Genomic DNA, 112,207 nt, shown 5'->3' on the forward strand with positions numbered 1-112,207 from the left:
GAAGCCTCGATGCTGGATGACCGCCAGTTTGACGATCTGAAGGAGATCTTCCCGACGTTGCTGCTGTTCGGCGATCCGGCACAGCTGGCACCGGTGAATCAATCTGGTAGCATGGTGTTCGAATCCCTGCGCGAGCCGCGCAAGCTGACCCTGCATCGCATACACCGTCAGGATGCCGACAATCCCATTCTCGATCTGGCCCATGCGCTTGCTGACCCTGCCATGGGCTTTGAGGATTTCGAGCGTCTGGTCGAAGACACCGCGCGTCGCGATGACCGGGTGGTCTGGGGCCAACGGGTCGAGGTCGACCTGATGGCCCGCAGCCCGGTTCTGGTCTGGCGCAACGCAACGCGCATCCGTCTGATCCAGGCCTTCCGGCAGGTCCATGGCGCCCCCGAGACGGAATTGCTGGAAGGTGAGCCGCTGATTTGCGACGGGATTGAGTTGCCTCTGAAACACCGCAAGAAACGGCTGGATCTTGAGGCGCGTGGCCTGATCAAAGGCGCGCAGGTTGTTTATCTGGGGCCGGGGCGAAAACCCGGTTTTTCGCGCCTGCATGTCATGGGTGCCGAGGACCCTCAGATTAGTGCGGCGTCGATTGTGCAGATCGAAAAGCCGGATGAGGAGGAGCCGTTCATCCCCTATGCAGCACGTATGGGCGCGACCTTTTTGCATGGAGCGGCGGTGACCATCCACAAGGCGCAGGGCTCGCAATGGGATACGGTGCAGGTCTTCGCGCCCGACATCTATGCCGCTGCCCGCATGGGCCGGACCGAGGCCGGACAACCCTTGTGGAAACGACTGGCCTATGTTGCCATCACCCGTGCGCAGGAACGGTTGATCTGGGTGGTGCGCAATCGGTTGTCCAAGCCCACCCATCCTCTGCGCGTCGATGATCTGCGCGCGATACCGGCGGCGACCCTGACACTGGAGGCTGAAGATACATGAAATCCATCCTCATAACTGGCGCAAGTTCCGGGATCGGAAAGGCTACAGCCGAGCTGTTTCTGGCCGAGGGCTGGACCGTCGGCCTGCTAGCTCGCAGCGAAGACAAACTGGTGGAAATGGCCGAAGGGCATCGCAACTCCATCCCTCTGGTTGCGGATGTGACCGATCCAGTGGCGGTTGCGCGCGCCTTTCGGTCGTTCTCGAACAGGGCCGAGCGGCTGGACGTTCTGTTCAACAATGCAGGCATCTTTGCACCCGGCGGCACGATTGATGAAATCGCGTTGGAGGACTGGTACCAGAGCGTCAACGTCAACCTCAACGGCATGTTTCTGAGCGCGCGTGAGGCGTTTCGGATCATGCGTCATCAAACCCCGCAAGGCGGGCGCATCATCAACAACGGCTCGATCGCGGCTTATGTGCCGCGCCCGAATTCGGTGCACTATTCTGCAACGAAACACGCCATCACAGGGCTTACGCGCAGCCTGTCGCTGGACGGGCGCGATTTTGGCATTGCCTGTGGCCAGATCGATATCGGGAACGCCCGCACTCAGATGGTGCAGGGGCTAGTCGATGCTGCGATTGCCGACGGTGCGACGCCCGATCCGACTATGGATGTGGAAGATGCCGCCAAGTCGGTGCTGCACATGGCCAATCTACCGCCCGAGGCCAATGTGCAGTTCATGACCGTGATGGCCACGACCATGCCCTATATCGGCCGGGGCTGAACGTTACTTTTCGCGCAGCAGACGGAAAGCTGTTGAGGCACCCCACCCAGCGGCGATGGCGATGACCAGTGACATCAGCCCGTACCAAACGGGCTGTTCGCGGGACATGTTGTAGAGAAATCGCTCCAGCCCCACTTTGCGCACGTCGATGGTGGTTTCGTATTGCGACACCACATTGCCGCCCCGCGTCAGGAAAATGCGTGCGGCATAGTCGCCTTCGGTCAGGTCGGCAGGCATGTCGATCGACGTGCGGAACAGGGTCTGTTCGTCCACCGCAACTGTGTTTTCGCGGATCGAATACAAGCTCTCGCTTTCGCGAATGCGTATCACGGCATCGGCAAAGTCCTGAGCGGCCTCGATATGCATGGCCGCCCCGACCGAGCGGATGGCCCGCTCGATGGAAACCCGATAGCGGAGATCCTCGGTATTGGTGAGGATGTCTTTGAATGGCCCGCTGGTGGCAACAGCGTAGAAGCTTGGGGCCAGATCGACCTCGACGCTGTCGGTGTTCACCCAGATTCCCAGCTTACGCTCTTTTCGGCGCACGGTCAGAGGCTCGGACGGACCGGCAACAGTCACGATCACCTCAAGCGGAGGGCCTTCGGGGATCGGGGCTTCGCGCTTGATGGCGCCGAATATCAAAATCTCGGACCCGTCGAACGTGGCGGTAATGGCGACCCGGTCCTGGCTGAGGCCCAGGACCACCTGCTCTTCCGCGGCAACCGCTGGCAGGCAGAACAGGCACAGGGCGGCGATCAATGAGCGGACCATGATCAGTGCCCCCCGCTGGCGCCAAGCGAATACAGCTCGGACGGTTCCAGAAGCAGATCAAGCGCCAGCTTGCCACAGACGACCAGCACCAGCGCGGCCAGCAAAACCCGCAATTGTTCGGCTGGCATCCGGGCGCCGATCACGGTTCCGATCTGAGCGCCGATAACGCCACCGACCAGAAGCAGCACGGCCAGAACCACGTCCACGGTGTAGTTCGTGGTGGCGTGCAGCATTGTGGTGAAGGCGGTTACGAAAATAATCTGGAACAGGGATGTCCCGACCACAACCTTGGTGGGCATGCCCAGCAGGTAGATCATGGCAGGCACCATGATGAAGCCGCCGCCGACGCCCATGATCGCAGACAGAACGCCCACGCAAAGCCCGACCAGAACCGGTGGAATGACCGAGATATACAGGCCCGAGGTGCGAAATCGCATCTTGAAGGGCATCGCATGGACCCAGCCGCGCTGACGGCGCTTGGCAGGTGCTGCCCCGCCTTTCTTGGCCTTGCGCAAGGCGCGCAGGCTTTCGATGAACATCAGGCTGCCGATCACGCCAAGGAAGACGACGTAGCACAGCGTTACCAGCAGATCGACCTGACCCAAGCTCTTGAGGTAGTTGAACACGACGACGCCAAGCCCAGCCCCGATGAGACCGCCGATCAAAAGCACCGTGCCCATCCTGAAATCGACCGTCCTTCGCCTAAAATGCGCCAGAACGCCCGAGAAGGACGAGGCGACGATCTGGTTGGCCTCGGTCGCGACGGCAACCGCCGGAGGGATGCCGATAAAGAACAGAAGCGGCGTCATGAGGAACCCACCGCCGACTCCGAACATGCCCGACAGAATGCCGACCATGCCTCCGAGCCCAAGCAGTAGAAAGGCGTTTACGGAGACTTCGGCAATCGGAAGGTAAATTTGCATGGCATGCTCTAGTCGTATTGAGTTCGGCTGTGCAAAGCGGTGGACCCGCCGGCATCGGAAATGCGTGCAGCCTGAATATCGGGCGCTGCGGTCACAGGCCTACCACCCGTCTTTGGCAAATACGAGAGGAGGTTTGCACTCTTTTCTATCAGAGGAAACACGCACATACCCTCTTAGAGCGGTTGCGGCATGCAAAATCAACTCTGCATGCCGCTCTGCAGCGAACAGGACCCAGAATTGGCCCTGAACTGGACTTATCAGCGTTCTTTCACGTAGGGCTCGCCGCCGGCGCGGGGCGGAACTGCCTTGCCAACGAAGCCCGCAAGAATCACCACGGTCAGGATATAGGGCAGGGCGTCCATCACCTGCACAGGGATCACGATGCCGCCCAGATCGATGTTCTGGAACCGCAGCGCGATGGCCTGAAGCAGACCAAACAGCAAACAGGCCCACATCGCGTGCCAGGGCCGCCATTTCGCAAAGATCAGCGCCGCCAGCGCGATGAACCCGCGTCCGGCGGTCATTTCCTTGACGAACCCGGCCTGAAGAGCGGTTGCAAGATAGGCTCCGGCGATACCGCAGAGCACGCCGCAAATGGCGACAGCCGCAAAGCGCAGGCCGACAACCGAGACACCGGCAGTATCCACGGCCGCCGGGTTTTCGCCCACCGCGCGTAACCGCAACCCGAACCGGGTGCGATAAAGGATCCACCACGTCGCAGGCACCATCAGGAAGGCGATATAGACAAGGATCGAATGGCCGGACAGCAGCTCAGAGTAGATCGGGCCGATGAAGGGCACCTCACTCAGCGCTTCGGCGAAGGGGAAGTTGATCGGCTCAAACCGGCCTTGGCCGAACAGCGATGGGGTCCGCCCGCCTTGCTGGAACCAGCTTTGTGCGATCAGAACCGTCAGGCCCGAGGCTAGGAAGTTGATCGCCACGCCCGAGATCAGCTGATTGCCTCGGAACGTGATCGACGCTACGCCGTGTAGTGCCGACAAAACCAGAGACGACGCGATACCCGCGAGCAATCCCAACCAGACCGAGCCGGTCACCGCCGCCACAGCCGCCGAGAAGAAGGCCGAGATTAGCATTTTGCCCTCAAGCCCAATGTCGAAAATCCCTGCGCGTTCGGAATAGAGGCCTGCCAGGCAGGCCAGCAGCAAAGGCGTCGCCAGGCGGACGGTGGAATCGAGGACCTGGATCAGTGTTACGAACGAATCCATCACTGAGGCTCCTTCCGCAGGGCAAGGAACAGCTTTTCAAGCGGCATCCGCACCATATTGTCCAACGCTCCGGTAAACAGGATCACCAGCGCCTGAATGACGACGATCAGCTCACGCGGGATGGATGTCCACAAGGCCAGCTCGGCACCGCCTTGATACAGGAAGCCGAACAGAAGCGCCGCGAGGAACACGCCGAACGGGTGAGAACGGCCCATCAGCGCCACAGCGATCCCAATGAAACCCGCGCCTTCGGTTGAGTTCAGAACCAGTCGCTCTGCCTCACCCATCACGTTGTTGATGGCCATCAGACCGGCTAGCCCGCCCGAGATCAACATGGCGATGATGGTGATGCGAACCGGCGAGATCCCGGCATAGACGGCACCGGTCTCTGAATGACCATAGGCCCGGATTTCATATCCCAACCGGGTGCGCCAGATCAGCGCCCAGACCACAAGACAGGCGATGATCGCCACGAAGAACGAAATATTGGCCGGTGCGCCACGGAACATCACGTTTTCGGCGGTTGAGAACATGGATTGGAAGGTCGGCAGGTGAACCGCCTCGGGGAAGCGCGCGGTCGCCGGGTCCTGAGAGCCTTGCGGGCGCATGACATTGACCAGCATGTAGTTCAGGAAGGCGGCTGCGATAAAGTTGAACATGATCGTGGTGATCACTATGTGGCTGCCGCGTTTGGCCTGCAGGTAAGCCGGGATTGCGGCCCATGCCGCGCCAAATACAGCGGCCCCCAAACCTGCAGCGATCAGAGCGATGCTCCAATGCGGCCAAGGGATGTAGAGGCACACCATCGCCACTCCAAGGCCGCCCAGCATCGCCTGACCTTCGCCGCCGATGTTGAACAGCCGCGCGTGGAAGGCCACGGCCACCGCGAGCCCGGTGAACATGAAGTTGGTCGCGTAGTAGAGCGTATAGCCCCAGCCATAGGTCGACCCCAGCGCGCCTGTGACCATCAGGTTCACGGCCTCAACCGGGTTCTCTCCGATGGCGAGGATCACCAGCGCCGACAGGATCGTGGCCAACACCAGGCTGATGATGGGGATCAGCACGACGTCGGCCCATTTGGGCATTTTTTCCATCTTACGCGGCCTCTCCCGCAACACCGGCCATCAGCAGGCCCAGTTCTTTTTCATCTGTCTCATGGGGTAGACGCTCACCCATGATATGTCCGTCAAACATCACGGCGATCCGGTCCGAGAGCGAGAAAATCTCCTCCAGCTCGACCGAGACCAGCAGTATCGCTTTGCCTTGGTCGCGCAGGGCCACGATTTGTTTGTGAATGAATTCGATCGCGCCAATGTCGACGCCACGGGTCGGTTGGCCGACGAGCAGCAGGTCTGGGTTCCGCTCAATCTCACGCGCGACGACGATCTTTTGCTGGTTGCCTCCGGAAAAGCTTTTGGCGGTCAGCCAGCCATTCGGGGGACGCACATCGAATTTCTCGATCTTGGCTTCGGTGTCCGCGCGCAGGGCGGCGTTGTCCATGAACAGGCCGCGCTTGTAAGCCGGGTCACGGTGATAGCCGAAGGCAACGTTTTCCCAGGCATGGAAATCCATGATCAGACCTTCGCGCTGACGGTCTTCCGGTACATGCGCGATGTGCTGCGCGCGACGCGCCTGACCGTCAGACCCAGCCCCGCTGAGGGGAAGCGGCGTACCGTTCAGCTTGATCGACCCCTGACCGGGGCGCATTCCGCCCAGAACCTCCAACAGTTCCGACTGGCCGTTGCCCGCGACGCCTGCGATGCCGACGATCTCACCGGCGCGGACGGTCAGGTCGATGCCTTTGACACGTTCAACACCCGCCGCATCGAACACGCGCAGGTCTTGGACCTCAAGAATGGGTTTTCCGGGCTGCGCGGGTACCTTGTCGACCTGTAGAAGGACCTTGCGGCCCACCATCAGCTCGGCCAGATGCTCCGGGCTGGTCTCAGACGTTTTGACCGTGGCTGTCATCTCTCCGCGCCGCATGACCGAGACGGTATCGGTGTTCTCCATGATCTCGCGCAGCTTGTGCGTGATCACGATGATCGTTTTCCCTTCGGCCCGAAGACGATCGAGGATGCGGAACAGCTGGTCGGCCTCGGCCGGGGTCAAAACGCCGGTGGGTTCGTCGAGGATCAGGATCTCGGCCTTGCGATACAGCGCCTTGAGGATCTCGACCCGTTGCTGCATGCCCACGCCGATTTCATCGATGCGCTTGTCGGGGTCGACGAACAGCTCGTATTCTTCTTCCAGCGCTTTCAGCTCTTTCCGGGCCTTGGCCAGAGATGGGGCCAGCAACCCGCCATCTTCAGCGCCCAGAACGATGTTTTCCAGAACGGTGAAATTCTCGACCAGTTTGAAATGCTGAAAAACCATCCCGATCCCCGAGGCGATGGCCGCCTGACTGTCCGGGATGTCGGTTTTTGATCCGTTAATCCAGATCTCACCTTTGTCGGCCTTGTAGAAGCCGTAGAGAATGCTCATCAGCGTGGATTTGCCCGCACCGTTTTCACCGATGATCCCATGGATCGTGCCGGGGGCGACGCTGATGGAAATGTCTTTGTTGGCCTGAACTGGCCCAAAGGCTTTGGAAATCCCTTTGAGCTCAATGGCGGGGACTGTCATGTCTTGTCCTTGGGTTGCCGAAGGGCCGCGCGGTTCGCGGCAGAGTGGATGGCGAGGCGGAGAAACCCCCGCCCAGCCATTGTATCAGAACTGCAGTGCGGGGCAGCTGTCGTTGTCGTAGTAGCTGACGACAGTCACGTTGCCCGCGATGATGTCGTCACGCGCCTGATCGACGGCTGCTTTCATGTCATCAGACACCAGCGACGCATTGTTGTCGTCCATCGCGACGCCAACGCCTTCCTCGGCCAGACCCATGGCGAACACACCGGTTTCGAGGTTTTCACCCGCTTTCATCGCGTCATAGACGGCCACGTCCACGCGCTTGAGCATCGAGGTCAGAACTTTGCCCGGGTGCAGGTGGTTCTGGTTGCTGTCCACGCCGATCGACAGGATGCCTTCATCCGCTGCGGTCTGCAGAACACCAACACCGGTGCCGCCTGCAGCGGCGTAGATGACGTCAGCGCCCTGGCTGATCTGCGCCTTGGTCAGCTCGGACCCTTTAACCGGGTCGTTCCACGCGGCAGGGGTTGTGCCGGTCATGTTGGCAACAACGTTGATGTCAGGGTTCACAGCCTTGGCGCCTTGCGCATAGCCGCACCCAAAGTGGCGGATCAGCGGGATATCCATTCCGCCGATGAAGCCGACAGTGCCCGATTCCGACGCCATCGCGGCCATCATACCAACGAGGTACGAGCCTTCGTGCTCGGCAAAGCCGATCTGACGGATGTTCGGGGCGTCCAGCCAGGTGACGTCAACCGCGACGAACTTGGTGTCAGGATAGTCGCCAGCAACGGCAGACAGCGGATCGGCCATGGCAAAGCCCATGGTGATCACCGGGTTCGCGCCAGCCTCGGCGAAACGGCGCAAGGCCTGTTCACGCTGTGCTTCCGACTGAAGCTCGATCTCGCGATAGGTGCCGCCGGTTTCGTTGGCCCAACGCTGTGCGCCGTTATGTGCGGCTTCGTTGAACGACTTGTCGAACTTGCCACCCAGGTCAAAGATCAGGGCCGGTTCGGCCAGTGCGGCACCTGCGGTCAGAGCGACGGCGGCGGCAGCGCCCATCAAGGATTTCATCAGGGTCATTTGGTACTCCCGTTGTTTTTGTCGGTTCGAGGTTAAACTAGCCTCGTTTACCCACCTATAGCGAGCATAACCGTTGTGATGACGGGAATTAAGGCCGTATGCAACAGGTGGGGTCAACTGATTTTTGACCAGTTGGTCTAAAAAATGGCGAGTTTATTCAAGGCAGGGCGCGTTCCATCACAATTGCATCGCAATTTGAGACGAAATCGCGTGTATAATAGCCTTTTCGCCGCCCGCAGGGGCTGTATCCGAAGCGTTCATAGAGCGCGATAGCGGCCCCATTGTCTGCCGCCACGTCAAGAATCGCGCGCACCGCGCCCAGTTCAGCCGCAACCGCGTGCCAGTTTTTCATGCAGGCTGCTGCCAACCCCTGACGCTGATACAGGGGGTGAGTCGCGATGGTCAGCAACTCGGCCTCGCCCGCGATGACCTGAAACAGGGCAAAGGAGGTGGGGTCTCCGACAACATGGGTGAAGCGGTTTTGCAGCAGGTCTTCGAACTCGGCAGCCGTCCACGGGCGCGCCTGCGTGAAGGCCGCAGCGTGGGTCAGGGCCATGTCTTCCGGGGTCATTCGTCCAGCAGCACGGGAGGGAGGTCGCGAGAAGGCGCCGCATCCGCGGGACGAATGTAGAGCGGTGCGGGTGGTTCCGTTTCCGTGCCGTATCGGCGCTCCGCGACATGGGCGATGGCCTGAACATGCGCGTTTGGGTCCGTGGCAGTGAAGAGGGGGCCAAGCCCCTCGGCCTCTGCCCGAGGCATCAGGCGTGGGCCTTCTGAGGTCTGCACATAGACCTGATCGCGCGGGGCCGAGATCGCAGGCAGGTGGCCGTCGGGCGTGATCTCGGCCAAGGCGTCAAAACCTGAAACGCCGACGGCGGGGATGTTCAGACCCAATGCAAGCCCACGCGCTGCCGAGACCGAGATTCGAATGCCGGTGAAGTTTCCCGGTCCTACGCCAACACCAATGGCGTCCAGGTCTTTCCAGCCAAGACCGGCCTCAGACAGAACCTCCTCCAGCAAGGGCATCAGGCGTTCGGCTTGCCCGCGTGACATGGCCTCGGCCCGCGTGACGACAATTTCAGAGCCACGCAACAAAGCGGCCGCGCAACGCGCGGCCGATGTGTCAAATGCCAGAAGGGTCGGTTCAGACGGCAACGGGGCGAACCTCGGTCACTTCGGGGATGTAGTGGCGCAGTAGGTTCTCGATCCCCATTTTCAGGGTCAGGGTCGAGGACGGGCAGCCCGCGCAGGCCCCTTGCATGTGCAGGTAGACCACGCCGCGGTCAAAGCCGTGGAAGGTGATGTCGCCACCGTCCTGAGCCACCGCAGGGCGCACACGGCTGTCCAGCAGATCCTTGATCTGATCAACGATTTCCGAATCCTCGCCGGTATGTTCGGCATGGCCGGATGCGGGTGCCGCCTCGGCCCCCATGACGGGCTGGCCGGATTGGTAATGCTCCATCACTGCGCCGAGGATGCTTGGCTTGATGTGGTCCCAATCGACGTCATCCGCTTTCGTGACGGTGACAAAGTCATTGCCAAAGAACACGCCGGTCACGCCGCTGACCGCAAAGATGCGCTGGGCGAGGGGCGATTTTTCGGCTGCTTCTGCGGATGGGAAGTCAGCTGTGCCTGCCTCAAGCACCGTCTGGCCGGGCAGGAACTTCAAGGTTGCCGGGTTCGGGGTGGATTCGGTCTGAATGAACATGAGGCAGCTCCGTTTTCGTTGCATCTGATATGCGGGCAGCTGCCGTGGAAGTCAAGATTTGGAACCGTTCTAAATTGAGACAGCGTGGTTTATTGCGTCAACCAACCGGTCATCACCCCAGAAAACCTCATCCCCGACAACAAAACTGGGTGCTCCGAACAAATCGAGTTCTTTGGCGCGGCTGGATTGAGCAAAGAGCGCCGCTTTGACCTGCGGGTCTTGAGACTTGTCCATAAAACCGGCGGGCAGACCTGCGGCTGCAAGGCAGTCTGTCAGTGTCGATGCGGCCGAGATATCGCGGCCCTCGCCGAACTCAGCCATGTAGACGGCACGGGCAAACGCGGCCCGCTGGTCCTGGGCCTCGATGGCGACGGCCAAACGCGCAGCCGTCAAAGAATTCTGCGGAAACGGATAGGGGCGCTGAAACGGCAGCGCGCGCGCGGCGCATAAACGCTCCATATCGCGCCACATGTAGCGGCCCTTGGCGGGGTAGATCGTGAATGGAGAGGTATTCCAGCCCTGTTCGGCAAAGATAGGCCCCAAAAGAAAGGGCTGCCAGTCGATGGAAACACCCTTGTCAGCGGCCAGCTGCTCGATCCGCATCGCGCTGAGATAAGAATAGGTTGAGGCGAATTCGAACCAGATCTGAACGGGTGCTGCCATGGTGCCTCAGGTGATCTCTTCCAGTTTTTCCTTGCTCAGATCGCCCGGTACGATGGTGATCGGGATCGGCATGCTGCCCGAGTTCTTGGTTAGTTGAGTCACCAGGGGACCCGGCCCTTTCTTGTCGGTGCCAGCGCCCAGAACCAGAACCCCAATCTCGGGGTCGGACTGTACGTGTTCGATGATCTGTGCCACGGGATCGCCTTCGCGAATGGCCAATTCAGGCTCAACGCTCTGCTTGTCGCGCATCCATTTGGCGAAGACTTCGAAATGGGCGTGGATACGTTCGCGGGCCTCTTCGCGCATGGTTTCGGCCACACCGATCCAGTGATTGAATTCATCCGGCGGGATCACGGATAGAATTGTCACGCCGCCGCCGGTATGCGCGGCCCGCATCGCGGCAAAACGCATGGCGTTCAGGCATTCGCGGCTGTCATCCAGAATGACGAGAAACTTGCGCATTTGGGTCCTCTTGATTTTCTGGGATCATGCCCGACCGATAGCGTGCTGGCAACTCGGGTAAATCCCTAGCGCTCGCTTGCTGCCCAATCCCAGTAGAGCGCGCGGGCGCGGCGGGCGATAGGGCCAACCTGATATTGCGTGTCGTCCAGAGCGGTCACAGGCGTCACCTTGTTCATGTTGCCGGACATGAACACCTCATCCGCCGCATGGAAATCATCAAAGCTGAGGACGGACTCATGTACGGTGACACCATCGGCGCGCAGGTTCTTGATGTGCCTTGCGCGGGTGATCCCGGCCAGAAAGGTGCCGTTGGGCATGGGGGTAAAGACCTCACCGTCTTTGGCCATGAAGATATTGGCGGTGGCGGTCTCGGCCACATTGCCCATCGCGTCGGCGACCAGCGCGTTCGAGAACCCTTTGGAGCGCGCCTCAGTCAGCATCCGGGCGTTGTTCGGGTAGAGACACCCGGCCTTGGCATTCACCACGGCGGATTCCAGTACCGGACGGCGGAATCGGGTGGTCGTCAACGTGACCGAGGTCGTCTCGGGCGCCATTGGGATCTCTTCGAGACAGATGGCGAAACCGGTGCTGTCTTTCTGGGGCACGATGGCTGTGACGTCTCCGTGGATGCCCCAATACATCGGGCGAATATAGACAGCCTGATCCGGGCTATAGGCTTGCAGCCCCTCGCGCACCAGATCGACCATCTGTTCCGGCGTCACGGTCGGGTTCAGCATCAAAGCCTCGGCGGAACGGTTCACGCGGGCGCAATGGGCCAGCAGGTCAGGAGCCATGCCGTCAAAGTAGCGCGCGCCATCAAAAACCGAGGACCCCAGCCACGATCCATGATCCGCCGCCCGCATGATCGGAGCGTCCCCTTCATGCCATTGGCCTTCGAAATAGGTGCGGATATTCTTGCCGACTGCCATAGCGCCCTCCCTCAGCTTTCGGCAAACCTAGGAGGGCGTCAGGCGAAGGTCCAGTGCAATCAGCGCGAGGCTGCGCCGACCATGCCCACAATCTCGTAGGTTTGTTTCAGGATCGGGGCGGCAATCGCGCGCGCCTTTTCCGCACCACGGGCCAGGATCTGGTCAATCTCGGACTGCTCGCCCATCAGGCGGGCCATCTCGGACGAGATCGGAGACAGCTTTTCGACCGCCAGTTCCGCGAGCATCGGTTTGAACTCACCGAACTGCTTGCCGCCAACCTCGGCCAGCACTTGCGCGGCCGAGCTGTCGCTGAGCGCGGCGTAGATATTGACCAGATTGCGCGCCTCGGGGCGATCTTCCAAACCGTCGACTTCCGATGGCAGGGCATCCGGGTCGGTTTTGGCCTTGCGGATTTTCTTGGCGATCGTGTCGGCATCGTCGGTCATGTTGATGCGGCTCATGTCTGACGGGTCAGACTTGGACATCTTTTTGGAGCCGTCACGAAGGCTCATGACTCGCGTGGCTGCCCCTTCAATCACAGGTTCGGTGACCGGGAAGAAATCGACGCCGAAATCGTTGTTGAATTTGATCGCGATGTCGCGCGTCAGCTCAAGATGCTGTTTCTGATCTTCCCCCACCGGCACATGGGTCGCGTGATAGATCAGGATGTCCGCAGCCATCAGCGCCGGATAGGCAAACAGACCCAGCGAGGCGTTTTGCGTGTTCTTGCCCGCCTTGTCCTTCCATTGGGTCATGCGCTGCATCCAGCCCATCCGGGCGACGCAGTTGAAGATCCACGCCAGTTGCGCATGTTCGGGCACCTGGCTTTGGTTGAACAGAATGGATTGTTCCGGGTCGATGCCCGCCGCGATATAGCCCGCGCAGAGTTCGCGCGTGTTGTGTGACAGGGCGGCGGGGTCCTGCCAGACGGTGATCGCATGCAGGTCGACCATGCAATAGATGGTTTCGAACTCTGGCCCCTGCATATCCACAAAGCGCTTCATCGCGCCCAGATAGTTGCCCAAGGTCAGCCCGCCCGAAGGCTGGATGCCGGAAAACACGCGCGGCGTGAATTGGGTCTGGGTCATCGAAGGGAACTCCCGTCTGGAAAAATCAGCCCTCGTCGCTTACCCATGACGCCAAGGGACGTCAACAGCCGCGAAAGGCCAGCCCAATGAGCAGTGAGCATTATACACCCGCCGTGAACCCTCTGCCGCCTGTCGTGGTGGCCTTGGTTCTGTTCATCATGGGGATCGAGATGGCATTTACCTTTGGTGAGCGTGGCCTGATCGGCGGGCCGGAAGCCATCGGCTGGCGCACGCAAGCGAGGGACAGCTATTCGTTCTTTGTCAGCCAGTTTGATTGGATGTTGCAAACGGGGCAGTGGCGGGCCGAGTATTTGATGCGCCTGATCACCTACCCGTTTGTCTCAGTCAACTTCACGCAATCTGTCTTTGTCTGCGTCTTCGTTCTGGCGATGGGCAAAATGGTCGCCGAAGTCTTTGGCAGCGTGGCAATGCTGCTGATCTTCGTGCTGTCCGGCGTCGGTGCCGCGGTTGTCTATGCGTTGATCCTGGCGCCCGGCGCGTTTCTGGTAGGCGGGTTTCCACCCGTCTACGGACTGATCGGCGCGTTCACATGGCTGCTGTGGCGCAAGCTGTCATTGGTGGGCGAGAATCAGGCAAAGGCGTTTCAGCTGATCGCGGTTCTGATGGGTATTCAGTTTCTGTTTCGATTGATTTTTGGAGGGGCACCGGACTGGATAGCCGATCTGGGCGGTTTTGCTACCGGGTTCGGCCTATCCTTCTTTCTGGCACCGGGTGGTTGGGCGCGGATCAAGGGCCGCATCCGGCGTGAGTGATCAAGACCGGCGCAGGGCCGTTTTGAACTCGGACAGTTTGAACGCCCCCAACAGGTGGCCGAATGCGAAGTAGCTGACCGCTGCAACCATGATCAGCGCAAGCAGAGCCAGATAGCGCCACCCGGGCACCTCAAGCGTCCAGCCGAACAGTTGAATGGCGGCAAACAACACCGCGCCCATCCCGACCGATGCCAAGGTAATCCGACCCGCGCGCCGCCGGAAGCGGTCGTCGAACCGGGTCTCGTCGCCCATATTCCGCGCGCCAAAGGCCAGCAGGCCAACCATGGCCCAGCCAGCGGCAGAGGCTGCGATGGCAGGGGCAATCCATCCGAAAATCGGGTATAGGCCAAAAGCAAGCGCCGCGTTGATGATCATTGCCACCAAAGCATAGTGGAACGGCGACCGCGTATTCTCGCGCGCAAAATACAATGGTTGCAGCAGCTTCTGCAGCATGAATGCGGGTAGGCCGATGCCATAGATCGCAACGGCCAGGGCTGTGGCGGCTGTGTCCTCAGCGGTGAACTGGCCCCGCTGGAACAGGACCGAGACCAGAGGGTTCGGTATAGTCAGGAAGGCCACAGTCGAGGGTAACGTAAGCAGCAGCATGAACTCTCCAGCCCGCGAAAACGCATTGCGCGCGCCCACTTTGTCATCTGCGCGCAAGCGGCGAGACAGGTCTGGTAGCAGCACGATTCCTATAGCAATCCCGACGACGCCAAGAGGCAGCTGATACAGACGATCTGCAGCAAATAACCAGCTGACAGCTTTCTCGGTCTTTGAGGCCACGAGTTGCCCTACGACCAGATTAACTTGCGTCACGCCCATGGCCAAGGCGGCGGGCACGGCGATGCGGACCATATTCCGCATCTCGGGCGTCAGGTGTGGCAAACCAAAACGTATGCGGATACCGGCGCGTTCGGTGGCGAACCAGACCAGCGCCAACTGCGCCACACCTGCCACAGGGATCACGGCGATGAGCCAGCGAATGACCTCACCTCCGGATATCGCGCCAGCGATCAGAGCGGTGCAGGCGAAGATGTTCAGAAGAACCGGCGCTGCGGCGGCGGCTGCAAATCGCCCGGTTGCATTCAGAACGCCCGAAAACAGCGCCGCCAGCGACATGAACAGAATGTAGGGGAAGACGACATAGCCATAGTCGACCGCCAGATCAAAGCGTACATCGCCGTAAAACCCCTCGGCCGTCAGCCAGACGAGGCCGGGCATGAACACCATCGCCAGCCCGACCAGGGCCAATACTGCGGCGACCAACAGGTTGAAAGCGTCTTGCGCGAACCCTTGCGCGTTCTCGCCGCCCTCTAGCCGCTTGGAAAACATCGGTACGAAAGCTGCGTTGAATGCGCCTTCAGCAAAGAAACGGCGGAACATGTTGGGCAGACGGAAAGCCGCGACAAAGGCATCCATCACTGGTCCGGGGCCGATGAACGCGGTCAACAGGATCTCACGCAGAAAGCCCAGAATGCGGCTCGCCAAAGTCCAGAAGCCGACCGTGAAGAAGCCGGAAAACAGCCGGATCTGCTTCATGACGCCGCGCGCTCGGCGCCCTCGGTGATGGCTTTGCGCAGTTTGGCCTCAAGCCCGCGCTGTTTGCTTTCCGAGTGGTATTTAAGCCCGAACATGTCCTTGACGTAGAAGGTATCAACGACCTGCTCGCCATAGGTGGCGATCACGGCATTGGCGATATAGACATTGGCCGCTGCCAGCGTGCGCGTCAGGTCATAAAGCAAGCCGGGTCGGTCGCGGGTATCAACCTCGATGATCGTGTAGATCTCGGACCCGTCATTGTCGAAGGTGATATGGGTTGGCACATTGAAAGCGCGTTCGCGTTTCTTGATCTTGTCGCGCGATTTCAGCGCCTCGCGGGCCACGACCTCGCCCTTCAGCGTTTTGTGGATCATCTGGGTCAGACGCGGCAGACGGCTGGCTTCGAACGGGTGGCCTTCGGCATCCTGTATCCAGAACGCATCCGTGACGTAGCCGTCCTTGGTGGTGTAGCTTCGGGCATCCACGACATTGGCACCCACCAAGGCCAAGGCCCCCGCGATCCGCGCAAAGATACCGGGGTGATCGCCCATGGCAAAGCAGGCGCGGGTGGCGTCGCGATCCTCGTCCGGGTGCAGGCGGATCTCCATCGCGCCGGGATCGCCGCTGTGTTCCAGCGCCCGTAACATCTCGGCAAATTCCACGTGGGTCGAGACGTTCAGGCCCTGCCAATACGGGGCATAGTGCCGCCCGGTTTCCGTCTTCAGATCGGCCTTGGACCATTCGGCCAGTTCGGAGCGCAGCAGTTTCTTGGCCTCGGCCCCGCGATTGGCACGGTTCAGATCCTCCATGCCCGTTTCCAAGGCACGTTTGGTTTCCGCATGCAGCGCGCGCAGCAACGTGGCCTTCCAGTTGTTCCAGGTATTAGGCCCGACACCGCGAATGTCACAGACGGTCAGCACGGTCAGCAGATCCAGTCGTTTGACCGTTTGCACAGCCTTGGCAAAATCCCGCACGGTCCGAGGGTCCGAGATATCGCGTTTTTGCGCCATGTCCGACATCAGAAGGTGATAGCGCACCAGCCATTCGACGGTTTCGGCGTCGGATTTGTTCAGTCCCAGCCTGGGTGCCACTTTCCGCGCGATTTGTGCCCCTAGGATCGAGTGATCTTCGGGCCGTCCCTTGGCGATGTCGTGCAACAGCAGCGCAACATAGAGGACCTTGCGGTTCACGCCCCCTTCAAGGATCGAGGACGCCAGAGGCAGGGATTCAACCAGCTCTCTGCGTTCGATCTGGGCGAGGTTGACGATGCACTGGATGATATGCTCGTCCACGGTGTAGCTGTGATACATATTGAACTGCATCATCGCCACGATGGGTTCGAACTCGGGTATGAAGGCCGATAGCACCCCAAGTTCGTTCATCCGGCGCAGGGCGCGTTCCGGGTTGCCGTGTTTCAGCATCAGGTCGAGGAAGATGCGCTGGGCTTCCTTATCGTTGCGCATATCTTCGTCGATCAGGTGCAGATTGGCCGTGACCAGCCGCATAGCATCCGGATGGATCAGCATGCCCGTGCGCAGGCCTTCCTCGAACAGGCGCAACATGTTCAGCTTGTCGGTCAGGAATGTATCCGGATCGGCAATGTCCAGACGCCCGTGAACCACGCTGTACCCGGCTTTGACCCGAGGGCGGCGGCGGAAAATCCTCTCCAGCAGCGGAGCGCCTTTCATATGCAGGGCTTCCAGCTTGGTCAGGAAGATCCGCGTCAACTCCCCAACGCTGGTGGCATGGCGGAAATAGCGCTGCATGAACACTTCGACGGCCCGCCGCCCGGCCCGATCTTCATAGCCCATGCGCGCCGCAACCTCGACCTGCATGTCGAAGGTCAGCTGCTCGGTCGGGCGCCCCGTGACCAGATGCAGGTGCGAGCGTACGGCCCAGAGGAAATTCTCGGCCTCGACAAAGGTCTTGAATTCATCCGGTGTGAACAGGCCCAGCGGGACCAGCTCGGCCACGTCTTGCACGCCGTAGATGTATTTCGCGATCCAGTAGAGCGACTGCAGATCGCGCAGCCCGCCTTTGCCCTCTTTCACATTGGGCTCGACCACGTAGCGCTGGCCCTGCTTGAGGTGGCGCTCGTCGCGTTCCTGCAGCTTGGCCTCGATGAACTCGCGCTCGGTTCCCTTGAACAGATCGGCCTTGAGGCGTTGGTCCAGTTCCTTGGCAAGATTCGTATCACCAGCCAGATAGCGCTGTTCTAGCATCGCGGTGCGGATGGTGAAATCTTCGGTCCCCAAACGCAGGCAATCCTTGATGGTGCGTGAGGAATGGCCGACCTTCAAGCGCAGATCCCATAGGATATAGAGCATGGATTCAATCACGCTCTCGGCCCAGGCGGTGATTTTATAGGGCGTCAGGAACAGCAGATCGACGTCTGATGCGGGTGCCATCTCACCGCGCCCATAGCCGCCGACCGCCAGAACAGCGATGCGTTCCCCCTGCGTCGGGGTGGCCAGAGGGTGCAGATGCTCGCTGGCGACCCGCATCGCAGTACCGACCAGACAATCCGTGAGGTAGGTATAGGACCGGGTCAGAGGGCGCGCGTCAAAGGGCTGGGCGGCAAAGGCCTCGGCAATGGCGGCGCGCCCGGCCTTTTGCGCCTCACGCAGAATACGCACCGTTTCGGCGCGCAGCGCGGAGTTGTCAGTGCCCGCCTCGAACGCCGCAGCAAGCTGAGCGTCAACGCGGGCGCTGTCGAAAATATCTTCGGGTGGGCAGATAAGTGAGTTTTCAGGCACTGCGGTCAGGTGAGGCTGGTCAGAAACCGGCCCCTGAGAAGCTTTGAGGGGCAGGGTCAATCACAACAACCTGTTTGTTCTGGATCGTGGCAACCGCCAGACCGCGTTCATTGGTACCGTCCGAGCGCAGGCGGAAGATGCCGCCAACGCCCTGAAAACCGGCATTCTGAGTCAGCGCAGCCCCAGTCAGAGCGTTCGATTTGCTCTGGCTGACAAGCGTTCCGATCGTCGCGATGCCGTCATAGGCAAGCCCGCTGAAAGGATGCGGTGCCTCGCCATAGGTTGCGTTATAGCGCTGGCGATAGCCTTGCGCCTTGACCGGATCTGGCAGGGCGAACCAGCCCCCCTGAACGCCCGGCAGTTCCAGCGTCTGTGCCGGGATATCCCACCGAGTTAGGCCGATGAACTGGGTTGTCGACGGCGACACACCGGCCTCGGGCAGAAGTTGCGTAAACAACGGCAGCGCCCCGGCAGTCGTCGCGGTCAGAAAGATCGAATCCGCGCCGGATGAATCCACAGCCGCCTTTACCGAGGGCACCACGTTTATCACGCCTTGCTGCGAACGGTTATAGCCGATCGAGCCTGCATTCGTTACTCGACTATTTGCCAAAGCGGTTGAAATTGCGGATTGTCCTACTTGTCCGGCCGCATCGTTGCTATGAACGATTACGGTCCCGGTCTTACCCTGGCGCCCGGCATAGTTGACTAGGCGATTGGCCGTATTCTCAAATGTATAGCCTAGGACAAATACATTGCCTCCTGCGATGTTGGCGTTGTTCGAGAAGGACAACACATTGACGTTTTTGTCGAGCACCGCGAGGCCTGCGGCGTTGGCAGCCTGAGAATAGAATGGACCAATTATAATCTTGGCCCCATCGGCAACAGCTTGCTGTGCCGCTGCTGAAGCATTACTCGCATTGCCCGCCGTATCATAGACGCGCAAGTCAATCTGGGCGTTCGGCAGGTCCGACATCGCCAGACGTGCTGCATTTTCAAGGCTTTGCGCCAGCGCCGCGTCGCCGGACTGGCCCGATCCGCGCGGAACCAGAAGCGCAACGGGCACCGGTTCCGAGGTGTTGATCGAGGGGCCTCCGCCGACGCCAGTGGTTTCACATGCGGTCAGAAAAACGGCAGTGGTCAGGGCAATCGTGGTTTTGGCCAACTTGCTTACGGACTTGCAAACGGTAAACATCTAAAAGAAAACTCCCTGATCCGGCGGCTTGCGACGCTGTTGTTCTATCGAGCCGCGATAATAAACGTCACGCTGTGAGGGTCCAGCTTTGAATTTCCAAAACATAAGTTTGGCTGCGGGCCTGTATTTTGTTGCCACTCCGATCGGTACGGCGCGCGATATTACGCTCAGAGCGTTGGATGTGCTGGCCTCGGCTGACATGATCGCAGCGGAAGACACCCGCAGTTTGCGTCGGTTGATGGAAATCCACGGTATCCCCTTGGGCGGACGTCGCATTCAGGCCTATCACGACCACAGCGGAGCAGGCGCGCGCGGCAAGATCATGGATGCTTTGGCGGCAGGGCAATCCGTTGCCTATGCGTCCGAGGCCGGTATGCCGCTGATCGCCGATCCGGGCTACGATTTAGGGCGGCAGGCGGCCGAGGCCGGGCACACCGTCACTTGCGCTCCGGGCCCGTCCGCCGCGCTGACGGCGCTGACGCTGGCGGGTCTGCCAACGGATGCGTTCTTTTTCGCGGGTTTTTTGCCAAATGCGTCTGGCGCTCGTCGCAGCCGAATCGAGGCGTTGCGGGATATTCCCGGAACGCTGGTGTTCTACGAATCACCCAAGCGCGTAGCGGGTTGCCTGTCAGATCTGTCCGACATCCTGGGCGCCGACCGGCAGGCGTCTTTGTGCCGCGAGCTAACGAAGAAGTTTGAGGAAGTCCGACGTGGCTCTTTGCAAGACCTAGCAGAGGCTTACCAAGACCAAAACCCCAAGGGTGAGGTCGTTCTGCTGGTTGATCGCAGCCATTCGCCAAGCGTTAACGAATCTGACGTAGAAGAGGCTTTGAAACAGGCCTTGCAAACCCATTCGGTTCGGGATGCGGCGGATTTGGTGTCAAAGATGTATGACCTTCCACGACGCCCCATTTACCAGCAGGCCCTCAAACTGGGAAAGGGATGACATGGCGCAGCGTGCGGTGCGAGGATCGGTATCTTATCATGCGGGGCAATCTGCGGAATTGCGGGTTGCAGCCGACTACGAACGCCGTGGATTCTCGATTGCTCACAGACGCTGGCACGGTGCAGGGGGTGAGATTGATCTGATCGCGCGGGATGATGAAGGACTGGTATTCATCGAGGTCAAGAAAAGCACCAGTTTCGACATGGCCGCGGCTCGGATCACCCCACGGCAGACCCAGCGCATCTGTGCATCTGCGGCGCAGTTTCTGGAAAATGAACCGGGCGGGCAATTGACGAATGTTCGCTTCGATGCGGCGCTGGTCGATGGCACGGGCGCTGTTCAAATCATCGAAAACGCCTTCGGACCGGCCTAAGCCCCATTGAACCCCTCCGCCAGCTGCGCCATGTATCTGGCGTGAAGTTGAGGGACATGCCATGAAAATCGCCTTTCAAATGGACCCGATCGGGGCCGTGGATATCAATGCCGACAGCTCTTTCCGCCTCGCGGAAGAGGCGCAGGCCCGCGGGCATGAGCTGTTTTTCTACGGGCCGGATCAATTGGCCTATCAGGAGGGGCGGATCACCGCGCGGGGACAAGACATGCAGGTTCAGCGCGTTGCCGGAGACCCCGCCGTCCTCGGCCCCGAGCGTGAAGTTGATCTGGCGGAGTTTGACGTGGTGTGGCTGCGTCAGGACCCGCCTTTCGACATGCATTACATCACCTCGACGCATCTGCTGGATCGGTTGAAAGGTCAGGCGCTGGTGGTCAACGACCCGTTCTGGGTGCGCAATTACCCCGAAAAATTGCTGGTTCTGGATTTCCCTGAATTGACCCCTCCGACCACGATCGCGCGGGATTTGCAGACCATCAAGGCCTTCAAGGACAAGCATCAGGACATCATCCTCAAACCGCTCTATGGCAATGGTGGCGCAGGTGTGTTCCGGTTGGATGCCAATGACCGCAACCTGACCTCTCTACATGAGTTGTTCACAGGGTTCTCGCGCGAGCCGTTGATTGTTCAGAAATTCCTGCCGGATGTGAAGAACGGCGACAAACGTGTGATTCTCGTGGATGGAGAGCCGGTAGGCGCCATCAACCGCGTCCCGGCCGAAGGTGAGACCCGATCCAACATGCATGTCGGCGGGCGACCCGAAAAGATCGGTTTGACCGAGCGGGATCTCGAAATCTGCGCGGCCATTGGCCCTCTACTAAAGGAAAAAGGTCAGATTTTTGTCGGGATCGACGTGATCGGAGATTACCTGACCGAGATCAACGTCACCTCCCCCACCGGCATTCAAGAACTTGAGCGTTTCAACGGTGAGAATATTGCCGAAATGATCTGGCAGGCGATCGAGGCCAAAGTCTAAGCGCAACAGGCTTGGGGCAACGCCTAGGTGTTCGGTGCGGTCCGGTCACTGGAATGCACGGTCGCACTGAAGGCCCAGTTCCTCGCTTGACCATGGCGCAAGCGGTAAGCTGTCGGACTTATCTTGGGCGAAGGGCAATGGTCAGTTTCGCCGAAGTTTGTATCCCAATCGGTCTCGCAACACACTGAGGCGAACATCTAAGCCATCACCCGTGCGCTGATCCGAAAACTCAGCGCTTCGGCCACGTGCGGTCGCCGGATATCAGCGGAACTATTCAGGTCGGCTATGGTTCGCGCGACCCGTAGGATGCGGTGAAAGGCGCGCGCTGACAGGCCGAACCGGTCGGCGGCCTTGAGCAGAAGCTCTTTGCCCTCGGCATCCGGGGCGGCAACCTCTTCCAGCAATTTGCCTTCGATATCAGCGTTTTGGCGTACGCCCTCGTGACCTTCAAACCGAGCGCTCTGAACGGCACGTGCCTGCTCCACACGCGCAGCCACGGTGGCCGAACTGTCGCCAGAGGGTGGCAGATCCAAATCAGTGAAGGCGACCGGAGGCACTTCGATGCGCATATCGAACCTGTCCATCAAAGGGCCGGAGATGCGGTTCAGGTAGTCTTCGCCACAGCCCGGTGCGCGGGAGCAAGCGCGGGACGGGTCGGTCAGGTAACCGCATTTGCACGGGTTGGCTGCCGCGACCAGCATGAAACGGCAAGGGTATTTCACATGGGCGTTGGCGCGGGCAACCATGACCTCTCCGGTTTCGATCGGTTGGCGTAGGGTCTCCAAAACGGTGCGGGGAAATTCAGGAAACTCATCCATGAACAGGACCCCGTTGTGGGCCAAAGAGATCTCTCCGGGTTTTGCTCCGCGTCCGCCGCCGACAATTGCCGCCATCGAGGCGGTGTGATGCGGTTCGCGAAAGGGCCGCGTCCGGTTGATGCCGCCTTCGTCCAATAGTCCGCAGAGGGATTGGATCATCGATGTTTCCAGCGCCTCGACCGGGGTCAAAGGTGGCAGGATGCCGGGCAGGCGCGCTGCGAGCATGGATTTGCCCGATCCCGGCGTGCCAATCATGATCAGGTGGTGCCGTCCCGCCGCTGCGATCTCTAGCGCGCGTTTGGCGCGTTCCTGTCCTTTGACGTCGCGCAGATCGCGGGTGTTGGAGGACAGGCTGACCTCGCCCGGTATGGCCGCTGCCAATGGGGCCTGACCCGAAAAATGGCGCACCACGTCGCCCAAAGAACCGGCCCCGATGACCTGAGTGGCGTCTACCCATGCAGCCTCGGCGCTTGAGGCGCGGGGGCAGAGCAGGGCGCGATCCTCGGCCGCCGCTGTCATGGCGGCGGGCAAAGCACCCACGACCGGAACCAGCGATCCGTCCAAGGATAATTCGCCTAACGCAACAGTGCCCTCGGCCGCGTCTGCCGGGATGATCTCCAAAGCGGACAGGAGGGCGACGGCGATGGGAAGGTCGAAATGGCTGCCCTCCTTGGGTAGGTCGGCGGGGGACAAGTTGATGGTGATGCGTTTTGACGGCAAGGCGATGGCCATGGAACCAAGCGCGCTGCGCACCCGATCGCGAGCTTCGGATACCGCCTTGTCCGGCAGACCTACGATTGAAAAGGCGGGTAGGCCCGGTGAGACGGCGCATTGCACCTCGACCGGGCGGGCATCAACCCCTTGAAACGCAACCGTGTGAGCGCGGGCAACCATGGCAATCCTGTTCTTGGTTAACAGGACGTTGCTGCCATGGCGGCGGTTTAGGAATGGTTAACGGCTGTGCGCATTGCGGTGAATTTGGGCCATGCGCCCGGGTCGGCGACTGTTTTGTCGCGGCAAAACGTGTTGCAGAACCCCCAGCGCTGGCCGTCGAGGTCGAGGAAATCGGTGACCGGGTCGCCGGAATACGGGCAGTGCGCGTTGACCGAGGGGCCGTCGTCGGCGGGTCGTGCCTTGGACGGTTCTCCAACAGGCCAGTGGGCCCAAGGGGAATATTCCGGGTAGGGGTACGGATTGTATTGAACGGTCTGCCCCATCGCGCGCCATTGTCGGACCGATGTGTCTGACAGCAAGCTCAGGCAATAGCTGCGATTTTCGGCTGAAACTGGCAGATCATATCCAATGATCCGAGCCGCGACAGGGGTATAGAAGACATCGGCCAGCGAGTAGGCTCCGAATAACGGACCCTCCGACGCGCCCGAGATCGCCCGAGCATGCGCCCAAAGCGTCTCAATCCGGGAGAGGTCTTTCAAAGTGTCGGCCGACGGCTGAAAACCCTTCCAAACATGCGCCAACTGCATCGGGCATTCCCCGCGCAGTGCGGTAAAACCCGCGACCATTTCGGCGCAAAGCCAACGGGCGGTTGCGCGCGCGGTTGGGTCTGATGGCCAAAGGTCAGCTGCGGGGTGGCGTTCAGCCAATGTCTCGGCCATCGCGAGGCTTTCGCCCACAACCGTACCATTGGGCAGACGCAGAGCAGGGACCAGACGTGCCGGGGCGAGCGATTCCAAATCCGCGGCCATGGTGCCGGAATAAAGGCCAACCAAGTGGCTGCGATAGGGCAGGCCGAACTTCTCGAGCATCAACCAGCCGCGCATGGACCAGCTGGAAAACAGGCGGTCACCGATAAAGAGATCATAGGTCATGATCAAAGGATGACGGAGCGGGAAGCGCTCGTAAATCAGTGATTTGTGACCTGCCGGATCACGGAAGATGATTGATGGCGTCGACGGACCATTCGCCCGCGTGATGGGCGATCTGGGTGACCGACAGGTTGTCGATCCGGTGTGAAAACGCCTGTTGCGCTTCAATATTCAAAGCGCGCTGTACTTGCGTCAGGATCACTCCGAAATGGGCAACAATGACCAGGTCCGCGCCCTCATGTGCGGCCATCAGCGCGTCGACGGTTTTGTCGACCCGTGCGCGGACCTCGTTCCAGCTTTCGCCGTTCGGAGGGCGCACTTCGCCGGGATTGTCCCAATAGGCAAAGGCAAGCTCGGGGTCTTCGGCTTCGATCTCGGCGAAACCGCGCAGTTCCCAAGTGCCGAAGTTGATCTCACGCAGGTCAGGGTGGTGGGGCAGGCGCAGGCGCTGGCCTTGGATCGCCGTTGCCGTATCCGCCGCGCGCGACAGATCTGATGAGACGACAAGCGCGTCCGTTGGGATGTGATCGTGCAATCGCTGCAGCGCGGCCAGATCGCTCAGATCGGCGGGCAGATCGGACCAGCCGACCATCGTTTTAGCATGGGTAGGACCGTGGCGGACCAGATGCAGACGCGTCATGGCAAGTGTCCCTTCAAAACCAGCGGCAGCCCCGCCGTGACCTGAATCACCAGGTCCGCCTGTGCTGCTAGCGCGATGTTCAACCGACCCTGCGCTTCACGGAAACGGCGGGCGAGGGCGTTTTCGGGTACGATGCCGTGACCAACCTCATTCGAGACGATCACAAGCTGCGCTGGACAGCTGCGCAGGGCGCTCAGCAGTTGGGCTTGGGCCTGGCCCAGATCGTTCTCGGCCAGCAGGTGATTGGTCAGCCACATCGTGGCGCAATCAATCAGGCAGGCTTGATCTGCGCTCAGTTCCGCCAAAACCGGGGCAAGGTCCAGCGGCGCCTCGACAGTTTCCCAGCCGGACCCGCGTTGTTCGATGTGGCGATCGATCTTTTGCTGCATCTCGCCATCAAACACTTGTGATGTTGCAAGGTAGACCCGGTTTTTCCCTGAGGATACAACCAGTTGTTCAGCATAGGCCGACTTTCCTGATGCAGCCCCACCCAGCACAAAGGTTAAATTGGCGGTCACAATTCTTACCTTTCAGGTGATCCACTTGGTGATGATCTGCGTATCGACCCTAAGTCGGCAAGGCAAGCCCGGCTGATGCCTGCAAAAAGGGAGAGTTTCATGGCACTGGACAACGCATCCGATTTCTCGATGTCCCGCAAAGCGATGAAGGCCGAATTGCTGGACGCGGAAACCGAATTGCAACTGGCCTATGCGTGGCGCGACAATCGCGACGAACAAGCGCTACACCGACTGATCACTGCCTATATGCGTCTAGCTATTTCGATGGCGGCGAAGTTCAAGCGCTACGGTGCGCCTATGAACGATCTGATCCAAGAGGCCGGTCTTGGATTGATGAAAGCCGCAGACAAGTTTGACCCGGATCGCGGTGTGCGGTTCTCGACCTACGCAGTGTGGTGGATCAAGGCCAGCATTCAGGATTACGTGATGCGTAACTGGTCGATGGTGCGGACCGGTTCGACCTCATCCCAAAAATCTCTGTTCTTCAACATGCGCCGCGTTCAGGCCCGGTTGGAACGTGAAGCCGCCACCGAGGGGCAAGAGCTGGATCGTCACCAGCTGCACCAGATGATCGCCACGGAAATCGGTGTGCCCTTGCGCGATGTCGAGATGATGGAAGGGCGTCTCTCCGGCTCGGATTTTTCGCTCAACGCGGTGCAGTCAGCGGATGAAGATGGGCGTGAGTGGATTGATGCGCTGGAAGATGACCGCGAACAAGCCGCCGAAGCGGTTGAACATCGCCACGACACCGAGCAGCTGCGCGAATGGTTGCTGATGGCGATGCAATCCCTCAATGACCGCGAAAGATTTATCGTGCGTGAACGTAAGCTGCGCGAACCGGCCCGGACCCTTGAAAGCTTGGGGAATGAGCTGGGTCTTTCGAAGGAACGCGTACGCCAGCTTGAGGCCGCGGCCTTCACCAAGATGCGCAAGAACCTTGAAGCCCAATCGCGCGAGGTGCAACACTTCATCGCATGACAAGATTTGCGATTCTGTTGTGTGTGCTGTCGTTTACAGTCAGCGCTGTGCGCCCGGTCCAAGCCGGTGAGTTGATCCCCGAGGATGTCCTGACAGCCATGCAGGATGCGGATGTGGTGATCCTTGGCGAAATCCACGACAACCCGCGTCACCACCTTGTGCAGACCGAGGCGTTGGGCGTGATCGCTCCGTCCGCGGTGGTGTGGGAAATGGTCACCGAAGAAGGCGCGCAGCGTCTGGCGCAGACCGCTGCCTCCAATCCCGAAGAACTATCTCGGATCCTTCGCTGGGCCGAGTCCGGCTGGCCCCCTCTGAGTATGTACTACCCAGTCTTTCAAGCCTCGGACGCTCCGGTCTATGGCGCCATGGTTCCACGTACAGCCGCCCGCGCCGCGATGGAGAAGGGCGCGGCCACAGCCCTTGGTGCAGATGCCGCGCGGTATGGCCTGACCGTTCCGCTGTCGCCGGAAGATCAAGCCGCGCGCGAGGCGGATCAACTGGCCGCCCATTGCGATGCTCTGCCTGTCGAGATGTTGCCGCAAATGGTGTCGATCCAACGTCTGCGAGACGCTGTACTGACCCGCGCGATCCTGCGTGCGGAAGAGGAAACCGATGGTCCGATTGCCGTGATCACCGGCAATGGCCACGCGAGAACCGACCGGGGCATCCCGACCTTTTTGTCGCGCCTGAAGCCGGGGCTGAAGGTCTTTGTTTTGGGTCAATCCGAAGGCGGCGTAATCGACGGGACCTTTGATGCGGTAATCGACAGCCCGGAAATCGTGCGTGAAGACCCCTGCAAAGCGTTTGAAACGCAGAATTAACCGCTGGAACTACCCGGTAGCCTTGCCTAATGTCAGGACCGACTGGGAGGGGAAGGGCTGAACATGCTGGCATCCAAACGCATTCTGCTGATCATCGGCGGTGGCATTGCGGCCTATAAGTCGCTCGATCTGATCCGACGGCTGCAAGAGCGCGGCGCGGAAGTCACTCCCGTGTTAACCCGCGCCGCTGAGGAGTTCGTGACGCCTTTGTCGGTTTCCGCACTCGCCGGTCAGAAAGCCTATCGAGATCTCTTCGACCTGACCGATGAGGCCGAGATGGGGCATATCCAGCTGTCACGCTCGGCTGACCTGATCGTGGTTGCCCCCGCTACGGCAGATATGATGGGCAAGATGGCGGCAGGATTGGCTAACGATCTGGCCTCGACCCTGCTGATGGCCACGGACACGCCGGTTCTATGCGCGCCTGCCATGAATGTGCGCATGTGGGACCACCCGGCGACCCAGCGCAATCTGAAACAATTGCAGCAGGACGGCATCCGCTTTGTAGGACCCAACGAGGGCGACATGGCCTGTGGCGAATATGGCCCGGGCCGGATGTCCGAACCGCTAGAGATCGTTGCCGCCGTCGAGGCGCAATTGGCCGATGGGCCGTTGAAGGGTAAACGTATCCTTGTGACCTCCGGCCCGACGCATGAACCCATTGATCCGGTACGCTACATCGCCAACCGCTCATCCGGGGCGCAGGGGGCTGCCGTTGCCCGCGCCTTGGCGGCGCTTGGGGCCGAGGTGGTTTTTGTCACAGGTCCCGCCGACGTTCCACCGCCCCAAGGCGTGCAGGTCGTGCAGGTTGAGACCGCGCAACAGATGTCTGACGCAGTGGATGCGGCGCTCCCTGTGAAAGCAGGTGTTTTTGCTGCCGCAGTCGCCGACTGGAAAGTCGCCACAGCTTCGGATCGGAAACTGAAGAAAAGCCGCGATGGTCTGCCGTCGCTGGAGTTCGCCGAGAATCCCGACATCCTGAAACGCGTCTCGCAGATGGGTGCGGGTCGCCCTGATCTGGTTGTTGGCTTTGCAGCGGAAACCGATGATGTGATCGACAATGCGACGGCAAAGCGCGCCCGCAAGGGATGCGACTGGATCGTGGCAAATGACGTCAGCCCGGCAACCGGCATTATGGGTGGTTCTGAAAATGCAGTCGTCCTGATCTCGGATGAAGGGGCCGAGAGCTGGCCGCGCATGGGTAAAGACATGGTCGCCGCGCGTCTGGCACAAAAGATCGCCGATGCGCTGGCCGGATAAGACAGAAGGAATACAGATGGTAGCTATCCGCGTGATCCGGGAAGAGGGGGCTGATACCTCGGTTCCCCTGCCTTCATATGAGACCTCAGGCGCGGCCGGGGCCGATGTGCGCGCCAACCTGCCCGAAGGCGCGTCGATTTTCCTGGAGCCGGGGCAGCGCGCCCTTGTCCCAACCGGCCTACGGATCGAAATTCCGACGGGGTATGAGGTGCAGGTCCGCCCGCGCTCCGGGCTGGCATTGAAGCACGGCATCACCCTGCCCAACACGCCGGGGACCATCGACAGCGACTATCGCGGCCCGCTGGGTGTGATCGTTATGAACGCAGGGCAGGACCGGTTCGAGGTCACCCACGGAGAACGCATCGCGCAGCTTATCGTCGCGCCCGTCGTGCAAGCCACGTTCGAGCTGACCGAAACCCTTGGCGAGACCGAGCGTGGCGCTGGCGGGTTCGGCTCAACCGGGCGCGGCTGATGCTGCTGGTTCTGGTCCTTGCGGCAGGTCTTTGGGGCGTCGGCTATATCGCGGGCGTGTCCCGGACGGCGCGTGTGACCTCGGTCAGTGTGCTTATGGTCGGGGTGATCCTGTCGCATCTGGTTTTGCCGAGCGGCCATCCCTTGCGCGAAGCAACCGGGGGATCGGCGGCGCTGTGGCTGATGCTTGCCGGAGCGGCTGCTCTGGTCATGGTCTATGGCAAGGGGCTGAAAGCGCTGCGAAATCGGGCGCAGCCCGAAGCGGACAAGACCGAGGCCAAACCCTCGGACCGGTTCACTGAGACAGAGCTGGACCGCTATGCCCGCCATATCGTTCTGCGCGAACTGGGCGGGCCAGGGCAGAAACGGTTGAAAAAGGCGCGCGTGCTGGTGATTGGGGCCGGGGGTCTCGGCGCACCAGCCTTGCAGTATCTGGCCGCAGCGGGTGTGGGCACGATCGGGGTGATCGACGACGACGTGGTCGAAAACGCCAACCTCCAACGTCAGGTCATTCACCGCGATGCGGATATCGGAATGCCCAAAGTGTTCTCGGCCCAGCAGGCGATGGAGGCTCAGAACCCCAACGTCACCGTCCTGCCCTACAATCGGCGTCTGAACGAAAAGATTGCGCCGGACCTGTTGGGCGACTTCGACCTGATCCTGGATGGTACCGACAATTTCGAAACCCGCTATCTCGCTAACCGAACAGCCGTTGCACTGGGCAAACCTCTGATCTCGGGCGCGTTGTCGCAATGGGAAGGACAGCTGAGCGTCTTCGATCCGGCCAAGGGTGCCCCCTGCTATCAGTGTATTTTCCCCGAAGCCCCCGCAGCCGGTCTGGCCCCGTCCTGTTCCGAGGCGGGCGTGATCGGCCCCTTGCCGGGTGTGGTTGGCTCCATGATGGCAGTTGAGGCGATCAAGGTCATCACCGGGGCTGGCCAAGCGCTGCGCGGCGAAATGCTGATCTATGACGCGCTTTATGGTGAAAGCCGCAAGATCACCCTCTCCAAGCGCTCTGACTGCCCGATTTGCGGCGCGGGTGGCGAATAAAAGCAGTGTTGCTCTGGATCATCTGACCGGCCCTTCCTAGGTTGTGGGCAAAGGAGATCTGAATGACCAACCCGATCCTGTCCGACTGGACCACTCCGTTCGAACTCGCCCCTTTTGCCAAGATTTCGGATGATGATTTCGCCCCCGCTCTGGATGAGGCGCTGCAGGCGCATAACGCGCAGATCGACGCGATCGCCGCAAACACTGAGGCCCCGAGTTTTGCCAACACGATCGAAGCGCTTGAGGCGGCGGGTGAGCAACTGGACAAAGTGCTGTCGGTTTTCTTCACAGTTGCGGGCGCGGACAGCAATCCGAAACGAGAAGAGCTGCAGCGGGAATTCTCGCCAAAGCTGGCCGCGCATTTCTCGGGAATATCCTCGAACAAGGCGCTGTTCAAACGCGTGGCCGACCTGTGGGCGCGGCGCGATGATCTGGGCCTAAGTGACGAACAGGCGCGCGTGCTGTTGCTGTCTCATCGCGGTTTTGTCCGGGCTGGTGCTGCGTTGCAGGGCGAGCAGGACGCCCGAATGCAAGAGATCAAGGCGCGGCTGGCGTCACTGGGAACCTCATTCACTCAGAACCTGCTGGCGGATGAGCGCGACTGGTTCATGGACCTGTCAGAGGATGACCTGCAGGGCCTGCCGGATTTCGTCGTGGATGCCGCACGCGCGGCGGGTCAGGAAAAAGGCGCCGCTGGTCCCGTAGTCACCCTGTCGCGGTCGATCATCGTGCCGTTCCTGCAGTTCTCCCCCCGTCGCGATCTGCGCGAGAAAGCCTATCGCGCTTGGACTGCGCGCGGAGCGAACGGCGGGGAGACCGACAACCGCGACATCGCCGCCGAAATCCTGAGCCTGCGCGAAGAACGTGCCAAGCTGTTGGGCTATGACAGCTTTGCCGACTACAAACTGGAAACCGAAATGGCCCGCTCGCCCGACCGCGTCCGCGACCTGCTGATGCAAGTGTGGGAGGCTGCGAAGGCGCGCGCCGACGCAGATGCCGAGGTGCTGACTGCGATGATGCAGGAGGATGGCGTGAACGGCCCTCTGGCAGCATGGGACTGGCGCTACTACGCTGAGAAACGCCGCAAGGCCGAGCATGATCTGGATGAGGCCGCACTGAAGCCCTATCTGCAACTGGACCGGATGATCGAGGCCTCGTTCGCTTGCGCCAACCGTCTGTTCGGATTGGAGTTCAAACCGCTGGACGTGCCGCTCTACCACTCCGATTGCCGGGCGTGGGAGGTGACGCGCGGCGGCAAGCATATCGCGGTCTTCATCGGTGACTATTTCGCGCGTGGGTCAAAGAGATCAGGCGCATGGTGCAGCGCGATGCGGGGGCAGGCGAAATTCCCCAAGGAACAGGCTCCGGTCGTTATCAACGTGTGCAACTTTGCGAAAGGCGATCCGGCGCTGTTGTCTTATGACGATGCGCGCACGCTGTTCCACGAGTTCGGCCACGCGCTGCATCAGATGTTGTCGAACGTGACCTATGAAAGCATCTCGGGCACGTCCGTGGCGCGTGATTTTGTCGAACTGCCAAGCCAGCTTTACGAACATTGGCTGGAGGTCCCCGAGGTGCTTGCCGAGTTCGCCACCCACGCGGACACCGGCGAGGCAATGCCGCAAGAAATGCTTGAGAAAGTGCTGAAAGCCGCGAATTTCGATCAGGGGTTCCAGACTGTGGAATACGTCGCCTCGGCCTTGGTTGATCTGGCCTTCCATGAAGGCGCGGCCCCGGCGGACCCGATGGCGAAACAGGCCGAGGTCTTGAACGGTATCGGCATGCCCGCAGCCATCGGCATGCGCCACGCGACCCCGCATTTCGCGCATGTCTTCGCGGGCGATGGCTATAGCTCGGGCTACTACAGCTACATGTGGTCCGAAGTGATGGATGCCGACGCATTCGAGGCCTTTGAAGAGGCCGGAGGAGCCTTTGATCCCGAACGCGCCAAAGCTCTGGAAGACAACATCCTGTCCACCGGCGGCTCGCGCGAGGCTGAGGAGCTGTACCTGGCCTTCCGGGGCCGGATGCCGGGTGTCGAGGCCTTGCTGAAAGGGCGCGGCCTGATCGCGGCGTAACCCTTCTCCCCGGTCCAAGGGGGATCAATACCCCAGCTGGCGATCCACCAGATGTACAAGCGGCTCGTCAGCTTCCCCGCGCCGGATATTCTCGACGATCACCTGCGCCGCTGTGACCGGTCGGGTTTCCGAGGCGATATGCGGCGTCACCGTCACGTTCGGATGCGCCCAGTAAGGGTGATCGGTGGGCAGAGGCTCAACCCGGAAGACATCCAGCGTGGCATGTCCGATCTGGCCTGTGTTCAACGCCTGCAATAGTGCGTCATCGTCGATCAGAGGCCCACGCCCCGGATTGATGATCCGCGCGCCCTTGGGCATCAGCGCAAAGGTTTCGGCGTTCAGAGTGTTCTCGGTCGCCGGTGTATCGGGCAGCAAGAGGACGGCGATCTCGGCCTTTGACAGAGCCTCTCGCAACCCGTTTTCGCCGCTCAGGCAGGTTACTCCGGGGACGTCTTTGGGGGTGCGACTCCATCCGGTGACGTTGAAATTCAATGCCGCCAGCGCTTGGGCGGCCTCCTGCCCCAAAACCCCAAGGCCCAGCATGCAGACGTGCCGCTGCCGCGCCAGAGGCGGCACTTCGTGGACCCAAACGCCATCCTGAACTTTGATGTGATGGTCCATCCCCAGATGATAGCGCAGCACATGCCCCACGACCCATTCGGTCATGCCTTGGGTCAGCCCGTGATCCACCATCCGCGCCAGCGGCACGGTCAGCGTCTTGTTCCCTGCGATTTTCTCGACCCCGGCCCAGAGGCTGAGAACCGCTTTCAGCCTTGTATAGGGCGTGAAATCCAGCAGCCCGCCGCTTGGGGCGTAGACGATGTAATCCACCTCATCCTCGGGGAATTCGGTTGCCAGATTGAACGCGACGCCTGCCTTTTGCAGCTCCTCGGTCAGAAGCGGCTGATATACCGGCCAAAGCTCGGGGCGTGCGGAGAACAGGATATTGACGGGCATGGAGGGGTTTTCCGATCAGCGGGGGCGGTGGATATGGGCGCTTTGCACGACACCGAAGGCGGCCATCAGGACCAGCATGGCCGACCCGCCATAGCTGACCATTGGTAAAGGCACCCCGACAACCGGAGCCAGCCCCATCACCATCGACATGTTGACCGCAAAAAACAGGAAGAAGTTCAAGGCGATCCCCATGGTGACCAGCGATGAGAACCTGTCTTTGGTCGACAGCGCCGTGACCATGCAGAAGATCAGGATCAGAGCATAAAGCACCAATAGGGTGATGCCACCGACAAAGCCGAATTCTTCGGCCAATGTGGTGAAGATGAAATCGGTGTGTTTTTCAGGCAGGAAGTTCAGCCGTGATTGCGTGCCCTGCATGAAGCCGCGCCCATTCCATCCACCCGATCCCAGGGCGATCTTGGACTGGGTGATGTGATAGCCCGCGCCCAGCGGGTCGGTAGACGGGTCAAGAAACGTATCGATCCGGCGGAACTGGTAGTCTTTCAACAACTGCCACTCGGTCCCTCGGCTGTTGAAGACGGCCGCAATCAGGCCGACCACGGCTGCGATTACGGCTGCGAAATAGGCCCAGTGGACACCGGCCAGAAACATCAGCCCTCCGCCAGCGGCCAGCAGCAGGATCGAGGTCCCAAGGTCCGGCTGGCGCAGTACCATGAAGGTGGGGATCAGGATCAGCACGACTGGGATCAGAACCCAAAGTGGGCGTGAGGTTTTGTGCGAGGGCAGCCAGTCGTAATAGGCCGCCAGCAGCATCACCAGCGCGACTTTCATCACCTCGGATGGTTGCAAACGCATGAATCCAAGGTCGATCCAACGCTGTGCGCCCATGCCGATGGTGCCGAACAGCTCCACAAACACCAACAGCGCGATAGAGGCCAGATAGGCCAGTACCGACATATTGCGCCAGAACCAGATCGGCACCAGCGCGACGATGAACATCACCGTCAGGCCCAGACCGAAACGTTCGATCTGAGGCTCGGCCCATGGCATCCACGAGCCACCCGCCACCGAGTACAGCATCAGGAACCCGGCACTGGCCGTGCTGATCAGCAACAGCGTCAGCGGCCAGTTCATATACAGGAATTTACGGAACCCCGAGGGCGTGGATTTGACCGCATATTCAAGATAGCTCATGCGCGGTCCTTCTCGCTGGGGCGCGCTTTGGGGCGACGGTCGCCCTCGAGCCGTTTCTGCTGTTCCTTGATGCGCTCGCGATCTCCGGCCGGGTAGGCCTCGAGCGGTGGGGTGCCGTTATAAAGCGCCTGAAGCATGATGTCGCGCGCGACCGGGGCCGCCGCCTTGGACCCGCCTCCGCCATGCTCGACGACCACCGCGATTGCGTATTTGGGCTTGTCATAAGGCGCGAAGCTGACGAACAGCGCATGGTCGCGCCGTTCCCAGGGCAGGTCCTCGTTGCGGATCACACCTGCGGCGCGCTCCGCTTTGGTGATGTTGCGTACCTGACTGGTGCCTGTTTTTCCCGCCATGCGGAGGTCATCGGCGATGATCCGGCTGCGATAGGCTGTGCCGCGCCGGTCGTTTGAGACCGACCACATCGCCTCGCGGATGTAGTTCAGATTGGCCGGGCTGATCTCAAGCGGCTCACCCGCGCCCGTTGGCTGTTCGACCCCATCAATTGAGCGGACCAGTCGCGGCTTCACAGCTCGACCGGTGGCGATCCGCGCGGTCATCACGGCCAGCTGCATCGGTGAGGCCAGCATGAATCCCTGCCCGATCGAGGCATTGGCCGTATCGCCGATCAGCCAGTCCTCGCCATGAGTGCGCTGCTTCCATTCCTGATTGGGCGCCAGACCGGCACGCACGGCGGACATCGGGATGTCGTGCTTGATGCCCAGCCCGAGGGTCCGCGCCATTTCCGAGATTTTGTCGATACCGACCTTGATCGCCACGTCGTAGTAGTAAACGTCGCAGCTACGCTTGAGCGATGTATTGAGGTCCACCATACCGTGCCCCCCGCGTTTCCAGCAGTGGAAGCGGCGGCTGCCGACCTTGAGGTGGCCGGGGCAGTACACGGTGTTGCCGGGGCCAACGACACCGGCCTCAAGCGCGGCCAAGGCGGTGACCATCTTGAAGGTCGATCCGGGCGGGTATGTGCCCTGAACCGTCTTGTTGGCCAATGGGCGGTATTTGTCCTGCGTCAGGATCTGATAGTCCGCGACCGAGATACCGCGCACAAACAGGTTGGGATCGAAACTGGGGGCCGAGGCCATCGCCCGCAGATCTCCGGTTTCGCAATCAATGACAACGGCGGCGGCGCTTTCTCCGGCAAGTCGTGCCTGAGCGTATTGCTGCAGGTCCGCGTCGACCGAGAGTTGCAGATCAGCACCCGGTTGGCCTTCCTGCCGGTCCAACTCGCGCATGACGCGGCCGGTGGCGTTCACCTCAACCCGCTTGGAGCCTGCCTTGCCGCGCAGGTCGATCTCTTGCTTGGCTTCAAGGCCGACCTTGCCGATCTGGAACCGGGGGATGCGCAGCACCGGCTCGGGGTCTTCGATCTGGCTGAGGTCATAGTCGCTGACCGGGCCGACATAGCCGACGATATGGGCGAAATCCTCATAGCGCGGGTATTGTCGGGTCTGGCCGACCTCAGGCGTGACACCGGGCAGGGCGGGCGCGTTGACGGCGACTTTCGAGATATCCTCCCACGTCACCTGATCGACCAGCGTGACCGGCAGGAACGGAGCCGAGCGGCGCATTTCCGTGCGCGCGCGCTCAATCTCATCCTCGTTCAGGGGGATCAGGTCCGAGAGTTTGGCGATCACCTTGTCGATGTCACCGGCATCCTCGCGCACAATGACGATGCGGTAGGAGGGTGAGTTCTGCCCGATGACCTGCCCATTGCGGTCATAGATGCGCCCACGCGTCGGCGGGATCAGGCGGATGTTGATGCGGTTTTCTTCGGCAAGAAGGCGATATTCATCCGCTTGGTCGACCTGCATATACCGCATACGCGCGGCCAGCCCGCCAATGAAAACCGCCTGCAAACCGCCCAGCAGCAGGGCCCGCCGGGGCAGACGTTTATAGGCGACACCTTCGCTTTTGATCTTGCGTTGTTTCATGCACGCGCCCCCGCAGCGCTGGCATCCGCGGCCGAGACGCGGCGCACACCGAATACACTCTGAGACAGTAGCACAATGACCGGATAGGCCAGAATTGTCAGCACAAGCTGGATCAAAACCGGTAACAAAGCCGCCTGATCAACAGACAGGATTGCAAGGATGACCCGGTTGCCCAGAAAGACGCCAGCAACGACGGCTGTGACCGACATCCATTCTGCTACAAAGCCCGCATCCCGCATCCCGGGTGCCGCAGACCGCAAGTATGCCGCGCCCAGCACCACCAAAGCGGCCATCAGACCTGGCGGGCGTTGCAGCAACAGATCGGCCAGCAACATGACCAAAGCGACCAAAACGGTCGGCACATAGTCCGGCCGCCGAAGCACCCATGCAAAGGTCAGGACGATCAGAAAGTCCGGAAAAGGCCAGCGATCCGGTTTCGTATCCAGCGGCAGCAGATGCAGGAACAGAACGAACACCGCCAGCGCCCCATAAAGACCGCGCATCGCCCATTTGTGAGAGGCGGGTTTATCCATCACCAGCTTCCTCAGATGACAATGACGCGGCGGGGCGGGCGGGGCCGACGATCTGACCCGGATCGCGGATTGTAGGGGCCGAGTTGTAGCGCAGAACGCGCAGGAACTCCAACCGTTCGAAATCGGCGGAGAGACGCACGCGCAGGCGGCCTCCGGGGTCTGCGGCGATCTGGCCGATCAGCAGACCGGCGGGAAACACGCCTCCATCACCCGACGTCACGACCCGGTCGCCGGGGCGCACAAGCTCACGGTTTTCCAGAAACTCGACCGATGGGGCCGGGGTATTGTCGCCCGTGATCAAAGCGGTCTGGCCCGAAGGCTGGATGGTTGCAGGAATGACGCTTGAGGCGTCAGTCATCAGAATGACGCGCGCCGTGTCTGGTCCAACGCCCGAGATACGGCCAACTAGTCCGATCCCGTCCATCGTAGCCCAGCCATCGACGATCCCGTCCCGCTCTCCTACATTCAACAGCACTGACTGCCGGAAGGGCGAGCCGCTGTCTGCCATCACAACGCCGGTGACATAGGTCAGGCGCGGATCAAGCCGCACATTGTTCAAATCCAGAAGCCGCGCGTTTTCTTGCTCCAACTGCAGCGCGGCTTCTTTCCACGCACGCATCAACCGCAGTTCCGAGCGCAGCTCGCGGTTCTGCTCGCTCAGGCTTTGATAGCTTTGGAAATCGCGGAACAGGTTGACGGTCGCGGTGACCGGAACCATTGCCCAATCCATCGAGGGCACAACAGCATCCACAACCTGCGCGCGGAACCGTTCAACCCGGGGGCTGTCGATCCGCCAGACAATGAAGATGCCCAGCAGGCACAGCACAACGATCCCCAGAAGCAGACGCCGCAGTGGGGCTGTGTAGTCATCGCGCTGTGATCGGTCTTTTGCCACAGGTTACCTTCCCGTGCTGCTCGGGCCGAATTTACCCTATTTTCTAAAGGGTGCGCGCCTTAGCTTTCGTAGTCAATCGCGTGGCGCAGCTGTTTTTCGTATTCTAGCGCCTTGCCGGTGCCCAAAGCCACACAATTCAGGCTTTCATCGGCAATCGACACGGCCAGACCTGTTTGCTCGCGCAGAGCAAGATCCAGATCGCCCAGCAGCGCTCCGCCACCGGTAAGCATCACGCCACGATCCACGATGTCTGCGGCCAGATCGGGGGGCGTGGTCTCTAGCGCCGTCATCACTGCCTCGCAGATTTGCTGGACGGGTTCCGACAGCGCCTCGGCGACCTGAGCCTGGCTGATCTCGATTTCTTTTGGCACGCCGTTCAGCAGGTCGCGACCGCGGATATGCATCGACTGGCCACGGCCATCGTCGGGCATGCGGGCGGTGCCGATAGTGGTTTTGATGCGCTCAGCCGTGGATTCGCCGACCAGAAGGTTCTGCTGACGACGCAGGTATGAGATGATCGCCTCGTCCATACGGTCTCCACCTACACGGACCGAGCGGGCGTACACGATATCCCCCAGCGACAGAACCGCAACCTCGGTGGTACCGCCACCGATATCGACGACCATGTTGCCGGTCGGATCGGTGATTGGCATGCCTGCGCCAATCGCCGCTGCAATCGGTTCGGCAATCAGACCCGCGCGGCGCGCGCCTGCGGACAGAACCGACTGACGGATTGCGCGCTTTTCAACCGGGGTTGCGCCATGCGGGACGCAGACGATGATCTTCGGCTTCGAGAAGGTCGAGCGCTTATGCACTTTGCGGATGAAGTGCTTGATCATTTCCTCGGCGGTGTCGAAGTCGGCAATCACGCCTTCGCGCATTGGGCGAATGGCCTCAATGGATCCCGGCGTCCGACCCAGCATCAGCTTGGCGTCTTCGCCAACCGCCAAAACCTTTTTCACGCCGTCCTTGACGTGATAGGCCACAACCGAGGGTTCAGACAGGATCACACCACGCCCCTTGACGTAGACCAGCGTGTTTGCCGTTCCAAGGTCGATAGCCATGTCCGCTGTGAACAGGCCGCCCAGATTGCCAAAGATCCCCATGTTTCCCCTGATCCTGTATGTCGGTTTTTCTACTGCCCGCGACTCGACGGTTCCGGGACGGATGACTTATAGGGTGCCAACTCGCCCGGTAAAAGGGCTGATTCCGCGGCAATCAGCACCTTTTCGCCTCATTTGCAGGGACTGTAGAAGGCAATATGCTCTCATATCAACATATTTACCACGCCGGGAATCTGGCTGATGTGCAAAAGCACGCTTTATTGGCATGGACGCTGTCCTATCTGACCCAAAAGGACAAACCGCTGACATATGTCGAAACCCATTCGGGACGTGGGCTTTACAAGCTAGATTCAGATGAGGCGCGCAAGACCGGAGAAGCAGCCGCCGGGATCGAGCGGGTGCAGCGTGGTGCATGGTTTGGCGATGATCATCCGCTGGCGCAAGCGATCGGGATGACACGTACGCGTTTTGGAGAGGCCAGCTACCCCGGATCGCCCCTGATTGCAGCTAGCCTGCTGAGGTCGCAAGACAGTCTGCACCTCGCCGAATTGCATCCGCAGGAATATGCGGCATTGTCACTGGCAGTGCCAGGGGGCAATGCGCGCGTCTACAAGCAGGACGGGTACGAGCTTGCGCAGTCCCTACTGCCGCCGACGCCCAGACGGGGTATGCTGTTGATTGACCCCAGCTACGAGGTGAAGGCGGAATATGACCGCCTTCCGGGGATAATCGCCAAGCTGCATCGCAAATGGAATGTGGGCGTGATCGCTTTGTGGTACCCGATCCTGAAGGATGCCCGTCAAAAGCCGATGGTGGATGCGCTGACGTCTCAGGATTTCCCGAAGGTGTTGAAACACGAGGTGACATTCCCCGCAGCGCGCAAAGGGCATGGGATGGTCGGGTCTGGAATGTTCGTGATCAACGCGCCTTTTGGTTTGGATCGGGAAACCCGCAGATTGTCCGTGTTGTTCAAACAACTCTGAGGTCGCTTGGAGGAGCAAGCAAAGCTCCCGCCCCGTTCGCCTGCATCAAAGATGGCGTCAAACGCGCTGCCGGGCCCAAAACCCAAGGTGGGTCGGCGAAGCCGGGCCGCCGCGGGTGCGGGAGCCCTTTGCCGTTTCTATAGCGTTTCGGGTTAAACCTGAGACACGAATGCCCTGCCACGCTTTCAGCGTTCTCGGGACATTCGTGTCGCTTGATGTTTCAGGTAAAACCCGAAACGCATTAGGTCAGGTCTTTGTAGCTGATCTCACGCGTGTCTACGCCGGGGCCGGTTTTCTCGCGACGGACGATCAGGCGGTTCAGCGCGTGGATATAGGCCTTGGCTGACGCAACGACCGTGTCTGTGTTGGCCGATTGGCCCGTTGCGATCATGCCATCCTCGCTCAGGCGGACCGAGACGGTGGCTTGCGCGTCGGTGCCTTCGGTCACAGCGTGAACCTGGTACAGTTGCAACCGGGCGGTGTTGGGATAGATCGCGCGGATCGCTTTGAACGTCGCATCCACCGGACCATCACCATGTTCTGTGGCGATGATGTCCTTGCCGTCCATTTCAAGCTCAACGGTTGCTTCGGCCTGACCGCCGGTGCCGCAGGTCACTTTCATCGAGACAAGCTGAAGATAGTCGTCATGCTCATCCATGGTCATCAAAGCGATCAGGTCGTCGTCGAACACCTCTTTCTTGCGGTCGGCCAGATCCTTGAACCGAACGAAGATGTCCTTGAGCTGGTTGTCACCGACGTCAAAACCCAACGTCTCGAGCTTGTCGCGCAGCGCGGCGCGGCCCGAGTGTTTGCCCAAGGGCAGAGACGTGCCGGAGAGGCCGATATCCTCGGGGCGCATGATCTCGAAGTTTTCGCGGTTCTTCAGCATGCCGTCCTGATGGATGCCGCTTTCATGCGCGAAGGCGTTCTTGCCGACGATGGCCTTGTTGAACTGAACGTTGAAGCCCGACACGGTCGCCACGCGGCGCGAGATATGCATGATCTTGGTGGTGTCGATGCCCGTGTGCCAAGGCATGATGTCGTTGCGGGTACGAAGCGCCATCACGACCTCTTCCAAAGCCGTGTTGCCTGCGCGTTCGCCCAGACCGTTGATGGTACACTCGATCTGACGCGCACCGCCTGCAACAGCGGCCAGAGAGTTCGCGGTCGCCATGCCAAGGTCGTTGTGGCAGTGGGTGGCAAAGATCACCTCATCCGCGCCCGGTACTGTCTCGATCAGGCGTTTGATCAGATCGGCGCTTTCGACCGGGGCGGTGTACCCCACCGTATCAGGGATGTTGATCGTGGTTGCGCCTGCTTTGATCGCTATCTCGATCACACGGCAGAGGTAATCCCACTCGGTCCGCGTCGCATCCATCGGTGACCACTGCACGTTTTCACACAAGTTGCGCGCGTGGCTGACGGTTTCGTGGATCTTCTCGGCCATCTCGTCCATTGTCAGGTTCGGAATGGCGCGGTGCAGGGGGGATGTGCCGATGAAGGTGTGAATACGGTTCTTCTCAGCGTGTTTCACCGCCTCCCAGCAGCGGTCAATGTCGGCGAAGTTCGCACGGGCCAGACCGCAGATACGGCTGTTTTTCGCTCGTTGCGCAATCTCGGAAACGGCCTTGAAGTCGCCCTCGGATGCGATGGGGAAACCGGCTTCGATAATGTCGACGCCCATTTCGTCCAGCAGCTCGGCAATCTCGAGCTTTTCGTCATGGGTCATGGTTGCGCCGGGGCTCTGCTCGCCGTCGCGCAAAGTGGTATCGAAGATCAAGACGCGGTCTTGGTCGGTCACGTTGGTCATGGGGTTCTCTTTCTTCTTCTGTCCTAAAGCCTCTTGGCGCGCTGGCGTCCTCCTCTGAGCGGGCGCGCCGAATGGCACGCTCAGAGGCGGATTAGGATCAGTAGGCCACGCAGCGACGCACCGCGAAGGGCGGTGTCGGCAACAAGGATATCTGCGCGGTTGATCATAAGAATGAGGTTATACCCAGCTTGCGCGGAATGAAAAGAACCAAAATGAGGGCATGTTCCTTTCTATGCGAATTCTTGAGCACCAATCATTGATCCAACCGTCGCTGCCGCTAGGTCGTGAGACATGAAAACAGCTTTGATTATAGGCGCCTCGGGCGGAATTGGTTCGGCGCTTTGCAAGCGTCTTGAGGGGCAGGGTATTCAGGTCACCAGCCTGTCCCGGTCGGTTGACGGGTTTGATCTGACCCAACCGGAGCAGGCTTTGCAGATGTTGGATGACCTGCCTGACCCGTTCGATCTGGTTCTGGTCGTCTCCGGCGCGTTGGAGATCAACGGGGCGGAGCCGGAAAAGACGATCCGCGCTGTATCGGCACAGGCAATGATGGATCAGTTTGCGTTGAATGCGGTAGGTCCGGCGCTGGTCCTCAGCCGTGCGCACAGATTGCTACCGCGCGGCGGGCGATCTGTTTTTGGTGTTCTGTCAGCGCGTGTGGGTTCGATCGGAGACAACCGGATCGGTGGTTGGATCAGCTACCGGGCTGCGAAAGCTGCGGTGAATCAGATCGTCCATACCTCGGCTATTGAGCTGGCGCGCACGCACAAACAGGCGATCTGCGTGTCTTTACATCCCGGAACCGTCAAAACGGCCTTCACGCAGAAATACCTTGGTCGGCATCCGGCAGTGGAGCCTGAAGAGGCCGCGATGAACCTGCTGAACGTGGTCAACGGTCTAACGACCGATGACACGGGTGGGTTTTTCGACTGGGCCGGAAAACCCGTTCCGTGGTAGCAAGTTAACCGTCGGAGGGTTCCGCCTGCGCTGGTTCCTCAGTGTTTTCCGCCTGAGCGGGTTCATCCTCTTGAACGGGCGCTTCTTCTGCTGAGCTTTGCGCAGGCAAGGCGTCATTGTCCCACACGCCAGACTCCTCTTGCCCGTTGGCATAGCGCATGGTGCCTTCGCCGTGGCGTTTGTTGTCGAGGAAGCCGCCTTCGTAGACGTCGCCCGTGCTGTAGGTCGCAACGCCGACGCCGCTGATTTTGCCGTCAACCCAATCGCCCGTGTAGGTGAAGGTGCTGGGCGTTGTGATCGTGCCTTTGCCGTGGCGTTTGCCGTTCAAGAAGTCTCCGTCATAGATCGTGCCGTCCGCGTAGCTGGCCTTGCCTTTGCCCTGCCGCGCACCGTCGACCCATTCGCCCTCATAGCGATAGCCGTTGGCGAAAGTGACGATGCCGGTGCCATGGCTGACCGCATTCCGGAACTCGCCGGTATAGACGACACCGTTTGGATATGTGGCCTTGCCCCGACCTTCGAACACGCCCGCAACCCACTCACCATCATAGACGGTGCCGTCGGGATAGGTGTTCTGGCCCTTGCCATGCGGCAGGTCCGCGCTGAGTTCACCGATATAGGTTGAGCCATCGGGATAGGTGATCTCACCAAAACCTTCGATCTGACCACGTGACCAGTCGCCTGTGTAGCTGTAGCCATCTGTTCCGGTGAAGGTGCCTTTGCCGTGGCGCTGATCGTCTTCGTAGTCGCCCTCATAGACGTTGCCGTTGGCATAGGTTTCCTTGCCTTTACCCTGACGGCGCCCGTCCAGCAATGCGCCCTCGTAGACATCTCCGTTGGCCAGCGTCAGCCGCCCCCTGCCTGTCATCACGTTGTTCTGCCACTGACCGTCATATTCAACGCCGTCCGACTGAACCAGACGACCTTGACCATGGCGCTGACCCTGTTCGATCTCACCTTCATAGACAGATCCATCGGCCGAAGTGATCTTGCCCATGCCCTGCTTTTCACCCTCAACCCAGTCGCCCTCGTAGGCGTATCCGTTGGGGTCGGACAGAGTGCCCTTGCCGTGATGGCGCGCGTCTTTGAACGCGCCTTCATATCGCAGGCCATTGGCATATTGGGCCACGCCGGTTCCGTTGATGGCCCCGTTGGACCACGTCCCTTCGTAGGTGCCGCCATCGGGATAGGTGATCTTGCCCTGGCCGTCTGGCTGGCCATCGGCGAATGTACCTTCGTAGATCGCGCCATTTGCAAAGCGCGCCGTGCCTTGCCCCTGAATCTTGCCTTCGATCCATTCGCCCGAATACTCGAACCCGTTGGGTAGCCGATACGACCCGGTCCCGTGCCGCAAGCCGTTCAGGAAGGTGCCTTCATAGACGCCTCCGACCTCGTCATCTTTGACGATGACAGTTCCGTCCTGTGCAAAGGCTGCCGCTGCGATCAGGGTCATGGCCCCTGCAGCAATCGAATTGCGGATCACATCCATTGTTGTTCCTGCCTGCCCGGTCATCATTGCTTGCTTTCTTCGGCGCAAAACTAAGGGACCGTCACGGGCAGAGCAACGGCTTTTGCCGCATGGCCCTTTCACTCGCGCGGTGATCTGCTAAATGCAAAAGGACTGACGAAGGCAAGAGGGCAGCATGGCCGACCGTTTCCGCATCACTCTGGCGCAGCTTAACCCCACCGTGGGGGATATTTCCGGCAATGCCGCCAAAGCACGCGCAGCGTGGCACGAGGCCCGCGAGGCCGGGGCCGATATGGTGGCCTTCCCCGAGATGTTCATCACCGGCTACAACACGCAGGACCTCGTGATGAAGCCCGCGTTTCACCGCGCTGCCATGGCTGCGGTTGAGGATTTGGCTGCGGATTGCGCCGAGGGTCCCGCCATTGCCATCGGCGGGCCGTGGGTCGAAGGTGACAGCCTCTACAATGCTTATGTGATTCTGAATGGCGGACGAATCACCAGCAAGTCCCTGAAACACCATCTACCGAACGAAACGGTTTTTGATGAGGTGCGTCTGTATGATTCCGGTCCGTTGGGTGGGCCATACTCGGTGGGTAATTTCCGCATCGGTAGCCCGATCTGCGAAGATGGCTGGCACCCGGACGTGGCTGAGACGCTGGAGGAAACCGGCGCCGAGTTTCTGCTGATCCCCAACGGCTCTCCCTATTTTCGCGACAAATACGATGTGCGCCTGAACCATATGGTAGCCCGCGTGGTCGAGACCGGCCTGCCGCTGATCTATCTGAACATGGTCGGCGGGCAGGATGATCAGGTTTTTGACGGAGCAACCTTCGGCCTGAACCCGGGTGGTGAGCTTGCCTTCCGCATGCCCGTATTCGACGAAGCGATATGCCATGTCGATCTTGAGCGTGGCGATGACGGCTGGCACATCGTTCCGGCCGAGATCGTCCCCCAACCGGATGTGTGGGAGCAGGACTACCGTGCCATGGTCCAATCCTTGCGCGACTACATGGGCAAGACCGGTTTCAAAAAAGCGGTTCTCGGGCTGTCAGGCGGGGTCGATTCAGCCCTGGTTGCGGCCATTGCCGTTGACGCGATTGGCGCTGAGAATGTGCGATGTGTGATGCTGCCATCGGAATACACCAGCCAGGCTTCGCTGGACGATGCCGAGGCGGTCGCCAAGGCGCTGGGCGTTCACTATGACTATGTGCCAATCTCGGACAGTCGCGCGGCGGTGACCGAGACTCTGGCCCCTCTGTTCGCGGGTCGTGATGTCGATCTGACCGAAGAGAACATCCAGTCGCGCCTGCGCGGTGTGTTGCTGATGGCAATCTCGAACAAGTTTGGTGAGATGCTGCTGACCACCGGCAACAAATCCGAGGTCGCCGTGGGCTATGCCACCATCTACGGCGATATGAACGGGGGCTATAACCCGATCAAGGACCTCTACAAAACCCGCGTGTTCGAGACCTGCCGCTGGCGCAACGCCAATCATCGCGACTGGATGATGGGGCCTGAAGGCGAAGTCATCCGACCGTCGGTCATCGACAAACCCCCAAGCGCCGAGCTGCGCGAAGATCAGAAAGACAGCGACAGCCTGCCGGACTATCCGGTTCTGGATGCCATTCTGGAGATCCTGGTCGATCAGGATGGCTCGATTGCCGATTGTGTTGCGGCCGGTTTCGATGAGGCCGATGCCAAACGGGTCGAGCATCTGATTTACATCAGCGAGTATAAACGGTTCCAATCCGCCCCCGGCACGCGCCTGACCAGCCGGGCCTTCTGGTTGGATCGTCGCTATCCGATCGTGAATCGTTGGCGTGATCAGGGATAAACAAGGCGCATTGTTTCCCTTTTTAGCGGCAGTGTTGCGCTGAATTGAATCATTGTTTCCGATATCGTACGCGTACGGGCGGTTTTTCCGGGGTGTTCCACGGCCTACCCTTGTTTTAGCGACATTTTTCCGCCACATTTATGCTTGGATATTGCCTCATGTGAGGCGGGTGTGACGTATTCCTGCGAGGGTTACAGGATCATGGCGAAGCGTTTGTTAGCCTGACAACGCCACATCCGGGTGGGATGTCTGAGTGAACAGTGTGGTGTTACGATGTATGAGCAATATGATAAATCGCTTCACGCGCCGTGGGCGCTGAATACGATGGAGTCGCCTCCTCAGGAATTGGATGAGGCGAAGCTTGATGCGGCCATCGCAGATATGCTGAGGGAAGAAGCGGGTCAGCAGAATGTCGCGCCGATGAAGCGGCCTGAATTCCCTGATCTTGTGCCTCAGGAAGAGGTCCGGACCGGATCAAACTCCAAGTCGACCGGGTTTTCAGCCAATCTGCGTCAGAAATGGGCTGAGCTGTCAGGCGCGGCGTAAATCGCTAGGCTAAAACCGTGGAAGGTGCGGCGTATTTCGCGGCACCTTTGTCGTGCGCGCCACAGGTCGGCACAATCCTGTTGTGAACCTCAAAAAACCGGTTGCCAGTGGCGCAGTGGTCGGTCTCCATGGCGGTCCATGCGATTGCCCATGAGCTTTTGATGCCCGGTCCCAAGCCTACTGTCTTCGACTCCGATCTTTCATTGCCGAAACAAACCGATGTCGTCGTGATTGGCGGCGGTATCATTGGTGTATCCACAGCCTTGGAACTGGCTGAGCGGGGCGTTTCGGTCCTGCTATGCGAAAAGGGTCAGATCGCGGGCGAGCAGAGCTCTCGCAATTGGGGATGGGTGCGTCTTGGGATGCGCGACCCGAGGGAGATCCCTCTGATGCAAGAATCGCTGCGCCTTTGGCGCGGGATGGATGACCGGATCGGACGTCAGACCGGCTATACGCAGTCTGGGATTCTGTTCGGGGCCTCAGGCCAGCGGGATGCGCGCAATCTTGAACGTTGGATGCGCCATGTCGACGGTTTGGACACCGGCGCGCGGATCGTCGCCGGGGCCGAACTGGCCGATCTGATGCCCGGGGCGCAGTCGGATATCTCAAGCGGTCTCTATATGCCGCAAGACGGTCGGGCCGAGCCGCAATGGGCCGCCCCCGCCATCGCCGAGGCCGCGCGTGATCGCGGGGCGATCGTCATGACCAATTGCGCCGTGCGTAGCGTCGATGTGCAAGAGGGTCGCGTTGCCGGAGTGTTCACCGAACGGGGCCGAGTGGCGTGTGACCGGGTTGTTTTGGCCGGAGGGGCGTGGTCGCGCCTGTTTGCGGGAAATGCCGGGATCGACCTGCCTCAACTGAAGGTGCTGAACACAGTCATGCGCGTGTCGCCGGTGGCCGAGGGGCCTGAGGTCGCGTTGTGGTCGGACGGGTTTGCAATCCGAAAACGGGCGGATGGCGGTTATACCATCGCCTCGGGTCATGAAAACACAGTGGATATCGTGCCCGATAGTTTCCGGCTGGCCCTCAAGTTCCTGCCAGCCTTCGCACAGGAATGGAGATCGCTGCGCTTTCGCCTGTCAAGTCGATGGACGACCGAGGCGCGCGAAGATCGGCGCTGGCTGCCCACCGATGTGACTCCGTTCGAACATTGCCGCGTGCTGGATCCAGAGCCGTCGCAAAAGGTCATCCGTGCTGCTTGGGCGAATGCGCGCAAGAGCTACCCGGCGCTGGAGCAGGCCGAGATCGTCCAAAGCTGGGCGGGGATGATTGACGTGACACCGGACGCGATCCCGGTGATGTCCTCGGTCGATGAATTGCCGGGCCTGTTCATTGCCACCGGATTTTCTGGCCACGGTTTCGGCATTGGCCCCGGCGCGGGCCTGCTGATGGCAGATCTGGTCATGCACAGAACGCCCTGTGTGGATCCGGCCGCGTTTCGCCTGTCTCGTTTCACCGACGGCTCAAAGGTCCGGCCGGACCCTGGGTACTGAAGGCTTAGCCCATCATTTGATAGCTGACGGGCACAAAGCGGAAGCCGTCGCCTCGTGTCTCGACATAACCAGCGCCCGGGAAGGGCATGTGGTAGCCGATCATCGGCACCTTGTCGGCAGCCAGAAGGCCCAAAATCTTACGGCGTGAGTCCGTTGCGGCAGCTTTGTCCATGTCGAACCGAACTTCCCATTCGGGATGCGCAAAAGACCAGACATAGTGATTGGCAAGGTCCGCAGTCAGAATAAGACGCTGGCCGTTGCTTTCCAGATGATAGACCATGTGACCGGGGGTATGCCCAAAGGTCGCCATCGCCGTCACGCCCGAGGCCACGTCTCCGCCATCCTCAATAAAACTCATCTTCTCGGCCAGAGGGGTGACCTTGGCAGCGACCAGATCTCCGACCCGATTCCCGGCTTCCTGAGCGGACCAGAAATCATATTCGGGTGCAGCAGTGACATAGCGCGCATTGGGGAATGTCGGCGCATCATTCGTGGTCATGCCGCCGATATGGTCTGGATGCATATGGGTCAGCACGACCACGTTAATCTGATCAGGCGTGACACCTGCATCTGCCAAAGCGGCCTGAATGCCGCCCTGACCAAGTCCGGTGTCGAACAGGATCAGCTCTGAGCCTGTGTTCACCAGAGTCGGCGTGAAAAAGAACTGTGCCACGTCAGGCGAGATGAAGTTTTCGGCTGATACTTTGGCGAATTCCTCATCCGAGGCGCCGCCACCGAAGATTTCCTGCGCACCGTCGCGCGGCAAGCTGCCATCCAGCAGGGTTGTGACCGTAAAGTCGCCCAGCTGGAATGATCTTGCGATGGTCGAGTTCGCCTTTGTCTCGGCTCCGGCGGCCAAAAGTGGGGTCGCTGCGGATGCAAATGGAAGGGCTGCTGCGGCGCCCAGGGCCGCTCTGCGTGTTAAATTGATGGCCATTTCTTAGTCTCCCTGTGAGAACGCCAGCGAAAAAGGTAGTTCGCTTCGGGTCGCGTGCCACTCTATACACCAGTACTCAGTCTGCGTGGATGAACATTGCGTGTTAATATTTGTTCATCTTGCGATCCGGGGTGCCTGAGGAGCTTGGGTAGTCCGAAACGCCTGCTGGACAAAAACGCGCCTTTGTGACAAGAGCCGCGCCAACAGGAGACACCCATGACAACCACCCGTTTCGCCCCGTCGCCCACCGGTTACATCCATGTGGGCAACCTGCGCACCGCTCTGATGAACTACCTGATCGCCCGCAAGGCAGGCGGTACCTTCATTCTGCGCATCGACGATACCGATCCCGAGCGCTTGAAAGAAGAATATGTCGACGCGATCAAACAGGATCTTGAGTGGCTGGGTCTGCACTGGGATCGGGTCGAGCGTCAGTCCGAACGTCTGGACCGCTACGCCGAAGCCGCCGACAAGCTGCGCGAGATGGGTCGGTTCTATGAGGCGTTTGAGACGCCGACCGAACTGGACCTCAAGCGCAAGAAGCAGCTGAACATGGGCAAGCCGCCGGTCTATGACCGCGCCGCACTGAACCTGAGTGAGGCCGAGAAAGACGCACTGCGCGCCGAGCGTGGCAATGGCGTCTGGCGGTTCAAACTGGATCACGAGCGGATCGAATGGAATGACGGCATTCTGGGCGACATCTCGATCGATGCGGCCTCGGTTTCTGACCCGGTTCTGATCCGCGGCGACGGGCAGGTTCTGTACACGATTGCGTCTGTCGTGGACGATACCGAGATGGGCGTAACCGATGTGGTACGCGGCTCGGACCACGTCACCAACACCGCGACGCAGATTCAGATCATCGAGGCGTTGGGCGGCAATTGCCCCCGTTTTGCGCACCATTCATTGCTGACCGGCCCTCAGGGTGAGGCGCTTTCGAAACGTCTGGGCACGCTGGCCCTGCGTGATCTGCGGGAGCAAGGCGTGCAGCCGATGGCTCTGCTGAGCTTGATGGCGAGGTTGGGGTCCTCTGACCCGGTTGAGCTGCGCGCTGAGATGGCCGAGCTGATCGAGGGGTTCGATATCAACCGCTTTGGCGCGGCGCCGACCAAGTTTGATGTGCAGGACCTGTTCCCGCTGACCGCGAAACATCTGCAATCGCTGCCGCTGGCCGACGTGGCCGAGGCAGTTGCCGATGCCGGTGTTCCGGCGGATCTGGCCGAGCCGTTCTGGGCCATGGCGCGCGAGAACATCACCACTCTGGCCGATCTCAAAGGCTGGTGGGAGCTGTGCCGGGATGGGGCCGAGCCTCTGATCGCGGATGAGGATCGTGACTTTATCGCCGAGGCAATTGCGCTATTGCCGGAAGGTCCGTTTGATGGCGAAACCTGGGGCACTTGGACCAAAGCCGTCAAAGAGGCCACGGGCCGCAAGGGCAAGGGCCTGTTCATGCCGCTGCGCAAGGCGCTGACCGGGATGGAGCGTGGGCCCGAGATGGCGGCACTCTTGCCTTTGCTGCAAGTAATCCGCGTGCGAGGCTGATTGCCGGACCTTAGAACTTGAACGAGGCAGGCAATCCGTCTGCCTCTTTTTGTTGGTGCGGTTGGATGACCCGCACTGACGCCCGGCGCAAGCGATCGTCAACAAAGTCTGTCTCTTCCGGTTTGAGCTGTTGATGACGTGGGTATCTTGGCTCGGCCCTGTCATTCAAGACGGGCGCGTCCCAGCCATCCGTTGTTGCGAAGAACCGATCGGCCCCGTCCGGTCCAAAAATACGCAGATACCCTTGCACGACGACGTCGATGTAGCTCAGCAGCAGCGGATGATGATCTGTCGGCGCCTTGTGCCGGTCCTTCGGCACCGCATAAACAGCGATTTCCACATCCTGCTTAAGAGGGTGCGCGACCGACTGCGTGGCGGGAATTCGGTTATAGGCCCACTCACGCTCATCCAGCGCGGCCCAGTCGTTTTTGGGCACATGGGCGATCATGCCTTCGATCTCGGAGTCAGGATCAGGGACTGCCGTCAGGAACGCGACCGAACGCAAGTCGGTATGCTTCCATGCCCGCCGCCAACCTTTGAGCTTTGCTGGCCGGGGATCGGGAAAGTCATGTGTGGCCAGGTTCACGAGGCTGCCATAGCCAAAGAAATAGGGGTCTGCCATCAGCGCGGGATGTCCTTTGGGTCGATTGATGTATGTCAAACCGCTTTTTTGCCGGACATGCAATAAGATCACATCATAGATTTAGGGAGGCCCCTATGCGGATTACCAAACGGACGAATATCGCCGTGCGCCTGTTAATGTATTGCGCGGCACATCCCGAAAGGCTGGTGACCAAGGCCGAGATCGCCGAGGTTTGCAACATCTCCGAAAACCATCTGGCTCAGGTGATCAACCAGTTGAGCCAGCTGAACTATCTCAGCACCCAACGGGGCCGCAATGGGGGCATGTCGCTGGCGCGCTCGGCTGATGAGATCCGGGTGGGGGCGGTGTTCCGGGATGTCGAAGGCGCGTTGCCGATTGCCGAGTGTTTTGCGGATGCCGACAACACCTGCCCTCTGACAGATGCGTGTCGATTGAAGCTGGCGCTGAAGGACGCGGCTGAGGTGTTTTACGCCTCGCTTGACGAAATCACATTGGACGCGTTGGTTTGTGACAACGATCCATTATTGAAAATCCTGCAACCCGTCGCCTGCGTGCGCTAAGGGGTCAATCGCTGGCGCGCAGGATGCGAGCTGGTCTTACCGATAGCGGCCGCAGGGCGAAGGCAAGCCCTGCACCCAATGTCACGACCATTCCGGCCAGCACGATGCCAACCGCCGAAGGCCAGATAACCGTATAGCCGGTGTCGAAAATATAGGTGGCGACGGCCCAGCCCCCCAGAATGCCGACCAAAAGGGCGACGCCCCCGGCGGCCGCCCCTAGCAAGACAGCGCGCAAAGCAAAGCTGAAGAGGATGCGCTGTCGGTTCGCCCCAAGTGTTTTCAGAACCGCAGCCTCGTAGCGGCGCGCGGGCTCTCCGGCGGCTGCCGCGCCGATCAGGACCAGAAACCCTGTCAAAAGCGAGACACCTGCCCCGTAGGAGGTTGCCGCCGCCAACCCGGCCAGCAGGCCCGAAACCCGGTCAATCGCGTCCCGCACCCGGATCGCAGTGATATTGGGGTATTGGTCGGCCAGATCGCGCAGGATCGCGGATTCGGCCTGTTCCTCGGCATAGACGGTGGCGATGAAACTGTGTGGTGCACCGGCAAGCGCCGAGGGGTTCATCGACATAATGAAGCCCATGCCAGCCGTTGAAAAGTCGACCTCGCGCAATGAGGTCAGGCGGGCCGTGATATCTCGGCCCAAGATGTTGACCGTCAGTTCATCCCCAAGGGTCAGGCCCATCTCCGCGGCCTCTTCAGCGGCGAAGCTGACCTGGGGTTCTCCGGAATAGTCTTCGGCCCACCAATCGCCTGCTGTGACGCGTGCGTTTTCGGGCGGGCTGGCGGAGTAGGTGATGCCTCGGTCGCCCTCCAGAACCCAATGGTCCCCGGCAACGTCGCGCGCGGGGCGTCCGTTGATCTGGGTGATGATGCCGCGCAGCATCGGTGCGCTTTCGATGCGGCTGACGGATGGGTCGGATTCCAGACGCTCGGTGAAGCCCGGCATCTGGTCCTTTTGGATGTCGACAAAGAAATAGGACGGCGCAACATCCGGCAGGTTGCCTGAGATCGCATTGCGTAAGGTCCCGTCAATCTGCCCAACGGCGGCCAGAACAGACAGGCCGAGACCGAGGGACAGGACCACCGATGCCGCGCCCTCGCGCGGGTCGGAAATAGCCGAGAGCGCCCACCGCATGGCAGGGCGGCCACGCGCGACGGGTTTGCCTGCGCGGGCGATGCGGCCGATGGCGATGGCCGATAGGGACAGCAGGATGAGCGCGCCCACCAAGCCAGCACTGGTCCAGAGCGTCAGTCGGGCGGAGCCGCTGAACCACGCGGCGATTGCGATCAGCAGGAGCAGCCCGAAACCGGTGGCGATGACATAGATGGGTCGAGGGAGGGCGCGGGCCGTGGTCAGCGCATCGCGGAACAGGGTGGCGGCGCGCACTTCCTCAGTTCGGGCCAGTGGCCACAGGGTAAACAGGAAAGCGGTCAGTATGCCGTAGATCGCAGCCTCGACCAAGGCTTGCGGGTAGAGGGCGAAAACCGCCGGGATCGGCAGCAGGCTTTCGATCATTGGGGCCAGAGCCAGCGGCAGGACCCCGCCCAATGTGACGCCGATGGCTATTCCGATGCCCGACAAGAGCCCGATCTGGATCATATAGGTCTGGAAGATCGTCGCGCGGTCGGCCCCCAAGGTGCGCAAGGTGGCGATGGTTTCGGTCTTCTGCGACAGGTACGCGCGGACGGCTGCGGATACGCCTATGCCGCCGACTGCCAACCCTGAAAGGCCGACCAGAACCAGAAACGCGCTGAGGCGGTTGACGAATTCAGTGATGCCCGGTGCCCCGTTGCGGGCATCGGTCCAGCGCATGCCGGTGCCATCGAAGGCCTCCGTGGCCTGCTGGGAGAGGTCTGCAAGATCAGTACCTCTGGGCAGATCGAGGCGGTATTTGGTCGAAAACAGCGTGCCCGGGGCCAATAGGCCGGAGGCTTGCAAGTCTTCGGTTCGGACCAGTGTTCTTGGCCCAAGGGCGAATCCGTCCGCCGCACCGTCCGGCTCATGACGCAGGGCCGCCATCAGGACAAACTCCTGCGTGCCCAAGGCAAAACGATCGCCGACCGTCAGCCCCATCCGGTCGATCAATGCGGGGGCCATGACGGCACCGGGCAGGCCGTCTGCGCCCGCAAAAGCGTTGTCCAGAGGCATTTCCGGGGTCAGAGTGACAGCCCCCACCAAGGGATAAGCGCCATCCACCGCTTTGACTTGTGTCAGGGCGCGCTCGGTTCCGGTGTCTTGCGCGGCGACAGCCATAGACCGGAAATCGACAACCACGGACACCTGTTGCGCGGTCTCGTCCATCCAGCGCCGTTCTTCGTCGCTGGCAAAGCGATAGGTGAACTCAAGCTGCGCGTCTCCGCCCAGCAAGGCGGCCCCTTCCTGCGTCAACCCTGTCTGGATGGCCGAGCGGACCGAGCCGACCGCAGCGATGGCCGCAACCCCAAGGGCGAGACAGGCGAGGAAGATGCGAAAGCCACGCAGGCCTCCGCGCAGTTCACGACGTGCCAGCCGTCCGGCCAGTCGCAGGCTCATTCCGCGGCCTCTTGCTTGGTCTCATCTGAGATTCGGCCGTCGCGCAAGCGTACAACGCGGTCACAGCGCGCCGCCAGCGATGGGCTGTGCGTGACCAACACCAAGGTTGCGCCGTGCTTGTCCCGCAGACCGAACAGCAGATCGACGATTGCCGCTCCGTTGGTTTCATCCAGATTGCCCGTAGGCTCATCCGCCAAAAGGATCTGAGGGCGCGGGGCCGAGGCGCGGGCCAGGGCAACACGCTGTTGCTCACCCCCGGACAATTGCGCCGGATAATGGTCGCGCCGATGGGACAGCCCGACGGTGTCGAGTTCTACCTCCGCGCGTGTGAATGCGTCCTTGTGGCCGGCCAGCTCCAGTGGGGTGGCAACGTTTTCCAGTGCCGTCATGGTGGGGATCAGGTGGAAATTCTGGAACACGATACCCATCGTGTCACGCCGAAAGCGGGCCAGCGTATCTTCATCCATTGTCGTCAGATCCTGACCCAAAGCCGAGACACTACCGCCCGTGGCCTGTTCCAACCCGCCCATCAGCATCAGCAGCGAAGATTTGCCCGACCCGGATGGCCCGATCAGCCCCAAACTCTCGCTCTTCATCACGGACAGAGAGATTTCATGCAGAATATCGACTCGCCCGGCATTGCCATCCAGCGACAAAGAGGCATTTTGGAGCGTAAGAACAGCTGAAGTCATCGGTCTTTCCATCGGAGGGCAGTCAATTGGGATATGGAGCGTTTGCAGCTCTGCGCAAGGTTCTGGTTTCAGGGCTGTTTGTCAGTTGGGGCTATACTGCAACAGCCGAGCCCGTTGTGATTGCCGCACTGGGGGATTCGCTGACCCAAGGCTATGGGTTGGTCGAATGGGACGGGTTTGTCCCACAGCTGGAACGCTGGCTGCAGGCGAACGGGGCCGAGGTTCGTTTGATCAACGCGGGTGTCTCGGGGGACACAACGGCGGGCGGTGCCGCGCGGGTCGAGTGGACTTTGACGCCGGATGTGGACGCGATGATCGTCGCGCTGGGTGGCAACGACTTGCTGCGAGGTCTCGACCCCGATCTGTCACGCGCTAACTTGACCGCAATCCTGAGCGCGGCTGAAACAAGCAATGTCGACGTGTTGCTGATTGGCATGCAGGCCCCCGGCAACTATGGTCCGGACTATAAACAGGCGTTCGACACGATCTACCCGGATTTGGCTGAACAGTTTGATGTCCTCTACGCCGAGAGTTTCTTTGACGGTCTCGCCTCGGGTGGTGATCCGAACGTAGTCAGCCAATACATGCAGCCGGACGGGATTCACCCGAATGCCCAAGGCGTCGCGCGGATTGTTGAGGCGCTTGGCCCATCCGTGCTGGAACTGGTCAAGATGTCGGGTGAACAGGGCTAGGGGCCGTTAGACCACTGTGACGACCGTTCCGATCGGCACGCGGTTGTAGAGATCCACCACGTGTTCGTTCATCATCCGGATACATCCGTTGGACGCTGCCCGTCCGATCGTCTGCGGCTGCGTTGTCCCGTGGATGCGGAAATAGGTATCGACCCCGTTCTGGAACAGATAGAGTGCCCGCGCGCCCAATGGATTGTCGCCCCCGCCAGGCTGGACATAGTCGTTATCCTTGAAACGGGCATAGGCCACCGGATCCCGCTCAATCATCTCTTGCGTAGGCCGCCAGGTGGGCCATTCCTTCTTCACGTCGATGGTCGCAGTGCCGGTAAACTCCAACCCGGCTTTGCCGACCCCACAGCCATAGCGGACCGCCTTGCGTGGTTCGGTCACGTAATACAGGTAGAAGGATCGCGGCACGACCAGCAGTTGCCCCGGCTGAAACTGCTTTTTGATCCGGACAAATTGCGGTGTGGGATCATACTCGGCAGCCTTCTTGGCAACGGCAATACCGGGGAGAAGGCTCAGGGCCGTTCCGGCCAGAAAAACACGACGTGTAAACATGTGCGCCTCTTGAATTGACCTGAAAAATCATCACTCGAACTCCAGAATGATATCTTAATTGGTCAATTATGGGGCAGATATTACGAAATTGTGATGTGAGGCCTGACGGTCACAATACAGGGCGGGGTTTACCCCCGCCCGTTAGAGTGGCTTATGCCAGCTCGATATTGTCCGCGCTTTCGCGGCCGTCACGACCCGAGCGGAGCTCGTAGGTGACTTTCTGGTTGTCGGCCAAACCGGTCAGGCCCGAACGCTCGACAGCCGAGATGTGAACGAAGATGTCTTTGCCGCCATCTTCGGGTGCGATAAAGCCGTAGCCTTTGGTGGTGTTGAACCATTTTACGGTGCCTGCAGGCATATCCGTGTCTCCTGTTTAGTGCTGCCCACGTGGATGCGGCAGCCTGGCGTCGTCGGTCTGGATCGAATGACTGAGCGCCGTAGAAGGAGACAGTGGGTCGAAATAGAAAAACGTTAGCCCTTTGGATATGGCATTGGGGCAGGGATGTGGCAAGGGTGGATTTGGTTAACGATTTGGTAGCCATGAGTGCGGCAGTATGCAGGCATGAGCAACTACCGCCGCGTTCGAATCCCCGGAGCCAAGTACTTTTTCACTATCTCTCTGGCCGACAGGTCGTCCGATTTGTTGACGAGAGAAGTGGCGCATTTGCGCGCTGCGTTTGCAGTGACGCAACAAGAGAGGCCGTTCTGGTGTGACGCGTTTGTCGTGTTGCCGGATCATATCCACGCGGTTTGGACGTTGCCGCCCGGAGATTCGAACTATTCGACGCGGTGGGGTGCGATCAAAGCACGTTTCACCATGCGATTGAATGAAGTGAGGCGTAGGCCGGGCTTCAGCCCGGCACCAGTTCCAAAACACCCGCCCATCGTGACTTCTGGCAGATATGCCGGGCTGAAGCCCGGCCTACGGCGCAACAAGCGTGAGGCACCGATTTGGCAGCGCCGATTTTGGGAACATACTATTCGAGACGAACAGGATTACCGCAATCATATGGCTTATTGCTGGGGTAACCCGGTTAAACATGGGTTGGTCGAGCACTCGACCGATTGGCCGTATTCGTCGATCCATCGCGATATCCGTTTGGGTAGAGTTGAACCGGAGTGGAGTTTTAGCTTCGCTACAGGGGCATTTGGGGAGCCGCAGGGTGGGTGATTTCAGCCATCATTTGAATAGCTTGGGCTTGGAGTATTTAGGTGCGACGGATGTAAGGACCTAGCCTTCAGGTGCTACAAGAGCTTCCATTCGCTTTCGATTCTTGCAATCTCGTCGAGCAGTTGAGCCATGAAAGCGTTGCCGCCTTCTCGGCCGTCAGGCCCAACGATAATAGTTCGACCTTGCTCGAGTGACGTCACAAGCTTTTTGTCTAGCTTCGATCTTAGCCGCGAGTATTCATGGGTCGAAGCGAACCCTTGAGGTCCGTTTTGCCGAAGCAGCTCCCTCGCATCCTTGATCAATTGTACCCTGGCCGTGTGACGGAGCCTATGCCGCTCTACGCCCCAGTTTGCCCAAGGAGCAATTATTGACGCCGCCAGACCAGAAACTGAGCCGGTGAGTGCTGCGACAATAATTGTGGTCCAATCCATCTCACTTCACCGCGCAAACTTCTTATGCTTCAACCGCTTGGGCTCCAGCGCGTCCGGTCCAAGCCTCCGCTTTTTGTCCTCTTCGTAGTCCTCGAAGTTGCCCTCGAACCACTCAACATGCGCATCCCCTTCAAAAGCCAGAATATGCGTGCAAATCCGGTCGAGGAAGAAGCGGTCGTGTGAGATGACGACGGCGCAGCCGGCGAAATCGACCAGTGCGTCTTCCAGTGCGCGCAGGGTTTCGACGTCCAGATCGTTGGTCGGTTCGTCGAGGAGCAGGACGTTACCGCCCTCTTTTAGCAGGCGGGCCATGTGGACGCGGTTGCGCTCGCCGCCGGACAGCAGCGAGACCTTCTTTTGCTGGTCGCCGCCCTTGAAGTTGAAGGACGAGCAATAGGCGCGCGAATTGACCTGCGCGTCGCCCAGTTGGATGATCTCGGCGCCGCCGGTGATCGCCTCCCACACGGTGTCGTTGTCAGCAAGGTCGTCGCGGGACTGGTCGACATAGGACAGTTCGACCGTGTCGCCCAGCGTGATGGTGCCGCTGTCGGGCTGTTCCTGGCCGGTCAGCATCTTGAACAAGGTCGATTTACCCGCGCCGTTGGGGCCGATAACACCGACGATGCCGCCGGGGGGCAGGGCGAAGTCCAGCCCTTCGATCAGTTGCTTGTCGCCCATGTGTTTCGACAGGCCTTCGACCTCGATCACCTTACCGCCAAGGCGCTGGCCGTTGGGGATGACGATCTGGGCGCGGGTCAGCTTTTCGCGCTCGGACTGCTCGGCCAGCTCGTTATAGGCGTTGATCCGGGCCTTGGATTTGGCCTGACGCGCCTTCTGGCCCTGACGCATCCATTCCAGTTCGCGCTGCAGGGTCTTCTGCTTGGACTTGTCCTCGCGGGCTTCCTGCTCCAGCCGTTTGGCTTTTTGTTCCAGCCATGCGGAGTAGTTGCCCTCGTATGGAATGCCGCGGCCCCGGTCGAGTTCCAGAATCCAGCCGGTGATGTCATCCAGGAAATAGCGGTCGTGGGTGACGATCAGGATGGTACCCTTGTAGTCGATCAGGTGCTGTTGCAGCCAGGCGATGGTTTCGGCGTCCAAGTGGTTGGTCGGTTCGTCCAGTAGCAGCATGTCGGGCGCTTCCAGCAGCAGCTTGCAGAGCGCCACGCGGCGTTTCTCACCGCCTGAGAGGTTGGCGATGTTGGCATCGTCTGGCGGGCAGCGCAGCGCCTCCATCGAGACGTCGATCTGGCTGTCCAAATCCCACAGGTTTTCCGCGTCGATCGCGTCCTGCAGGGTGGTCATTTCCTCCATCAACTCGTCCGAGTAGTTCTCGGCGATCTCCATGGCGATCTCGTTGAACCGGTCCACCTTGGCCTTTTTCGCGGCGACGCCCAGCATGACGTTTTCGCGGACCGACAGCGTTTCATCCAGCTGCGGTTCCTGCGGCAGATAGCCAACCTTGGCGCCCTCGGCCGCCCATGCCTCACCGGTGAAGTCGGTGTCGAGGCCCGCCATGATCTTCATCAGCGTCGATTTACCCGCGCCGTTGACGCCGACGACACCGATTTTCACGCCGGGCAAAAAGCTCAGGTGGATGTTTTCAAAGCACTTCTTGCCACCGGGATAGGTCTTTGAGACACCCTGCATGTGGTAGACATATTGATAGGCGGCCATGTCGCGTCCTCTGGGTCGGGGAAATTGGGTTGAAACGCTTGATATCCAAGCGGAGCGGGCGGGGCAAGCTGGTGGTTTCGTGATTTTTGCCTAGACCTTGCGTGGGCTAGAGTGGCCAAGGTTTGAAAGGCGCGTGAGATGTCAGAACTTGCGGAATTGATTGCTGGGTGGGCAAAGCCCGGACGGGTCGATTGGATTGGTTTGCGTCCAGCCCGGCGGGCGGAGATCGTCACCTTAGGTGCCGCTATGATTTCCGCTGATGGTTTAGATGGAGATCGCAGTCGAGCGGGCAAGAGGGCGGTGACCTTGATCCAGCAGGAGCATCTGGCAGCGATTGGCTCGTATCTTGGACAAGGGCCGATTGCGCCAGAGGTATTGCGGCGCAATCTGGTGGTTTCGGGGATTAACCTCTCGGCGCTCAAAGGACGCGAAGTGCAGGTGGGTGAGGCGATTTTGCGTTTTACCGTGATCTGTGCGCCCTGCAGTCGGATGGAGGAAGCGCTGGGCAAAGGGGGCTATTCTGCCGTCCGTGGGCTTGGCGGCTGGTGTGCCGAAGTGGTGCGCCCCGGACGCGTTCGGGCGGGCGATGCGGTGCAACCTGTTGATTGACAAGCTGTTGCAGTTCTGAACAACAGCAAAGGATGTTGCGCAGCCAGATACCATATGCTCGGCCCGGACAGGTCATTGGGCTGTTCGGAGGGTCCTTTGATCCTCCGCATCAGGGTCATGTGCATGTCACGCTTGAGGCGATGAAAGCGTTCGGTTTGGATCGTGTGTGGTGGCTGGTCTCTCCGGGTAACCCTCTGAAACAGCGCGGGCCTGCGCCTTTGCCGCGTCGGTTAGAGGCTGCGCAGGCGGTGATGCAGCACCCTCGGGTGGACGTTACGGATATCGAGGCGCTGACGGGTACGCGGGCGACAGCGGATACTCTGGTGGCCCTCCGGCGGCTCTATCCTCAGGTTCGGTTCGTCTGGATCATGGGGGCCGACAATCTGGCGCAGTTTCATCGGTGGAAAGACTGGCGGCAGATCATGGATAGCGTCCCCGTGGGGGTCGTAGCGCGACCGGGGGATCGGATTTCCGCACGGATGTCGCCAGCGGCGCGGGTTTATGCGCCCTACAGGATTGACGGGCAGGCGCGGCATTTATTGGGACGCGCGCAGGCGCCAGCATGGTGTTTCGTGAACGTGCCGATGGTAAATCTCAGTTCAACTGATCTTCGCAATCGCGGCATCTGGGCAAACGGAGTGTTGCCCGAATAGCCACATTGCCTGCATATTCTCATGCAATGGTTGTCCAAATTTCATCTCTGGGATTTTAATTGACCCATGGTTGATCGTATTTCACGACGTTTGTTTCTTGGAGGGTTGAGCGCAGCTGCGATCCCTGCGACTGCCATGGCGCAGGCCCCCTTGGTGTCCTTGCGGCCTCAGGCCCGAGGGCCTCAGCTGACCGGGGCCGAGCGGTTCGTGCGGGCAGCCGGGCTGCGGGGCGATGTGATCTTTGCAGTGGCAGATGTTGAGACAGGCACTCAGCTTGAGGAGTTGGGGGGGGAGGCCGGGTTGCCTCCGGCCAGTGTGGGCAAGGCGCTGACCGCGCTCTATGCGTTAGACGTACTGGGGCCGGATCATCGCTTTGAGACCAAGCTTCTGGCGGATGGTCCAATTGAGAATGGCATTCTAAAGGGCGATTTGATCCTTGTCGGTGGCGGCGACCCTCTTTTGGACACGGATGCATTGGCAAGCATGGCGGCCAATCTGCGCGAGGCCGGGGTGACAGAAGTGCGCGGGGCGTTCAAGGTCTATGACGGAGCCTTGCCCTATGTGTTCAGCATCGACCCCGGGCAACCGGATCATCTGGGCTATAGCCCGGCGATCAGTGGAATTTCTTTGAACTTCAACCGCGTTCATTTCGAATGGAAGCGGGCCGGGACGAGTTACAATGTCACGATGGATGCGCGCAGCGCCAAGTACCGCCCGGATGTCGATATGGCTGTGATGCGGGTCGAACCGCGCAGCCTGCCGATCTACACCTATCAACCCAGCGCACGTCAGGACCGCTGGACCGTGGCCAAAGGCGCGCTGGGCAATGGTGGCGCACGCTGGTTGCCTGTTCGAAAACCAGCACTTTATGCGGGCGATGTGTTTCGCACGCTTGCCCGCTCAAACGGGGTTGTTCTGGGTCGGGTGCAAGTCACGCAGGAAACCCCGCAGGGCACTGCGTTGGTTGTGCATCAGAGTGACCGGTTAGAGAGCATCCTGCGCGGGATGCTGAAATACTCGACCAATCTGACTGCAGAAATGGTTGGTATGGCGGCGACTAAAGCACGCGGGGTCAGGCCGCGTGATCTGGCGGACTCAGCGGCAGAAATGAACCGCTGGGCGGCTGAGAGCTATGGGGCCAGCCAAATCGCCATGGTGGATCATTCGGGCCTGGGTGATGCGTCCCGCATGCCTCCGGGTGATCTGGTGAAAGCGCTTGTTGCGGCGCGCAAAACCGGGGCGTTGCGGCCCTTGCTCAAGCCTTTCACGCTGACCGATAGTCAGGGACGGGCGGTCAAGGATCATCCCATCAAGGTGAGTGCAAAAACCGGAACGCTGAACTTCGTCTCAGGTCTGGGCGGGTTTCTGACCACGGCTGACGGGTCCGAGCTGGCCTTTGCGATTTTTACGGCAGATGTGGACCACCGCGCCACGATCCCGCGCGAACAACGCGAGCGACCAGAAGGCGCGCGCAGTTGGAACCGCCGGTCGCGCAAGCTTCAGCGGGCGTTGATTGAACGTTGGGGGTCTCTCTACGGCAGTTGAACCTAAATCGTGTGGCGCGCGCGGGCACCGCGCTCAATCGCGGCGGCGTGCAGGCGGTCGATGTTCAGCTCGTACCGGATTTCTTCCAGCAAACGCAGCTCGGTTTCGGCTAGCGAGCCGTCTGCGGCGGCCACGTCGCAGGCCAGCGCATAGGCGGTTTCATTCAGGCGTTCTGGCAAGTTATCACGGATCAGGCCGAACAGGGCGTCCAATCCATCTTCCTGCTCGAACAGGTCGAACACGATTTGCGAAACCCGGCGGGTGCGGTCGATGTCATAGCCCGCAAAAACAGGCAGCATATTCACCGCACCTTCGATCTTGACCAGTTCGGCGGTGCGGATCGTCTCATCCGACGCCGAGATCGCAACCATGATCGCCACAAGGCAATCTTGCGGAGACATTGGGTGTGGTACTTGATCGGTCATTGGGTCGTCCTGAGTCATTTGCTGCCGTCGCACGATAGGAGGGCTGGCTGGCAGGTTCAACGGCTTTTGCGGGCGCGTGTCAGAGAATTGGCAGTGGTCCCCGCGTTTTGGTCTGGCGCAGCACGAAGTTGCTGCGGGTGTCACGGACCAGACCTGACTTCAGAAGGTGCTGCATGATGAAAAGCTCAAGATCTTCGGGCGATTTGGCGTAGACCTTGAGGAGGAAGTCATGATCTCCGGTAATCGACGCGCATTCTACGATCTGAGGCTCCGTCTCTACCAGCCGGAGGAAGGCGTTGATGCTGTCTTCCTGATGGCTCTGCAATGCGACGTGGATATAGGCAATGGCGTTCAGTCCGACAGACTTGGCGCGGACCTGCGCAGTGTAGCCCGATACAACGCCTGAGGCCTCAAGATCTCGCACCCGACGCCAGCATTGCGAGGCAGACAGGCCCGTGCGGTCTGCAAGCTCCTGCATCGATAGTCGGCCATCGGTTTGCAGCTGTTGCAGGATGGCCAGATCAGCAGGTTGAAATGTTTGTGTCAATTTCTCTCCAGATGCAAAATGAATACTTCAACTTTAGTCGATTTCTCCATCCAGAGAAACTGAATTCGCCATCTCCCTTGAATAGAATGTCTGCGAAGGGGAGGAGAAGATGCCGAAATCAACGAAATACCGCGCTAAAATCGCCGATGAGCAGGGCCATATTGCGTATACGGCTGAAGAGGATGCCGTTTGGGCCGATCTCTATGCGGCGCAGCAGGACAACGTACAGAAATATATGGCGCGTGACTATCTCGACGGCCTGAAACGGTTGGAGTTGCCGAAGACCCGGGTGCCCTCCTGCAAGGATATCTCGGAACGTTTGTTGGACCTGACCGGATGGCGGGTGCAGCCCGTGCCAGCGCTGATCGGGTTTGAAACCTTCTTCGGGATGCTGGCCGACAGGTTGTTTCCGGCAGCGTCCTTTATCCGCTCACGCGAGGATTTCGATTATATTGAAGAGCCGGACATCTTCCATGAGATCTTTGGGCATACGCCCTTGCTCAGCGATCCCAGATTCGCGGCGTTCAGTCAGGCCATTGGTAAGGCCGGGGTGCAGGCGGGGCCAAAGGACTATGCCTGGCTGATCCGGCTGTATTGGTTCTCGATCGAGTTCGGGTTACGGTGGCAAGACGGTGAGATCAAAGCGCTTGGATCGGGGCTGGCGTCCTCGCCCACTGAACTTGTCTATGCGGTCGAAAGCGATATTCCGGATCGGGACCCGTTTGACGTGCTGACGATCCTGCGCACTCCTTACCGGATCGACATGCACCAGATGGGCTACTTTGTTCTGCAAGACCCCGAGGCGCTTTTCGCCGCGGCTGACAGGAACCTGTTGGCAGATGTAAAGCAGGCGCAGTCGCTTGGATTGTTGCCCAACAAGTTCCCGCCTAAAGCAACAGCAGCGGAGTGATCGAAAATGACCACAACAGGACAAACCTGCAACTTGTCAGACCGCACTTGTGTGCCTTGTTCCGGCGGCATTCCAGCCCTGACCGCAGACGAGGCGAATGCTCATATGGGTGAGCTGTCATCGGAATGGGCTTTGAATGCCGGGTCGACCGAACTAAGCCGTCACTTCGCGTTCAAGGGTTTCGCCAAGGCCGCATACCTGGCCAATCTCTGTGCATGGCTGGCGGATCAGCAGGGCCACCATCCCGATATCTCGTTCGGCTGGGGCTATGTCGATGTCAGGCTGACGACCCACGAAATCGGCGGGCTCAGCGAGAATGACTTTATCTGGGCGGCGAAACTGGACCAGTTGACCGGTTAAATCGGCCTCGGCCCTAAGAAAAAAACCGTGCTTTTTTGTTTCATACTGCACCGACACAACAGGAGGGGGCGTTGGGAGGTCCAATTGGAATGTGGTTGCGCGCGGGTTTCATGCTGCCCCCAGATTTCTATTCGAGATAAAACCAGTTCCCGGTGCCCAATTTTTCAAGGTCAATGACATGCACCCCGTCCTGAAAACTGTGTGCTCCCAGGGCGGCTTTTCTCTGGTCGGGGAAGCGAAGCGTCAGCTCAGGCGGTGCTTTAATCTGAAGCCGTCCGACTAAGGGCTCGATCCGGAAGGAGAGTTCTTCCGGAACTGCGCGGCCGGCCAATGAGACCAGAATGCGTCCTGAAGTTGTGATCTCTTCATCATCAAGGCTTTGGACAACGACAGCTGCTGTTGGGTTCTCGACCTCGAAAGCCACATTCGTGGTGGCGACCGTTTTGTCCGAAAGGTGTCCTGCGGCGGCCTGGGTCTTGGCCGTGTCAATGACAATCAGGCCATCGTTGAATGCCCGATAAAAATCACCGGTATCCGCCGCAACGGTTTGAGCGTCCGGTTCCAGGTAAGAGCGCTCGGTATCGAGTATTTCATATGGCTGCCCCTCCAGGACCGAGGCGTGCAGCCAAGGCAGTGCCGGCGTGTCCGGCATACATGTGACCAATCTGCTTTGCTCGACTATTGTTCGTATCCCGACCGAGGATGCCGGCGTTATCGAACTGCCAAAAAAGGCCTCGTGATCGGGGCAAAGGGCATAGGTCTTTTCCGCAAGGCGCACATGGCCCCGTCGATAGAGAAGAGCGGCCGCAGGCATCATGGCCATCATCGCGGGGTCTTCGGCCATGCTCCAGTTGGTGGGGCGAAGCGGGCCATTCAAGGGCTGCTGCGCGTAGCCATAGACGATGGGGGCATCCCACCCCTGATGGGCGGCGCGTACGGCGACGTTAAGCGGTGCAATAAACCTGTCGTCGCTGGGAAATTCGCCAATGTTCCACTCGGAAACGCTGAACGGCATTCCGACCACCTGTCCAATGGCCAGCCAATCCAGAAAGCCGGGCTGCGTTCTTGGGTCGTAAAAAACTTCGCCTGAGCTTCCATAGCTATGCCCGTCAACCATGGAGCCGCGCGTGAGAGAGGGCAGCCCGGCGACCGACATACCCCCCCAAAGGCTGGTTGTGGTGATCAGACCCTCAAACCCGGTGGCTTCGATATTCTCGATCATTCGGTCATTGAAGCGGCGTTCAAGTTCGTTCAGGAACAGCTTGGACGGCCCGTGTAGCCAGGATCGCCAGGTGAGTTCCGGGTCAAGGCCTTTTTCAACGGCAAATTCGCGCGCGGCCTCCATATAGACAGCGTTGTGCCGAGGGACGTTCTTGTCTGGCAGCAGCGCATTTCCAAAGTGGTGTGTCAGATCATTTTCGTTCGTGATCATAACGGCGATGACCGCAGGATCTTCTGCGTATGACAACCCGGTTATCTTGTTGATGTGTCGTAGATACTTGTCCTGAAATTCAAGCATCAGCGCTTCGATACTGGGTGAAATGTAGCTGAATCCCTTGACGCGAATCGAGGTCTCACCCTTGGCGATCTCTTCGAAATCCTCGATCCCGTCTTCGGGTGTAAAGCTGCGACCGACATGAAGGTCGAGCCAGATGTAAAGGCCCTCGGCCTCTAGTGCGGCGATCCATTGGTCTAGTTTTTTCAATGAGAAGGCATCAAGCTTGCGGGTTGTCTGCGCTTCGCTGCCAAAGATATTGGGTTGCACCCAATGCGAGTCGTGGTGGTGGATGCGCACCAGATTGAAGCCCAACCGAGAAAGGCGTTGGGCATGAGCCCGCATGAAACGAGGTTCGGTCGTGAACAGCGCATAGGCTTGAAGGTTCGCCCCCCAAAATCGGGCCGGGGTACCATCCGCGAAGAAAAGCTCATCGCCGACGGCCTGTATCTTACCGTGACGGCCGGCAGGCCGGTGGTTCAATGCACTTAAGTCGGGAATGGGGGTTTCCAACCGCAACGCCCCTCTCGGCCAAGTCTGTACATCTTCGCTTGACTGCGAAGTTGCCGATCTAGGTCCTGATGCGATGCTAACCACTAGGATGAGCAAAAAAGCAAAGATATCTGGGCGGTTCATCAGGCACCTCGTGCTTGTGCAGTGTATCTTCTATGAACGTTACCGCGTTGCCCAGGAATTCGAAATGGTTCAGTGCACTGAGTTTAGGCATATTTGCAGGTGGCGGCGCTAGAAAAACCCCTCGCTTTTATTGACTCATGCTGCACCGGCACAATAGGAGGGGCCGGTCGGTTGCATGGGGTGACCGGCGCTGTTTTTCCCGATGGAGCAAATCTGATGTCTGAACTGCGTGAAACCGCAATGTCGTCCAAGGCCTGGCCTTTCGAAGAGGCGCGCCGGTTGCTCAAACGCTATCAGAAGAACGCTCCGGAGAAGGGGTTTGTACTGTTCGAGACGGGCTATGGCCCCTCGGGCCTGCCACATATCGGCACCTTTGGGGAAGTCGCGCGGACCACAATGGTCAAGCGCGCGTTCGAGGCCCTATCGGATATCCCGACGAAACTGATCTGTTTCTCGGACGATCTGGACGGCATGCGCAAAGTGCCCAGCAACGTGCCGAACCCGGAGATTCTGGAGCAGCACCTGCAGCGTCCGCTGACTTCGGTTCCCGATCCATTCGGTGAATACGAAAGCTTTGGGGCGCACAACAACGCTATGCTACGCCGATTCCTCGACACCTTTGGGTTCGAGTATGAGTTCTATTCGGCCAAGGAATTCTACGAGTCCGGACAGTTTGACGAGATCCTAAAGCGTGCTGTCGAACGTTATGACGAGATCATGGCGATCATGCTGAAAAGTCTCCGCGAAGAACGGCAGCAAACTTATTCGATCTTCCTGCCTCTGCATCCAGAAAGTGGGCGGGTGATGTATGTGCCGATGAAAAAGGTCTGTGCCGAGACCTACACCGTGACCTTTGATGATGAGACGGGCAAGGAATGGACCGTTCCCGTGACTGGCGGCAATGTAAAGCTGCAGTGGAAGCCGGACTTTGGCGCGCGCTGGGCTGCGCTGGGCGTCGATTTCGAAATGTACGGCAAGGAGCACGCCACCAACGAAAAGATCTATGACGCGATCTGCCGTGCTTTGGGCGGTCGTGCGCCCGAGCATTTCTCGTATGAGCTGTTTTTGGATGAAAACGGCCAGAAGATCTCGAAATCGTCCGGCAATGGCGTTTCGATTGACGAATGGCTGACCTATGCGCCGACAGAAAGCCTGTCGTATTTCATGTATCAAAAGCCCAAAACGGCCAAACGGATGCATTTCGACGTCATCCCCAAAGCCTATGATGAATACCATCAGCAGTTGCGGGCCTATCCGGGGCAGGATCTGAAGGCGCAGTTGAACAATCCGGTCTGGCATATTCATGGCGGTGATGTCCCGGAATCGACCCTGATTGTGCCGTTTGCCATGTTGCTGAACCTCGCTTCGGTTTCAGGGGCCGAAGACAAGGAGGCGCTGTGGGGCTTCATTCGCCGTTACGCGCCTGAGGCGACTGCAGAAAGCCACCCCGATCTGGACTTGGCGGCGGGTTTTGCTTTGCGCTACTTCAACGATTTCGTCAAACCAACGCGCAAGCACCGCGCCCCGACGGATCAAGAGCGCGAAGCGCTGGAGGCGCTCAAGGCCGCGCTTGAGGCCTATGACGGCCCTGCCGAGGATGAGGCGCTGCAATCGGTGGTCTATTCCATCGGCCGTGAGCGGTTTGACCCGATGCGTGGCTGGTTCACCGCCCTCTACGAGGTGCTGTTGGGGGCCTCGCAAGGCCCGCGTTTTGGTGGCTTCATTGCCCTCTACGGCGTGCCGGAAACGATCGCGCTGATCGACAAGGCCTTGGCCGGAGAGCTGGTCTGATTTGACCTGATCCCGCATGGGGCTACCGTTCCGTCAGGAGGTAGCCCTATGCGTCGTTTACTGCTTGCCCTGTCCCTGAGTGCTGGTCTGGCCTCGGGTGCGTTTGCCCAAAGCGCCGAGATCGAGGCCAATATCGCGGCCCAGATTCAGGCCTTCAAAGCGGATGATTTCGCCACGGCCTTTACCTTTGCCAGCCCCAATATCCAGCGTCTCTTCGGAAACCCGGACAATTTCGGAGCGATGGTGCGCAATGGCTATCCCATGGTCTGGCGTCCCTCTGATGTGCGGTTTCTGGAATTGCGCGAGGTCGCAGGCGCGTTGTGGCAAAAGGTCATGATTACAGATGGCGACGGCGCGGTTCACATTCTCGACTATCAGATGATCCAGCAGGAGAATGGCTGGAAGATCAACGGCGTGCAGCTTCTTGGGCGCGCCGACCCCGCAGCCTGATGCAACACCACCGTCACGGTCGCATGAGTGGCGGTTAATCCCTTTTTGATACTCAAACTGTCGCGTTCGGGATGGACCTGAACACGGCGTTTGAACGTGCTGCCATTGGGCCGCGCGACGAGGAAAGGGATTTCTATGAACAAGGCAATCACCGACGGCATTGTGTTCATGCCGCCTGCTTTCGAAAACGGTTTGGGTGTGTGGTCTGCGGGCGATGGTACGCCGGGCTCACCGACCTATGATGGCTCGGGCACCGGGGCATTTGTGCCGTCGGATGCGGATTTTGGCGGCTGTCTTGAGATCCTGAAGATTAACAGCCCGCAGCAGTTGCGCTACATGGGCCAGACCCAGATCCTGCCGGGGTGCTATTTGCAGATCAAGGCGCGGGTCAAAGCAATCAGTGGCCCTCTGCCCGAGGTGCGGATCGCCGCTTGGGCCGGTGCAGCAGGCGACACCAATCTGACGGGGGTCATCGAGCAAGGCCCAGCCACCCAGCTGACAAGTTACGGCGCGGTGACCGAGATCACCGCGATTGTGGGCACCGGGCGACGTCCGGGTGTGGATATGGCTTGGGGTGTCAGTGCGCTCTACGGTCATTTCGGCATTGATATCGAGGGCGCCAACGGGGCGGTCATCCGCGTCGATGATTTGGAGATCACAGATGTCACCGGTGTGTTTCTGCGTGAGATCATCAGCCGCGTCGATGTGCGCGACTATGGTGCTGTGGGCGACGGCATTGCCGACGACTCGGCCGCGTTCGAGGCAGCGGATCAGGCCGCTGGAGGCCGGCGCATTTTTGTGCCCCAAGGCACCTATCGTCTGGCCGAGAATACCACCCTGTCTTCTGAGGTCGAGTTTGAGGGCACGGTCACGATGCCCGACGACAAGATGCTTCTGCTGCTGAAAAACTATGACCTGCCCGCCTATATTGCCGCGTTCGGGAATGAAGAGCTGGCCTTCAAGAAGGCGTTTCAGGCGCTGTTGAACAACTCGGACCATGAATCGCTGGATCTGGGCGGGCGCAAGATCGAAGTGACGGCCCCAATCGACATGTTTGCTGCCGTTCCCAACAGGCCGGGGTTTTCTACTCGTCGTGTCATCCGCAACGGTCAGTTCGATGTTAAAAGCAGCTCGGCCTGGGATACCGAAACCTTCACCTCGGTCGCGACTTATGATCCGGCGGATTCGACCCGTCTGACCAATGTGGCCAACGTGGCGAACATCCCAATCGGTTCGCTGGTTCAGGGCAGCGGCGTCGGGCGCGAGATTTACGTGCGCGGCAAGGATGAAAGCGCCGGAGAGCTGACGCTGAACGCACCGATGTATGACGCGGCAGGCACCCAGACCTTCACTTTCGTGTCCTTCAAATACTTGCTGGATTTCGGCAATTTCGGAGTGTTGCGCAAGTTCGGGATGGAACAGATCGAGTTCCAGTGCAACGGCCGCTGCAGCGCCATCCGTCTGGCACCTGCGGGCAGCACGTTCTCATTGTCGGATTGTTTCATCAGCCGTCCGTTGGATCGCGGCATCACCTCGATCGGCACAGGCTGTAAGGGGATGTTGATCGACAATTGTCAGTTCCTGTCCTCGGAAGAGTCCTTCATCGTCCCGGATCGCAAGTCGATTGCGCTGAACACCACCTCGAACGACGTGAAGATCCGCCACAACCGGGCGGTGCGCTTCAAGCATTTTGCGGTTATCGGCGGCGACAACAACATGATCCTTGGTAACCACTTTTTCCAGGGCGACAGTATTCCGCAAGGGGTGCGAACCGCAGGGCTGATCATGATCGGGACCTATAACAGCTCGACCATCGCCGAGAACTACGTGGACAATTGCTTTGTGCAATGGACGAACGAGCGTGACACGACGCCCGCCTATGTCTCGGGCTATTCCTTCAGCGCCATGAGTATCACCGACAATATCTTCTATTCCAGCGAGGCGCCGCCCTGGTTCAGCTATATCGTGATCCGCCCGTACGGTCCGGGGCATTTTCTGAACGGGCTGGCGGTGACCGGCAACAAGTTCCGCTCGAACGGGACGGACCTTGAGCGTGCCGACCGGGTGGATACGTCCTTTGCGGATCTGGATGCGGATCAGCACATCAACGTCACGTTCAGCAACAACACCTATCACGGGATCGACGCCAAGGTGGAAAACCCGCTGCGGGTGCGGCACAGCCAGAACTCGGCCTCGCAGGTCTGGACCATCGACTCGGATGGTCGGTTGCCGTTTGGCTCCAAGGCGCGCAGTTGCGATGCGGTCGCGGTTCTGGGGCCGCTCAGAACGGCGCTGGGGTCGGTGCGCTATTCCTTTCCCTATGCCGATGTCGAACAGGGCAGCAATGGCGATGCCGTCCAATTGCGCTGGGCCGAAAGCCTGAGCGGCGATGTCTCGGTACAGATGCGTCTGGAAGAGTAACGATACCTGCAAGCCGCCCCTTTACCGGGGCGGCTTCGCTTTAGGTTGCAGGAAAGACGAGACGTTTGGGAATCCTGTGCTAGGCTGAGGGTAAGCCAAAGGAGGACTCAGATGCCGACCATAGCCAAAACCGCCAGCGTTCAGACCGTTATCACGACATTTGAGATGACACCCGGCACCTGTCAGGACTTGCTTGAGGCGCTGACGGATGCCTATTCCGAATTCATCTCAAAACAGCCCGGATTCGTATCGGCCGGCCTGCATGTCAACGACGCCCAGACCCGGATCGCCAATTATTCGCAATGGGAGCGGCGCGAGGATTTTCTGGCCATGCTACGCACCCCGGAAATGCGCGACCGCAACCGCAAAATCAACGAACTATGCAAGAGTTTCGAGCCGGTCATGTATGACGTCGCTGAGACTTTCAATTAACGCAGGTCCCGTGTCCCGGTGTCAGATGTCTGTAGCTTCGACGCGGTAAACTTTGCCAAACCCGCCGTTCAGCAGCCCATCTTCAATCTCAAAGCGGACAAAGCTGAAATCGGCGAAATCTGCATAGAGTTTAGCCTTGGGGCGCAGTGACAGATACCTTTGGCGGAGGTCGTCATGATCCGCCGTTCCCCTTGCAACCAAACGAGCCGTCGCGTGTAAGGTCAGCCGAGGATGCGTCAGCGGATCCCCCTTAGGGCCTGGATCCCCGATCAGAAGGGCGCAGGCCGGGTTGTTCTGTAGCGCCCGGCTATGATCCGATAGGCTTGAAATCAGCGAGATCGGCTGCCCCTTGGCATCTGTCGCCAGCGCAATCCGCGATACGGATGGCACAGTGGTACCCGGCCTCAGAACGGCAAGCGCAGCATGAGTCGCCCCCTCCATCAAGTCGCGGATCAGGCCCCGGGCGGTGTCGTCCAGCGGTTGGTAGGGGTCTTTGGTTGGCATTTTGCCTCGCATTGGTAAGCGTGAGGGTAATCCTATCCGCGGTGATCTTTGTGGTTAAGCCGTGTTCTGCCTCGGCTTCGCCACAAATCCCCTGTATCGCGATGGCATGAAGTTAAGCAAATCCAAATTGGACGATCCTTTGCCGACCAAGCGTCAGCGCCGGGCCGAAGCCGCCCGGCGACGCGCGCTCTCTCCGGTGCGTATTCTGCTTATGGTTCTGTGCCTGCCGCTGACCGTCGCGTTGATCTCTTTCAACATGTTCGTGCGCCTTTCGGACTATGGCCGGGATGAGGCCATGGTCCATCTGATCGCGCTGGCCGGTTGCGATGCCTCTCGGGCCGTGGGGTTCGGCACCTTTTACGAAGGCTATGCGGGCTATCATCCCCGCAACGACCCCGACGGTGACGGAGTGGCCTGCGGACCGGATGTGGCGCAGCGTCAAACGGCCCCCTCGCCAAGTACGACCACGCCTCGCGAAACAACCGCCAACCAAAGGTCCCTGGGCAACGCCAAGTTCATCAAGCCCTGAAACCCGTGGGTTGAGGGCTGTCTCCTCCGCGACCGTTTGGCCTGTGACGCTGCGGGAATCTGCGAGTTCATGCTATGATACGCGGCGTTGGTACCGGTTTGGTGCCTCCATCGGGCAATTTCGCCCAGTTTGGGAGGACAAAGATGTTTGCACGCGTAACTCAATTTAAAATGAAGCCCGGCACGCGCGAGGCGGCCACGGCGAAGATGAACGAATTGAAATCTGAAATCATGGGCATGCCCGGCATGCACTGTTTTACCAATGTGATGAACGAGGACGGCACCGGATACGTGATCTCGGTGGTCGAAAGTGAGGATATCTCGAACGCAAACGCCCCAAAGGTGGCCGAGCTTTGGGGGCATTTCGCCGAGTTCATGGAAGCGCCGCCAACCCCAGCAGGTTTTGACGTGATTGCCCATTGGGACAAAGGCTGAACGCGCGTTTGACCGGAGGCCGCTCCGCGCCACTTCAGGCAACGCTACGAAAGCCGTGCCGCTGCACAGGTGCGAAACTTGCGCACCTCTGGCGCTGCACCTTCCAGTGAGAATTCGCTCAGGCGGTCTTGCGTGAAGGCATAGGCTGTTTGGTTGAACTCAAGGCCGTCCAAGACGTTGCCAAAGCCGGTGTCTGAGACGAACAAGGACATCGCATCGTCCGACAGCTTGTGTCGTGGCGTTCCGATCTCAATCGGGTTTGGGCCTTCAAACCGCATGGCAAACCAAGGCGTTTGCGTCCAGCCTTCGGCGCGTCGCGTGATTTCGAGGGTATAGAGCGGCTGCGCTGGATTGTAGGTGAGCCGGATCGCCTCTGCTTCGGTCTCGTGCGTCAGCGTGCAGATGTCGCCAATCGTGGCGTTCCATGCATAGGCGGGGCTGCCGAGCAGCAGTGAGAGCAGTACAAAGCGCATGGCGATGAACATAGCCGCAGATTGCCCTTTGGCAAGTGTGTGACAGGCTAGCCCTTCATTGCATTCAACAAGTCCAACAGCCGCTTTCGGTCATCGTCGTCAGCATAGTCACCGGTGGCCAGGCGCTGGGCAATGCTCAGGCGCAGGCGTTCCTGCTGGGTGCGGACATCTTCGCTGGCAGTTTCGGCCAGCGTCTTCATGATCGCCGCCACGGCTTGTTTGCGATTGGTGCTGGGGCTGGCGATATAGTCAACAAGGCTCTGCTTACCGGAATCGAGGATGTTTTCGGCGAGATCGCGCAGCTGTCCTCCATTGGGCAGCAATGGGGCATTGGCGTCCTCGGGCGTCAGGATTTCCGGTACGCTGCGCGGGGCCTCGGCCAGCGCATTCGCACCGTCGACAAAGGCCTCGGTGATCATCCGGGTGATCCTGATCGCGCGCGGGTCCTTGAACAGGGCCGAGGCGATGGCCACGCCGTAATCCGTATAGACCCAAGGATTAACCCTCCGCCCGCCGCGCCCCTTGGGTTTTGAAATCACATTCTGTGATTGCAAATCGGCGACCTCGGCGTCGGTCAGTTGAAAGCGGTAGCCCTCGAACAGGTCCTTGTTGCGCGAGACGGCCTGATTGAAGGCGCTGACCGATTTTCCATAGAACTGCGCCAAATCCTCGGCCAGCACCACGCGGGTGCCGCGCACCCGGTGAATGGCGCTCTGGACTTCATGCGTGCTGGGCAGGGTGTTGGGGTTCGTCATGGTAACCGTTTGGAATCACAATTTGTGATTTCAAACGTGGAGGAGAGGGCGCTGGGCTGCAAGGGTGGAGTGGAGGATCAAGAGTCAAAAAGAAATACATGCTAAGATTGCAACGCTACATAGGTGCTCGCCAAAATAAGACACTGCTGATACTTCGAAGTCATGGATACTAGATACGCCCCAAGATTGGACTTAAGCATCAAGCGCCGGTTGCGTGCGTTGAACTGGGACTTGGATCAAATTGTTGAAGAGGTGAAGTTTGACTCGGACTCGACAGTTTGGACTGCTTCGTCAGTCACTCTCAAAAGCTTGGACATTGATGTCGTTCACATGATTCTGCTCATTGAGGACCGGCGCTTCTTTCGACACCTTGGATTTGAACTACGCGCATTACCTCGATTGGTGAAAAGAGCGTTCAAGCGTCAGAAGCCTGGTGGAATAAGCACCTTGGATCAACAGCTTGTGCGCATTATTACAAACAGGCGCGAAAGAACCATTTCGCGCAAAGTTAGGGAAACCATTCTTGCAGCAGCCATAAATAGCTGGCTCTCCAAGGATGAGCTATTGCTGTCTTATTTAAAGAGGAGCTATTTCGGACGCGGATTGATAGGTCTTGAGGCAGCCTCAAATCACCTTTTCAAGAAAGAACCCGATCAGCTTTCAACAAATGAAGCGGCATTTATCGCTTCATTGCTTGCGAGGCCAATACCTGGAGTTGTTGTCGACTGTTTGAATGATTTCAGCTTACTTACAGCACGACGACCAGAAGAATACATCGGCATGGCAAGGGTCTGTGCCCCGACTTGGGCTATCGCTGTCCGGGCGCGGTATTTATACACATTGAAACTATTTAGCGACTCCAAAGAGTCTTGAGACTAGAAACAGCACTGAAATATCCTCCAACTTACCACGCTGTGTGTTGTTCCAGTATTGCACTGAGCCGAACTCGTTGTTTTCGACGCGCTCAAGCAGATCGCGCTGAAACCTCTGAAAGTTCCTTCTAGCCACCTGCAAATTTGGAAAAATACGCGAGGCAATAGCTTTGTCCACGCTGCTCAAGTCCCAGCCATGCCGATATCTAAGTTGCAAACCGTCGCCGCTATCCTTCAAAGGATCGTGGCACTCATAGACAAATGAGTTTGCCGTTTCTCGGTCGAAGTACACCGACAGCCTTGCTGAGATTCTTGATAGTGCCGTCATCCATGCATCAACTTCTTTGTTGTACTCCGCGTAGATGACTTGCAGGTTTTCGTCGCCGGCATTGAGGGCTTCTAGAAGTTTCCGGTGCGCATGGTATCTTTTGTCAAACGCGTCACCGATTAACTCAACAGTTTGAAGTGCGGCTTGTCTTTCATCCTTGCGTATATCTTCACGGTTTTTTTCACGCCAGCTTCGGGCCTGAAAAGCAAACGTTGTCATTGCTGCAATCAGCCCAAGGGCTATAGTTGACAAAAATCCCCACATCTTTCATCGCTTCCTTCTCTTCACATTCCCACCCCGCTGCCCCGACCTGCCAGCCGTTGAGCGTCCGCGTGATTTCACCGCGTCTTCCGAGGCCTTCTCCACCGCCCATTGGCGTGCCATGGGGTCGTCGGCGACGGCGAGGTCGACCGCTTCCAGACGTTTGATCTCATCCCGGATGTTGGCGGCCTCTTCGAATTCAAGGTTCTCGGCGGCTTTGCGCATCTTCTCGCGCAGGCCGTCCAGATGTGCCTCGAGGTTGGCGCCGTGCATCGGTTTGTCGATCGTGGCGGTAACGCGGTTCATGTCGACATCGCCTTCGTAGAGACCGGCCAGAACGTCCTCGACATTCTTCTTCACCGTCTCGGGCGTGATGCCGTGTTCCTCGTTATAGGCAATCTGCTTGGCGCGGCGGCGGTTGGTCTCGTTCAGGGCGCGCTCCATCGAGCCGGTGATCTTGTCGGCATACATGATCACCCGACCATCAGCATTCCGCGCGGCGCGGCCGATGGTCTGGACCAGAGAGGTCTCGGACCGCAGGAAACCCTCTTTATCTGCGTCCAGAATGGCGACCAGCCCGCATTCGGGAATGTCGAGGCCTTCGCGCAGCAGGTTGATGCCGACCAGCACGTCGAAGGCCCCCAGCCGCAGGTCACGCAGGATTTCGATGCGTTCCAGCGTGTCGATGTCCGAGTGCATGTAGCGCACTTTGATACCCTGTTCGTGCAGGTATTCGGTCAGGTCCTCGGCCATGCGTTTGGTCAGCGTCGTGACCAGCGTGCGGAAGCCGTTGGCGGTGACTTTACGCACCTCGTCCAGCAGGTCGTCGACCTGCATGGATACGGGGCGGATTTCGACCTCGGGGTCCAGAAGGCCGGTGGGGCGGATCACCTGTTCGGTGAAGACACCGCCGGTCTGTTCGATTTCCCATTTGGCTGGGGTGGCCGAAACGAAGACGGATTGCGGGCGCATGGCGTCCCATTCCTCGAACTTGAGGGGTCGGTTGTCCATGCACGACGGCAGGCGGAACCCGTGTTCGGCCAATGTGAATTTGCGGCGATAGTCGCCCCGATACATGCCACCGATCTGAGGCACGCTGACGTGGGACTCGTCGGCAAAGACGATGGCGTTGTCGGGGATGAATTCAAACAGGGTCGGGGGCGGTTCCCCCGGTGCGCGGCCTGTCAGATAGCGCGAGTAGTTCTCGATCCCGTTGCAGACGCCGGTGGCTTCGAGCATCTCCAGATCGAAATTGGTGCGCTGTTCCAGACGTTGCGCCTCCAGCAGTTTGCCTTCGCCGACCAGTTGGTCCAGCCGGATGCGGAGTTCCTTTTTGATGCCGATAATCGCCTGCTGCATCGTCGGTTTTGGCGTCACGTAGTGCGAGTTCGCATAGACCCGAACCTGTTCCATTGTGGCGGCGCGTTCGCCGGTCAGCGGGTCAAACTCTGTAATCGTTTCCAGTTCCTCACCGAAGAAAGACAGCTTCCAGGCGCGGTCCTCAAGGTGGGCGGGCCAGATCTCCAGCGAGTCACCTCGCACCCGGAAGGACCCGCGCTGAAACGCCTGATCATTGCGGCGGTATTGCTGGGCGACCAGATCAGCCATCACCTGCCGCTGGTCATACTCATGACCCACCTTCAGATCCTGTGTCATCGCCCCATAGGTCTCGACCGAACCGATACCATAGATGCAGGACACCGAGGCGACGATTATCACGTCATCACGTTCCAGCAGCGCCCGCGTGGCCGAGTGGCGCATCCGGTCGATCTGTTCGTTGATCTGCGATTCTTTTTCTATGTACGTGTCCGAACGCGGCACATAGGCCTCGGGCTGGTAGTAGTCGTAGTAGGATACGAAATATTCGACCGAGTTTTCGGGGAAGAAGCCCTTGAACTCGCCGTATAGCTGTGCGGCCAGCGTCTTGTTAGGCGCAAGGATTATGGCAGGGCGCTGGGTTTCCTCGATCACCTTGGCCATGGTGAAGGTCTTGCCCGTTCCGGTCGCGCCAAGCAGAACTTGATCGCGCTCGCCGTCCAGAACGCCGCCCGCCAACTCTTTTATGGCTGTGGGCTGGTCCCCGGCAGGCGCAAAATCGGTGTGCATCACGAACGCCTTGCCGCCCTCAAGCTTGAGGCGGGCGCGGACGTCTTCTGAGGTCAGCTGGGTCTTGTCGGAATGAGCATAGGCCATGGAGGGGGATTCCTTTCGCGCCTGATTTTGATCTGTTTTTGTTCCGGTTCAAGGGGGCATTTCCATTGCACGCAATTGCGACAATTGCGGACTTGTCCGAATGGATGCTGTGACGCATAAACAAAGCCAGCCAAGTGAGTACGGAGAGGCGAGATGCGCGCACGGATTTACCAGCCTTCGCGGAATGCGATGACCTCGGGCATGGCCAAGACCCGCAAGTGGGTTTTGGAATATGCGCCTTCGTCTTCGCGTGAAGTTGATCCGCTGATGGGCTGGACCTCATCCGATGACACTCAGACCCAGGTGCGCCTGAAATTCGATACTAAGGAAGAGGCGCTGGATTACGCCAAGGACAATGGTATCGACGTACAGGTCAGCGAGCCGCACAAGCGCAAGCCCAACCTGCGTCAGCGTGGGTATGGCGAGAATTTCGCAACGGACCGTCGCAGCCCCTGGACGCACTAAATGATCGAAATTCGACTGGCCGACCCCATGTCGGATGCCTTGCGCCCTGTGATCGAGGCGCATTTTGCCCATAGCGAACAAGCGGGTCCGGCGGAAAGCAATCATACCATGGGGCCCGAGGCCTTGTCGGGTGACGGCATCCGCTTCTGGGGTCTTTTCGAAGAGGGTCGCGCCTTGGGCTGCGGCGCGTTGAAGACCCTGCCCGATGGTACGGCCGAAGTGAAATCGGTGCACGTTGTCGAAGCCGCACGTGGGCGCGGTCTGGCGCGGGTGATGATGGCGCATCTTGCTGATCTGGCAGCCAAGGAAGGCACAGAGGCGCTTGTGCTTGAAACGGGTGCGGCGCACCTACCAGACTATGCGGCTGCGCGTAAGCTCTATGAGGCGCTGGGTTATTCCTATTGCGGCCCGATCTATGGGTATGAAGACGACCCAAACAGCGCCTTCATGCGCTTGGCTCTTGAACCCCGCCCATAAAACCAGCAAGAAGGGCGCAGCGGTCCCTTAGCTCAACTGGATAGAGCAGCTGACTTCTAATCAGCAGGTTGAGGGTTCGAGTCCTTCAGGGATCGCCATTTCACTCAAAAAACGCGCGGTTTGTCCGATCCGTTCTTCGCTTTGGTGGGGAAGGGTCAGAAGGGCTGGCTGAGGGGGTCGCGCCAGCCCTTCTTAAGAGGGTTACTGAGTGGTAGGTAAATCAGTAACCAATAATTAACAAATGCGCGCAGCGCGCGAAATTGGGGGATTCCCGTAGTTACTGCGCGGCAACGCGAGTTTCTGCGGTGTTCAAGCGGGATAGATGCGACCTGAGAACAGCCGCTTCATGTGGTTTTAGAATAGGTGCAGCCGTCGGCCCATATGCGTCGGAATTTCCGCGCAGCTCGGGGAAAAGTGACAGTATTTCAGCACGCTGCGGGCGATCCAACGCTCCGATCGAGGTCGGGGATACGAAAAAACTCTCGCTGAGGACGCCCTCAGATCTGACGATCTGATGCTGATCGAACATGATATGCCAGTAGCTGATATGCCCGCCTTCGCGAATCGATACACCCTCCATGCCGCATAGGAATTTGGCCGCCACCAATGCGCGGGGTACGCCAAACAGAAGCTCGGCTACACTTGTGTCGATCATCATCCGGTGCTGCTGCGAGACGACCAGTTCGCGCGAGTTGCCAAGCGCGTTGGGGGCAAAGACCACAGGGGCAAATCGCCCGGTTGCCGGGACTGATGTGCTCCCGACCCACAGAACGGGCTGCAGGCCGTTGTCCCGTGTCCAGACCTTCTGACCCACATGGATCTGCTGCACGGGAACCAAGCCGTCGGCTGTTTCGATCAATGTACCGTCAGCAAAGCAAGCCACATAGTCCGAATACAGCGATGATCCTGCATTCGATCCCGAAACCTTGACGTAGGAGGCCCCATCTATCAGCCGCTCCGAGGCCGCAAAGCCCCAGACATCCGAGGTCGTGAAGTTTTGCGAAAAGACATACAGCCGGATGACAGGCCCGGTTGGCTGGTCGCTTTCGTCAAGCTGCCGAATGTCGATGAAGGATTCGGATTCGACAGGTGTGCCATTGGCCACGATCCCGCCGCCATCGGTGATACTGTGTCCAAAGGCCTGATCATCTTCGAACACATCCGGATTGCCCGAGGTGTCATCCACGGTGATCGTGGTTCCGCCGCCCGCACTGTATTGAAAGATCGTACCGTCCGGTGTGTCCGAGTTATTGCGGATCGGCGTGCCTTCAATTCCCGTGCTGGGGCTAGACGTGACAACGAGGTTTTCGCTGTCAATTGCAAAGAAACTACGCAGTACCATTCAACATCCTGTTCGCTTTGTGGTTTTGATCCACTGGCTATTGGGCGTGAGCCTATCGTTTTTGATCAGGATATCTACCCGAACCCTGGCTGACCCAAGAAGATGTGACCGGGAAGACTCGGGTTTTTCCGCCTCCGCGCGAATGCCTGGGCGGCGTGCTAAGTGTCGCCTGTGCCAATTGATGCAATTGCGGCCAGTCTGGAGGTCGTGAAAAGTGTTGCAACCGGTTGCAAAAAAATCCATTGTTGCGCCAGATAACAGGATTCGAGGGTTTGGATGTTGAAGGTTGGATTGCTGGGCGCCGGACGGATCGGGCGGGTGCATGCGCGGGCGATATCAGCCCATCCGGGCAGTGTGCTATGCGCGGTCTCGGATGCCATGGCTCAGGCGGCCGAGGATCTGGCCCATGAGCACAGCGCTGAGGTTCGAACCTCGGACCAGATCATAGCTGACCCTGAAATCGACGCTGTGCTGATTGCGACGCCGACCGATACGCATTCGGACCTGATCGAAGCCGCGACAGCGGCGGGTAAAGCGGTTTTGTGCGAAAAACCGGTCGATCTGGACCTCCAGCGCGCCATTTCCTGCCAGCAGTCAGTTGCGGCACATGGTCAGCCCGTGATGATCGGCTTCAACCGTCGGTTTGATCCCAGCTTTTCGGCATTGAAAGCGGCTGTGGATGCGGGCGAGATCGGCAAGGCTGAACTGTTGTCCATCACTTCGTTCGATCCGGCCCCGCCACCGGTGAGCTATGTCAAGGTTTCGGGTGGCCTGTTCCGGGACATGATGATCCACGATTTCGACATGTCGAATTTCCTGATGGGAGAGGTCCCGACGACGATTTCAGCTGTAGGCTCGTCGATCGTCGATCCAGAGATTGGCGCGGCCGGAGACGTGGATACTGCCGTTGTCACAATGACTTATGCGGATGGCCGTATCGCGGCCATCAAGAATTCACGCCGGGCGGCCTATGGCTACGATCAGCGGATCGAGCTGCTGGGCTCCGAAGGTCTTCTGCAGGCGCAGAACATGCTGGAAAACACGGTTGTCAAATCGACCTCCGCCGGCGTTGTCGGGGCCAAACCTACCTATTTCTTTCTGGAACGCTACATTCCCGCCTATCAGGCCGAATGGGCCGCATTTGTGGAGGCAGCGGCCTCGGGTGCGCAGGTTCCGGTGTCGCTGGAAGATGGGGTTTCAGCCCTCGCTATGGCCGAGGCGGCAACGCTGTCGGCGCAGTCCGGTAGGCCGGTTCATCTTGCCGAAGTTTTGAAACCGGTTGCAAAATGACAGGATTTCCGGAAACTGTGCAAAGCTCCGCCGGTTTCAGGAGTGCAAGAGATTCGGTTCGTCCGAATGATTGGGGCTGACGCCTCGACAGAAAATAAACTGTTCTTATGGGAGGAGATATAATGAACAAGTTCGTAAAAGGCGCGTTGGCGGCCGGTGCCCTGGCGCTAGCCACCCCTGCATTTGCACAGGAGATCGTGGTTGTATCGCACGGCCAGGCGAATGACGCATTTTGGAACGTGGTCAAAAACGGCGTTGAGCAGGCCGGTAAGGATGTCGGTGTGAACGTGGAATACCGCGCGCCCGAGACCTTCGACATGGTGGCAATGTCCCAACTGATCGACGCCGCCGTCAATCAGGAACCCGATGGCCTGATCGTTTCGATCCCCGATGCGGATGCGCTTGGCCCGTCAATCGAACGCGCTGTTGCGGCGGGTATCCCGGTGATCTCGATCAATTCTGGTGCAGAAGTTGCCAAGGAACTGGGTGCGCTTCTGCATGTTGGCCAGGACGAATTCGACGCGGGTAAAGCGGCTGGTGAACAATTGGCCTCGATGGGTGGATCCAACGCGATCTGTGTGAACCACGAGGTTGGCAACGTATCGCTGGACCTGCGCTGCGAAGGCTTCACAGAAGGATTTGGCGGGAACGTAACCGTTCTGCCGACCTCGAACGATCCGTCCGAGATCGAATCCAAGGTTGCCGCTGCACTTGCTGCGGATGAAAGCGTGGATACGGTCATGGCTTTGGGTGCAAGCTCGGCTGGTGAGCCTGCCGTAGCGGCCGCCAAAGGGTCGGGCCGCGACGTGAATGTTGCGTCATTCGATCTGTCCGCCAACTTCCTGCAGTCGATCGTTGATGGCGATGCGGCCTTTGCCATCGACCAGCAACAGTATCTGCAAGGTTATCTGTCGGTGAACTTCATGGGTCTGCACGCCAAATACGGCCTGATGCCGGGTGGCAATGTGCCTTCCGGTCCGAACCTGATCACGCAGGATAAGGCTGCTCAGGTCGTCGAACTGTCCTCGCAGGGCATTCGCTAAATCAGCATTGCCTTGACAAACAACAGGATCGGCGCCCGTGCGCCGATCTCACTGAATGGGAGGAAACCATGAGTGAATCAGCGCCCGTCGTATCGGACGAAAGGGTCAAGAAAGAACCGTTCCTAACCAAACTAATGAAGCGACCCGAGCTGGGTGCCATGGCAGGTGCCGTTCTGGTTTTCTTGTTCTTTTTGATCACTGCGGACGAGTCGATGTTCACCCTTGCCGGTGTCATGAACTTCATGACCCCAGCCGCACAGTTGGGCATCCTGGCGATCGGAGCCGCGCTACTGATGATCGGCGGAGAGTTCGACTTGTCGATAGGGTCGATGGTCGCGTTCTCTGGGCTGTTTTTCGGGGTTTGCGTCGTGACCTGGCAATTGCCGTTGATCTTTGCCATCCCAATGACCTTCATATTTGCGGCCTGTGTCGGCGCGATTAACGGCAATATCGTGATCCGTTCGGGCCTGCCTTCTTTCATTGTAACGCTGGCGTTTCTGTTCATCCTGCGCGGCCTGTCCCTTGTTGGGTTGAAAATGGCCACGGGTGGTTCGACCCAGCTGCGCGGTGTGCGCGACGCGGTCGAAAATGACTGGCTGGCGCCTTTCTTCGCCGGCGAAGCATTCGGCGGCCTGTTCGCATGGCTGGCCGCCAACGGCATGATCGACACGTTCAAAAGCGGCGCACCGAAAGTACCGGGTATCCCTGTCGAAATCCTGTGGTTCATCGTCCTCACGCTGGCCGCGACCTATGTGTTGTTGCGTACTCCAGTCGGGAACTGGATCTTCGCCTCGGGCGGCGACAGCACGGCGGCCTCCAACTCGGGTGTTCCTGTGAATCGCGTCAAGGTGTCTCTGTTCATGCTGACGGCCTGTTGCGCCGCGCTGGTGGCGATCATCACCGTGATGGACGCGGGGTCGACCGATGCGCGCCGTGGCTTCCAGAAAGAGTTTGAGGCGATCATCGCAGCCGTGATCGGCGGGTGCCTTCTGACCGGCGGATACGGCTCGGCCATTGGGGCGTTCTTTGGCTCGATCATCTTCGGGATGGTGGTCATTGGGCTGACCTATACCGATTTCGATCAGGACTGGTTCCAGGTGTTCCTGGGCGCCATGCTGCTGATCGCCGTTCTGTTCAACAACGCGATCCGTAAGCGCGTAACGGGAGAGCGCTGATATGACCGAAGATACCAAGTTCCACCACGGCGACGCGACAGATGCCGCGCCCATCGTCGAGATGAAAGACATCGAAAAGCACTTTGGCAATATCATCGCTCTGGCTGGCGTCAGCTTTGACGTCAAACCGGGTGAGTGCCACTGTCTGCTGGGTGACAACGGTGCGGGCAAATCGACCTTCATCAAGACCATGTCCGGGGTTCACAAACCCACCAAGGGCGAGATCTTTTTCGAAGGCAAACCGCTGCATTTCGACACTCCGCGCGACGCGATGGAGGCGGGCATTGCGACCGTGTTCCAGGACCTCGCGATGATCCCGCTGATGAGCGTGACGCGGAACTTCTTCATGGGGCGTGAGCCGACCAAGGGGAAGGGTCTGCTGAAACGGTTCGACGTCGAGGCAGCCAATGACATCTGCATGGAAGAGATGCGCAATATGGGCATCAACCTGCGCGGCCCGGATCAGGCCGTGGGCACCTTGTCCGGCGGCGAACGTCAGACGGTTGCAATTGCGCGGGCGGTCTATTTCGGGGCTAAGATCCTGATTTTGGACGAACCGACCTCGGCCCTCGGGGTGCGGCAAACCTCGAACGTGCTGGCGACCATCGACAAGGTGCGCAGCCAAGGCGTCGGCGTGGTGTTCATCAGCCACAACGTGCGCCACGCGCTGGCCGTGGGCGATCGCTTTACCGTGCTGAACCGAGGCAAAACGCTGGGCACCGCAAAACGCGGTGAAATCACCCCGGAGGAGCTTCAGGATCTGATGGCAGGCGGGCAGGAGATGGCCCAGCTCGAAGGCTCGCTGGGCGGAACGGTATAGCGCCGCGCCCTCGGGCATCTGACAAAATCGCAGAACTGGCCGGAATGGCCTTGTGTTGAAAGGGATCACAATGGGCAAGACCGTCCGACTGACCGCAGCGCAAGCTTTGGTGCGCTATCTGGGTGCCCAGATGAATGAGGCCGGAGAGCCTTTTATCGCAGGTGTCTGGGCCATTTTTGGCCACGGCAATGTGGCCGGGCTGGGTGAGGCGCTGCATGGTGTCAAAGACACGCTGCCCACCTATCGCGGCCACAATGAACAGACGATGGCGCATTGCGCGATTGCATATGCCAAACAGATGCGGCGCACGCGGGCGATGGCGGTGACCTCGTCCATCGGGCCGGGCGCGACCAATATGGTCACCGCTGCAGCGCTGGCGCATGTGAACCGCCTGCCGGTTCTTCTGTTGCCGGGCGACGTCTTCGCCTCGCGCGGGCCGGACCCGGTGTTGCAACAGATCGAGAGTTTTGGCGATGGCACCATCAGCGCCAATGACTGTTTCCGCCCGGTCAGCCGCTACTATGACCGTATCTCGCGCCCCGAACATCTGCTGACCGCTCTGCCGCGTGCTTTCCGCACTATGACCGACCCGGCGGATTGCGGGCCGGTTACTTTGGCCTTCTGTCAGGACGTGCAGGCCGAGGCCTATGATTACCCCGAAAGTTTCTTTGAACCGCGCGTTTGGTTCCAACGCCGTATTCGCCCGGACGAAGGCGAGCTAGCGCGCGCCGTAGCCGCGATTTCCGCAGCCAAACGTCCGGTTATCGTTGCGGGCGGTGGGGTGCATTATTCGGATGCAACAGAAGCGCTGCAGAGCTTTGTTGAGACACATAACATCCCGATCACAGAAACGCAGGCCGGAAAATCCGCTTTGGCCTGGGATCATCCCCTGAACCTGGGTCCGATTGGTGTGACGGGCGGCGAGCCTGCCAATGACATCTGCGCCGAGGCCGATCTGGTGCTGGCCGTTGGCACGCGCCTGCAGGATTTCACGACCGGCTCTTGGGGCCTGTTTTCAAACCCTGCGCGCGAGATGATCTGCCTCAACACCGCCGCCTATGATGCCGAGAAACACGGCGCGATGCCGTTGCAATCCGATGCGCGTGTTGGCTTGCAGGAGCTGGGCGCGGCGTTGCAGGGCTACAATGCTGATCCTGTGGCGGACACTCTCAAAGCGGATTGGTTTGGCAAGGTCGACGCGCTGACCGACGCACCGGGGGACGGGAACGCGCTTCCCACCGATATGCAGGTGGTCGGCGCGGTACAGCGTGCTTCGCATGACGGTACGGTGGTGATGTGTGCTGCTGGTACGATGCCGGGCGAGCTGCACAAGCTGTGGAAAGCGCCACGGCCCGGGGCTTATCACATGGAATACGGGTTCAGCTGCATGGGCTATGAGATCGCAGGCGCGATGGGCATCAAGATGGCCCAGCCGGATCGCGACGTGATCTGCTTTACCGGTGACGGCACCTACATGATGGCGAACTCGGAAATGGCGACGGCAGCGATGATGGGCGTGTCCTTCACCGTCGTAATCACCGACAACCGGGGCTTTGGCTGTATCAACCGCCTGCAGATGGGCACCGGCGGGGCCGAGTTTAACAACCTGCTTGATCACACCGTCCACAAAACCGCCTCGAACATCGATTTCGCGGCACATGCGGCGGCGATGGGGGCGACCTCGGTCAAGGTCAGCTCGATTGCCGAGCTTGAGGACGCGCTGGCCAAACGCGGCGACATCGCAGGGCCCTACGTGGTGGTCATCGACACCGATCCTTACCCCTCGACCGAATATGGCGGCACATGGTGGGAAGTCGCGGTGCCCGAGGTCAGCATCCGCCCCGAAGTGAACGAAAAACGCGCGGCCTATGAGGTTGCCATCAAGGAAAGAAACACCAAATGAGCGTGAAAATCGGGATCTCTCCGATCGCGTGGCAGAATGACGATCTGCCGGACCTGACCGCCGCATACACAATGGAACAAGCGCTGCAGGAGTCGCGTCAGATTGGTTACACCGGCGTCGAACGGGGCCAGCGGATGCCCAGCGATACCGAGGGGCTGCGCGCCTACCTTGAGGGCAACGATATCGCGCTTTGTGGCGGCTGGTGTTCCGGTGCGTCGCTGGTCAATGACTTCGCGACCGAACAAGACGCGGTACGGGAACAGGTAGAACAGTTCGTGGCGCTGAACAGCCCGTGCATCGTTTACGCCGAATGCTCCAACACTGTTCAGGGCCAGATCGGGACGCCGGTCAATGACCGTCCGAAACTGTCAAAGGATGAGGTGCTGTCCTACGCGGCCAAGCTGACCGAACTGGCAAAATGGATGGGTGATCAGGGCATGCCGATGGCCTATCACCACCACATGGGCACGATCATCGAAAGCGAAGATGACGTGAATTGGCTGATGGAGGGCTCAGGCCCCGAGGTGAAACTGTGTTTTGACACCGGTCACCTGTTGTTTGGCGGTGGCGACGTGATGGCGACCCTGAACCGTTGGGGCGACCGCGTGCATCACGTGCATTTCAAGGACATCCGCCCCGCGATCGTGCAGGACGTGCGGGAAAACAACCGCAGTTTCCTGGACGCCGTGATTGCAGGCGCGTTCACTGTGCCCAGTGACGGCTGCATTGATTTCCAAGCGGTCGCAAATGCGCTGAAAGCGATGGACTATGACGGCTGGATCGTCGTTGAGGCAGAACAGGACCCGGCCAAAGCGCCGCCCTATGAGTACTCCAAAAAAGGCTACGACCACATCGTTGATGTCTGCGGCAAGGCAGGATTGGAGATCACCGCTTAGCACACCGCCCCAAGGGGCAACACCGAAGCCATGAAAAAGGAGAAAGTCATGGTAAATCAAGACCTCGGATATGTCGGCTATTTTGACCGGGAATCCTGTGATCTGGATGAATTCAAGGTGTTGACCTCGCAAGCCCTTTTGGTGGACGCGGTGCCTTTTGCCGCGTCCGTGGAAAACAATGTGCCCGTCTATGACATGCAGGCTCTGCGCCCGGTACTTGAGCAAACAGAAAAGCGGCAGGCTTTGCTGGCCGAATGGGCTTGGGTGCTAGCCAAATCCGCAGGCGTCATCGCTCTGAAACAGGCGTATCCGGATACAAGTGTGATTGACCGGGCCACAGATGTGTTCCGCCAGATCATCGAAGATGAACGTCAGGGCGGCGGGGGTGAGGGCGATCACTTTGCGGCCTCTGGGGCCAATGACCGCATCTGGAACGCGTTGCAGAAACAGTGCCTGCACGACCCCGAGGGCTTCGCTCTCTATTTCGGAAACACCTCGATTGCCGCCGCGTGTGAGGCTTGGCTTGGCCCGAACTATCAGGTCACGGCGCAAATCAACCAGGTGCGTCCCGGCGGGCAGGCACAGCAAGCGCATCGTGACTATCATCTTGGGTTTCAAACGGCAGACAGCGCAGCGCGCTATCCCGCGCATGCGCATATTCTAACGGCGGCTCTGACGTTGCAAGGTGCTGTAGCGCATTGCGATATGCCGGTAGAGTCCGGCCCAACCAAGCTGCTTCCGTTCTCGCAGCTTTATGCGCCCGGGTATCTTGCCTTCCACGACACGGATCACCGCGCGCATTTCGAAGAGAACTACGTACAGCTGCCGTTGCAAAAGGGCGATGCCGTGTTCTTCAACCCTGCGCTGTTCCATGCTGCGGGCGAAAACCGCAGCGCGGACATTCATCGCATGGCAAACCTGCTTCAGGTGTCCTCGGCCTTCGGTCGGGCGATGGAAGCCGTGGATCGCCGCGCGATGTCCAAGGCGGTGTTTCCGTCGCTCATCACCTTGAAACAGCGGGGCGATCTGACTGCTACGCAGCTAGAGGCCGCGATCGCCGCAACTGCCGAAGGCTATCCTTTCCCAACCAATCTCGACACGGACCCTCCGGTCGGGGGGAATGCGCCGGACAGTCAGGCGGATATCCTGCGACGCGCTGTGGCCGAGGGGTGGTCTGAGGCGCAGCTTTCGAATGCGCTGTCGGCGCTGACCACACGGCAATCCGCCTGAAATAAGAACCGGGCGGTCTTAAGGGCCGCCCACTACCGGAGACCAACATGGCAGATTTGCTCAAGAAACCATTCGGCACCCGTGGCAAGGTCCACGACATCACTCCGGCCAGCGCCGGGTGGCGTTATGTCGGGTTCGGCCTCTACCACCTGCGCGCGTGCGACAGGGCGGCCGAGGTCACTGGAGATCGTGAGGTCATTCTGGTCATGGTCGAAGGCAAGGCACAGATCACTGGCGCCGGGAAGGATTGGGGCGTTCTGGGCGACAGGATGAATGTGTTTGAGAAAACGCCGCCCCATTGCCTCTACCTGCCCAACGGCACCGAATGGGAGGCCGTGGCCGAAACCGATTGTGTCATCGCTGTCTGCTCGGCCCCCGGCAAAGGCGGGCATCAGGCCCGGCGGATTGGGCCGGATGGCATTACCCTGACCCAGCGTGGCAAGGGCGTGAACACACGCCATATCAACAATATCGCGATGGAGAATGAAGACTACGCCGATAGCCTGTTGGTGACCGAGGTCTTCACCCCAAATGGTCATTGGTCCTCCTACCCCAGTCACCGCCATGATGAGGATGACTTCCCGCGCATCACCTATCTTGAGGAAACGTACTACCACCGCCTCAACCCGGCGAACGGGTTTGGGATTCAGCGCGTCTACACCGATGACGGCCAGTTGGATGAGACGATGGCGGTCTCGGATGGCGATGTTGTGACCGTTCCGCGCGGACACCACCCTTGCGGAGCACCCTATGGGTTTGAGATGTACTATCTGAACGTCATGGCCGGACCCTTGCGGAAATGGCGCTTTGTTGCGGCCCCCGAGGTCGAATGGATCATGGAGCGTGACGGATGACCCCAGAATTTGCCACCTACCCCAGTCTGAACGGCAAGATCGTTTTCATCACCGGCGGGGCTGGTGGGATCGGAGCCGAAACAGTTCGGGCCTTTGCTGCGCAGGGGGCCAAGGTGGGGTTTCTGGACCTCAACGCGGATGCGGGCCATGAGTTGCTGGCGGAGTTGGAAGGCGAGCATGCCTTCGCCCAATGCGATCTGCGCGATATCGATGCGTTGCGCGATGCGCTGGAGCAACTGACCGAGGAACTGGGCGCAGCGCATGTTCTGGTCAACAACGCGGCACAAGATGACCGACATGACTGGCGCGAGGTTACCGCGGACTATTGGGATGAACGCATGGCGACCAATATCCGCCATATGTTCTTTGCCATTCAGGCGGTTGCCCCCGCAATGATCGAACGGGGCGCAGGCTCCATAGTCAATCTGGGGTCGAATTCCTGGTGGGAAGCCGGCGCAGGTTTCCCTGCCTATGCCACCGCCAAATCCGCGGTTCATGGCCTCACCCGAACCATGGCGCGCGAGCTGGGGGATCACCGGATCCGCGTGAACACCGTTGTCCCCGGCTGGATCATGACCCAACGCCAGAAGGACCTGTGGGTCACGCCCGAGGCGCTGGCAAAACAGGTTGACCGCCAATGTCTGCCGGACCCGATCGACCCGGTCTACGTGGCGCGGATGGTGGTATTTCTGGCCTCGGACGACGCCGCCATGTGCAGCGCCGGGAACTTCATGGTCGAGGGCGGCTCGATCTAGACTGAGATTGATCGTTCGGCACGGACCAAGCAAGTGTTTTCCAGTCGCTGGAAATATCAATGAAGCACCGGCTTGACCTTTTTTTGGCCGATAGTTCGGCACCTGAACGCAGCTTTGCAGAAGGCTGTCATTCAAAACGAATCCATCAGGTGACGAGAGGCGGATAAAACTGCCAATCAAGAACTCCGTGTGAACGGCCGCTTCTTGTTTCCAGCGCAGCTAGGACCATTGCGGCAACCATCAGGGCAAGCACGCTTTAGTCAGTCACTGGCCACGTGCTTTCGCATCGAGACTGTGTTACCACTTCGACTAACCTCAGCCCACCCCAAGTGCTGGTAAAGTCGAACATTCTCGGGCATGTCGACGTGGGTATTCAGACGCATTTCACTGAATCTTTGCCGTTTTGCTTCGCGCTCTGAAAGTTCGATCAGTTTACGTCCCAGACCCTCACCGACATGGTCGGGATGAACCGCAAGGTTCGCAAGTTTCATGAAACCATCACCGGCGACAAGAACGAGACCAGCTATGATCTCGTTGCTTTGCACGACGACCCAAAACTGATTGTCGGCAATGTCTTGCGCGCATCCGTCGGAAACAGCGGGGAGATCGGAGATGCGCTCGGCGTATTTTCCATATGCCGCGTCGATACAGGTCGCCAAGGCATTGGCGTCCGCCGCCTGCGCGGGGCGTATGATCGGATTTTGAGTCGCCAAAATTGTTGCCATCGGTCGGGTTTGCACGAAGTGCTTACGTTCTTAGCGCAGAACCAAGAACCATTGAAGCAGACATTGGTGCGCAGCGCAGCATCGATCTCTCTGGGCTCTTTTTTCCTCTTTCGCCGCTCGCTGACCGAAGGACCACTTTTCCCCCAGATACACAAACGTTGCCTGAGAAAGACAATCTATCTAGTCGCAGGGTTAAACTACATAGCCATTTACATCCCGATCTCGCTATCTTTGAGGCGGTGCCCCAAAGGCGCTGATGACGGTGCGGGCGGCGGCTTCGACCGGGTCGTGGGTCTCTTTCAGGATGGTCACGCGGTCGAACCGGTCTGGATCGCTATTCACGGCGTCGCGTAGGGCGTTGCCAAAGGCCATGCGCAGCTCGGTCCCGATGTTGAACTTGCAGATCGAGGTGCCTTTGGCCAAGCGCGTGCGCTGCTCGACCGGCACGCCTGAGCCTCCGTGGATCACCAGCGGAACTTCGGTCAGCGCGTCGATCCGAGCGATCCGATCTTCGTCAAGACCGCCTTCTTTGTTCTGCTGCAGGTGGACATTCCCGACCGAGATCGCCATCGCATCCACGCCTGTTTCACGAGCAAATTTCGCGGCCTCCTCGGGGTCAGTTCCGTTTGAGCCTTCTCCGCCGGAATAGCCGACGAACCCGATCTCTCCTTCACAGGAAATCCCAGCCGCATGGGCCATTTCGGCAATGGCGGCGGTCTCGTCGATATTCTGCTGCAACGGTTTGCGCGACCCGTCGAACATCAATGACGTAAAACCGCTGTCCAACGCGATCTTACAATCTTCATATGTGTAACCATGGTCCAGATGCGCGACCACGGGGACCGAGGCCTCCTCGGCCAGATGGCGGAACATTTTACCAAGGATCGGCAGGGGCGTGTGTTCGCGACAGCTGGGACCGGCTTGCAGGATGACCGGTGCGTTTTCGGCCTCGGCAGCGGCCACATAGGCGCGCATGTCCTCCCAGCCGAGTGTTACCAGTCCACCGACGGCATAGCCCTGTTCATAGGCGGGTTGCAGGATGTCTTTCAGGGTGACCAGGGTCATTTGAACTTCGCGATCATGTCTTTGATGCCCGGAATCGTCTCGACCTGATAGGCATGGGTGGGTTGGAAATACTGCACCAGCGAGCGCTGCGTCAGCCCGCCGAGGATGGTGAAATAATACATCTCATATCCCGGCAACACGCAGCAGGGATGATAACCCTTGTCGATACAAACGGTCGAGCCATCGACGATGTGATAGGCATCCCCCGGTTCGTTGTCTTCGCGCTGCAACATCTGCAGGCCCGAGCCCCAATTGGGTTTGAAGCGGAAGTTATAGGTCTCGTCGTGGCGGGTCTCATCCGGCAGGCGGTTGGTGTCGTGTTTGTGGCTGGGAAAGCCCGACCAGCCGCCTTGGCCGACGGTGAACAACTCACTCACCAACAGGCGGCCGACCTTGTCCTGTTGTTTTTGCCCCAGGATATGTTTGATCTTGCGATGCGTTTTGGTGTCGTCGCTGCCGTATTGCACAAGGTCATGCTCGCGGACATCGAAGGGGTCCAGAACCTTGTCATACTTGGCCCCGGCGATGAAAACCTCGGCCGCGTCCGACACGCAGACCAGCTGCGTTTTGGCGCCAACCGGGACATAGACGCCCTCTGGCTCACCATCCCATACGTCCTCGTCCCGGTTGCCCAGTTTGGCGAATTGCACGCCTTCGACGTCTACATCCACCGAGCCGGTGGCGGGGGCGATGCAGGTCTCATAGCCCGGCACTTGGTATTCGAACGCCTCGCCGCGCTTGAGTTTGACGATGTTGAAATAGTTCAGCGGGACCAGCGGGTCGTCGACGTCGACGATGGCTTTGTTCTGGTTGTCATGGGGCGCGATGTGCATGGGGGCCTCCTATGTGGTCGGGCCGGGGTGGTCGGCCAGAAACGCATCCAGCTCGGGCGTTGTGGGCATGGCGGGCGCGCATCCGGGTTTCGATACCACGATGGAGGCACAGGCCGAGCCGCGCATGACGGCCTCTTGCAGCGAATAGCCTGTGGCGATCGAGGCCAGCAGGCCTGCCATGAAACTGTCACCCGCGCCGACCGGCTTGATGGCGCTGACCGGGTAGATGCCGGTGGTGATCTCTTGCCCGTCTGTCAGGGTCACCGCGCCTTTTTCACCCATTTTGTAGATCACGATGCGTCCGGGTTTTCTGGCCAGCTCGCGCGCCTTTTCAAACCCTTTTTCGATGCTGCCCGCCATGAAGCCGAACTCTTCATCATTGCCGATAATCAGGTCGCTGGCCTCTCCGGCGCGGGACAGCACGTCGGCGGCGACCTCGGGTGAGGGCCAACTATAGGGGCGGTAGTCGATATCGAAAATTACCGGCAGACCGGCTTTCTTTGCGTTCTCGAAAGCCCGGAACGTGGCGCTGCGCGAGGGTTCGGATGCAAAAACCGTGCCCGCCGACAGGACGGCGGTGAAGTCCTCGTATCGGACCTGATCCACATCCTGTTCGGTGACCTGAAAATCGACGGCCCCATTGCGGTAGATGACGTTCTGGAAATCCTCGGTCCGGCTTTCATACAGCGCCAGCGAGGTGCGATATTCGCCGCCCAGAACGCGGATATACTGCGCGTCGACCCCATATTGCGCCAGACGGTTCAGGCAAAAGCGTCCAATGGCGTCGTCCGAGACGGACGTGACCAGAGACGCCTGACTGCCCAGTTTCACAAGCCCGGCGCAGATATTGGCCGAAGATCCGCCCAGATCCGCATGGAAGGTTCCGGCATCTTCGCTTTTGACACCGATGGGGTCGGCAAACAGGTCCATGCCAACGCGCCCGAACACGGCAAAACGGTTTCCTTTGATGCCCTGGGTCAAAGCGCTCACGTTCAATTCCTCCGGCGGGTTGGGGTCGGCAAAGTTTGGACCTTGCGTTGAATCGATTCACACGATACTGATTTTGCAACCGGTTGCAAATAATATGTTCGGAGCCGCGACAGATGCCTGAAATCGGAATTGGAATCGTTGGTGGCGGCTATATGGGCAAGGCGCATTCTGTTGCCATGTCCGCCGTGGGCGCTGTGTTCAACACTGCTTTGCGTCCGCGACTTGAGATGATTTGCGCCTCGTCCCCTGAAAGTGCCGAACGATACCGCGCGGCCTATGGGTTCCGGCGCGCGACCGACGATTGGCGCGCTTTGGTCGAGGATCCAAAGGTAGAAGCGATCGTCATCGCATCGCCTCAGGAAACGCACCGCCAAATCGCCGAAGCGGCCTTTGCCTTGGGCAAGCCGGTTCTGTGCGAAAAACCCTTGGGTGCGTCATTGGAGGACAGTCAGGCGATGACACGTGCGGCCGAGGATGCCGGCGTCGTCAACATGGTGGGTTTCAACTATATCCGCACCCCTGCAAGCCAATACGCGCGCCAGCTGATTACTGATGGTGAGATCGGCGACATCACCTGGTTTCGCGGTGAGCATACCGAGGATTTCTATGCCGACCCCGACGCCCCCGCCACGTGGCGCACGACCGGCATGGCCAACGGCACGATCGGAGATCTGGCCCCGCATATGGTGAACGGCGCGCTGGCGCTGATCGGCCCGATTGCGCAGGTCATGGCAGATGTCGAAACTGTTCACCGCACGCGCCCGGGCGGAGAGGTCACGAATGACGATCACGCCCAGATGATGTGCCGCTTTGAAAACGGTGTGATGGGCAACCTCTATTTCAGCCGCGTCGCGACGGGCCGCAAGATGGGTTATGCCTATGAAATCTCGGGTACCAAGGGCGCTATCCGGTTCGATCAGGAAGATCAGAACGCCCTCTGGCTCTATCGCCGCGAAGGGCCGGAAGGGCAGCGCGGCTTCACCAAGATCCTGACCGGCCCCGCCCATCCGGATTACGAGCCCTTCTGTCAGGGACCCGGCCATGGCACCGGCTATCAGGACCAGATCATCATCGAGGCCAAGGATTTCCTGCAGGCCATTCACACTGGCAATCCGATCTGGCCGACCTTCCGCGACGGGCATGAGGTCAACCGGGTGCTGGCGGCTGCACTGGCCTCATCGGATCAGCGGCAGTGGAAAGATATCAGCGATTTCTGATCGCTCAAGCTCGGTAAAATTGAAGAGAGACAAAGACCATGGCAAAGCTGAAATGGGGCATGATTGGTGGCGGCGAAGGCAGCCAGATCGGACCTGCCCATCGGTTGGGCGCGCAGGCGGACGGGATGTTCGAGTTCGCGGCGGGCGCTCTGGATCACCGGCCCGAGGTAGGCCGTGAATATGCTCAGCGATTGGGTATCAACGCCAACCGTGCCTATGGCAGCTGGCAGGACATGTTGGCAGGGGAAAAAGACCGTCCCGACCGGATTGATCTAGTCACGATTGCCACGCCGAACTCCACCCATTTCGAGATCGCCAAAGCGTTTCTTGAGGCTGGTTTCAACGTCCTTTGCGAAAAGCCCATGACCATGACGGTCGAAGAAGGCGAAGAGATCGTGCGCGTGGCAGAGGCCTCGGGCAAGATCTGCGCAGTGAACTACTGCTACTCGGCCTATCCGATGATCCGGCAGGCCCGCGCGATGGTGCGGGCAGGGGATATCGGCAAGGTGCGGCTGGTGGTGACCAATTTCAGCCATGGCCATCACGGCGATGCGACGGATGCTGATAACCCTCGGGTCCGCTGGCGCTATGATCCGGCGATGGCGGGTGTCTCGGGCCAGTTTGCGGATTGCGGTATCCATGCGCTGCATATGGCCAGTTTCGTCTGCGATGATCAGGTGAAATCCCTATCCGCGGATATGGCCTCGACCATTTCCAGCCGCGAGCTGGAGGATGACGCGATGATCAATTTCCGTACCGAAGGCGGCACGATTGGGCGTCTGTGGACGTCGTCCGTGGCGATCGGGCGGCAACACGGGTTCGATATTCAAGTGTTTGGTGAAACTGGCGGTTTGCGCTGGGCGTCCGAGCAGCCCAACCAATTGATCTACACCCCAGTCGGTGGGCGCACCCAGATCATCGAAAAGGGCGAACGTGGTCTGCATGACGAAGTGCAACGACTGTCGCGCGTGGCCATCGCCCACCCCGAGGGCTTCCCGCTGGCCGTAGCAAATATCTATTGCGATCTGGCCGATGCGATCCGGGGTGAGGCCCGCGACGGTCTGCCCGGCGCTTCAGATGGTGTGCGTTCGATCGCCGCCGTTCATGCTGCTGTCGCGTCGGGCAAAGAGGACGGTGCGTGGAAAGACGCGCGTCCGCCAATGTTCCGGTAGTTACGGTCGGGGGCGCAGCGTGCCTCTCTCGATCACCCGGCAGGGGAAGATACGGGCCTCAGGGTATCTCTGAGGCTCTTTCAACATCTCCTCGATCAGATCCACCGAGGCGTTGATGATTTGCTTGATCGGCTGGTGAATCGTGGTTAGGTCGATGCTTTCCCAACGGGCCATTTCCATATCGTTCAGGCCGATAATGCCGATGTCGCGCCCCGGCGTCAGCTTATGATCCTTGAGGGCTGACAGCGCGCCAATCGACAGGATGTCATCGCCGCAGAAATACCCCTCGGCCGGGGTGTCGCCCAGCAGCCGCAGCATCTCGGCCCTGCCAGCATCGAATGAGTAGTTCTGCGCGAAGGAATAGGAGACCTTGAGGTTCGCATGTTGCGCGGTTTCCTCGATGAACCCGCGATATCGGTCCATGGCCGAGGTCGCATCCTTCGGCCCCCCAAGATATCCGACGTGTGTGTACCTCCGTGCCACCAGCTCTCGCGCGGCCATACGCCCGCATTCCACGTTGTCGATGCCAACCACATGCACCTCGGGCGAGGTGGCCGAGCGGCCAAAGGTATGCACCACAGGAACCCCCGCATCATGGAACGCCTTGGCAAAGCTCGGCGGCAAGGTCGATGAAGCGACGATGGCCGCATCGACCGAGTATTGCCGCAACATCCGGACGGAATTGGCGGGCTCGGTCTCATCGGTCAGGTTCACGATCAAAGGACGCAGCCCGCGTTCCTGCAGGGCGCGTGTGAATTGATCGAAAACCTCAAGAAAGATCGGGTTGTGGAAGTTGTTCGAGATCAGCCCGATCAGCTTGGTCCGCCCCGTTGTCAGCGACGAGGCCAGCGCATTGGGGCTATACCCCAGCTCTTTCGCGGCTTTTTCCACTTTGCTACGGGTCTTGGCTGAAACCGAGGCCCCTTCGGTAAAGGTACGCGAAACGGCTGATCGCGACACACCCGCCAGCGCGGCGACATCCTTGAGGGTGACGCTCATGTCTGATGCCTTGCAGGCGATTGGGCGGATTTGGCGCTGGGCAGTGTCATGGTGCCAGCATTATGCACCAAGCCAGCAGTGTTGCAACCGGTTGCAACCTAGACACAGGAATGCTGTGGTAGGTCGCGTGTCGTGAAAAGGAAGGATGGTGGGTGATGAGAGACTCGAACTCCCGACATCTTCGGTGTAAACGAAGCGCTCTACCAACTGAGCTAATCACCCGTGACGGTGCATGTAGCCAAGCCTGAGGGCGGGTGCAAGAGGGTTTGCGCGAATTTCTTACCTTTCTTCGGGTGACGCGTCAGCGAGGGCTGCCTGTACCACCAAAGGCATCACTGCGCACCCGATTGAAGGCAAAGACGGAAAGGCGCTTGCGCGGGGCCTGTTGCCTCCGATATCTCCGGTAGGGACCGAAACCCCTCAGGCCGGAGAGGATATGGCCCGACACTCCCCTCGCCGTTTTCTTGTGGCCGCGCTGGTGCTTGGCGCGTGTTTTCTGGCACCGCTTCGGGCCGGGGCAGATGGGGTTTTGGTGTTTGCGGCGGCCAGTCTGAAGACTGCTTTGGATGAGGTTTCGACCGCGTATCAGCGCGAAACCGGCAACGATGTCACGATTTCATATGCCGCGTCCTCGGTTCTTGCGCGTCAGTTGCAGCAAGGCGCTCCGGCTGATCTGTTCATGTCCGCGAATGAGGATTGGATGGATGTGTTGCAGCAGGATGGTGTGATCAAACCCGAAACCCGAGTCGCCCTACTGGGCAATAGGTTGGTTCTGATCGGAGCGGCGGCGCAGACGCCTATTGGCGAGGTCTCGGCGACTTATGATTTGGCCGAACAGCTTGAGGGCGGCTTTCTTGCCATGGCTTTGGTTGATGCCGTCCCCGCAGGGATCTACGGCAAGGCCGCGTTGCAGAACCTTGGCCTGTGGGGCGCAGTGCAGCATCAGATTGCCCAAACGGACAATGTGCGTGCTGCACTGGCGTTGGTCGCGACCGGGGCGGCACCGATGGGTATTGTCTACCGGACGGACGCTCAGGCTGACGCGCGGGTTGGTATTGTCGGCAGATTCCCAGAGGACAGCCACCCGCCCATCATTTACCCGGTCGCCGAGACGTCCTTTGCCAAGCCAGAGGCGCAGGATTTTCTGACCTTTCTCCAAAGCGAATTCGCGTCGGATGTGTTCGAGGGGCAGGGGTTCTCTCTGCCTGAACGGTGAGCCTTATGGATTGGTTGGGCCCTGCCGAGATTGAGGCGCTGAAACTGTCCCTGCGGGTGTCGTTCTGGGCAACGCTGGCGACTTTGCCCTTTGGGATATTCGTGGCTTATGCTTTGGCGCGCTGGCGCTTTCCGGGACGGCAGGTGTTGAATGGTCTGGTGCATTTGCCCCTGATCCTGCCGCCCGTGGTCACCGGCTACCTGCTGCTGCTGACTTTCGGCATTCAGGGTCCTATCGGGCGCATATTGGCCGAGTTCGGGATCGTTGTTGCTTTCCGGTGGACGGGCGCTGCGATGGCGGCTGGGATCATGGCGTTCCCTTTGATGGTGCGGGCCATCCGTCTGTCGATTGAGGCCGTTGACCCTCGGCTTGAACAGGCGGGGGCTACGCTGGGGGCCTCGCGCCCTTGGGTGTTTGCGACGGTGACGTTGCCGATGATCCTGCCGGGGGTCATCGCGGGGGCGATTCTGGCCTTTGCCAAGGCGATGGGCGAGTTTGGGGCCACGATCACCTTTGTGTCGAACATTCCGGGCCAGACTCAAACACTGCCATCCGCCGTCTACGCCTTCCTGCAGGTGCCGGGGGGTGAGGCAGCGGCGACCCGGTTGGTCGTCATCTCGATCATCATCGCGATGGGGGCCTTGCTACTGTCAGAATATGTCGGGCGCCGTGCGGCGGCGCGGGTGGCCGGATCATGAGCTTGTCTGTTAGCCTGCGCCACAGCCTTGCTGGGCTGGATCTGGACCTCAGCTTTGAGGCTCCGCCGGGTGTGACGGTTCTGTTCGGGCGCTCAGGGTCGGGCAAGACAACGGTGGTAAACGCCGTGGCGGGTCTGTTGCGACCCGAGGCCGGGCGCGTCGCCGTGGATGATTGGGTCCTTTTCGACACGGACACCAAGCTTTGGCTGCCGCCGCATAAACGCAGGCTCGGCTATATCTTTCAGGAAGGACGTCTGTTCCCTCACCTGACCGTGCGACAGAACCTGTCTTTCGGGCGCTGGTTTGCACCGCGGCCTGCAAAGCGTGAGGACCCGGACAAGGTGATCGAAATGCTGGGCATCGGTCATCTGCTCGACCGCCGCCCGGCTGGTTTGTCCGGGGGGGAGAAGCAGCGGGTCGCGATCGGGCGCGCCTTGCTGGCCAGCCCACGCCTAATTCTGGCTGACGAACCTCTGGCTGCGTTGGATGAAGGCCGCAAGGCCGAGATCCTGCCTTACTTTGAGCGCCTTCGGGATGAGGTCTCGGTTCCAATTCTCTATGTCACCCATTCCGCAGCCGAGGTCGCGCGGTTGGCAACTTCGGTTGTTGCACTGCAGGATGGCAAGGTGGGGCGCCATGGTCCGGCCTCTGAAGTGCTGGCCGATCCGTCCGTTACACCTGCGGGCGTGCGCGCGGTTGGCGCGGTGCTGCAAGTGCGTGTTCGGGCCCATCATGAGGACGGTTTGACCGAGTTGGACGCGGGTGGAGAATCTCTGTTTCTGCCGCGTATCTCGCATCAGATCGGTGCAGAGCTTCGCATTCGTATCCCCGCGCAAGAGGTGATCCTGTCCAACCAGCCTCCGGCGGGGCTGTCGGCCCTGAACGTTCTGGCGGGCACGGTCGATACGATCCGCGCCGGGGACGGGCCGGGTGCGATCATCTCGATGAATACGTCGGCAGGTATCGTGCTCGCGCGGATCACCCGCCGTTCTGTCGCGGGGCTTGGTTTGCAACCAGGCGCGCGATGCTATGCCGTGATCAAGACAGTTGCGCTGGCGCCGCAGGATGTGGGCGGGAGGATCGGCCCGACGGCTTAGAGTCAGGCCAAGGCGCGGGCTTCATGTTCGCGCAGGATCATGCGAGCAGCGCGTCCGAAGCCTATGCTGTTATCCGGGGTGCGGTCTGGGAAGATCGAGGCCAACTCCTGCAGCCCTTCTGAGGACAGGGAATGTAGCGCCTCGTCGCCTAGAAACAGGCTTTCCGCCAATGCGCCTTCGGCGGTCAAAATCTCATGCTGATCCAGCAGGATATGCAGGTATTCGACCGGCTGGTCTGAGGTGTCGACGGAGATACCCGGCCATGAACACAGGTGTTTTGCGGCGACCAGAACCTCGGCGGCGCCAAACAGCAGCTCGACTTTCGGCCCCTGAATTAGAACGCGATGTTGCTGCGACACCAGAAGATCGCGCGAGGGTATGTCGGGCCCAAGGCTGCCGCGCAGGATACGCACGGGCCGCAGATCAGGGTCACGACGCAATCGCTCGGGTGGGATCGGGCTGGCCTCGATCCACCGAATAGGCTGCAGCCCGTGATCTTTGGTCTGGACCAGATCGCCGACTGTCAGGGCCTCGACGAGCTCTGGTCCGGTTTCGGTTTCGATCAGCGTTCCGGCGGTGAAGCAGACGCCCTGAATGGAAATGGTGATGGTCGCCTGACCAACGAAAATCCCATCGGACCCCTGAATGACGAACGTGTCGGTCGCAATCTGGTTGAAGTCGAGGCTGTCAAAAAAGGTGGGATCGACCGTATAGGTCCATTCGCCGGTATCCGCGTCTATCGTAGCTGTCCCATTGGCCGGAGGGGTCGCGATTTCCCAATTGTCGACATCAAACGTTCCCGGGGTGGTGCCAAGAATGACCTGACCGCTGGCCACGTTTGGCGGTGAGCCCGTGACATCCCCTGTCAAATCACCCGTGACCGGAACTGAGACCATGCTAGCCCTCGCCCTGTTCCAGCAGGCGTTTGAAATCCTTCTTACGATAGAGCTTCATATGGACCTCGCCCGCGGTATCCCGGGTCCATTCTACGATCCGGTTCTGGCCCATGTCACCAACCAGACGATTCGTTCGGACGCGAGGGTGTGGTATTTCTGCCTTGAGAATGTTGACAATTTCTTTGGTCTGTCCGAACGGCGCAACCAGATCGACGATCCAGAACGAGGACCCGCTAGTGAAATCCGCATCCTTCAAGGGCTTTTCTTGAATGGCGTATCTGTTCTCAGCCTCAAGGCTAAGGCCCGCAAAGGTTACGAACCCCCGGGGAAAGCCGTTCTGGCGGAAGATGTGATACTGCCCCAGCCGCAACGGCGTTTCAAAGGCATAGAGAACCTGCGCCAAACTGCGTTTCTGATGCGTTGGGGTGAGGCCCGCCAAATAGAACATCGCTCCGAAATCAGCGTATTTCTCGGGCGGGAGGTCAAACCAGTCTTTTGGAAATGTTTGGCTCACGGTGACACCAGAACTGCGATGAATACCATGATGATATGCGCCGACGTGTCGGTTGCATATAAATATTTTGATGTGTTTGCAGCCAGTTGCCGTGCCCCCTCTCGACCCAACCCCCAATTGTGTTACTCTCAATGAGCAGAGTTTATTTCAGGATGTTCAGATGATGCGTGTTGCCAAACTCATAGCGGTCTCAGCTTTTGTTTTAGCACCCCAGCTTGCGCAGGCTGTCGGCTTCGGTGTCCGGATAGGACCGCAAAACCGGACCGAGATCACGCCCCTGGAGGGCGGCATCTATGAGGTAAAGGCCATCGGATCATCGGCGCCGGTAAACTATTGGTGCGGGATCGGCGATTTCGCGATCCGAACGCTTGGGGTGCCGGGCCCGACGCGGATCTATATCTATCGTGCCTACGAGCCGGGCGCACGCACGGTGCAGTTTTCCCTTACGCCACCGCCGGGCGCAAATACCGATCCGGGCTATTCAATATCCGTCAAAAAAGTAGGAATGAACATGTCTGCTACTAAGGCTCAGAACTACTGCTATGACAACTTCCTGGATCTAGCGTTCTGACCCTCAGACCCATTTCGCCATCGGCGGCAGGCTCATCAGCACTGCGTCCGGATCGTGGCCTGTCTCAAGCCCGAACTTGGTGCCGCGGTCATAGACAAGATTGTACTCGGCATAGAGGCCCCGATGCACCAGCTGGGTGTCTTTGTCCGCGTCTGAAAAGCTCTGAACCCGGCGTTTTTCAACCAGCGGCAGGAAAGCGGGCAGGAAGGCTTTACCGATATCCTGCGTCAGGGCGAAATCCGCCTGCCAGTCATTGGTGCAGTAGTCATCCATGAAGATACCCCCAACGCCGCGCGCGCGTTTGCGGTGGGGGATGTAGAAATACTCGTCCGCCCAGTCCTTCAGGCGCGGATAGTGGCTTGGTCCGTGCGGGTCCAGATGTGCCTTCTGGGTGGCGTGGAAATGGGCGGTATCGTCGTCATATTCGATGCAAGGGTTCAGGTCTGACCCGCCGCCGAACCACCAGGCATGTGGTGTCCAGAACATGCGCGTGTTCATGTGAACAGCGGGGGCATGCGGGTTTTGCATATGGGCGACCAGAGAAATGCCGGAGGCCCAGAACCGTGGGTCCTCAGTCATGCCGGGAATGCCCTTGCGCGCTGCCATGGCCTGCTGCGCGCGTTCGCCCAAAGTGCCGTAGACGGTTGAGACATTGACGCCGACCTTCTCGAACACGCGCCCGCCCCGCATCACCGACATCAGCCCGCCGCCCGCGTCCGAGCCGTCCTCGGACTGTCGTTTGGTTTCTTTAACTTCGAAACGTCCGGGGGTTGCGTCAGCAAACGGGCCGGTGTCGTGGCTGTCCTCCAGCGCCTCAAAAGCGGCAACGATATCGTCGCGCAATTGGCGGAACCAGGCTGAGGCGGTGGTCTTTTCGGTATCAAACATGGTCAATGCGCCGGGGCTGCAACGGGGTCCAGCAAGGTGCGGCCGCCGTCAATTGTCAGGATCTGGCCAGTGATGAACCCTGCCGCGTCCGAGGCCAGAAACTGCGCTGTTTCCGTCAGTTCGGTCGGGGCCGCGATCCGGGCCAGAGGGGTGTGTTTCTCGATATCGTCGCGGAAATCACGGTTTTCTTTCAGCGTTGATTGCAGCGATGCGCTCATCACTGACCCCAGCGCGATCGAGTTCACGCGGATACGGTTGGGGGCCAAAGCTACGGCCAGTGAGCGGGTCATCTGATCCAATGCTGCGGTTGAGACGGAATAGGCCATCAGGTCCGGATGGGTGCGCCGCGCTGCGATCGAGGACAGGTTGATGATGGAGCCTGCCGGGTTTTCTTCATCCTCGCCGGATTGTTTGATCATCCGCTTGGCCACCAATTGGCTGAGACGCAGGGCGGGCATCAGGTTCTGGTTCAGCAAGGTGCGTACGGAGTCGTCATCAGGGTCCAGCGGATCGGACGGGATCACCTGACGCGCGCCGTTGATCAGAATGTCGACCTGGTCGAACGCATCCAATGTGGCCGACAGCAGGTTGGCGATGGTCAGTTTTTCACGCAAATCACCAGCGAAATAGCGGATGTTGCCGTCATCGGCCTGCTCGCCCAATTCCTCGGCCAGCCGTTTTTCATCCATATCCGCAAAGACAACATTGGCCCCGGCATCTGCAAAATGCCGCCCGATGGCCAACCCAATCCCGTTGGCCCCGCCGGTTACAATCGCTGTCTTGCCAGCTATGGAAAAGGACATCCGAATCCTCCTGATTTGGGGCAGGTTAGCCGGGCTTAGGCCCGGGGGCGAGAGGCTTGGAACACCTTGAACCGATTGTCGCCGGCTACTTCCTGAACTTGGGCGAAGGATTCGGCCAGTGTTGCCTCATAGGGAAGGTGGCGGTTGGCAACCATCCACAGGGTGCCGTTGCGGGTCAGGTTCTTTGCGGCGGACCTGATGAAGCCTTGCCCCAACGCCGGATCGGCGCTGCGTGAGGTGTGAAAGGGTGGGTTCATGATGACGGTGTCGATCGGCTCGGGCGCGGTCCATGTCACCGCATCCGCCCAGTGAAACTGAGCACGTGTATCAGGGACGTTTGCTTGTGCGCATGTCAGCGCGGCGTGATCAGCCTCAACCAGATGCAGGGCTTTGACGCGGTCATTCTGCAGCAGACCCGCCGACAGATACCCCCAACCTGCGCCCAGATCAGCCACGCGGGGGCCAATCTTGTCCGGTAAGGACTGCGCGAGAAGGGCCGAGGCCGGGTCGATCCCATCTGCGGAAAACACGCCCGGAGCGGTCACGTAGCCGTCCACGCTTTGGTTCTCGGGCGCTGCCCAATCGGTAAAGGCGTCGGCGTCGGCCTGAAACCAGAAGATCTTGCCATGGGCCTTGGAAATAGGGCCTTCGATGGCAACACGCTTGCGGATGTCTTTCAGAATGCTGTCAACACCATTGGTTTTGGCGCCATCAACCACGATTGTCCCGCTCGCATAACTGCATGCCTGCTGGACAAGCGACCGGGCCAGCGCTTTGGCGCGCGGCAAGAACACAAGCGCGTCGCTGCAAGCGGCGTCAAGCACCGGTTTGGTGGCAAAGCCCTGACTAGCGAAATGATCGTGGAAAGGTTTGAACGGCTGAATCACCTGAGCCTCGCGCGACAAGGCTGACAGATCCTCTTCGGGGGTCGGGCCGATCACCACCAGCGGTTGCGACAGGGTCAAACCGCTGTTCAGGGCAAGATCAAGACGAGGGGACATGATAAATTCCGGGCGGCCCGGCCTGCGTTATTCTTCGCGTTCCATCGTGCATTGCAGCGGATGCTGATGCCGACGCGCGAAATCCATCACCTGGCCCACTTTGGTCTCGGCAATCTCGTGGCTGAAGACGCCCACTACCGCGACGCCCTTTTTATGCACGGTCAGCATGATCTCGAACGCCTGCGCATGGGTCATACCGAAAAAGCGCTCCAACACGTGAACGACAAACTCCATCGGGGTGTAGTCATCGTTCAGCAACAGCACTTTGTACAGAGGAGGGCGCTTGGTTTTGGGTCGCGTCTGCAGCAGGACGGACGAGTCACCGTCGTCATCCGATTTGTCAGACATCATCCAGGGGTTTTCCAGCATCGCTCGCAACTGTCCGATTCAGGCATTGGGTTTATCTGAGGGCTTATATAACGTTGACGCCGTCAGAATAAAGAGGTAGCGGACCCTTTCGGAATGGACAATAAACTGACCACGATCGCCTTCGATGCGGATGACACTCTGTGGCATAACGAGCGTTTTTTCCAACTGACACAGGCCCATTTTACCCAATTGCTGGCAGACCACGCTGAACGCGACCATCTAATGGAGCGTTTGTTGGCCGCCGAAAAGCGGAACATCCAACACTATGGCTATGGAATCAAAGGCTTTGTCCTGTCGATGATCGAAACGGCGATTGAGGTGACCGAAGACCGGGTTCCAGCGTCAGTCATCCGCCAGTTGATCGACGCGGGGCAAGAGATGCTGGCCCATCCCATCGAACTTCTGCCCCATGCGCGCGAGGCGGTTGAGGGCGTGGCCGAGACCCATCGCGTTATTCTGATCACCAAGGGCGACCTGATCGATCAGGAGCGTAAGCTGGCGCAATCGGGGTTGGGGGATTTGTTCGACGGGGTCGAGATCGTTTCGGAAAAGACGGCCGAGACCTATAGGACGATCTTCGAACAGCATGGCGAGGGGCCGTCGAGCGCGATGATGGTGGGCAACTCGATGCGGTCGGATGTGGTGGCGCCGATCGCCGCCGGGTGCTGGGGCGTTCATGTCCCGCACGGGCTGGTTTGGGAGGTCGAGCATGCCGAAACACCCTCTGACCATCCCCGATTCCGAGAGCTGTCGGATCTTGGCGAACTTTCGGATCTGGTGCGCGCCCTGGGCTGATGTTGCCGTTCGGCCTCAGTTCAAGAAAAAACCGCGCACCCTTTGCCTTGTTCCCGTCATGATCGCTCATCTGGTAGGTCGGCCTAGGGGCTTCGCCTATATATAGAAGGGGTTCGCGCCCCTCACGATGCCGGGAAAACACCAGCTTTTGGTTTATTTTGCCGGGGTCCTGTGCTAGCCTTGATGATAATAAATAAATTTCATCCGACCGGGAAAACCCGGCGGAACGAGGCAGACAGAGGCAAAGATCGTGCAGAGTCGGTGGACAATCCCGGCCCGGATGGGCGTATTCCTCACAGCGTTTATGTTGGTGCTTTCTTTCGCGCCTCTTAAAACCTTGGCCGCGCCTTACGCGGCGATGGTGATCGACGCGCGAACGGGCGAGGTTTTGCACTCGCGCAACGCTGATACCCGCCTGCACCCGGCCTCACTGACCAAGATGATGACCCTCTATATCGCGTTCGAAGCGGTCCGGAATGGAGAAATCACGCTGGATACACAGGTTCGCATCACGCGGGCGGCAGCGGCTGAACCTCCGTCGAAGCTGGGCCTGCGTTCGGGTCAGACGATTGCGTTCCGCTACCTGATCCGCGCAGCAGCGGTGAAATCGGCCAATGATGCCGCAACGGCTATCGGGATTGCGATCAGCGGGTCCGAGGCCGCCTTTGCCCGCCGCATGACGCGCACGGCCAAGGCAATGGGGATGAGCCGCACGACCTTCAAGAACGCGCATGGCCTGACGGAATCGGGGCATATGTCGACCGCGCGTGACATGACCACGCTGGGGCGGCATCTGCTCTATGATTACCCGCAATATTACAACCTGTTCTCGCGCCAATCGACCCATGCGGGGATCAAGACGGTTCCCAACACGAACCGCCGCCTCTTGGCCGCGTATAAAGGCGCAGACGGGATCAAAACGGGTTATACCCGCGCCGCTGGGTTCAACCTTGTGGCCTCGGCCAAGCGCAAGGATGAGCGAATCATCGCAACGGTCTTTGGTGGAAAATCTGGGGCCTCGCGTAATGCCAAAGTGGCTGAGCTGCTGGATCTTGGGTTCCGCCGCGCCCCATCGCGCGCCCCGATCCGCCGCCCTGCGCGCCCCGCTTATGCAGGCAATGCCGGTTTGGGCGGCACGCAGGTTGCCCGTTTGACCGGCGCACCCAAGACCAGCCTGCGCCCGGCGATGCGTCCATCCGCGTCGGTTCAGGTGGCCAGTGCTGTTGTTGATGCTGCCGAAGAAAACCGCGACCGCATTAAGGACGGGATCGCTGCAGCCATCGCACAGGCAGATATCGCGCCGACTGCGCCTCCGGTCGAAAGCTCGGATACACGTCCCGCCTTGCGGCCCGACAATCTGGTGCTGGCCTCGACTCAACCGGCCGAGCAGCCGGAACCGGAACAAGAGGTCGTCACGCGGCTGTCCACCTCGGGCGGGCATCTGTGGGGCGTGAATGTTGGCCGCTACACCACGCGCTATGAGGCTGAGAAGGTGCTGTTGAAAACCGCTCTGTCCGAGATGACAACGCTGGACGGCACGCTGCGCAAGGTCAATCAAAGCTCCAAAGGGTTCGAGGCCACGTTCCAGGGCATGACCCGTGAACAGGCCGATCTGGCATGCCGCCGGCTTCAGGCGCGCAATGTCACCTGTTTCATGATCGGGCCGTCATAAGGCCTGACATTTCTCCTCCTGATGGGTCTGGGCTGCGGGTTTTCGCAGCCCTTTTTTCATGCAACCAGCTCAGTCGAAGACATGGCCGTGCTCGTATTGCTCATCCTGCCCGGCGGCGGCAGTCAGCGCGGCGACGTTGTCCTTGGTGAAAAACCCGTCGTAGTGGTGGCACCGTTCGATATATTCGGTGATCAGCAGCGTATTCTTTGAGTGTTTCGAGAAGATTTGTTTCAGGTTGGGATCGTCTTTGCATTCCCCCACCACATGAGCGAGAAATGGCACGCCCTTGTCTTTGAGCGTATTGACGACAAAATCCACGTTCTTTTCACCCGCTCCATGGTCGCCATCCTGAATCTCGACCGCCATGTGATGCAGGCGGCGGCCGAAATTGCGAACGAAATCCTCGGTGGGCATGGGCAGTTTGGCAAATGAGTTCACGAAGGACGGCGTGTTGTTTGCCGTAAACACCTTGGCCGGGGATTTCTTGTCGTCATCCACATTGGCGTTGCGGTTTACGTTGGTCGAAGAATTCATGTCGAAGATGTTGTACGCCCCCCAGAAGTAATAGGGCACCATCGTCAGGAACTCGAGGATCGCATCTTCCCGCTCACCCGCCAGAACCCGGGTGGCGAGGTGGTCGATCCCCAGCATCAGCGGCGCAATTTTCGAATCCGTGCCGAAGGCTGCGGCCTCGTCCAGTCGAGCTTTCTCGGTATCGCTCAGCAAAACGCGATCGCCAAGGCCCAGACTGTCGGGGTCGTTGAAATCCAGCGTGGAATAGCCAACGCGGTTGCAAGTGAAATCCGAGGGCGTTGTAAAGCGAAAGCCATCCAGCGTGTAGAACGGGTTTTCTGTGTCACCTGCGTATTCAAACCGGATGTTCTGTTCTTCGAGAGTTTTGCTGAGCTCTTTCAAATCGCAGGCGGCAAAAACCTCCCCCACATACCGCGTTTGCGGGGTCGGGCGGGCCAGCGGGTACATCCGGTTGATGCGCGGGATGAAGTCCTCAAAACTGTCGCTCAGCGGGGCCATCAGGATCAGCGCCGGATAGTCGGGATGCGAATGCAGGACCGCGAACTTGTGTGTCTGTCCAAGATAACTGGCCGAGTGGCGGTAAGGCGTCATCACATAAAGCTCGACCATCGTATCGAACAGCGCCTTGGATTCGACCTGGATGACAATCGCGCGCATCGGCCCGACCTGATCCGCGACGCCCGAGCTGGTCCTGCGCTCGTAGATCATCGGAAGGTATTCGTGAAAGAAGTCCGAGTTCTTTTTGTCACCTCGGGGTGTGTAAGACATCAGATCGAAAGACATGTGCGCCTCCTTGCCGGGCATCTGGCGGCGAGCGCGGGGCCAGCCAATAGCGTTGCTAGAAATACGGTATTCAGAACATGCACTTGCGGGCATGCTATGCGCTCAACCGAATTCAAGCAACAGCCATAGGATAGGGACCCCGGATTACGGGCTGATGTCTATCGGGTGAACTTTGTCACCTCGACCCCGCCCTCTATCAGGTTTTCTCGGACCGACCGGGCGATCTGCACTGCCGTCGGGCCGTCGCCATGCAGGCAGATCGTGTCGATCGACGTCTCCAGCCGCTTGCCGGATTCGGTGATGATGGCCCCTTCGCGCACCATGTTCAGGATGCGCGGGCCGGCAATCTCAGGGTCGTGAATCACTGCGCCGGGCACGCTGCGATCCACCAAAGTGCCATCGTCATTGTAGGCCCGGTCGGCGAAGATCTCGCCCACCCATTTGCAGCCAAGCTCTCGTACGGCGTCTTCCTGCTTGGTGACCGCCAGTACCATGATGATGATATCCGGATCGACATCCAGCGCACCTTGGTAACAGGCGCGCGCCATGTCGAGGTCGACCGAACACATATTGGCCAAAGCGCCGTGCAGTTTCAGATGCCGCACCTTTGTGCCAGTGGCCGCGGCCATACCCAATGCCGCGCCCAGCTGATAGCGCACCAGATTGCGCAGGCTGTCATGGGGCACTTTCATATTGCGCCGGCCAAACCCCTGAAGGTCGGGAAAGCCGGGATGCGCCCCGATGCCCACATCATTCTCAGCGGCCAGTGTCATGGTCTTGGCCATCACGTCCCAGTCACCTGCATGAAACCCGCAGGCGATATTCGCGGATGTAATGATCTTCAACAGGCTTTCGTCATCGCCCATCTTCCAGGGGCCAAAGCTCTCGCCCATATCGGCGTTCAGATCCACGCGCGGCATCAGATAGTCTCCTTAGTCGGTGGCAGAGATCACTCCGCCGATCAATTGGTAGGACAACAGGTCCGGGATGTCATGAGGGTCGCGGACCAGAGGCTCAATACGGCTCGGCAGGCGCGCAAGATCCGCGCTAAACGCGGCATCAATCTCTACAGCCTGCTCCAGTGTTACGAATTCAAACCGAACCGTCCCGCCCGCCGGGGTCTGAGCAGCCTTGGACATGTCGCAGGGTAAGACGGTCGCTATTCGGGGGTAGCCTCCGGTCGTCTGGCATTCGGGCAGCAGAATGAAGGGGTTGCCGGTGCCAGTCATCTGAATGTCTCCCGGCGTTATCACCTCGGAAAGGATATTGAGCTGATCTTTCGCCGCAAAGCCCGGTCCATCACTTTCCAGCTGCATCCCCATACGGTTGGCCCGCGCGCCACGCGTGAACTCTGTCTGCGCAAAGCGATCCAGCGTTTCATCATCGAATAACGCGGTTTGAAAGCTGGCGACGACGCGAAGAGTGCCGCCGTTGAACCGGTCCGGGGGGGACAGCTTCATCCTGCCGTCGCCTGCAGTCTTCCCAGCGGGCAACACATCACCCACCGCAACGGCGCGGCCGATCTTGGCTGTCAGATGCGTCGCGCGCGAGCCGAGGAACAGCTCGGTCTCAATGCCGCCCTCCAAATGCAGGTAGCCGTAGTTGCCCCGCACGGTCGCACCGATTGTCAGAGTCTGCCCTTGCTCAAGAATATGGGACGCGTTCCAGACGATCGGGGAACCGTCGATGCTCGCCTGCATCGTCGCACCAGTCAGAGCTACCCTTGTGCGTCGCGTCGCTTCGAACGTGCCGCCCATGCCGGCCATTTCCAGCGCGGCCAGATCGGGGCTTTGACCCAGCAAGGCTGCGCCCTCATGCAGCGCCAGAATATCGGCTGCTCCAGAACGAGAGAGACCCTGATCCAAATAGCCGATGCGCCCCTGATCCTGAACCGTACAAGCCGGACCAATGCGGTGAACCATCAGGGTCATCAGGCGATCTCCTGGCAGGTTGCGCCACCAAGGCCGTCGTCATTGTTGGCGCGGATTGCCTCTAACTCATCGCGCGAGACAGAAGTGAATTGAAGCTCATCACCGGGCCGCAGGGTAAATGTCTGGTCCTTGTCAGGCTGAAAACACCTGAACGCCGTTTGGCCAACATGCCTCCACCCGGTCGGCGTCGGCCCGGAGAACAGAACAAACTGCGAGATCGCCAAAACCAGAGCGCCCTCGGGCACCATGGGCGTCAGTTGCTGCAGGCGCGGTATGTTGAATTCGGTTCCCAGCGGCCCGAGATAGGGTTGCCCCGGCGCAAAACCGATGGTCAGCACCCGTACTTGAGTTTGACTGAGCCGCCGGATGGCTTCGGCCGGGTCTAACCCAGCAACATGTGCGGCATCCTCCAGCTGCGGGGCAAGGTCCGTGCCATATACGGTCGGCACCCGCCATAGTCTCCGTCCGCTTGGTAGAGGGGCACTATACCAGTCCTGCTGGTTCAGGATCTGCTGCAGGTGACTTGTGATCTCAAGATGCGAAACCACCTGAGGGTCAAAGCGCACATATGCAGACCCCAGAGAGGCCGATGTCTCTATGATCCCGCGCAGCGCTAAGCTGTCCACCTGCGCCCGAAACGCCAAGGCCGCGCGGTTTGCGGCCTCATCCATCTTGTCTGCAAATGTCACCAAAGCCCCGTCGAGCCCGACGGTGCGTACCAGTGGGTAGGAAAGACCTTCAGTCATACTTGGGCCGAGATAGGATTGTGTCTTGTCATTCGGGAACCAGACCGCATCCCAATGAAATGCGCAAGTACAGGTAGAGAGCGATCCACACCGACGCGCAAAACGGAGTTTTTGAAGCCTGTCACCGGATTCGACTCGCGGGCGCGAGTCGGGCTTTGTTGTATCCGTGGGTTAACTTGGCCCAAGATGTTGTGGTTTGCCATTGTGGGGTTCTGGTCGGGCTATGGTGTTCTCCTGCTGGTGCGCCCGTATCTGGTTGTTCTTGTGCCTGACGAAACTCTTTAAAATATTGATTTTACTTCTATAAATAAGAAATCGCAAAAAAATACGCCGATATGTAATTTTCCGCTTGCGGCCTTCAGCGCTAAACCTTAGAACCCCCTTCACCGGCGCTGCTGAGGCGCTGGGGCGCTGCTGAGGCGGCGGGGACGCTCGGGAGAGACCGGGGGCATCTGAGGTTGGGTTTTAGGCGGGCGCGCTGAGGGATTGGCGCAACGGTCTGGTTTTTGGCTCTGGGTGTTATGTTCTTTGACATTGATGGATAACTGAAGAGATATGTGGGCGGTTTGGTTCGTTTCGACGGATTGAATGTCTGTA

The 112,207-nt window shown here is 59.6% G+C and carries 111 protein-coding genes and 2 tRNA genes (1 of these 113 only partly in view); 53 read left to right on the forward strand and 60 right to left on the reverse strand.

The window, feature by feature from the left end; translation table 11 throughout:
- Together J7394_RS08495 and J7394_RS08500 are read left to right on the forward strand one after the other, a co-directional pair.
- On the forward strand, positions 1–948 hold the 3' portion of the coding sequence (locus J7394_RS08495; RefSeq protein WP_209252328.1) for an ATP-dependent RecD-like DNA helicase. It extends 585 nt beyond the left edge of the window; only the last 948 of its 1,533 coding nucleotides appear in the window; the start codon falls outside the window, past its left edge; it ends in the stop codon at positions 946–948.
- Complete coding sequence (locus J7394_RS08500) at positions 945–1,673, forward strand: SDR family oxidoreductase (protein WP_209252329.1); 729 nt, start codon at positions 945–947, stop codon at positions 1,671–1,673. Before J7394_RS08495 ends, J7394_RS08500 begins: the two co-directional genes overlap by 4 nt.
- A 3-nt stretch (positions 1,674–1,676) precedes the next feature.
- Here the strand turns inward: J7394_RS08500 and J7394_RS08505 are convergent, their stop codons facing one another.
- From J7394_RS08505 to trpS, 13 genes are all read right to left on the reverse strand, one after another.
- A complete protein-coding gene (locus tag J7394_RS08505; RefSeq protein ID WP_209252330.1) occupies positions 1,677–2,444 on the reverse strand; it encodes a TIGR02186 family protein in 768 nt (255 codons plus the stop codon).
- Positions 2,445–2,446: 2 nt separating this feature from the next.
- Positions 2,447–3,367, reverse strand: coding sequence for a sulfite exporter TauE/SafE family protein (locus J7394_RS08510; RefSeq protein ID WP_209252331.1), 921 nt, complete (start codon positions 3,365–3,367; stop codon positions 2,447–2,449).
- Positions 3,368–3,624: 257 nt separating this feature from the next.
- Complete coding sequence (locus J7394_RS08515; RefSeq protein WP_209252332.1) at positions 3,625–4,593, reverse strand: ABC transporter permease; 969 nt, start codon at positions 4,591–4,593, stop codon at positions 3,625–3,627.
- Complete coding sequence (locus J7394_RS08520; protein WP_209252334.1) at positions 4,593–5,687, reverse strand: ABC transporter permease; 1,095 nt, start codon at positions 5,685–5,687, stop codon at positions 4,593–4,595. Before J7394_RS08520 ends, J7394_RS08515 begins: the two co-directional genes overlap by 1 nt.
- 1 nt (position 5,688) lies before the next feature.
- Positions 5,689–7,218, reverse strand: a complete 1,530-nt coding sequence (locus J7394_RS08525; protein ID WP_209252336.1) for an ABC transporter ATP-binding protein — start codon at positions 7,216–7,218, stop codon at positions 5,689–5,691.
- Between the two features lie 84 nt (positions 7,219–7,302).
- Positions 7,303–8,301, reverse strand: coding sequence for a BMP family protein (locus J7394_RS08530; protein WP_170490884.1), 999 nt, complete (start codon positions 8,299–8,301; stop codon positions 7,303–7,305).
- Positions 8,302–8,458: 157 nt separating this feature from the next.
- Complete coding sequence (locus J7394_RS08535; protein WP_209252338.1) at positions 8,459–8,872, reverse strand: GNAT family N-acetyltransferase; 414 nt, start codon at positions 8,870–8,872, stop codon at positions 8,459–8,461.
- On the reverse strand, positions 8,869–9,456 hold the full coding sequence (gene tsaB / locus J7394_RS08540; protein ID WP_209252340.1) for a tRNA (adenosine(37)-N6)-threonylcarbamoyltransferase complex dimerization subunit type 1 TsaB: 588 nt from the start codon (positions 9,454–9,456) through the stop codon (positions 8,869–8,871). Before tsaB ends, J7394_RS08535 begins: the two co-directional genes overlap by 4 nt.
- The gene (locus J7394_RS08545; protein WP_170462695.1) at positions 9,446–10,009 is read right to left on the reverse strand and encodes a NifU family protein; all 564 of its coding nucleotides are present in this window, start codon (positions 10,007–10,009) and stop codon (positions 9,446–9,448) included. Before J7394_RS08545 ends, tsaB begins: the two co-directional genes overlap by 11 nt.
- Positions 10,010–10,078: 69 nt before the next feature.
- Positions 10,079–10,672 carry a 2-hydroxychromene-2-carboxylate isomerase gene (locus J7394_RS08550; protein WP_209252342.1) on the reverse strand — a complete coding sequence of 198 codons (594 nt, stop codon included), beginning with the start codon at positions 10,670–10,672 and terminating at the stop codon, positions 10,079–10,081.
- A gap of 6 nt (positions 10,673–10,678) precedes the next feature.
- Positions 10,679–11,134 carry a universal stress protein gene (locus tag J7394_RS08555; RefSeq protein WP_170378913.1) on the reverse strand — a complete coding sequence of 152 codons (456 nt, stop codon included), beginning with the start codon at positions 11,132–11,134 and terminating at the stop codon, positions 10,679–10,681.
- A gap of 65 nt (positions 11,135–11,199) precedes the next feature.
- Complete coding sequence (locus J7394_RS08560; protein WP_209252344.1) at positions 11,200–12,063, reverse strand: branched-chain amino acid aminotransferase; 864 nt, start codon at positions 12,061–12,063, stop codon at positions 11,200–11,202.
- A 59-nt stretch (positions 12,064–12,122) separates the two neighbouring features.
- Entirely contained in the window at positions 12,123–13,151 is a 1,029-nt protein-coding gene (trpS, locus tag J7394_RS08565; RefSeq protein ID WP_170528442.1) for a tryptophan--tRNA ligase, read from the reverse strand.
- A gap of 86 nt (positions 13,152–13,237) precedes the next feature.
- On the opposite strand from trpS, the gene J7394_RS08570 reads away from it, so the two are divergent.
- The gene (locus tag J7394_RS08570) at positions 13,238–13,924 is read left to right on the forward strand and encodes a rhomboid family intramembrane serine protease (protein WP_209252346.1); all 687 of its coding nucleotides are present in this window, start codon (positions 13,238–13,240) and stop codon (positions 13,922–13,924) included.
- On the opposite strand, the gene murJ is transcribed toward J7394_RS08570, so the two are convergent.
- From murJ to J7394_RS08585, 3 genes are read right to left on the reverse strand one after another with little or no spacing between them, the layout of a single operon-like run.
- Positions 13,925–15,466, reverse strand: coding sequence for a murein biosynthesis integral membrane protein MurJ (gene murJ / locus J7394_RS08575; protein ID WP_209252348.1), 1,542 nt, complete (start codon positions 15,464–15,466; stop codon positions 13,925–13,927).
- Complete coding sequence (locus tag J7394_RS08580) at positions 15,463–18,282, reverse strand: [protein-PII] uridylyltransferase (RefSeq protein ID WP_209252349.1); 2,820 nt, start codon at positions 18,280–18,282, stop codon at positions 15,463–15,465. Before J7394_RS08580 ends, murJ begins: the two co-directional genes overlap by 4 nt.
- Positions 18,242–19,414, reverse strand: a complete 1,173-nt coding sequence (locus tag J7394_RS08585; protein ID WP_209252350.1) for a penicillin-binding protein activator — start codon at positions 19,412–19,414, stop codon at positions 18,242–18,244. Before J7394_RS08585 ends, J7394_RS08580 begins: the two co-directional genes overlap by 41 nt.
- Positions 19,415–19,502: 88 nt before the next feature.
- Between J7394_RS08585 and rsmI the strand changes: the two genes are divergently transcribed.
- The 3 genes from rsmI to gshB all read left to right on the forward strand — a co-directional run bounded on the left by rsmI (position 19,503) and on the right by gshB (position 21,727).
- A complete protein-coding gene (gene rsmI / locus J7394_RS08590; protein WP_209252351.1) occupies positions 19,503–20,360 on the forward strand; it encodes a 16S rRNA (cytidine(1402)-2'-O)-methyltransferase in 858 nt (285 codons plus the stop codon).
- A 1-nt stretch (position 20,361) separates the two neighbouring features.
- Positions 20,362–20,733 (forward strand): YraN family protein, encoded by a 372-nt coding sequence (locus tag J7394_RS08595; protein ID WP_209252352.1) that lies wholly within the window; start codon positions 20,362–20,364, stop codon positions 20,731–20,733.
- A gap of 61 nt (positions 20,734–20,794) precedes the next feature.
- A complete protein-coding gene (gene gshB, locus J7394_RS08600) occupies positions 20,795–21,727 on the forward strand; it encodes a glutathione synthase (RefSeq protein ID WP_209252353.1) in 933 nt (310 codons plus the stop codon).
- Between the two features lie 197 nt (positions 21,728–21,924).
- Here gshB and J7394_RS08605 read toward each other — a convergent pair whose 3' ends face one another.
- From J7394_RS08605 to cobU, 4 genes are read right to left on the reverse strand one after another with little or no spacing between them, the layout of a single operon-like run.
- Complete coding sequence (locus tag J7394_RS08605) at positions 21,925–23,439, reverse strand: YifB family Mg chelatase-like AAA ATPase (protein WP_209252355.1); 1,515 nt, start codon at positions 23,437–23,439, stop codon at positions 21,925–21,927.
- A gap of 47 nt (positions 23,440–23,486) precedes the next feature.
- Complete coding sequence (locus tag J7394_RS08610; RefSeq protein ID WP_209252356.1) at positions 23,487–24,371, reverse strand: glutathione S-transferase; 885 nt, start codon at positions 24,369–24,371, stop codon at positions 23,487–23,489.
- Positions 24,372–24,429: 58 nt separating this feature from the next.
- Positions 24,430–25,008, reverse strand: coding sequence for a histidine phosphatase family protein (locus tag J7394_RS08615; RefSeq protein ID WP_209252357.1), 579 nt, complete (start codon positions 25,006–25,008; stop codon positions 24,430–24,432).
- A complete protein-coding gene (gene cobU, locus J7394_RS08620; protein WP_209252358.1) occupies positions 25,005–25,526 on the reverse strand; it encodes a bifunctional adenosylcobinamide kinase/adenosylcobinamide-phosphate guanylyltransferase in 522 nt (173 codons plus the stop codon). The genes J7394_RS08615 and cobU overlap by 4 nt, the downstream gene beginning before the upstream one ends.
- Positions 25,527–25,625: 99 nt before the next feature.
- Here cobU and J7394_RS08625 point away from each other — a divergent pair, with 99 nt between their 5' ends.
- From J7394_RS08625 to J7394_RS08650, 6 genes are all read left to right on the forward strand, one after another.
- Complete coding sequence (locus J7394_RS08625; RefSeq protein ID WP_170378887.1) at positions 25,626–26,504, forward strand: RNA polymerase factor sigma-32; 879 nt, start codon at positions 25,626–25,628, stop codon at positions 26,502–26,504.
- Positions 26,501–27,325 carry a ChaN family lipoprotein gene (locus J7394_RS08630; protein ID WP_209252359.1) on the forward strand — a complete coding sequence of 275 codons (825 nt, stop codon included), beginning with the start codon at positions 26,501–26,503 and terminating at the stop codon, positions 27,323–27,325. Before J7394_RS08625 ends, J7394_RS08630 begins: the two co-directional genes overlap by 4 nt.
- Positions 27,326–27,388: 63 nt before the next feature.
- Positions 27,389–28,585: a bifunctional phosphopantothenoylcysteine decarboxylase/phosphopantothenate--cysteine ligase CoaBC gene (gene coaBC / locus J7394_RS08635; protein WP_209252360.1), complete on the forward strand. Its 1,197-nt coding sequence runs from the start codon at positions 27,389–27,391 to the stop codon at positions 28,583–28,585.
- A 16-nt stretch (positions 28,586–28,601) separates the two neighbouring features.
- Positions 28,602–29,057, forward strand: a complete 456-nt coding sequence (dut, locus tag J7394_RS08640; protein WP_209252361.1) for a dUTP diphosphatase — start codon at positions 28,602–28,604, stop codon at positions 29,055–29,057.
- On the forward strand, positions 29,057–30,106 hold the full coding sequence (locus J7394_RS08645; protein ID WP_209252363.1) for a molybdopterin-synthase adenylyltransferase MoeB: 1,050 nt from the start codon (positions 29,057–29,059) through the stop codon (positions 30,104–30,106). Before dut ends, J7394_RS08645 begins: the two co-directional genes overlap by 1 nt.
- Positions 30,107–30,168: 62 nt before the next feature.
- A complete protein-coding gene (locus J7394_RS08650; RefSeq protein WP_209252364.1) occupies positions 30,169–32,184 on the forward strand; it encodes a M3 family metallopeptidase in 2,016 nt (671 codons plus the stop codon).
- A 24-nt stretch (positions 32,185–32,208) separates the two neighbouring features.
- Here J7394_RS08650 and J7394_RS08655 read toward each other — a convergent pair whose 3' ends face one another.
- Genes J7394_RS08655 through J7394_RS08680 form a run of 6 tightly spaced genes read right to left on the reverse strand, consistent with a single transcriptional unit; the run spans position 32,209 to position 38,776 of the window.
- The gene (locus tag J7394_RS08655; RefSeq protein ID WP_209252365.1) at positions 32,209–33,141 is read right to left on the reverse strand and encodes a glyoxylate/hydroxypyruvate reductase A; all 933 of its coding nucleotides are present in this window, start codon (positions 33,139–33,141) and stop codon (positions 32,209–32,211) included.
- Between the two features lie 15 nt (positions 33,142–33,156).
- Positions 33,157–34,296 (reverse strand): rod shape-determining protein RodA, encoded by a 1,140-nt coding sequence (rodA, locus tag J7394_RS08660; RefSeq protein ID WP_209252366.1) that lies wholly within the window; start codon positions 34,294–34,296, stop codon positions 33,157–33,159.
- Positions 34,293–36,242 carry a penicillin-binding protein 2 gene (mrdA, locus tag J7394_RS08665; RefSeq protein WP_209252367.1) on the reverse strand — a complete coding sequence of 650 codons (1,950 nt, stop codon included), beginning with the start codon at positions 36,240–36,242 and terminating at the stop codon, positions 34,293–34,295. Before mrdA ends, rodA begins: the two co-directional genes overlap by 4 nt.
- Entirely contained in the window at positions 36,239–36,775 is a 537-nt protein-coding gene (locus J7394_RS08670; protein ID WP_209252368.1) for a rod shape-determining protein MreD, read from the reverse strand. The genes mrdA and J7394_RS08670 overlap by 4 nt, the downstream gene beginning before the upstream one ends.
- Complete coding sequence (gene mreC, locus J7394_RS08675) at positions 36,768–37,670, reverse strand: rod shape-determining protein MreC (RefSeq protein WP_209252370.1); 903 nt, start codon at positions 37,668–37,670, stop codon at positions 36,768–36,770. Before mreC ends, J7394_RS08670 begins: the two co-directional genes overlap by 8 nt.
- A 59-nt stretch (positions 37,671–37,729) precedes the next feature.
- Positions 37,730–38,776, reverse strand: coding sequence for a rod shape-determining protein (locus J7394_RS08680; protein WP_039523195.1), 1,047 nt, complete (start codon positions 38,774–38,776; stop codon positions 37,730–37,732).
- Between the two features lie 155 nt (positions 38,777–38,931).
- On the opposite strand from J7394_RS08680, the gene J7394_RS08685 reads away from it, so the two are divergent.
- The gene (locus J7394_RS08685) at positions 38,932–39,717 is read left to right on the forward strand and encodes a 23S rRNA (adenine(2030)-N(6))-methyltransferase RlmJ (RefSeq protein ID WP_209252372.1); all 786 of its coding nucleotides are present in this window, start codon (positions 38,932–38,934) and stop codon (positions 39,715–39,717) included.
- Between the two features lie 241 nt (positions 39,718–39,958).
- Here the strand turns inward: J7394_RS08685 and J7394_RS08690 are convergent, their stop codons facing one another.
- Entirely contained in the window at positions 39,959–41,527 is a 1,569-nt protein-coding gene (locus J7394_RS08690) for a 2-isopropylmalate synthase (protein WP_209252374.1), read from the reverse strand.
- A gap of 291 nt (positions 41,528–41,818) precedes the next feature.
- On the opposite strand from J7394_RS08690, the gene J7394_RS08695 reads away from it, so the two are divergent.
- Complete coding sequence (locus J7394_RS08695) at positions 41,819–42,484, forward strand: SDR family NAD(P)-dependent oxidoreductase (protein WP_209252376.1); 666 nt, start codon at positions 41,819–41,821, stop codon at positions 42,482–42,484.
- Between the two features lie 4 nt (positions 42,485–42,488).
- Here the strand turns inward: J7394_RS08695 and J7394_RS08700 are convergent, their stop codons facing one another.
- Positions 42,489–44,000 (reverse strand): MORN repeat-containing protein, encoded by a 1,512-nt coding sequence (locus J7394_RS08700; protein WP_371811991.1) that lies wholly within the window; start codon positions 43,998–44,000, stop codon positions 42,489–42,491.
- Between the two features lie 127 nt (positions 44,001–44,127).
- Between J7394_RS08700 and J7394_RS08705 the strand changes: the two genes are divergently transcribed.
- From J7394_RS08705 to J7394_RS08715, 3 genes are all read left to right on the forward strand, one after another.
- Positions 44,128–45,786, forward strand: coding sequence for an NAD+ synthase (locus tag J7394_RS08705; RefSeq protein ID WP_209252378.1), 1,659 nt, complete (start codon positions 44,128–44,130; stop codon positions 45,784–45,786).
- Between the two features lie 273 nt (positions 45,787–46,059).
- Positions 46,060–46,332, forward strand: coding sequence for a hypothetical protein (locus tag J7394_RS08710; protein WP_209252380.1), 273 nt, complete (start codon positions 46,060–46,062; stop codon positions 46,330–46,332).
- Between the two features lie 161 nt (positions 46,333–46,493).
- Positions 46,494–47,825 (forward strand): FAD-binding oxidoreductase, encoded by a 1,332-nt coding sequence (locus tag J7394_RS08715; RefSeq protein WP_209252480.1) that lies wholly within the window; start codon positions 46,494–46,496, stop codon positions 47,823–47,825.
- A 4-nt stretch (positions 47,826–47,829) separates the two neighbouring features.
- Here the strand turns inward: J7394_RS08715 and J7394_RS08720 are convergent, their stop codons facing one another.
- Positions 47,830–48,762 carry an MBL fold metallo-hydrolase gene (locus tag J7394_RS08720; protein ID WP_209252382.1) on the reverse strand — a complete coding sequence of 311 codons (933 nt, stop codon included), beginning with the start codon at positions 48,760–48,762 and terminating at the stop codon, positions 47,830–47,832.
- 216 nt (positions 48,763–48,978) lie between these two features.
- On the opposite strand from J7394_RS08720, the gene gltX reads away from it, so the two are divergent.
- Positions 48,979–50,304, forward strand: coding sequence for a glutamate--tRNA ligase (gltX, locus tag J7394_RS08725; protein ID WP_209252384.1), 1,326 nt, complete (start codon positions 48,979–48,981; stop codon positions 50,302–50,304).
- 10 nt (positions 50,305–50,314) lie between these two features.
- On the opposite strand, the gene J7394_RS08730 is transcribed toward gltX, so the two are convergent.
- Entirely contained in the window at positions 50,315–50,926 is a 612-nt protein-coding gene (locus J7394_RS08730) for a gamma-glutamylcyclotransferase family protein (protein ID WP_209252386.1), read from the reverse strand.
- Between the two features lie 95 nt (positions 50,927–51,021).
- On the opposite strand from J7394_RS08730, the gene J7394_RS08735 reads away from it, so the two are divergent.
- The gene (locus J7394_RS08735; protein ID WP_170490778.1) at positions 51,022–51,468 is read left to right on the forward strand and encodes an Rrf2 family transcriptional regulator; all 447 of its coding nucleotides are present in this window, start codon (positions 51,022–51,024) and stop codon (positions 51,466–51,468) included.
- Between the two features lie 4 nt (positions 51,469–51,472).
- Here J7394_RS08735 and J7394_RS08740 read toward each other — a convergent pair whose 3' ends face one another.
- Positions 51,473–54,001: an ABC transporter permease gene (locus J7394_RS08740; RefSeq protein WP_209252388.1), complete on the reverse strand. Its 2,529-nt coding sequence runs from the start codon at positions 53,999–54,001 to the stop codon at positions 51,473–51,475.
- Positions 53,998–54,693, reverse strand: a complete 696-nt coding sequence (locus J7394_RS08745; protein ID WP_209252390.1) for an ABC transporter ATP-binding protein — start codon at positions 54,691–54,693, stop codon at positions 53,998–54,000. The genes J7394_RS08740 and J7394_RS08745 overlap by 4 nt, the downstream gene beginning before the upstream one ends.
- Before the next feature lie 26 nt (positions 54,694–54,719).
- Here J7394_RS08745 and J7394_RS08750 point away from each other — a divergent pair, with 26 nt between their 5' ends.
- Positions 54,720–55,385, forward strand: a complete 666-nt coding sequence (locus J7394_RS08750) for an arylesterase (protein WP_247748125.1) — start codon at positions 54,720–54,722, stop codon at positions 55,383–55,385.
- A gap of 6 nt (positions 55,386–55,391) precedes the next feature.
- On the opposite strand, the gene J7394_RS08755 is transcribed toward J7394_RS08750, so the two are convergent.
- Positions 55,392–55,946: a L,D-transpeptidase gene (locus J7394_RS08755; RefSeq protein WP_170378840.1), complete on the reverse strand. Its 555-nt coding sequence runs from the start codon at positions 55,944–55,946 to the stop codon at positions 55,392–55,394.
- Between the two features lie 151 nt (positions 55,947–56,097).
- Positions 56,098–56,304, reverse strand: coding sequence for a cold-shock protein (locus J7394_RS08760; protein WP_170378838.1), 207 nt, complete (start codon positions 56,302–56,304; stop codon positions 56,098–56,100).
- Between the two features lie 204 nt (positions 56,305–56,508).
- Between J7394_RS08760 and J7394_RS08765 the strand changes: the two genes are divergently transcribed.
- Positions 56,509–57,117 (forward strand): transposase, encoded by a 609-nt coding sequence (locus J7394_RS08765; protein ID WP_209252392.1) that lies wholly within the window; start codon positions 56,509–56,511, stop codon positions 57,115–57,117.
- A gap of 437 nt (positions 57,118–57,554) precedes the next feature.
- Here J7394_RS08765 and ettA read toward each other — a convergent pair whose 3' ends face one another.
- Positions 57,555–59,222: an energy-dependent translational throttle protein EttA gene (gene ettA / locus J7394_RS08770; RefSeq protein ID WP_170701426.1), complete on the reverse strand. Its 1,668-nt coding sequence runs from the start codon at positions 59,220–59,222 to the stop codon at positions 57,555–57,557.
- Between the two features lie 138 nt (positions 59,223–59,360).
- Between ettA and J7394_RS08775 the strand changes: the two genes are divergently transcribed.
- From J7394_RS08775 to dacB, 3 genes are all read left to right on the forward strand, one after another.
- Positions 59,361–59,831 (forward strand): MOSC domain-containing protein, encoded by a 471-nt coding sequence (locus tag J7394_RS08775; RefSeq protein ID WP_209252394.1) that lies wholly within the window; start codon positions 59,361–59,363, stop codon positions 59,829–59,831.
- A 32-nt stretch (positions 59,832–59,863) separates the two neighbouring features.
- Positions 59,864–60,484 carry a nicotinate-nucleotide adenylyltransferase gene (locus J7394_RS08780; protein ID WP_209252395.1) on the forward strand — a complete coding sequence of 207 codons (621 nt, stop codon included), beginning with the start codon at positions 59,864–59,866 and terminating at the stop codon, positions 60,482–60,484.
- Between the two features lie 66 nt (positions 60,485–60,550).
- Positions 60,551–62,029, forward strand: coding sequence for a D-alanyl-D-alanine carboxypeptidase/D-alanyl-D-alanine-endopeptidase (gene dacB, locus J7394_RS08785; protein ID WP_209252397.1), 1,479 nt, complete (start codon positions 60,551–60,553; stop codon positions 62,027–62,029).
- A gap of 2 nt (positions 62,030–62,031) precedes the next feature.
- Here dacB and J7394_RS08790 read toward each other — a convergent pair whose 3' ends face one another.
- The gene (locus tag J7394_RS08790; protein ID WP_170721088.1) at positions 62,032–62,454 is read right to left on the reverse strand and encodes a tellurite resistance TerB family protein; all 423 of its coding nucleotides are present in this window, start codon (positions 62,452–62,454) and stop codon (positions 62,032–62,034) included.
- 79 nt (positions 62,455–62,533) lie between these two features.
- A complete protein-coding gene (locus tag J7394_RS08795; RefSeq protein ID WP_247748126.1) occupies positions 62,534–63,001 on the reverse strand; it encodes an Lrp/AsnC family transcriptional regulator in 468 nt (155 codons plus the stop codon).
- A gap of 109 nt (positions 63,002–63,110) precedes the next feature.
- Between J7394_RS08795 and phhA the strand changes: the two genes are divergently transcribed.
- Positions 63,111–63,911 (forward strand): phenylalanine 4-monooxygenase, encoded by an 801-nt coding sequence (gene phhA, locus J7394_RS08800; RefSeq protein WP_209252399.1) that lies wholly within the window; start codon positions 63,111–63,113, stop codon positions 63,909–63,911.
- Positions 63,912–63,917: 6 nt separating this feature from the next.
- Positions 63,918–64,271, forward strand: coding sequence for a 4a-hydroxytetrahydrobiopterin dehydratase (locus J7394_RS08805; RefSeq protein ID WP_209252401.1), 354 nt, complete (start codon positions 63,918–63,920; stop codon positions 64,269–64,271).
- Between the two features lie 127 nt (positions 64,272–64,398).
- Here J7394_RS08805 and J7394_RS08810 read toward each other — a convergent pair whose 3' ends face one another.
- A complete protein-coding gene (locus tag J7394_RS08810; RefSeq protein WP_247748127.1) occupies positions 64,399–66,279 on the reverse strand; it encodes a cellulase family glycosylhydrolase in 1,881 nt (626 codons plus the stop codon).
- 339 nt (positions 66,280–66,618) lie between these two features.
- Between J7394_RS08810 and J7394_RS08815 the strand changes: the two genes are divergently transcribed.
- From J7394_RS08815 to J7394_RS08830, 4 genes are all read left to right on the forward strand, one after another.
- Positions 66,619–68,193, forward strand: a complete 1,575-nt coding sequence (locus J7394_RS08815; RefSeq protein ID WP_209252405.1) for a lysine--tRNA ligase — start codon at positions 66,619–66,621, stop codon at positions 68,191–68,193.
- A gap of 48 nt (positions 68,194–68,241) precedes the next feature.
- Positions 68,242–68,643: a DUF4864 domain-containing protein gene (locus J7394_RS08820; RefSeq protein ID WP_170490745.1), complete on the forward strand. Its 402-nt coding sequence runs from the start codon at positions 68,242–68,244 to the stop codon at positions 68,641–68,643.
- Between the two features lie 135 nt (positions 68,644–68,778).
- On the forward strand, positions 68,779–71,064 hold the full coding sequence (locus J7394_RS08825; protein WP_209252407.1) for a glycosyl hydrolase family 28-related protein: 2,286 nt from the start codon (positions 68,779–68,781) through the stop codon (positions 71,062–71,064).
- 111 nt (positions 71,065–71,175) lie between these two features.
- Positions 71,176–71,496, forward strand: a complete 321-nt coding sequence (locus J7394_RS08830; protein ID WP_170462743.1) for an antibiotic biosynthesis monooxygenase — start codon at positions 71,176–71,178, stop codon at positions 71,494–71,496.
- A gap of 21 nt (positions 71,497–71,517) precedes the next feature.
- On the opposite strand, the gene J7394_RS08835 is transcribed toward J7394_RS08830, so the two are convergent.
- Complete coding sequence (locus tag J7394_RS08835) at positions 71,518–72,000, reverse strand: HugZ family protein (RefSeq protein ID WP_209252409.1); 483 nt, start codon at positions 71,998–72,000, stop codon at positions 71,518–71,520.
- A gap of 127 nt (positions 72,001–72,127) precedes the next feature.
- Between J7394_RS08835 and J7394_RS08840 the strand changes: the two genes are divergently transcribed.
- The gene (locus J7394_RS08840; RefSeq protein WP_247748128.1) at positions 72,128–72,529 is read left to right on the forward strand and encodes an excalibur calcium-binding domain-containing protein; all 402 of its coding nucleotides are present in this window, start codon (positions 72,128–72,130) and stop codon (positions 72,527–72,529) included.
- Between the two features lie 143 nt (positions 72,530–72,672).
- Positions 72,673–72,963: a hypothetical protein gene (locus J7394_RS08845; RefSeq protein WP_170468737.1), complete on the forward strand. Its 291-nt coding sequence runs from the start codon at positions 72,673–72,675 to the stop codon at positions 72,961–72,963.
- A 44-nt stretch (positions 72,964–73,007) separates the two neighbouring features.
- Here the strand turns inward: J7394_RS08845 and J7394_RS08850 are convergent, their stop codons facing one another.
- Both J7394_RS08850 and J7394_RS08855 read right to left on the reverse strand, forming a co-directional pair.
- Positions 73,008–73,448 (reverse strand): hypothetical protein, encoded by a 441-nt coding sequence (locus J7394_RS08850; protein WP_209252411.1) that lies wholly within the window; start codon positions 73,446–73,448, stop codon positions 73,008–73,010.
- 35 nt (positions 73,449–73,483) lie between these two features.
- Complete coding sequence (locus J7394_RS08855; protein ID WP_209252413.1) at positions 73,484–74,191, reverse strand: ORF6N domain-containing protein; 708 nt, start codon at positions 74,189–74,191, stop codon at positions 73,484–73,486.
- 162 nt (positions 74,192–74,353) lie between these two features.
- Here J7394_RS08855 and J7394_RS08860 point away from each other — a divergent pair, with 162 nt between their 5' ends.
- Positions 74,354–75,064 (forward strand): biosynthetic peptidoglycan transglycosylase, encoded by a 711-nt coding sequence (locus J7394_RS08860; protein ID WP_209252415.1) that lies wholly within the window; start codon positions 74,354–74,356, stop codon positions 75,062–75,064.
- Here the strand turns inward: J7394_RS08860 and J7394_RS08865 are convergent.
- Together J7394_RS08865 and uvrB are read right to left on the reverse strand one after the other, a co-directional pair.
- Positions 75,038–75,655, reverse strand: a complete 618-nt coding sequence (locus J7394_RS08865; RefSeq protein ID WP_209252417.1) for a hypothetical protein — start codon at positions 75,653–75,655, stop codon at positions 75,038–75,040. The two genes, J7394_RS08860 and J7394_RS08865, sit on opposite strands and share 27 nt — an antisense overlap.
- A 3-nt stretch (positions 75,656–75,658) precedes the next feature.
- On the reverse strand, positions 75,659–77,845 hold the full coding sequence (uvrB, locus tag J7394_RS08870) for an excinuclease ABC subunit UvrB (protein WP_209252419.1): 2,187 nt from the start codon (positions 77,843–77,845) through the stop codon (positions 75,659–75,661).
- 153 nt (positions 77,846–77,998) lie between these two features.
- Between uvrB and J7394_RS08875 the strand changes: the two genes are divergently transcribed.
- The 3 genes from J7394_RS08875 to J7394_RS08885 all read left to right on the forward strand — a co-directional run bounded on the left by J7394_RS08875 (position 77,999) and on the right by J7394_RS08885 (position 78,885).
- A complete protein-coding gene (locus J7394_RS08875) occupies positions 77,999–78,310 on the forward strand; it encodes an ETC complex I subunit (protein ID WP_209252420.1) in 312 nt (103 codons plus the stop codon).
- Positions 78,311–78,787, forward strand: coding sequence for a GNAT family N-acetyltransferase (locus J7394_RS08880; protein WP_209252421.1), 477 nt, complete (start codon positions 78,311–78,313; stop codon positions 78,785–78,787). It begins immediately after the preceding gene.
- Positions 78,788–78,808: 21 nt separating this feature from the next.
- Positions 78,809–78,885 (forward strand) — tRNA-Arg (locus tag J7394_RS08885).
- A gap of 179 nt (positions 78,886–79,064) precedes the next feature.
- Here the strand turns inward: J7394_RS08885 and J7394_RS08890 are convergent.
- Positions 79,065–80,129: a Hint domain-containing protein gene (locus J7394_RS08890; protein WP_209252422.1), complete on the reverse strand. Its 1,065-nt coding sequence runs from the start codon at positions 80,127–80,129 to the stop codon at positions 79,065–79,067.
- A 276-nt stretch (positions 80,130–80,405) separates the two neighbouring features.
- Between J7394_RS08890 and iolG the strand changes: the two genes are divergently transcribed.
- From iolG to J7394_RS08935, 9 genes are all read left to right on the forward strand, one after another.
- The gene (gene iolG, locus J7394_RS08895; RefSeq protein WP_209252423.1) at positions 80,406–81,419 is read left to right on the forward strand and encodes an inositol 2-dehydrogenase; all 1,014 of its coding nucleotides are present in this window, start codon (positions 80,406–80,408) and stop codon (positions 81,417–81,419) included.
- Positions 81,420–81,541: 122 nt separating this feature from the next.
- Positions 81,542–82,462 carry a sugar ABC transporter substrate-binding protein gene (locus J7394_RS08900; RefSeq protein WP_209252424.1) on the forward strand — a complete coding sequence of 307 codons (921 nt, stop codon included), beginning with the start codon at positions 81,542–81,544 and terminating at the stop codon, positions 82,460–82,462.
- A 68-nt stretch (positions 82,463–82,530) separates the two neighbouring features.
- Complete coding sequence (locus tag J7394_RS08905) at positions 82,531–83,637, forward strand: ABC transporter permease (protein WP_209252425.1); 1,107 nt, start codon at positions 82,531–82,533, stop codon at positions 83,635–83,637.
- Between the two features lies 1 nt (position 83,638).
- Positions 83,639–84,457, forward strand: coding sequence for an ATP-binding cassette domain-containing protein (locus J7394_RS08910; RefSeq protein ID WP_209252427.1), 819 nt, complete (start codon positions 83,639–83,641; stop codon positions 84,455–84,457).
- Positions 84,458–84,527: 70 nt separating this feature from the next.
- Positions 84,528–86,360: a 3D-(3,5/4)-trihydroxycyclohexane-1,2-dione acylhydrolase (decyclizing) gene (iolD, locus tag J7394_RS08915; protein ID WP_209252429.1), complete on the forward strand. Its 1,833-nt coding sequence runs from the start codon at positions 84,528–84,530 to the stop codon at positions 86,358–86,360.
- Positions 86,357–87,256: a myo-inosose-2 dehydratase gene (gene iolE, locus J7394_RS08920; RefSeq protein ID WP_170707335.1), complete on the forward strand. Its 900-nt coding sequence runs from the start codon at positions 86,357–86,359 to the stop codon at positions 87,254–87,256. Before iolD ends, iolE begins: the two co-directional genes overlap by 4 nt.
- Positions 87,257–87,304: 48 nt before the next feature.
- Entirely contained in the window at positions 87,305–88,486 is a 1,182-nt protein-coding gene (locus J7394_RS08925; RefSeq protein WP_209252431.1) for a phytanoyl-CoA dioxygenase family protein, read from the forward strand.
- A 47-nt stretch (positions 88,487–88,533) separates the two neighbouring features.
- Positions 88,534–89,340: a 5-deoxy-glucuronate isomerase gene (gene iolB, locus J7394_RS08930; RefSeq protein WP_209252433.1), complete on the forward strand. Its 807-nt coding sequence runs from the start codon at positions 88,534–88,536 to the stop codon at positions 89,338–89,340.
- A complete protein-coding gene (locus J7394_RS08935; protein ID WP_209252435.1) occupies positions 89,337–90,095 on the forward strand; it encodes an SDR family NAD(P)-dependent oxidoreductase in 759 nt (252 codons plus the stop codon). The genes iolB and J7394_RS08935 overlap by 4 nt, the downstream gene beginning before the upstream one ends.
- Before the next feature lie 260 nt (positions 90,096–90,355).
- Here J7394_RS08935 and J7394_RS08940 read toward each other — a convergent pair whose 3' ends face one another.
- The 4 genes from J7394_RS08940 to iolC all read right to left on the reverse strand — a co-directional run bounded on the left by J7394_RS08940 (position 90,356) and on the right by iolC (position 93,708).
- Complete coding sequence (locus J7394_RS08940) at positions 90,356–90,820, reverse strand: GNAT family N-acetyltransferase (RefSeq protein ID WP_209252436.1); 465 nt, start codon at positions 90,818–90,820, stop codon at positions 90,356–90,358.
- A gap of 225 nt (positions 90,821–91,045) precedes the next feature.
- Positions 91,046–91,885 (reverse strand): class II fructose-bisphosphate aldolase, encoded by an 840-nt coding sequence (locus J7394_RS08945; RefSeq protein WP_209252437.1) that lies wholly within the window; start codon positions 91,883–91,885, stop codon positions 91,046–91,048.
- Positions 91,882–92,718 (reverse strand): 5-deoxy-glucuronate isomerase, encoded by an 837-nt coding sequence (locus J7394_RS08950; RefSeq protein WP_209252438.1) that lies wholly within the window; start codon positions 92,716–92,718, stop codon positions 91,882–91,884. Before J7394_RS08950 ends, J7394_RS08945 begins: the two co-directional genes overlap by 4 nt.
- Positions 92,719–92,727: 9 nt before the next feature.
- Positions 92,728–93,708, reverse strand: coding sequence for a 5-dehydro-2-deoxygluconokinase (gene iolC / locus J7394_RS08955; protein ID WP_209252439.1), 981 nt, complete (start codon positions 93,706–93,708; stop codon positions 92,728–92,730).
- A 113-nt stretch (positions 93,709–93,821) separates the two neighbouring features.
- Here iolC and J7394_RS08960 point away from each other — a divergent pair, with 113 nt between their 5' ends.
- Together J7394_RS08960 and J7394_RS08965 are read left to right on the forward strand one after the other, a co-directional pair.
- Positions 93,822–94,925, forward strand: a complete 1,104-nt coding sequence (locus J7394_RS08960; RefSeq protein WP_209252440.1) for a Gfo/Idh/MocA family protein — start codon at positions 93,822–93,824, stop codon at positions 94,923–94,925.
- Positions 94,926–94,963: 38 nt separating this feature from the next.
- Positions 94,964–96,097 carry a Gfo/Idh/MocA family protein gene (locus J7394_RS08965; protein ID WP_209252441.1) on the forward strand — a complete coding sequence of 378 codons (1,134 nt, stop codon included), beginning with the start codon at positions 94,964–94,966 and terminating at the stop codon, positions 96,095–96,097.
- Here the strand turns inward: J7394_RS08965 and J7394_RS08970 are convergent, their stop codons facing one another.
- Positions 96,098–97,096 (reverse strand): LacI family DNA-binding transcriptional regulator, encoded by a 999-nt coding sequence (locus J7394_RS08970; RefSeq protein WP_209252442.1) that lies wholly within the window; start codon positions 97,094–97,096, stop codon positions 96,098–96,100.
- 146 nt (positions 97,097–97,242) lie between these two features.
- A tRNA-Val gene (locus J7394_RS08975) sits at positions 97,243–97,318 on the reverse strand.
- A 214-nt stretch (positions 97,319–97,532) separates the two neighbouring features.
- Between J7394_RS08975 and modA the strand changes: the two genes are divergently transcribed.
- Genes modA through modC form a run of 3 tightly spaced genes read left to right on the forward strand, consistent with a single transcriptional unit; the run spans position 97,533 to position 100,107 of the window.
- Positions 97,533–98,312, forward strand: a complete 780-nt coding sequence (modA, locus tag J7394_RS08980) for a molybdate ABC transporter substrate-binding protein (protein ID WP_209252444.1) — start codon at positions 97,533–97,535, stop codon at positions 98,310–98,312.
- A 5-nt stretch (positions 98,313–98,317) separates the two neighbouring features.
- Positions 98,318–99,010: a molybdate ABC transporter permease subunit gene (modB, locus tag J7394_RS08985; protein WP_170484723.1), complete on the forward strand. Its 693-nt coding sequence runs from the start codon at positions 98,318–98,320 to the stop codon at positions 99,008–99,010.
- The gene (gene modC / locus J7394_RS08990) at positions 99,007–100,107 is read left to right on the forward strand and encodes a molybdenum ABC transporter ATP-binding protein (RefSeq protein ID WP_209252446.1); all 1,101 of its coding nucleotides are present in this window, start codon (positions 99,007–99,009) and stop codon (positions 100,105–100,107) included. Before modB ends, modC begins: the two co-directional genes overlap by 4 nt.
- 2 nt (positions 100,108–100,109) lie before the next feature.
- On the opposite strand, the gene J7394_RS08995 is transcribed toward modC, so the two are convergent.
- On the reverse strand, positions 100,110–101,003 hold the full coding sequence (locus tag J7394_RS08995; protein ID WP_209252448.1) for a Hint domain-containing protein: 894 nt from the start codon (positions 101,001–101,003) through the stop codon (positions 100,110–100,112).
- A gap of 1 nt (position 101,004) precedes the next feature.
- On the reverse strand, positions 101,005–101,517 hold the full coding sequence (locus J7394_RS09000; RefSeq protein WP_209252450.1) for a toxin-activating lysine-acyltransferase: 513 nt from the start codon (positions 101,515–101,517) through the stop codon (positions 101,005–101,007).
- Positions 101,518–101,677: 160 nt separating this feature from the next.
- Here J7394_RS09000 and J7394_RS09005 point away from each other — a divergent pair, with 160 nt between their 5' ends.
- Complete coding sequence (locus J7394_RS09005) at positions 101,678–102,088, forward strand: hypothetical protein (protein ID WP_247748129.1); 411 nt, start codon at positions 101,678–101,680, stop codon at positions 102,086–102,088.
- Positions 102,089–102,091: 3 nt separating this feature from the next.
- Here the strand turns inward: J7394_RS09005 and hemF are convergent, their stop codons facing one another.
- From hemF to clpS, 4 genes are read right to left on the reverse strand one after another with little or no spacing between them, the layout of a single operon-like run.
- Entirely contained in the window at positions 102,092–102,976 is an 885-nt protein-coding gene (gene hemF, locus J7394_RS09010) for an oxygen-dependent coproporphyrinogen oxidase (protein ID WP_209252452.1), read from the reverse strand.
- Positions 102,977–102,978: 2 nt separating this feature from the next.
- Positions 102,979–103,779, reverse strand: coding sequence for an SDR family NAD(P)-dependent oxidoreductase (locus J7394_RS09015; protein ID WP_170378722.1), 801 nt, complete (start codon positions 103,777–103,779; stop codon positions 102,979–102,981).
- A 35-nt stretch (positions 103,780–103,814) separates the two neighbouring features.
- Positions 103,815–104,780 carry a class I SAM-dependent methyltransferase gene (locus J7394_RS09020; RefSeq protein ID WP_209252454.1) on the reverse strand — a complete coding sequence of 322 codons (966 nt, stop codon included), beginning with the start codon at positions 104,778–104,780 and terminating at the stop codon, positions 103,815–103,817.
- A gap of 27 nt (positions 104,781–104,807) precedes the next feature.
- The gene (clpS, locus tag J7394_RS09025; protein ID WP_170378718.1) at positions 104,808–105,149 is read right to left on the reverse strand and encodes an ATP-dependent Clp protease adapter ClpS; all 342 of its coding nucleotides are present in this window, start codon (positions 105,147–105,149) and stop codon (positions 104,808–104,810) included.
- Between the two features lie 93 nt (positions 105,150–105,242).
- Here clpS and J7394_RS09030 point away from each other — a divergent pair, with 93 nt between their 5' ends.
- A complete protein-coding gene (locus J7394_RS09030; RefSeq protein WP_209252456.1) occupies positions 105,243–105,944 on the forward strand; it encodes an HAD family hydrolase in 702 nt (233 codons plus the stop codon).
- Between the two features lie 280 nt (positions 105,945–106,224).
- Complete coding sequence (locus J7394_RS09035) at positions 106,225–107,616, forward strand: D-alanyl-D-alanine carboxypeptidase family protein (RefSeq protein WP_209252488.1); 1,392 nt, start codon at positions 106,225–106,227, stop codon at positions 107,614–107,616.
- Positions 107,617–107,685: 69 nt separating this feature from the next.
- Here the strand turns inward: J7394_RS09035 and J7394_RS09040 are convergent, their stop codons facing one another.
- From J7394_RS09040 to J7394_RS09055, 4 genes are all read right to left on the reverse strand, one after another.
- Complete coding sequence (locus tag J7394_RS09040) at positions 107,686–108,933, reverse strand: hypothetical protein (RefSeq protein ID WP_247748130.1); 1,248 nt, start codon at positions 108,931–108,933, stop codon at positions 107,686–107,688.
- A gap of 158 nt (positions 108,934–109,091) precedes the next feature.
- On the reverse strand, positions 109,092–109,853 hold the full coding sequence (locus J7394_RS09045; protein WP_209252458.1) for a LamB/YcsF family protein: 762 nt from the start codon (positions 109,851–109,853) through the stop codon (positions 109,092–109,094).
- 12 nt (positions 109,854–109,865) lie between these two features.
- A complete protein-coding gene (locus J7394_RS09050) occupies positions 109,866–110,864 on the reverse strand; it encodes a biotin-dependent carboxyltransferase family protein (RefSeq protein WP_209252460.1) in 999 nt (332 codons plus the stop codon).
- Positions 110,864–111,610, reverse strand: coding sequence for an allophanate hydrolase subunit 1 (locus tag J7394_RS09055; protein ID WP_209252462.1), 747 nt, complete (start codon positions 111,608–111,610; stop codon positions 110,864–110,866). The genes J7394_RS09050 and J7394_RS09055 overlap by 1 nt, the downstream gene beginning before the upstream one ends.
- Between the last annotated feature and the right edge of the window lie 597 nt (positions 111,611–112,207).

It is taken from the genome of Ruegeria sp. R13_0 (genome assembly GCF_017743995.1).
Classification (GTDB): domain Bacteria; phylum Pseudomonadota; class Alphaproteobacteria; order Rhodobacterales; family Rhodobacteraceae; genus Ruegeria.

What these genes read in the sequence shown, in the direction of transcription:
- J7394_RS08500 (WP_209252329.1), top strand. Translation starts at nt 945, where the DNA reads ATGAAATCCATCCTCATAACTGGCGCAAGTTCCGGGATCGGAAAGGCT.
- J7394_RS08505 (WP_209252330.1), bottom strand. Translation starts at nt 2,444, where the DNA reads ATGGTCCGCTCATTGATCGCCGCCCTGTGCCTGTTCTGCCTGCCAGCG.
- J7394_RS08510 (WP_209252331.1), bottom strand. Translation starts at nt 3,367, where the DNA reads ATGCAAATTTACCTTCCGATTGCCGAAGTCTCCGTAAACGCCTTTCTA.
- J7394_RS08515 (WP_209252332.1), bottom strand. Translation starts at nt 4,593, where the DNA reads ATGGATTCGTTCGTAACACTGATCCAGGTCCTCGATTCCACCGTCCGC.
- J7394_RS08520 (WP_209252334.1), bottom strand. Translation starts at nt 5,687, where the DNA reads ATGGAAAAAATGCCCAAATGGGCCGACGTCGTGCTGATCCCCATCATC.
- J7394_RS08525 (WP_209252336.1), bottom strand. Translation starts at nt 7,218, where the DNA reads ATGACAGTCCCCGCCATTGAGCTCAAAGGGATTTCCAAAGCCTTTGGG.
- J7394_RS08530 (WP_170490884.1), bottom strand. Translation starts at nt 8,301, where the DNA reads ATGACCCTGATGAAATCCTTGATGGGCGCTGCCGCCGCCGTCGCTCTG.
- J7394_RS08535 (WP_209252338.1), bottom strand. Translation starts at nt 8,872, where the DNA reads ATGACCCCGGAAGACATGGCCCTGACCCACGCTGCGGCCTTCACGCAG.
- J7394_RS08545 (WP_170462695.1), bottom strand. Translation starts at nt 10,009, where the DNA reads ATGTTCATTCAGACCGAATCCACCCCGAACCCGGCAACCTTGAAGTTC.
- J7394_RS08550 (WP_209252342.1), bottom strand. Translation starts at nt 10,672, where the DNA reads ATGGCAGCACCCGTTCAGATCTGGTTCGAATTCGCCTCAACCTATTCT.
- J7394_RS08555 (WP_170378913.1), bottom strand. Translation starts at nt 11,134, where the DNA reads ATGCGCAAGTTTCTCGTCATTCTGGATGACAGCCGCGAATGCCTGAAC.
- J7394_RS08560 (WP_209252344.1), bottom strand. Translation starts at nt 12,063, where the DNA reads ATGGCAGTCGGCAAGAATATCCGCACCTATTTCGAAGGCCAATGGCAT.
- trpS (WP_170528442.1), bottom strand. Translation starts at nt 13,151, where the DNA reads ATGACCCAGACCCAATTCACGCCGCGCGTGTTTTCCGGCATCCAGCCT.
- J7394_RS08570 (WP_209252346.1), top strand. Translation starts at nt 13,238, where the DNA reads ATGAGCAGTGAGCATTATACACCCGCCGTGAACCCTCTGCCGCCTGTC.
- murJ (WP_209252348.1), bottom strand. Translation starts at nt 15,466, where the DNA reads ATGAAGCAGATCCGGCTGTTTTCCGGCTTCTTCACGGTCGGCTTCTGG.
- J7394_RS08585 (WP_209252350.1), bottom strand. Translation starts at nt 19,414, where the DNA reads ATGTTTACCGTTTGCAAGTCCGTAAGCAAGTTGGCCAAAACCACGATT.
- J7394_RS08595 (WP_209252352.1), top strand. Translation starts at nt 20,362, where the DNA reads ATGGCGCAGCGTGCGGTGCGAGGATCGGTATCTTATCATGCGGGGCAA.
- gshB (WP_209252353.1), top strand. Translation starts at nt 20,795, where the DNA reads ATGAAAATCGCCTTTCAAATGGACCCGATCGGGGCCGTGGATATCAAT.
- J7394_RS08605 (WP_209252355.1), bottom strand. Translation starts at nt 23,439, where the DNA reads ATGGTTGCCCGCGCTCACACGGTTGCGTTTCAAGGGGTTGATGCCCGC.
- J7394_RS08610 (WP_209252356.1), bottom strand. Translation starts at nt 24,371, where the DNA reads ATGACCTATGATCTCTTTATCGGTGACCGCCTGTTTTCCAGCTGGTCC.
- J7394_RS08615 (WP_209252357.1), bottom strand. Translation starts at nt 25,008, where the DNA reads ATGACGCGTCTGCATCTGGTCCGCCACGGTCCTACCCATGCTAAAACG.
- J7394_RS08625 (WP_170378887.1), top strand. Translation starts at nt 25,626, where the DNA reads ATGGCACTGGACAACGCATCCGATTTCTCGATGTCCCGCAAAGCGATG.
- J7394_RS08630 (WP_209252359.1), top strand. Translation starts at nt 26,501, where the DNA reads ATGACAAGATTTGCGATTCTGTTGTGTGTGCTGTCGTTTACAGTCAGC.
- coaBC (WP_209252360.1), top strand. Translation starts at nt 27,389, where the DNA reads ATGCTGGCATCCAAACGCATTCTGCTGATCATCGGCGGTGGCATTGCG.
- dut (WP_209252361.1), top strand. Translation starts at nt 28,602, where the DNA reads ATGGTAGCTATCCGCGTGATCCGGGAAGAGGGGGCTGATACCTCGGTT.
- J7394_RS08645 (WP_209252363.1), top strand. Translation starts at nt 29,057, where the DNA reads ATGCTGCTGGTTCTGGTCCTTGCGGCAGGTCTTTGGGGCGTCGGCTAT.
- J7394_RS08650 (WP_209252364.1), top strand. Translation starts at nt 30,169, where the DNA reads ATGACCAACCCGATCCTGTCCGACTGGACCACTCCGTTCGAACTCGCC.
- J7394_RS08655 (WP_209252365.1), bottom strand. Translation starts at nt 33,141, where the DNA reads ATGCCCGTCAATATCCTGTTCTCCGCACGCCCCGAGCTTTGGCCGGTA.
- rodA (WP_209252366.1), bottom strand. Translation starts at nt 34,296, where the DNA reads ATGAGCTATCTTGAATATGCGGTCAAATCCACGCCCTCGGGGTTCCGT.
- mrdA (WP_209252367.1), bottom strand. Translation starts at nt 36,242, where the DNA reads ATGAAACAACGCAAGATCAAAAGCGAAGGTGTCGCCTATAAACGTCTG.
- J7394_RS08670 (WP_209252368.1), bottom strand. Translation starts at nt 36,775, where the DNA reads ATGGATAAACCCGCCTCTCACAAATGGGCGATGCGCGGTCTTTATGGG.
- J7394_RS08680 (WP_039523195.1), bottom strand. Translation starts at nt 38,776, where the DNA reads ATGGGGATCTTTGGCAATCTGGGCGGCCTGTTCACAGCGGACATGGCT.
- J7394_RS08685 (WP_209252372.1), top strand. Translation starts at nt 38,932, where the DNA reads ATGCTCTCATATCAACATATTTACCACGCCGGGAATCTGGCTGATGTG.
- J7394_RS08690 (WP_209252374.1), bottom strand. Translation starts at nt 41,527, where the DNA reads ATGACCAACGTGACCGACCAAGACCGCGTCTTGATCTTCGATACCACT.
- J7394_RS08695 (WP_209252376.1), top strand. Translation starts at nt 41,819, where the DNA reads ATGAAAACAGCTTTGATTATAGGCGCCTCGGGCGGAATTGGTTCGGCG.
- J7394_RS08700 (WP_371811991.1), bottom strand. Translation starts at nt 44,000, where the DNA reads ATGATGACCGGGCAGGCAGGAACAACAATGGATGTGATCCGCAATTCG.
- J7394_RS08705 (WP_209252378.1), top strand. Translation starts at nt 44,128, where the DNA reads ATGGCCGACCGTTTCCGCATCACTCTGGCGCAGCTTAACCCCACCGTG.
- J7394_RS08710 (WP_209252380.1), top strand. Translation starts at nt 46,060, where the DNA reads ATGTATGAGCAATATGATAAATCGCTTCACGCGCCGTGGGCGCTGAAT.
- J7394_RS08715 (WP_209252480.1), top strand. Translation starts at nt 46,494, where the DNA reads ATGCCCGGTCCCAAGCCTACTGTCTTCGACTCCGATCTTTCATTGCCG.
- J7394_RS08720 (WP_209252382.1), bottom strand. Translation starts at nt 48,762, where the DNA reads ATGGCCATCAATTTAACACGCAGAGCGGCCCTGGGCGCCGCAGCAGCC.
- gltX (WP_209252384.1), top strand. Translation starts at nt 48,979, where the DNA reads ATGACAACCACCCGTTTCGCCCCGTCGCCCACCGGTTACATCCATGTG.
- J7394_RS08730 (WP_209252386.1), bottom strand. Translation starts at nt 50,926, where the DNA reads ATGGCAGACCCCTATTTCTTTGGCTATGGCAGCCTCGTGAACCTGGCC.
- J7394_RS08735 (WP_170490778.1), top strand. Translation starts at nt 51,022, where the DNA reads ATGCGGATTACCAAACGGACGAATATCGCCGTGCGCCTGTTAATGTAT.
- J7394_RS08740 (WP_209252388.1), bottom strand. Translation starts at nt 54,001, where the DNA reads ATGAGCCTGCGACTGGCCGGACGGCTGGCACGTCGTGAACTGCGCGGA.
- J7394_RS08745 (WP_209252390.1), bottom strand. Translation starts at nt 54,693, where the DNA reads ATGACTTCAGCTGTTCTTACGCTCCAAAATGCCTCTTTGTCGCTGGAT.
- J7394_RS08755 (WP_170378840.1), bottom strand. Translation starts at nt 55,946, where the DNA reads ATGTTTACACGTCGTGTTTTTCTGGCCGGAACGGCCCTGAGCCTTCTC.
- J7394_RS08760 (WP_170378838.1), bottom strand. Translation starts at nt 56,304, where the DNA reads ATGCCTGCAGGCACCGTAAAATGGTTCAACACCACCAAAGGCTACGGC.
- J7394_RS08765 (WP_209252392.1), top strand. Translation starts at nt 56,509, where the DNA reads ATGAGCAACTACCGCCGCGTTCGAATCCCCGGAGCCAAGTACTTTTTC.
- ettA (WP_170701426.1), bottom strand. Translation starts at nt 59,222, where the DNA reads ATGGCCGCCTATCAATATGTCTACCACATGCAGGGTGTCTCAAAGACC.
- J7394_RS08775 (WP_209252394.1), top strand. Translation starts at nt 59,361, where the DNA reads ATGTCAGAACTTGCGGAATTGATTGCTGGGTGGGCAAAGCCCGGACGG.
- J7394_RS08780 (WP_209252395.1), top strand. Translation starts at nt 59,864, where the DNA reads ATGTTGCGCAGCCAGATACCATATGCTCGGCCCGGACAGGTCATTGGG.
- dacB (WP_209252397.1), top strand. Translation starts at nt 60,551, where the DNA reads ATGGTTGATCGTATTTCACGACGTTTGTTTCTTGGAGGGTTGAGCGCA.
- J7394_RS08790 (WP_170721088.1), bottom strand. Translation starts at nt 62,454, where the DNA reads ATGACCGATCAAGTACCACACCCAATGTCTCCGCAAGATTGCCTTGTG.
- phhA (WP_209252399.1), top strand. Translation starts at nt 63,111, where the DNA reads ATGCCGAAATCAACGAAATACCGCGCTAAAATCGCCGATGAGCAGGGC.
- J7394_RS08805 (WP_209252401.1), top strand. Translation starts at nt 63,918, where the DNA reads ATGACCACAACAGGACAAACCTGCAACTTGTCAGACCGCACTTGTGTG.
- J7394_RS08815 (WP_209252405.1), top strand. Translation starts at nt 66,619, where the DNA reads ATGTCTGAACTGCGTGAAACCGCAATGTCGTCCAAGGCCTGGCCTTTC.
- J7394_RS08820 (WP_170490745.1), top strand. Translation starts at nt 68,242, where the DNA reads ATGCGTCGTTTACTGCTTGCCCTGTCCCTGAGTGCTGGTCTGGCCTCG.
- J7394_RS08825 (WP_209252407.1), top strand. Translation starts at nt 68,779, where the DNA reads ATGAACAAGGCAATCACCGACGGCATTGTGTTCATGCCGCCTGCTTTC.
- J7394_RS08830 (WP_170462743.1), top strand. Translation starts at nt 71,176, where the DNA reads ATGCCGACCATAGCCAAAACCGCCAGCGTTCAGACCGTTATCACGACA.
- J7394_RS08835 (WP_209252409.1), bottom strand. Translation starts at nt 72,000, where the DNA reads ATGCCAACCAAAGACCCCTACCAACCGCTGGACGACACCGCCCGGGGC.
- J7394_RS08845 (WP_170468737.1), top strand. Translation starts at nt 72,673, where the DNA reads ATGTTTGCACGCGTAACTCAATTTAAAATGAAGCCCGGCACGCGCGAG.
- J7394_RS08850 (WP_209252411.1), bottom strand. Translation starts at nt 73,448, where the DNA reads ATGTTCATCGCCATGCGCTTTGTACTGCTCTCACTGCTGCTCGGCAGC.
- J7394_RS08855 (WP_209252413.1), bottom strand. Translation starts at nt 74,191, where the DNA reads ATGACGAACCCCAACACCCTGCCCAGCACGCATGAAGTCCAGAGCGCC.
- J7394_RS08860 (WP_209252415.1), top strand. Translation starts at nt 74,354, where the DNA reads ATGGATACTAGATACGCCCCAAGATTGGACTTAAGCATCAAGCGCCGG.
- J7394_RS08865 (WP_209252417.1), bottom strand. Translation starts at nt 75,655, where the DNA reads ATGTGGGGATTTTTGTCAACTATAGCCCTTGGGCTGATTGCAGCAATG.
- uvrB (WP_209252419.1), bottom strand. Translation starts at nt 77,845, where the DNA reads ATGGCCTATGCTCATTCCGACAAGACCCAGCTGACCTCAGAAGACGTC.
- J7394_RS08875 (WP_209252420.1), top strand. Translation starts at nt 77,999, where the DNA reads ATGCGCGCACGGATTTACCAGCCTTCGCGGAATGCGATGACCTCGGGC.
- J7394_RS08880 (WP_209252421.1), top strand. Translation starts at nt 78,311, where the DNA reads ATGATCGAAATTCGACTGGCCGACCCCATGTCGGATGCCTTGCGCCCT.
- J7394_RS08890 (WP_209252422.1), bottom strand. Translation starts at nt 80,129, where the DNA reads ATGGTACTGCGTAGTTTCTTTGCAATTGACAGCGAAAACCTCGTTGTC.
- iolG (WP_209252423.1), top strand. Translation starts at nt 80,406, where the DNA reads ATGTTGAAGGTTGGATTGCTGGGCGCCGGACGGATCGGGCGGGTGCAT.
- J7394_RS08900 (WP_209252424.1), top strand. Translation starts at nt 81,542, where the DNA reads ATGAACAAGTTCGTAAAAGGCGCGTTGGCGGCCGGTGCCCTGGCGCTA.
- J7394_RS08905 (WP_209252425.1), top strand. Translation starts at nt 82,531, where the DNA reads ATGAGTGAATCAGCGCCCGTCGTATCGGACGAAAGGGTCAAGAAAGAA.
- J7394_RS08910 (WP_209252427.1), top strand. Translation starts at nt 83,639, where the DNA reads ATGACCGAAGATACCAAGTTCCACCACGGCGACGCGACAGATGCCGCG.
- iolD (WP_209252429.1), top strand. Translation starts at nt 84,528, where the DNA reads ATGGGCAAGACCGTCCGACTGACCGCAGCGCAAGCTTTGGTGCGCTAT.
- iolE (WP_170707335.1), top strand. Translation starts at nt 86,357, where the DNA reads ATGAGCGTGAAAATCGGGATCTCTCCGATCGCGTGGCAGAATGACGAT.
- J7394_RS08925 (WP_209252431.1), top strand. Translation starts at nt 87,305, where the DNA reads ATGGTAAATCAAGACCTCGGATATGTCGGCTATTTTGACCGGGAATCC.
- iolB (WP_209252433.1), top strand. Translation starts at nt 88,534, where the DNA reads ATGGCAGATTTGCTCAAGAAACCATTCGGCACCCGTGGCAAGGTCCAC.
- J7394_RS08935 (WP_209252435.1), top strand. Translation starts at nt 89,337, where the DNA reads ATGACCCCAGAATTTGCCACCTACCCCAGTCTGAACGGCAAGATCGTT.
- J7394_RS08940 (WP_209252436.1), bottom strand. Translation starts at nt 90,820, where the DNA reads ATGGCAACAATTTTGGCGACTCAAAATCCGATCATACGCCCCGCGCAG.
- J7394_RS08945 (WP_209252437.1), bottom strand. Translation starts at nt 91,885, where the DNA reads ATGACCCTGGTCACCCTGAAAGACATCCTGCAACCCGCCTATGAACAG.
- J7394_RS08950 (WP_209252438.1), bottom strand. Translation starts at nt 92,718, where the DNA reads ATGCACATCGCGCCCCATGACAACCAGAACAAAGCCATCGTCGACGTC.
- J7394_RS08960 (WP_209252440.1), top strand. Translation starts at nt 93,822, where the DNA reads ATGCCTGAAATCGGAATTGGAATCGTTGGTGGCGGCTATATGGGCAAG.
- J7394_RS08965 (WP_209252441.1), top strand. Translation starts at nt 94,964, where the DNA reads ATGGCAAAGCTGAAATGGGGCATGATTGGTGGCGGCGAAGGCAGCCAG.
- J7394_RS08970 (WP_209252442.1), bottom strand. Translation starts at nt 97,096, where the DNA reads ATGAGCGTCACCCTCAAGGATGTCGCCGCGCTGGCGGGTGTGTCGCGA.
- modA (WP_209252444.1), top strand. Translation starts at nt 97,533, where the DNA reads ATGGCCCGACACTCCCCTCGCCGTTTTCTTGTGGCCGCGCTGGTGCTT.
- modB (WP_170484723.1), top strand. Translation starts at nt 98,318, where the DNA reads ATGGATTGGTTGGGCCCTGCCGAGATTGAGGCGCTGAAACTGTCCCTG.
- modC (WP_209252446.1), top strand. Translation starts at nt 99,007, where the DNA reads ATGAGCTTGTCTGTTAGCCTGCGCCACAGCCTTGCTGGGCTGGATCTG.
- J7394_RS08995 (WP_209252448.1), bottom strand. Translation starts at nt 101,003, where the DNA reads ATGGTCTCAGTTCCGGTCACGGGTGATTTGACAGGGGATGTCACGGGC.
- J7394_RS09005 (WP_247748129.1), top strand. Translation starts at nt 101,678, where the DNA reads ATGATGCGTGTTGCCAAACTCATAGCGGTCTCAGCTTTTGTTTTAGCA.
- hemF (WP_209252452.1), bottom strand. Translation starts at nt 102,976, where the DNA reads ATGTTTGATACCGAAAAGACCACCGCCTCAGCCTGGTTCCGCCAATTG.
- J7394_RS09015 (WP_170378722.1), bottom strand. Translation starts at nt 103,779, where the DNA reads ATGTCCTTTTCCATAGCTGGCAAGACAGCGATTGTAACCGGCGGGGCC.
- J7394_RS09020 (WP_209252454.1), bottom strand. Translation starts at nt 104,780, where the DNA reads ATGTCCCCTCGTCTTGATCTTGCCCTGAACAGCGGTTTGACCCTGTCG.
- clpS (WP_170378718.1), bottom strand. Translation starts at nt 105,149, where the DNA reads ATGCTGGAAAACCCCTGGATGATGTCTGACAAATCGGATGACGACGGT.
- J7394_RS09030 (WP_209252456.1), top strand. Translation starts at nt 105,243, where the DNA reads ATGGACAATAAACTGACCACGATCGCCTTCGATGCGGATGACACTCTG.
- J7394_RS09035 (WP_209252488.1), top strand. Translation starts at nt 106,225, where the DNA reads ATGGGCGTATTCCTCACAGCGTTTATGTTGGTGCTTTCTTTCGCGCCT.
- J7394_RS09040 (WP_247748130.1), bottom strand. Translation starts at nt 108,933, where the DNA reads ATGTCTTTCGATCTGATGTCTTACACACCCCGAGGTGACAAAAAGAAC.
- J7394_RS09045 (WP_209252458.1), bottom strand. Translation starts at nt 109,853, where the DNA reads ATGCCGCGCGTGGATCTGAACGCCGATATGGGCGAGAGCTTTGGCCCC.
- J7394_RS09050 (WP_209252460.1), bottom strand. Translation starts at nt 110,864, where the DNA reads ATGACCCTGATGGTTCACCGCATTGGTCCGGCTTGTACGGTTCAGGAT.
- J7394_RS09055 (WP_209252462.1), bottom strand. Translation starts at nt 111,610, where the DNA reads ATGACTGAAGGTCTTTCCTACCCACTGGTACGCACCGTCGGGCTCGAC.